103 protein-coding genes (1 of these 103 running past the window's edge) are annotated in these 110,389 nt (G+C 67.7%); 38 read left to right on the top strand and 65 right to left on the bottom strand.

Annotation, left to right across the window (positions count from 1 at the left end; genetic code table 11):
* Both flgK and flgL read left to right on the top strand, forming a co-directional pair.
* Positions 1 to 1,794, top strand: the 3' portion of a protein-coding gene (flgK, locus tag ACPTTF_RS16340; RefSeq protein ID WP_423371750.1) for a flagellar hook-associated protein FlgK. It extends 150 nt beyond the left edge of the window; 1,794 of the gene's 1,944 nt are visible here — the last part of the coding sequence; its start codon lies off the left edge, out of view; its stop codon occupies positions 1,792 to 1,794.
* Positions 1,795 to 1,811: 17 nt separating this feature from the next.
* Positions 1,812 to 3,047, top strand: coding sequence for a flagellar hook-associated protein FlgL (flgL, locus tag ACPTTF_RS16335; protein WP_423371749.1), 1,236 nt, complete (start codon positions 1,812 to 1,814; stop codon positions 3,045 to 3,047).
* A 117-nt stretch (positions 3,048 to 3,164) separates the two neighbouring features.
* On the opposite strand, the gene ACPTTF_RS16330 is transcribed toward flgL, so the two are convergent.
* Entirely contained in the window at positions 3,165 to 3,794 is a 630-nt protein-coding gene (locus ACPTTF_RS16330) for a hypothetical protein (RefSeq protein WP_423371748.1), read from the bottom strand.
* Positions 3,795 to 4,183: 389 nt separating this feature from the next.
* On the opposite strand from ACPTTF_RS16330, the gene ACPTTF_RS16325 reads away from it, so the two are divergent.
* The gene (locus ACPTTF_RS16325) at positions 4,184 to 5,491 is read left to right on the top strand and encodes a solute carrier family 23 protein (protein ID WP_423371747.1); all 1,308 of its coding nucleotides are present in this window, start codon (positions 4,184 to 4,186) and stop codon (positions 5,489 to 5,491) included.
* Between the two features lie 58 nt (positions 5,492 to 5,549).
* Here the strand turns inward: ACPTTF_RS16325 and ACPTTF_RS16320 are convergent, their stop codons facing one another.
* Positions 5,550 to 6,434: a transcriptional regulator GcvA gene (locus tag ACPTTF_RS16320; protein ID WP_423371746.1), complete on the bottom strand. Its 885-nt coding sequence runs from the start codon at positions 6,432 to 6,434 to the stop codon at positions 5,550 to 5,552.
* A gap of 96 nt (positions 6,435 to 6,530) precedes the next feature.
* Between ACPTTF_RS16320 and ACPTTF_RS16315 the strand changes: the two genes are divergently transcribed.
* The 6 genes from ACPTTF_RS16315 to gor all read left to right on the top strand — a co-directional run bounded on the left by ACPTTF_RS16315 (position 6,531) and on the right by gor (position 12,095).
* Positions 6,531 to 7,169 (top strand): chromate transporter, encoded by a 639-nt coding sequence (locus ACPTTF_RS16315; protein WP_423371745.1) that lies wholly within the window; start codon positions 6,531 to 6,533, stop codon positions 7,167 to 7,169.
* A complete protein-coding gene (locus tag ACPTTF_RS16310; protein ID WP_166962619.1) occupies positions 7,166 to 7,693 on the top strand; it encodes a chromate transporter in 528 nt (175 codons plus the stop codon). Before ACPTTF_RS16315 ends, ACPTTF_RS16310 begins: the two co-directional genes overlap by 4 nt.
* Before the next feature lie 57 nt (positions 7,694 to 7,750).
* Positions 7,751 to 8,452 (top strand): YoaK family protein, encoded by a 702-nt coding sequence (locus tag ACPTTF_RS16305; protein WP_423371744.1) that lies wholly within the window; start codon positions 7,751 to 7,753, stop codon positions 8,450 to 8,452.
* 316 nt (positions 8,453 to 8,768) lie between these two features.
* Positions 8,769 to 9,890 (top strand): porin, encoded by a 1,122-nt coding sequence (locus ACPTTF_RS16300; protein ID WP_166962623.1) that lies wholly within the window; start codon positions 8,769 to 8,771, stop codon positions 9,888 to 9,890.
* A 375-nt stretch (positions 9,891 to 10,265) separates the two neighbouring features.
* Complete coding sequence (locus tag ACPTTF_RS16295; protein ID WP_166962625.1) at positions 10,266 to 10,496, top strand: hypothetical protein; 231 nt, start codon at positions 10,266 to 10,268, stop codon at positions 10,494 to 10,496.
* A gap of 243 nt (positions 10,497 to 10,739) precedes the next feature.
* Positions 10,740 to 12,095, top strand: coding sequence for a glutathione-disulfide reductase (gene gor / locus ACPTTF_RS16290; protein WP_423371743.1), 1,356 nt, complete (start codon positions 10,740 to 10,742; stop codon positions 12,093 to 12,095).
* A 77-nt stretch (positions 12,096 to 12,172) separates the two neighbouring features.
* Here the strand turns inward: gor and ACPTTF_RS16285 are convergent, their stop codons facing one another.
* The 11 genes from ACPTTF_RS16285 to ACPTTF_RS16235 form a co-directional block, all read right to left on the bottom strand.
* Complete coding sequence (locus ACPTTF_RS16285; RefSeq protein ID WP_423371742.1) at positions 12,173 to 13,474, bottom strand: NAD(P)/FAD-dependent oxidoreductase; 1,302 nt, start codon at positions 13,472 to 13,474, stop codon at positions 12,173 to 12,175.
* 25 nt (positions 13,475 to 13,499) lie between these two features.
* A complete protein-coding gene (locus tag ACPTTF_RS16280) occupies positions 13,500 to 14,804 on the bottom strand; it encodes an NAD(P)/FAD-dependent oxidoreductase (RefSeq protein ID WP_423371741.1) in 1,305 nt (434 codons plus the stop codon).
* 112 nt (positions 14,805 to 14,916) lie between these two features.
* A complete protein-coding gene (locus ACPTTF_RS16275) occupies positions 14,917 to 16,491 on the bottom strand; it encodes a DUF3138 family protein (RefSeq protein WP_423371740.1) in 1,575 nt (524 codons plus the stop codon).
* 116 nt (positions 16,492 to 16,607) lie between these two features.
* On the bottom strand, positions 16,608 to 17,447 hold the full coding sequence (locus ACPTTF_RS16270; RefSeq protein ID WP_166955215.1) for an ABC transporter permease subunit: 840 nt from the start codon (positions 17,445 to 17,447) through the stop codon (positions 16,608 to 16,610).
* A complete protein-coding gene (locus tag ACPTTF_RS16265; protein WP_166955217.1) occupies positions 17,444 to 18,430 on the bottom strand; it encodes an ABC transporter permease subunit in 987 nt (328 codons plus the stop codon). The genes ACPTTF_RS16270 and ACPTTF_RS16265 overlap by 4 nt, the downstream gene beginning before the upstream one ends.
* A 10-nt stretch (positions 18,431 to 18,440) precedes the next feature.
* Positions 18,441 to 19,595: an ABC transporter ATP-binding protein gene (locus tag ACPTTF_RS16260; RefSeq protein WP_166962638.1), complete on the bottom strand. Its 1,155-nt coding sequence runs from the start codon at positions 19,593 to 19,595 to the stop codon at positions 18,441 to 18,443.
* Between the two features lie 188 nt (positions 19,596 to 19,783).
* Positions 19,784 to 20,899: a polyamine ABC transporter substrate-binding protein gene (locus ACPTTF_RS16255; protein ID WP_166962640.1), complete on the bottom strand. Its 1,116-nt coding sequence runs from the start codon at positions 20,897 to 20,899 to the stop codon at positions 19,784 to 19,786.
* Positions 20,900 to 20,960: 61 nt separating this feature from the next.
* Positions 20,961 to 22,403, bottom strand: coding sequence for an aspartate aminotransferase family protein (locus ACPTTF_RS16250; protein WP_423371739.1), 1,443 nt, complete (start codon positions 22,401 to 22,403; stop codon positions 20,961 to 20,963).
* A gap of 37 nt (positions 22,404 to 22,440) precedes the next feature.
* Positions 22,441 to 23,778, bottom strand: coding sequence for a glutamine synthetase family protein (locus tag ACPTTF_RS16245; protein ID WP_423371738.1), 1,338 nt, complete (start codon positions 23,776 to 23,778; stop codon positions 22,441 to 22,443).
* A 29-nt stretch (positions 23,779 to 23,807) separates the two neighbouring features.
* Positions 23,808 to 24,596 (bottom strand): gamma-glutamyl-gamma-aminobutyrate hydrolase family protein, encoded by a 789-nt coding sequence (locus tag ACPTTF_RS16240; protein WP_423371737.1) that lies wholly within the window; start codon positions 24,594 to 24,596, stop codon positions 23,808 to 23,810.
* A 283-nt stretch (positions 24,597 to 24,879) separates the two neighbouring features.
* Entirely contained in the window at positions 24,880 to 25,104 is a 225-nt protein-coding gene (locus tag ACPTTF_RS16235; RefSeq protein ID WP_072437498.1) for a hypothetical protein, read from the bottom strand.
* 413 nt (positions 25,105 to 25,517) lie between these two features.
* Here ACPTTF_RS16235 and ACPTTF_RS16230 point away from each other — a divergent pair, with 413 nt between their 5' ends.
* Positions 25,518 to 26,069, top strand: coding sequence for a cupin domain-containing protein (locus ACPTTF_RS16230; protein WP_166962648.1), 552 nt, complete (start codon positions 25,518 to 25,520; stop codon positions 26,067 to 26,069).
* 97 nt (positions 26,070 to 26,166) lie between these two features.
* A complete protein-coding gene (locus ACPTTF_RS16225) occupies positions 26,167 to 27,657 on the top strand; it encodes an aldehyde dehydrogenase (RefSeq protein WP_423371736.1) in 1,491 nt (496 codons plus the stop codon).
* 63 nt (positions 27,658 to 27,720) lie between these two features.
* Here ACPTTF_RS16225 and ACPTTF_RS16220 read toward each other — a convergent pair whose 3' ends face one another.
* Positions 27,721 to 27,921 (bottom strand): heavy-metal-associated domain-containing protein, encoded by a 201-nt coding sequence (locus ACPTTF_RS16220; protein ID WP_011353438.1) that lies wholly within the window; start codon positions 27,919 to 27,921, stop codon positions 27,721 to 27,723.
* Between the two features lie 362 nt (positions 27,922 to 28,283).
* On the opposite strand from ACPTTF_RS16220, the gene ACPTTF_RS16215 reads away from it, so the two are divergent.
* Positions 28,284 to 28,616 (top strand): cupredoxin domain-containing protein, encoded by a 333-nt coding sequence (locus tag ACPTTF_RS16215; RefSeq protein ID WP_059521142.1) that lies wholly within the window; start codon positions 28,284 to 28,286, stop codon positions 28,614 to 28,616.
* Positions 28,617 to 28,628: 12 nt separating this feature from the next.
* The gene (locus ACPTTF_RS16210; protein WP_166962652.1) at positions 28,629 to 29,465 is read left to right on the top strand and encodes an FTR1 family iron permease; all 837 of its coding nucleotides are present in this window, start codon (positions 28,629 to 28,631) and stop codon (positions 29,463 to 29,465) included.
* Between the two features lie 117 nt (positions 29,466 to 29,582).
* Here ACPTTF_RS16210 and ACPTTF_RS16205 read toward each other — a convergent pair whose 3' ends face one another.
* From ACPTTF_RS16205 to ACPTTF_RS16175, 7 genes are all read right to left on the bottom strand, one after another.
* Positions 29,583 to 29,801, bottom strand: coding sequence for a hypothetical protein (locus ACPTTF_RS16205; protein WP_034179233.1), 219 nt, complete (start codon positions 29,799 to 29,801; stop codon positions 29,583 to 29,585).
* Positions 29,801 to 30,253, bottom strand: a complete 453-nt coding sequence (locus tag ACPTTF_RS16200) for a hypothetical protein (protein WP_423371735.1) — start codon at positions 30,251 to 30,253, stop codon at positions 29,801 to 29,803. Before ACPTTF_RS16200 ends, ACPTTF_RS16205 begins: the two co-directional genes overlap by 1 nt.
* 59 nt (positions 30,254 to 30,312) lie before the next feature.
* The gene (gene glmS / locus ACPTTF_RS16195; RefSeq protein WP_423371734.1) at positions 30,313 to 32,130 is read right to left on the bottom strand and encodes a glutamine--fructose-6-phosphate transaminase (isomerizing); all 1,818 of its coding nucleotides are present in this window, start codon (positions 32,128 to 32,130) and stop codon (positions 30,313 to 30,315) included.
* Between the two features lie 54 nt (positions 32,131 to 32,184).
* Positions 32,185 to 33,546, bottom strand: coding sequence for a bifunctional UDP-N-acetylglucosamine diphosphorylase/glucosamine-1-phosphate N-acetyltransferase GlmU (gene glmU, locus ACPTTF_RS16190; RefSeq protein WP_423371733.1), 1,362 nt, complete (start codon positions 33,544 to 33,546; stop codon positions 32,185 to 32,187).
* A gap of 135 nt (positions 33,547 to 33,681) precedes the next feature.
* The gene (gene ttcA / locus ACPTTF_RS16185; RefSeq protein WP_166962662.1) at positions 33,682 to 34,677 is read right to left on the bottom strand and encodes a tRNA 2-thiocytidine(32) synthetase TtcA; all 996 of its coding nucleotides are present in this window, start codon (positions 34,675 to 34,677) and stop codon (positions 33,682 to 33,684) included.
* Entirely contained in the window at positions 34,674 to 35,078 is a 405-nt protein-coding gene (locus ACPTTF_RS16180) for a dihydroneopterin aldolase (protein ID WP_423371732.1), read from the bottom strand. Before ACPTTF_RS16180 ends, ttcA begins: the two co-directional genes overlap by 4 nt.
* A gap of 78 nt (positions 35,079 to 35,156) precedes the next feature.
* Positions 35,157 to 35,900, bottom strand: a complete 744-nt coding sequence (locus ACPTTF_RS16175) for an SDR family oxidoreductase (protein WP_423371731.1) — start codon at positions 35,898 to 35,900, stop codon at positions 35,157 to 35,159.
* 13 nt (positions 35,901 to 35,913) lie between these two features.
* On the opposite strand from ACPTTF_RS16175, the gene ACPTTF_RS16170 reads away from it, so the two are divergent.
* Together ACPTTF_RS16170 and ACPTTF_RS16165 are read left to right on the top strand one after the other, a co-directional pair.
* Positions 35,914 to 37,107 (top strand): class I SAM-dependent methyltransferase, encoded by a 1,194-nt coding sequence (locus ACPTTF_RS16170; RefSeq protein WP_423371730.1) that lies wholly within the window; start codon positions 35,914 to 35,916, stop codon positions 37,105 to 37,107.
* Positions 37,108 to 37,119: 12 nt separating this feature from the next.
* Complete coding sequence (locus tag ACPTTF_RS16165) at positions 37,120 to 37,314, top strand: DUF2905 domain-containing protein (protein WP_059667113.1); 195 nt, start codon at positions 37,120 to 37,122, stop codon at positions 37,312 to 37,314.
* A 24-nt stretch (positions 37,315 to 37,338) separates the two neighbouring features.
* Here ACPTTF_RS16165 and ACPTTF_RS16160 read toward each other — a convergent pair whose 3' ends face one another.
* From ACPTTF_RS16160 to ACPTTF_RS16135, 6 genes are all read right to left on the bottom strand, one after another.
* Complete coding sequence (locus tag ACPTTF_RS16160) at positions 37,339 to 37,560, bottom strand: hypothetical protein (RefSeq protein ID WP_011353424.1); 222 nt, start codon at positions 37,558 to 37,560, stop codon at positions 37,339 to 37,341.
* A gap of 100 nt (positions 37,561 to 37,660) precedes the next feature.
* Positions 37,661 to 38,569, bottom strand: coding sequence for a carbohydrate kinase family protein (locus ACPTTF_RS16155; RefSeq protein ID WP_423371729.1), 909 nt, complete (start codon positions 38,567 to 38,569; stop codon positions 37,661 to 37,663).
* The gene (locus ACPTTF_RS16150) at positions 38,566 to 39,846 is read right to left on the bottom strand and encodes an AGE family epimerase/isomerase (protein ID WP_166962672.1); all 1,281 of its coding nucleotides are present in this window, start codon (positions 39,844 to 39,846) and stop codon (positions 38,566 to 38,568) included. Before ACPTTF_RS16150 ends, ACPTTF_RS16155 begins: the two co-directional genes overlap by 4 nt.
* Positions 39,843 to 40,862, bottom strand: coding sequence for a LacI family DNA-binding transcriptional regulator (locus ACPTTF_RS16145; protein WP_423371728.1), 1,020 nt, complete (start codon positions 40,860 to 40,862; stop codon positions 39,843 to 39,845). The genes ACPTTF_RS16150 and ACPTTF_RS16145 overlap by 4 nt, the downstream gene beginning before the upstream one ends.
* A gap of 474 nt (positions 40,863 to 41,336) precedes the next feature.
* Positions 41,337 to 43,175 (bottom strand): EAL domain-containing protein, encoded by a 1,839-nt coding sequence (locus ACPTTF_RS16140; protein ID WP_166962676.1) that lies wholly within the window; start codon positions 43,173 to 43,175, stop codon positions 41,337 to 41,339.
* A gap of 439 nt (positions 43,176 to 43,614) precedes the next feature.
* On the bottom strand, positions 43,615 to 44,640 hold the full coding sequence (locus ACPTTF_RS16135; protein WP_166962678.1) for a bile acid:sodium symporter family protein: 1,026 nt from the start codon (positions 44,638 to 44,640) through the stop codon (positions 43,615 to 43,617).
* Between the two features lie 346 nt (positions 44,641 to 44,986).
* Between ACPTTF_RS16135 and ACPTTF_RS16130 the strand changes: the two genes are divergently transcribed.
* The 3 genes from ACPTTF_RS16130 to ACPTTF_RS16120 all read left to right on the top strand — a co-directional run bounded on the left by ACPTTF_RS16130 (position 44,987) and on the right by ACPTTF_RS16120 (position 48,034).
* Complete coding sequence (locus tag ACPTTF_RS16130; RefSeq protein WP_423371727.1) at positions 44,987 to 45,469, top strand: peptide-binding protein; 483 nt, start codon at positions 44,987 to 44,989, stop codon at positions 45,467 to 45,469.
* A gap of 345 nt (positions 45,470 to 45,814) precedes the next feature.
* Complete coding sequence (locus tag ACPTTF_RS16125) at positions 45,815 to 46,891, top strand: porin (RefSeq protein ID WP_129513130.1); 1,077 nt, start codon at positions 45,815 to 45,817, stop codon at positions 46,889 to 46,891.
* 180 nt (positions 46,892 to 47,071) lie between these two features.
* On the top strand, positions 47,072 to 48,034 hold the full coding sequence (locus ACPTTF_RS16120; RefSeq protein WP_423371726.1) for a LysR family transcriptional regulator: 963 nt from the start codon (positions 47,072 to 47,074) through the stop codon (positions 48,032 to 48,034).
* A gap of 122 nt (positions 48,035 to 48,156) precedes the next feature.
* Here ACPTTF_RS16120 and ACPTTF_RS16115 read toward each other — a convergent pair whose 3' ends face one another.
* Positions 48,157 to 49,116 carry an NAD(P)H-dependent flavin oxidoreductase gene (locus tag ACPTTF_RS16115; RefSeq protein ID WP_166962684.1) on the bottom strand — a complete coding sequence of 320 codons (960 nt, stop codon included), beginning with the start codon at positions 49,114 to 49,116 and terminating at the stop codon, positions 48,157 to 48,159.
* Positions 49,117 to 49,383: 267 nt separating this feature from the next.
* On the opposite strand from ACPTTF_RS16115, the gene ACPTTF_RS16110 reads away from it, so the two are divergent.
* On the top strand, positions 49,384 to 50,280 hold the full coding sequence (locus ACPTTF_RS16110) for an alpha/beta fold hydrolase (protein ID WP_166962686.1): 897 nt from the start codon (positions 49,384 to 49,386) through the stop codon (positions 50,278 to 50,280).
* 30 nt (positions 50,281 to 50,310) lie between these two features.
* Here the strand turns inward: ACPTTF_RS16110 and ACPTTF_RS16105 are convergent, their stop codons facing one another.
* The gene (locus ACPTTF_RS16105) at positions 50,311 to 50,802 is read right to left on the bottom strand and encodes an Lrp/AsnC family transcriptional regulator (RefSeq protein ID WP_166962688.1); all 492 of its coding nucleotides are present in this window, start codon (positions 50,800 to 50,802) and stop codon (positions 50,311 to 50,313) included.
* A 112-nt stretch (positions 50,803 to 50,914) separates the two neighbouring features.
* Between ACPTTF_RS16105 and ACPTTF_RS16100 the strand changes: the two genes are divergently transcribed.
* The gene (locus tag ACPTTF_RS16100) at positions 50,915 to 51,817 is read left to right on the top strand and encodes a DMT family transporter (RefSeq protein ID WP_423371725.1); all 903 of its coding nucleotides are present in this window, start codon (positions 50,915 to 50,917) and stop codon (positions 51,815 to 51,817) included.
* Between the two features lie 316 nt (positions 51,818 to 52,133).
* On the opposite strand, the gene ACPTTF_RS16095 is transcribed toward ACPTTF_RS16100, so the two are convergent.
* From ACPTTF_RS16095 to ACPTTF_RS16065, 7 genes are all read right to left on the bottom strand, one after another.
* Positions 52,134 to 52,619, bottom strand: a complete 486-nt coding sequence (locus tag ACPTTF_RS16095) for a hypothetical protein (RefSeq protein ID WP_423371724.1) — start codon at positions 52,617 to 52,619, stop codon at positions 52,134 to 52,136.
* The gene (locus tag ACPTTF_RS16090) at positions 52,616 to 53,371 is read right to left on the bottom strand and encodes a hypothetical protein (protein WP_423371723.1); all 756 of its coding nucleotides are present in this window, start codon (positions 53,369 to 53,371) and stop codon (positions 52,616 to 52,618) included. Before ACPTTF_RS16090 ends, ACPTTF_RS16095 begins: the two co-directional genes overlap by 4 nt.
* A 297-nt stretch (positions 53,372 to 53,668) precedes the next feature.
* The gene (locus ACPTTF_RS16085) at positions 53,669 to 53,875 is read right to left on the bottom strand and encodes a DUF1289 domain-containing protein (protein ID WP_166962691.1); all 207 of its coding nucleotides are present in this window, start codon (positions 53,873 to 53,875) and stop codon (positions 53,669 to 53,671) included.
* Positions 53,872 to 54,378, bottom strand: coding sequence for a YbaK/EbsC family protein (locus tag ACPTTF_RS16080; protein ID WP_423371898.1), 507 nt, complete (start codon positions 54,376 to 54,378; stop codon positions 53,872 to 53,874). Before ACPTTF_RS16080 ends, ACPTTF_RS16085 begins: the two co-directional genes overlap by 4 nt.
* 26 nt (positions 54,379 to 54,404) lie before the next feature.
* Positions 54,405 to 55,337, bottom strand: a complete 933-nt coding sequence (locus tag ACPTTF_RS16075; protein WP_166962693.1) for a hydroxymethylglutaryl-CoA lyase — start codon at positions 55,335 to 55,337, stop codon at positions 54,405 to 54,407.
* A gap of 32 nt (positions 55,338 to 55,369) precedes the next feature.
* Entirely contained in the window at positions 55,370 to 56,311 is a 942-nt protein-coding gene (locus ACPTTF_RS16070; RefSeq protein ID WP_166962695.1) for a 2-hydroxyacid dehydrogenase, read from the bottom strand.
* Between the two features lie 4 nt (positions 56,312 to 56,315).
* The gene (locus ACPTTF_RS16065; protein ID WP_423371722.1) at positions 56,316 to 56,489 is read right to left on the bottom strand and encodes a hypothetical protein; all 174 of its coding nucleotides are present in this window, start codon (positions 56,487 to 56,489) and stop codon (positions 56,316 to 56,318) included.
* 290 nt (positions 56,490 to 56,779) lie between these two features.
* Here ACPTTF_RS16065 and ACPTTF_RS16060 point away from each other — a divergent pair, with 290 nt between their 5' ends.
* A complete protein-coding gene (locus tag ACPTTF_RS16060) occupies positions 56,780 to 57,403 on the top strand; it encodes an RBBP9/YdeN family alpha/beta hydrolase (protein WP_423371721.1) in 624 nt (207 codons plus the stop codon).
* Positions 57,404 to 57,467: 64 nt separating this feature from the next.
* On the opposite strand, the gene ACPTTF_RS16055 is transcribed toward ACPTTF_RS16060, so the two are convergent.
* The 3 genes from ACPTTF_RS16055 to ACPTTF_RS16045 form a co-directional block, all read right to left on the bottom strand.
* Complete coding sequence (locus tag ACPTTF_RS16055; RefSeq protein ID WP_423371720.1) at positions 57,468 to 59,588, bottom strand: phosphocholine-specific phospholipase C; 2,121 nt, start codon at positions 59,586 to 59,588, stop codon at positions 57,468 to 57,470.
* Between the two features lie 45 nt (positions 59,589 to 59,633).
* A complete protein-coding gene (locus ACPTTF_RS16050) occupies positions 59,634 to 59,918 on the bottom strand; it encodes a hypothetical protein (RefSeq protein ID WP_423371719.1) in 285 nt (94 codons plus the stop codon).
* A gap of 267 nt (positions 59,919 to 60,185) precedes the next feature.
* Positions 60,186 to 61,106, bottom strand: coding sequence for a LysR substrate-binding domain-containing protein (locus tag ACPTTF_RS16045; protein WP_423371718.1), 921 nt, complete (start codon positions 61,104 to 61,106; stop codon positions 60,186 to 60,188).
* 112 nt (positions 61,107 to 61,218) lie between these two features.
* Here ACPTTF_RS16045 and ACPTTF_RS16040 point away from each other — a divergent pair, with 112 nt between their 5' ends.
* On the top strand, positions 61,219 to 61,857 hold the full coding sequence (locus ACPTTF_RS16040) for a glutathione S-transferase family protein (protein WP_423371717.1): 639 nt from the start codon (positions 61,219 to 61,221) through the stop codon (positions 61,855 to 61,857).
* 55 nt (positions 61,858 to 61,912) lie between these two features.
* Here ACPTTF_RS16040 and ACPTTF_RS16035 read toward each other — a convergent pair whose 3' ends face one another.
* On the bottom strand, positions 61,913 to 63,193 hold the full coding sequence (locus ACPTTF_RS16035) for an MFS transporter (protein ID WP_423371716.1): 1,281 nt from the start codon (positions 63,191 to 63,193) through the stop codon (positions 61,913 to 61,915).
* Positions 63,194 to 63,299: 106 nt separating this feature from the next.
* Here ACPTTF_RS16035 and ACPTTF_RS16030 point away from each other — a divergent pair, with 106 nt between their 5' ends.
* The 3 genes from ACPTTF_RS16030 (at position 63,300) to ACPTTF_RS16020 (ending at position 65,053) form a co-directional block, all read left to right on the top strand.
* A complete protein-coding gene (locus ACPTTF_RS16030; RefSeq protein ID WP_423371715.1) occupies positions 63,300 to 64,349 on the top strand; it encodes a LysR substrate-binding domain-containing protein in 1,050 nt (349 codons plus the stop codon).
* Between the two features lie 96 nt (positions 64,350 to 64,445).
* Positions 64,446 to 64,673 carry a type II toxin-antitoxin system Phd/YefM family antitoxin gene (locus ACPTTF_RS16025; protein WP_407062441.1) on the top strand — a complete coding sequence of 76 codons (228 nt, stop codon included), beginning with the start codon at positions 64,446 to 64,448 and terminating at the stop codon, positions 64,671 to 64,673.
* On the top strand, positions 64,673 to 65,053 hold the full coding sequence (locus ACPTTF_RS16020; RefSeq protein ID WP_423371714.1) for a type II toxin-antitoxin system VapC family toxin: 381 nt from the start codon (positions 64,673 to 64,675) through the stop codon (positions 65,051 to 65,053). Before ACPTTF_RS16025 ends, ACPTTF_RS16020 begins: the two co-directional genes overlap by 1 nt.
* A 21-nt stretch (positions 65,054 to 65,074) precedes the next feature.
* Here the strand turns inward: ACPTTF_RS16020 and dapA are convergent, their stop codons facing one another.
* On the bottom strand, positions 65,075 to 65,968 hold the full coding sequence (gene dapA / locus ACPTTF_RS16015; RefSeq protein WP_423371713.1) for a 4-hydroxy-tetrahydrodipicolinate synthase: 894 nt from the start codon (positions 65,966 to 65,968) through the stop codon (positions 65,075 to 65,077).
* A 451-nt stretch (positions 65,969 to 66,419) separates the two neighbouring features.
* Here dapA and ACPTTF_RS16010 point away from each other — a divergent pair, with 451 nt between their 5' ends.
* Complete coding sequence (locus tag ACPTTF_RS16010) at positions 66,420 to 67,439, top strand: sulfate ABC transporter substrate-binding protein (RefSeq protein WP_423371712.1); 1,020 nt, start codon at positions 66,420 to 66,422, stop codon at positions 67,437 to 67,439.
* Positions 67,440 to 67,619: 180 nt separating this feature from the next.
* Complete coding sequence (locus tag ACPTTF_RS16005) at positions 67,620 to 68,582, top strand: ion channel (protein WP_166962720.1); 963 nt, start codon at positions 67,620 to 67,622, stop codon at positions 68,580 to 68,582.
* Between the two features lie 43 nt (positions 68,583 to 68,625).
* Here ACPTTF_RS16005 and ACPTTF_RS16000 read toward each other — a convergent pair whose 3' ends face one another.
* On the bottom strand, positions 68,626 to 69,240 hold the full coding sequence (locus tag ACPTTF_RS16000; protein WP_166962722.1) for a glutathione S-transferase family protein: 615 nt from the start codon (positions 69,238 to 69,240) through the stop codon (positions 68,626 to 68,628).
* 198 nt (positions 69,241 to 69,438) lie between these two features.
* Positions 69,439 to 69,990, bottom strand: a complete 552-nt coding sequence (locus ACPTTF_RS15995; RefSeq protein WP_423371711.1) for a hypothetical protein — start codon at positions 69,988 to 69,990, stop codon at positions 69,439 to 69,441.
* A 57-nt stretch (positions 69,991 to 70,047) separates the two neighbouring features.
* Between ACPTTF_RS15995 and ACPTTF_RS15990 the strand changes: the two genes are divergently transcribed.
* The 3 genes from ACPTTF_RS15990 to ACPTTF_RS15980 all read left to right on the top strand — a co-directional run bounded on the left by ACPTTF_RS15990 (position 70,048) and on the right by ACPTTF_RS15980 (position 76,014).
* On the top strand, positions 70,048 to 70,605 hold the full coding sequence (locus ACPTTF_RS15990) for a sugar O-acetyltransferase (protein ID WP_423371710.1): 558 nt from the start codon (positions 70,048 to 70,050) through the stop codon (positions 70,603 to 70,605).
* A gap of 917 nt (positions 70,606 to 71,522) precedes the next feature.
* A complete protein-coding gene (locus ACPTTF_RS15985) occupies positions 71,523 to 71,747 on the top strand; it encodes a hypothetical protein (RefSeq protein ID WP_423371709.1) in 225 nt (74 codons plus the stop codon).
* A gap of 694 nt (positions 71,748 to 72,441) precedes the next feature.
* On the top strand, positions 72,442 to 76,014 hold the full coding sequence (locus tag ACPTTF_RS15980; RefSeq protein ID WP_423371708.1) for an indolepyruvate ferredoxin oxidoreductase family protein: 3,573 nt from the start codon (positions 72,442 to 72,444) through the stop codon (positions 76,012 to 76,014).
* Between the two features lie 89 nt (positions 76,015 to 76,103).
* On the opposite strand, the gene ACPTTF_RS15975 is transcribed toward ACPTTF_RS15980, so the two are convergent.
* Together ACPTTF_RS15975 and ACPTTF_RS15970 are read right to left on the bottom strand one after the other, a co-directional pair.
* Positions 76,104 to 77,513, bottom strand: coding sequence for a glycoside hydrolase family 1 protein (locus tag ACPTTF_RS15975; RefSeq protein ID WP_423371707.1), 1,410 nt, complete (start codon positions 77,511 to 77,513; stop codon positions 76,104 to 76,106).
* A gap of 430 nt (positions 77,514 to 77,943) precedes the next feature.
* Positions 77,944 to 79,611, bottom strand: coding sequence for a Na+/H+ antiporter (locus tag ACPTTF_RS15970; protein WP_423371706.1), 1,668 nt, complete (start codon positions 79,609 to 79,611; stop codon positions 77,944 to 77,946).
* A gap of 296 nt (positions 79,612 to 79,907) precedes the next feature.
* Here ACPTTF_RS15970 and ACPTTF_RS15965 point away from each other — a divergent pair, with 296 nt between their 5' ends.
* The 5 genes from ACPTTF_RS15965 (at position 79,908) to ACPTTF_RS15945 (ending at position 84,151) form a co-directional block, all read left to right on the top strand.
* Positions 79,908 to 81,194 carry a sensor domain-containing phosphodiesterase gene (locus ACPTTF_RS15965; RefSeq protein WP_166962734.1) on the top strand — a complete coding sequence of 429 codons (1,287 nt, stop codon included), beginning with the start codon at positions 79,908 to 79,910 and terminating at the stop codon, positions 81,192 to 81,194.
* A 203-nt stretch (positions 81,195 to 81,397) separates the two neighbouring features.
* Entirely contained in the window at positions 81,398 to 81,781 is a 384-nt protein-coding gene (locus ACPTTF_RS15960; RefSeq protein ID WP_423371705.1) for a hypothetical protein, read from the top strand.
* Complete coding sequence (locus ACPTTF_RS15955; RefSeq protein ID WP_423371704.1) at positions 81,778 to 82,182, top strand: hypothetical protein; 405 nt, start codon at positions 81,778 to 81,780, stop codon at positions 82,180 to 82,182. Before ACPTTF_RS15960 ends, ACPTTF_RS15955 begins: the two co-directional genes overlap by 4 nt.
* 82 nt (positions 82,183 to 82,264) lie before the next feature.
* Positions 82,265 to 82,990, top strand: coding sequence for a copper homeostasis protein CutC (locus ACPTTF_RS15950; protein WP_423371703.1), 726 nt, complete (start codon positions 82,265 to 82,267; stop codon positions 82,988 to 82,990).
* A gap of 72 nt (positions 82,991 to 83,062) precedes the next feature.
* A complete protein-coding gene (locus ACPTTF_RS15945; protein WP_423371702.1) occupies positions 83,063 to 84,151 on the top strand; it encodes a suppressor of fused domain protein in 1,089 nt (362 codons plus the stop codon).
* Positions 84,152 to 84,274: 123 nt separating this feature from the next.
* On the opposite strand, the gene ACPTTF_RS15940 is transcribed toward ACPTTF_RS15945, so the two are convergent.
* The 6 genes from ACPTTF_RS15940 to ACPTTF_RS15915 form a co-directional block, all read right to left on the bottom strand.
* On the bottom strand, positions 84,275 to 85,630 hold the full coding sequence (locus ACPTTF_RS15940; RefSeq protein ID WP_423371701.1) for a purine-cytosine permease family protein: 1,356 nt from the start codon (positions 85,628 to 85,630) through the stop codon (positions 84,275 to 84,277).
* Between the two features lie 220 nt (positions 85,631 to 85,850).
* Positions 85,851 to 86,846 (bottom strand): biotin-dependent carboxyltransferase family protein, encoded by a 996-nt coding sequence (locus ACPTTF_RS15935; RefSeq protein ID WP_423371700.1) that lies wholly within the window; start codon positions 86,844 to 86,846, stop codon positions 85,851 to 85,853.
* Positions 86,836 to 87,711 (bottom strand): 5-oxoprolinase subunit B family protein, encoded by an 876-nt coding sequence (locus ACPTTF_RS15930; RefSeq protein ID WP_423371699.1) that lies wholly within the window; start codon positions 87,709 to 87,711, stop codon positions 86,836 to 86,838. Before ACPTTF_RS15930 ends, ACPTTF_RS15935 begins: the two co-directional genes overlap by 11 nt.
* Complete coding sequence (locus tag ACPTTF_RS15925; RefSeq protein ID WP_423371698.1) at positions 87,708 to 89,165, bottom strand: acetyl-CoA carboxylase biotin carboxylase subunit; 1,458 nt, start codon at positions 89,163 to 89,165, stop codon at positions 87,708 to 87,710. Before ACPTTF_RS15925 ends, ACPTTF_RS15930 begins: the two co-directional genes overlap by 4 nt.
* 4 nt (positions 89,166 to 89,169) lie before the next feature.
* Positions 89,170 to 89,412, bottom strand: coding sequence for an acetyl-CoA carboxylase (locus ACPTTF_RS15920; protein WP_129513097.1), 243 nt, complete (start codon positions 89,410 to 89,412; stop codon positions 89,170 to 89,172).
* A 22-nt stretch (positions 89,413 to 89,434) separates the two neighbouring features.
* Complete coding sequence (locus ACPTTF_RS15915) at positions 89,435 to 90,217, bottom strand: 5-oxoprolinase subunit PxpA (RefSeq protein ID WP_166962754.1); 783 nt, start codon at positions 90,215 to 90,217, stop codon at positions 89,435 to 89,437.
* A gap of 258 nt (positions 90,218 to 90,475) precedes the next feature.
* Between ACPTTF_RS15915 and ACPTTF_RS15910 the strand changes: the two genes are divergently transcribed.
* On the top strand, positions 90,476 to 91,393 hold the full coding sequence (locus ACPTTF_RS15910) for a LysR family transcriptional regulator (protein WP_166962756.1): 918 nt from the start codon (positions 90,476 to 90,478) through the stop codon (positions 91,391 to 91,393).
* Positions 91,394 to 91,461: 68 nt separating this feature from the next.
* Here ACPTTF_RS15910 and bioB read toward each other — a convergent pair whose 3' ends face one another.
* The 9 genes from bioB to aceK form a co-directional block, all read right to left on the bottom strand.
* Positions 91,462 to 92,481, bottom strand: coding sequence for a biotin synthase BioB (gene bioB / locus ACPTTF_RS15905; protein ID WP_423371697.1), 1,020 nt, complete (start codon positions 92,479 to 92,481; stop codon positions 91,462 to 91,464).
* 55 nt (positions 92,482 to 92,536) lie between these two features.
* A complete protein-coding gene (bioD, locus tag ACPTTF_RS15900; protein WP_423371696.1) occupies positions 92,537 to 93,256 on the bottom strand; it encodes a dethiobiotin synthase in 720 nt (239 codons plus the stop codon).
* Entirely contained in the window at positions 93,253 to 94,479 is a 1,227-nt protein-coding gene (gene bioF / locus ACPTTF_RS15895) for an 8-amino-7-oxononanoate synthase (protein ID WP_423371695.1), read from the bottom strand. The genes bioD and bioF overlap by 4 nt, the downstream gene beginning before the upstream one ends.
* Positions 94,476 to 95,822 (bottom strand): adenosylmethionine--8-amino-7-oxononanoate transaminase, encoded by a 1,347-nt coding sequence (bioA, locus tag ACPTTF_RS15890; RefSeq protein ID WP_423371694.1) that lies wholly within the window; start codon positions 95,820 to 95,822, stop codon positions 94,476 to 94,478. The genes bioF and bioA overlap by 4 nt, the downstream gene beginning before the upstream one ends.
* Before the next feature lie 520 nt (positions 95,823 to 96,342).
* On the bottom strand, positions 96,343 to 97,617 hold the full coding sequence (locus ACPTTF_RS15885; RefSeq protein WP_423371693.1) for a dienelactone hydrolase family protein: 1,275 nt from the start codon (positions 97,615 to 97,617) through the stop codon (positions 96,343 to 96,345).
* A 106-nt stretch (positions 97,618 to 97,723) separates the two neighbouring features.
* On the bottom strand, positions 97,724 to 98,161 hold the full coding sequence (locus tag ACPTTF_RS15880; protein ID WP_423371692.1) for a YchJ family protein: 438 nt from the start codon (positions 98,159 to 98,161) through the stop codon (positions 97,724 to 97,726).
* 39 nt (positions 98,162 to 98,200) lie between these two features.
* Entirely contained in the window at positions 98,201 to 98,878 is a 678-nt protein-coding gene (locus ACPTTF_RS15875; protein WP_423371691.1) for an SDR family oxidoreductase, read from the bottom strand.
* 119 nt (positions 98,879 to 98,997) lie between these two features.
* Positions 98,998 to 99,765 carry a carbonate dehydratase gene (gene can / locus ACPTTF_RS15870; RefSeq protein WP_423371690.1) on the bottom strand — a complete coding sequence of 256 codons (768 nt, stop codon included), beginning with the start codon at positions 99,763 to 99,765 and terminating at the stop codon, positions 98,998 to 99,000.
* A 56-nt stretch (positions 99,766 to 99,821) separates the two neighbouring features.
* Complete coding sequence (gene aceK / locus ACPTTF_RS15865; RefSeq protein WP_423371689.1) at positions 99,822 to 101,639, bottom strand: bifunctional isocitrate dehydrogenase kinase/phosphatase; 1,818 nt, start codon at positions 101,637 to 101,639, stop codon at positions 99,822 to 99,824.
* Between the two features lie 304 nt (positions 101,640 to 101,943).
* Here aceK and ACPTTF_RS15860 point away from each other — a divergent pair, with 304 nt between their 5' ends.
* Positions 101,944 to 103,023, top strand: a complete 1,080-nt coding sequence (locus ACPTTF_RS15860; protein ID WP_423371688.1) for an MBL fold metallo-hydrolase — start codon at positions 101,944 to 101,946, stop codon at positions 103,021 to 103,023.
* 16 nt (positions 103,024 to 103,039) lie between these two features.
* Here the strand turns inward: ACPTTF_RS15860 and ACPTTF_RS15855 are convergent, their stop codons facing one another.
* Both ACPTTF_RS15855 and ACPTTF_RS15850 read right to left on the bottom strand, forming a co-directional pair.
* Complete coding sequence (locus ACPTTF_RS15855) at positions 103,040 to 104,686, bottom strand: ABC-F family ATP-binding cassette domain-containing protein (RefSeq protein WP_423371687.1); 1,647 nt, start codon at positions 104,684 to 104,686, stop codon at positions 103,040 to 103,042.
* A 299-nt stretch (positions 104,687 to 104,985) separates the two neighbouring features.
* Positions 104,986 to 106,374, bottom strand: coding sequence for a tetratricopeptide repeat protein (locus ACPTTF_RS15850; protein WP_423371686.1), 1,389 nt, complete (start codon positions 106,372 to 106,374; stop codon positions 104,986 to 104,988).
* A 305-nt stretch (positions 106,375 to 106,679) separates the two neighbouring features.
* Here ACPTTF_RS15850 and ACPTTF_RS15845 point away from each other — a divergent pair, with 305 nt between their 5' ends.
* The gene (locus tag ACPTTF_RS15845) at positions 106,680 to 106,949 is read left to right on the top strand and encodes a hypothetical protein (protein ID WP_423371685.1); all 270 of its coding nucleotides are present in this window, start codon (positions 106,680 to 106,682) and stop codon (positions 106,947 to 106,949) included.
* Between the two features lie 172 nt (positions 106,950 to 107,121).
* On the opposite strand, the gene ACPTTF_RS15840 is transcribed toward ACPTTF_RS15845, so the two are convergent.
* The 3 genes from ACPTTF_RS15840 to ACPTTF_RS15830 form a co-directional block, all read right to left on the bottom strand.
* Positions 107,122 to 107,334 carry a hypothetical protein gene (locus ACPTTF_RS15840; RefSeq protein ID WP_423391167.1) on the bottom strand — a complete coding sequence of 71 codons (213 nt, stop codon included), beginning with the start codon at positions 107,332 to 107,334 and terminating at the stop codon, positions 107,122 to 107,124.
* Positions 107,335 to 107,382: 48 nt separating this feature from the next.
* Complete coding sequence (locus ACPTTF_RS15835; RefSeq protein ID WP_423371683.1) at positions 107,383 to 108,978, bottom strand: ABC transporter substrate-binding protein; 1,596 nt, start codon at positions 108,976 to 108,978, stop codon at positions 107,383 to 107,385.
* A gap of 632 nt (positions 108,979 to 109,610) precedes the next feature.
* Positions 109,611 to 110,384, bottom strand: a complete 774-nt coding sequence (locus ACPTTF_RS15830; protein ID WP_423371682.1) for an SDR family oxidoreductase — start codon at positions 110,382 to 110,384, stop codon at positions 109,611 to 109,613.
* Positions 110,385 to 110,389 lie beyond the last annotated feature (5 nt).

Below are 110,389 nucleotides of genomic sequence, written 5' to 3'. Positions count from 1 at the left end.
AGCAGCGGCTACATGCCGCAGGGCGTGAACACCGTCACCGTGCAGCGGCAGTACAGCCAATACCTGAGCGATCAGTTGAACGGCGCGCAGACGCAGAGCGGCGCGCTGTCGACGTGGTATTCGCTCGTCACGCAGCTGAACAACTACGTCGGCAACCCGACGTCCGGCATCTCGTCCTCGATCACGAGCTACTTCACCGGGCTGCAGAACGTCGCGAACAGCGCATCCGACTCGTCGGTGCGGCAGACCGCGATGAGCAATGCGCAGACGCTCGCGAACCAGATCACCGCGGCCGGCCAGCAGTACGACGCGCTGCGCCAGAGCGTCAATACGCAGATCTCGAGCACCGTCACACAGATCAACGCGTACACCGCGCAGATCGCCCAGCTGAACCAGCAGATCGCGTCCGCGAGCAGCCAGGGCCAGCCGCCGAACCAGCTGATGGACCAGCGCGACCTCGCGGTGTCGAACCTGTCGAACCTCGCGGGCGTGCAGGTCGTGCGCAACAGCGACGGCTACAGCGTGTTTCTCGCGGGCGGCACGCCGCTGGTCGTCTCGAACACGAGCTACCAGCTCGCGGCCGTTACGTCGCCGTCCGATCCGAGCGAGCTGACCGTCGTGTCGCAGGGCATCGCCGGCGCGAACCCGCAGGGGCCGAACCAGGCCCTGTCCAGCACGTCGCTGTCGGGCGGCACGCTCGGCGGCCTGCTCGCGTTCCGCAGCCAGACGCTCGATCCGGCCGAAGCGCAGCTCGGCGCGATCGCGACCAGCTTCGCCGCGCAGGTCAACGCGCAGAACGCACTCGGCCTCGACCAGTCGGGCAACGTCGGCGGCAACCTGTTCACGACCGGCACGCCGGCCACGTACGCGAACCAGGGCAACACCGGCACCGCGACGCTGTCCGTGTCGTTCGCGAATTCGGCGCAGCCGACCACGAGCGATTACACGCTGTCGTACGACGGTACCAATTACACGCTGACCGATCGCGCGACCGGCACGGTGGTCGACCAGCAGAAGGGGCCGATGCCGGTTACGCTCGGCGGGGCGAGCGGCCTGAACTTTTCGATCGCATCCGGCAAGATGCAGCCCGGCGACCAGTTCACCGTGCTGCCGACGCGCGGCGCGCTTAACGGCTTCGGCCTCGCGACGTCGAACGGCTCGGCGATCGCGGCGGCGGCGCCGTTCGTGCCGTCAGCCACCACGACGAACACGGGTACCGGGACGATCGGCGGGCTGTCGGTCACCAGCGCGACGGCCGCGGCCAACCCGCACAACTACACGATCACGATGGGCGGCACGACTGCTAGCCCGACCTACACGGTCACCGACAACACGGCCGTACCGCCGACGACCACGGCCGCGCAGCCGTTCCAGTCCGGCTCGCCGATCACGCTGACGGCCGGTGTCACGGTCACGGTGTCGGGCACGCCCACGGCCGGCGACACGTTCAAGGTCGCACCGAACACGGGCGGCACGAACGACGGCAGCAACGCGCTCGCGCTGTCGAAGCTTGTCAACTCGAAGGCGTTCGGCAACGGCTCGACCACGCTGACGGGTGCGTACGCGAACTACGTGAACAGCATCGGCAACACGACGAGCCAGCTGAAGTCGTCGAGCGCCGCGCAGACTTCGCTGATCGGCCAGATCACCCAAGCGCAGCAGTCGGTGTCGGGCGTGAACCAGAACGAGGAAGCGGCCAACCTGATGCAGTACCAGCAGCTCTACCAGGCGAACGCGAAGGTGATTCAGACCGCGTCGACGCTGTTCCAGACCGTGCTCGGCCTGTTCAACTGATTTCGGGGATCAAAGCGATGCGGATTTCCACCACGCAGTTCTACCAGATGAACGTCGCGCAGATGAACGATCAGCAGGCGCAGCTCTCGCAGCTGTACCAGCAGATCTCGAGCGGCGTGAGCCTCTCGACGCCTGCCGACAACCCGCTCGGCGCCGCGCAGGCGGTGCAGCTGTCGATGACGTCGGCGACGCTGTCGCAGTATTCGTCGAACCAGAACACCGCGCTGTCGTCGCTGCAGGCGGAAGACCAGACGCTCTACAGCGTCAACAACCTGCTGAACAGCATTCATACGGTCGTGATCCAGGCCGGCGACGGCTCGCTGTCCGACAGCGATCGCTCGGCACTGTCGACGCAGCTGCAGGGCTATCGCAACCAGTTGCTGACGCTCGCAAACTCGACGGACGGCTCGGGCAACTACCTGTTCGCGGGCTTCCAGTCGACCACCGCGCCGTTCGCGAATGCGCCGGGCGGCGGCGTGACGTACAGCGGCGACGGCGGTTCGCGCCAGGTGCAGATCGCCGACTCGACCACGGTCGCACAGGGCGACACGGGCGCGAGCGTGTTCCAGTCGGTGCCGATGCTCGGCAGCCAGCCGGTGCCGGTCGCCGGTGCCGGCAACACGGGGACGGGCACGATCGGCGCGGTGTCGATCACCAGCCCGTCGGCCGCGACCAATACGCACCAGTTCACGATCGCGTTCGGCGGCACGGCCGCCGCGCCGACCTATACGGTCACCGACAACACCGTCGCGCCGCCGACCACGACTGCCGCGCAGCCGTATTCGGCCGGCGCCGCGATCACGCTCGGCAACGGCCTGTCGGTGCCCGTGTCGGGTAGCCCGGCCCCCGGCGACACGTTCACGGTCACGCCGGCGCCGAAGGCCGGCACCGACGTGTTCGCGGCGCTCGACTCGATGATCGCCGCGCTGAAGGTGCCGGTCAGCAGCAACACCGCTGCCGCGGCCGCGCTCCAGAACGCGATGACCACCGGCACGACGAAGCTGAACAACATGATGACGAACGTCCTCACCGTGCAGGCGTCGGTCGGCGGCCGCGTGCAGCAAGTGAAGGCGATGCAGACGGTGAACCAGACCAACACGCTGCAGGTCACCAGCAACCTGGCCGACCTGACGAGCACCAACATGGTGTCGACGATCAGCCAGTTCCTGCAGATGCAGAACGCGCTGACGGGCTCGCAGAAGGCTTACGCGCAGCTGCAGAACCTGTCGCTGTTCCAGTACATCAATCCCTGATGTATGACGCGCCGGCTGCGATGTGAGCGCACGCTTGCGTTGCGGCCGGTAGTGGGTCCCAACGGACCGGAACCGGGGCGAGGCGCCGACTTCGGTTTGTCACGAATGGGCGCTTGCTCAGTCATCCGGGATATTTCCCGGTGCACACAGTTTCATCGACTTCATCGGCACCGCGCCTCGAATATTCTCTTCGGGAATGAGGGAAAACGCCGGCCAGTCTGCTTCATTGACATAGACCTCCCCGGTCTTGCACCGCATGTGCGCCTGGCGTGGCTGCGTATCGCACCACGCGCCGTCTATGGCACATCGCTGCCAGCGCGGAATCGTGCCTGATACCGCGACGGAACCGCGCGATGCCTTGCTGTACGTCGGTACCTCGCGCGTCACGATGGCCATGTACATGAAATCGAAATCCGTCTGGACGGGCCGGGCCGCTTCGGCTTCCCGGTAGTGTCGGTGAAGTTCTGCGACGTAGCAGCAGCCTGCTGCGAGCAGTACGGCGGCGGACAGGCACAGGGCCGTCAGCGAGAATCGCTTGACGGTGACGTGCGCGCGTCGCGTGGCAAGGTGACCAACCAGAACAAAACCGAGCAGGCAGGTGCCGACCGTCGAGATGAATATGCCGGCGGACCGGTTCTCGCAGTCGTAACCACACATCGGGGCAAAGGCGAGCATCAGCCCGGCTGCGGCGTATCCGGATGCGATGCCGGTAAAGGCAAATGCGAGAAGGGAGACTGCGCGATTCATTTGATTTCCCGGAAGGGCGTTTTCGTCGATTGTCCGAGGTCGGAGAATCCGAACGCGTAGTCGCAAGCGAACGAATTGAATCCGGCCATGCGGCTGAAGGCAGCAATTGCGTTGAGCGGCCCGCTGATGGTCAGACTGGCGCCATTTCATCAATCGATGTGCCCGCGACGTGCATTGTCGGCGGATTTACCGTCGCGCCTCCAGTGCCGTGAGACGGAGACGATACCCGTCCGCCCCTATTTTTCGGTCGATGCAATACGCAGCGTCCCGTCGGCCCGTCCGGGCTTGCCGCGCTTGCCAGCCCCATTTCCGCTCCGTAAACTCGCGCCAGATTCCAGACCGGCGCATCCTCCGCAGCCGGCGACCGAACGACAGGAGCCCTTTTCCCCATGTCCGATTCCTACTTCCCGCGCTGGCGGGTGCAATCGACCGGCGCGGCATCGCGCGTGGTCGGCCCCGACGAGCGCCTCGCGTGGCCGCAGATGGTCGCGATGGGCGTGCAGCACGTCGTCGCGATGTTCGGCTCGACCGTGCTCGCGCCGCTGCTGATGGGCTTCGACCCGAACCTGTGCATCTTCATGTCCGGCATCGGCACGCTGCTGTTCTTCGTGCTGGTCGGCGGCCGCGTGCCGAGCTACCTCGGCTCGAGCTTCGCGTTCATCGGCCTCGTGATCGCGGTGACCGGCTACGGCGGCAGCGGCCCGAACCCGAACATCCCGGTCGCGCTCGGCGGGATCATCGCGTGTGGTGTGGTGTACGTCGCGATCGGCGCGCTGGTGCAGGTGATCGGCACGAACTGGATCGAGACGCTGATGCCGCCGGTCGTGACCGGCGCGGTGGTCGCGGTGATCGGGCTGAACCTCGCGCCGATCGCGGTCAAGGGCGTGTCCGCGTCGACCTTCGAATCGGTGATGGCGCTCGTCACGGTGCTGTGCGTCGGCGGCGTCGCGGTGTTCTCGCGCGGCATGGTGCAGCGCCTGCTGATCCTCGTCGGGCTGGTGATCGCCTACGCGATCTATGCGGTCGCGACCAACGGGATGGGGCTCGGCAAGCCGATCGATTTCTCCATCGTCGGGCAGGCGGCCTGGTTCGGGGTGCCGAGCTTCCGCGCGCCGGTGTTCGATCCGCACGCGATGCTGATGCTGGCGCCGATCGCGGTGATCCTGGTCGCCGAGAACCTCGGCCACATCAAGGCCGTCAGCGCGATGACGGGCGCGAACCTCGATCGCTACGTGGGCCGCGCGTTCATCGGCGACGGGCTCGCGACGATCGTGTCGGGCAGCGTCGGCGGCACGGGCGTGACGACCTACGCGGAGAACATCGGCGTGATGGCCGTCACGCGGATCTACTCGACGCTCGTGTTCGCGGTCGCCGCGCTGATCGCGATCGTGCTCGGCTTCTCGCCGAAGTTCGGCGCGGTGATCCAGACGATCCCGGGCCCCGTGCTCGGCGGCGTGTCGATCGTCGTGTTCGGGCTGATCGCGGTGACGGGCGCGCGGATCTGGGTCGTCAACAAGGTCGACTTCTCCGACAACCGCAACCTGATCGTCGCGGCCGTCACCCTCGTGCTCGGCGCCGGCGACTTCTCGCTGAAGATCGGCGGCTTCGGGCTCGGCGGGATCGGCACCGCGACCTTCGGCGCGATCATCCTGTACGCGATCCTGCGCAAGGAAAAGGAACCGGGCCCGGTGGTCTGAACCGCCGGCGGGCGGTGTCCTGCCGCCCGCGTCATCTTCCGCGTCGAACGTCGATGCGCTACGCGCCGACGTTCGACTGCGTCTGCAGCCACGCGCAGAACTGCGCGACGAGCGGATCGTCGGCCGGCGCGCGCGGCGCGATCCACCAGTAGCTGCGGGTCGCGATGCGCGGCCCCTCCAGCGGCATCACCAGCCGGCCGCTCGCGAGCTCGTCGTCGATCAGCGGCAACGGGCCGAGCGCAACGCCGAGCCCGTCGACGGCCGCCTGCAGCGCCAGGTAGAAGTGGTCGAACGACTGCCGCTTGCGCCCCTTCATCGTCACGCCGGCCGCCGCGAACCAGTCGCGCCAGCCTTCCGGCCGGGTATCCGAATGCAGCAGCACGTGGCGCGCGAGATCGTCCGCGCGCGCGATCGGCGCGCGTTTGAGCAGCGCGGGGCTGCAGACCGGAATCACGCTTTCGTCGAGGAAGTGGCCGCTCGTGCAGTTCGGCCAGTGGCCGGGGCCGCGGCGGATCGCGACGTCGAAGCCGTTCAGCGTGTCGAGCGGCGCATTCGACGTCGACAGCTTCAGCTCGACGTTCGGCACGTCGCGCTGGAACCGCGACAGGCGCGGCAGCAGCCATTTCATCGCGAAGGTCGGCAGCGCGTTGATGCGCAGCACGCGCGCCGCGCCGGTGTTGCGCAGCTGTTCGGTCGCGTGCGCGATGCTGTCGAATGCCGCGCGTACGGTGTCCAGGTAGCGGCGGCCTTCGTCGGTGAGCTTCACGCGCTTGCCGTAGCGGTGGAACACCGGCTTGCCGAGCCATGCCTCGAACCCGGCGATCTGCCGGCTGATGGCACCGTGAGTCACATGCAGCTCGTCGCCGGCGGCGCTGAAGCTTTCATGTCGTGCCGCGGCTTCAAAGGCCCGAAGCGCGGAAAAGGGCGGGAGATCGCGTGCCATGCTTGTGATTCTAGATCACAAGGGCGCGCCGATAAAATCGTTTTGCCACGATCCGGAACGGCGGTAACCTCGGTTCACCGTTTAGTGAGGAGCACCATGCAATCCGCTTTTCCACCCGCCGCCCCGCCGCCTGCCGCGGCGCCCCGCAGCGTCGGCCTCGCCGAGCTGTTCACCGGTTTCCTGTCGCTTGGCCTGATGTCGTTCGGCGGCGCGCTGCCGTTCGCGCGGCGCACCATCGTCGACGAGCGCAAGTGGCTCTCCGCCGACGAATTCACCGATCTGCTCGGGCTGTGCCAGTTCCTGCCGGGCGGCAACGTGATCAACCTGTCGGTGGCCGTCGGCATGCGCTTTCGCGGCGTGGCCGGCGCGTTCGCCGGCATCCTCGGGCTGATCGCGGGCCCGACGCTCGTCGTCGTCGCGCTCGGCGTGCTGTACGCGAAGACGCAGAACGATCCGCACGTGCAGCACCTGTTCTCGGGGCTCGCGGCCGCGGCCGCCGGGCTGCTCGTCGCGATGGCCGTCAAGGTCGCGAAGCCGCTGCGGCACGCACCTGCGGCGGCCGGCATCGCGGTGCTCGCGTTCGTCGCGATCGCGGTGCTGCGCATCCCGCTCTTGACCACGATGCTCGTGCTGACGCCCGTCAGCATCTGGCTCGCGTCGCGCCGCCGCGACGCAGGCACGCCGCAGCCGGTGCCGGCCGCGGCGCGCGACCCGCAGCAAGGAGGGCGGCCATGAGCGACACGCTGATCGCCATCGCGACGATCTTCAGTCAGCTGTCGCTGCTCGCGTTCGGCGGCGGCAACACGATCCTGCCGGAGATGCAGCGGCAGGTCGTCGATGTCCATCACTGGATGAGCGCGCACGAGTTCACCGCGCTGTTCGCGCTGGCCCAGGCGGCGCCCGGGCCGAACATGATGATCGTGTCGCTGGTGGGCTGGCACGTGGCCGGCTGGAGCGGGTTGCTGGTCGCGTCGCTCGCGAAGTTCGGGCCGTCGTCGCTCGTCACCGTGCTCGCGCTGCATGCGTGGGAGCGCTTTCGCGATCGGCCGTGGCGCCGCTACGTGCAGCAGGGGATGATGCCCGTCACCGCCGGGCTCGTCGCGGCGAGCGCGGTGCTGATCTCCGAGGCGTCGAACCGCACGGCGATCCAGTGGGGCATCACGGCCGCGTGCGCGGTGCTCGCGTGGCGCACGCGCATCCATCCGCTGTGGCTGCTCGCGGGCGGCGCGCTGATCGGGCTCACGGGCATCGGGCAGTGACCGGCTCAAACTGGCTGCCCGTGCGCCATACTGGCGCGAATCTACACGGGAGGCTCGATGGATCTCGACGGCGCCAGCCGCAATCTCACTGTCGCCGCGTTGCTGACGCTGTCCGGCGGCTACCTCGACGCGTACACGTATGTGGGCCACGGCCACGTGTTCGCGAACACGATGACCGGCAACGTCGCGCTGCTCGGCATCAACGTGTCGGCCGGCGAATGGGCGGCCGCGCTGCACCACGTGCCGCCGCTCGGCGGTTTCGTGGTGGCGGTGTTCGTCGCGCACCTGCTCGGCCTCGCCGCGCAGCGCGGCTGGATGCGGCATACCGCATTCGCGAGCCTGCTCGTCGAGATCGCCTTTCTCGGCGTCGCCGCGAGCGGCCTCGTCGGCGCGTCGAGCGCATGGCTGATTCCGGGCATTTCGTTCGTCGCGACGCTGCAGACGCTGTCGTTCACCCATCTCGAGGAACTGTCGTACACGTCGGTGATGACGACCGGCAACCTGCGCCGCGCCGCGCAGAAGCTGTTCGTCGGGCTGATCCCGCGCTACGACGCGGGTGCGCTGCACGACTCGGCGCTGCTCGCGACGATCAGCTTCTGTTTCCTGGCCGGCGCGGTGGCCGGCGGCCTCGTCACGCGGCTCGTGCCGGCGCTCGCGCTGTGGGGCGCCGTGCTGCTGCTCGCCGGTGCGTTCGCGGAGATCCTCCGGCGTGCGTGGCGGCGGCGCGCGACGCACGGCGAGCCGACGGCGGAGGCGTGACGGGGCATCCCGCCGGCGACCCCGGCCGCCTGCCGGTTCCTCTGCGCCCGCAGGGTGATGCTTACAGATCCGACATTCCGTAAGCCGCGTAGCCGGAGGATGCCGTGCGGCATCCGATGCCCGCCGGGCGCGCCTCGCACGCGCAGCGTTGTGCGCGGGCGACAGTTCCGCCGTTACCGCGCATTTCAATTTCTTTCAACGATTGCACTCGTCATATGATTCAGCCCACATCGCGCGCGCCATGAACGTGAGCGATCGCCACCCGGCTGCGCACGCGGCCGGCCATGAATGGAGACACCTACAAAAAGGAAAGCTCATGAAGCAGACCACCCGACTCGCAGCCATCGCAGGGGGCGCCGCGCTCGCATTTGCCAGCCAGTACGCGGCCGCACAAAGCTCGGTCACGCTCTGGGGCGTCGCCGACGCCAGCATCCGTTACCTGACCAACGCCAACGCCAAGAACGACGGCCTGCTGTCGATGACCAACGGCGCGATCACGAACAGCCGTTTCGGCATTTACGGCACGGAAGACCTCGGCGGCGGCCTGAAGGCCGTGTTCAACCTCGAAAGCGGCGTGAACCTGCAGAACGGCGCATTCGCCGACAGCGGCCGCCTGTTCAACCGCGCAGCGTACGTCGGCCTGCAGAGCCCGTACGGCACGGTGACCCTCGGCCGCCAGAAGACGCCGCTGTTCGACCTGCTGTCGGATACCTACGATCCGCTGACGGTCGGCAACTACCTTGAAAACGCGTGGCTGCCGGTCGCACTCGGCGGCGGCCTGTATGCGGACAACCAGATCAAGTACACGGGCAAGTTCGAAGGCCTGACCGCGAAGGCGATGTACTCGACCGGTACCAACTACGAATCGACCGGCACCGGCGGCTTCTCAGGCCAGATCCCGGGCTCGCTCGGCAAGGGCAATGCGTGGGGCGTGTCGCTGTCGTACGTGATGGGTCCGCTCAGCATCGCGGCCGGCGCGCAGCAGAACAGCGACAACTCGGCGCGCAAGCAGACGATCTACCACGCGAACGTCGTGTACGCGTTCAGCAAGGCGAAGATCTACGCGGGCTACCTGCGCTCGAAGGACGACACCGGCTTCGTCGACAGCCTGCTCGCGCAGAAGACGATTCCGGTCGCGAAGGGCACCGGCCGGATCGACGACGGTCCGTTCGCGGGCGTGAGCTGGCAAGTCAGCGCGCCGCTGACGCTGACGGGCGCGTTCTACTACGACCACATGCGCAATGCGATGACCGAGAACGGCACGCTCGCGAGCGGCAACCGCTACGCGGTCGTCGGCATCGCCGAGTACGCGCTCAGCAAGCGCACGGAAGTCTACGGCACCGTCGACTTCAACAAGACGACCGGCGCGGCGAACGTCGAGCTGCCGGGTCGCAACAACCAGACCGGCATCGCGATCGGCCTGCGCAATATCTTCTGACGAACGTCGGAACACATGTGCCGGCAGTCGTCCGGCATGCATCGAAGGGGCGCCGCGAGGTGCCTCTTTTTTTTCGTCACGCGACCTTCATACGCGCGCACGACTATTCGGCGAATGCTCCATCAGGAGACCCCCGCGCCGTAAGGGATCCGTCGGCAATCCAGAACATACTTTTACAGTACGCGCGAAGGCTTTCCGCTACGCTGCGTGCATCGCCCGCTGCGTGCCGTCAGGCCCGCGCGTGCGTCGTTCCGGTGGCGCTCGGCGAGCGCGGCCGGCCAGGTGCGTAACTTGTGTATCCGGTGATGACAATCGCGGTCTGCCGGTTTTTTTCGTGGGACGATGCGCTCACGATTTTCTTGAAAGGGGATGACGATGGGTATCCTGGACACCGTGGGTGAAATCGCTGGCGCAGTCGCAGCCGTTGAAGGCGCGGAAAAGCTGGATCCGGATGCGGGCCTGCTGACCAAGGCGGCGGCTGCCGTCGCCGGCTTCAAGGGCGCCGAGGCAGTCGAAGGTCTGCTCGAGAAGAAAAAGGAAGAGCAGCCCGAGCAGCAGGCGGACGACACGCAGGCGACGGACGGCAGCGACACGTCGCAGGCCTGAGCATGGCGGCTGGTCCGGCCGCGGGCGCGCCCTTCGCGCGCCGGGCGGACCGGTGCCGCGCAGCCGGCAGGTCGGGCATGCGGTCGATCGGTGACGCATGACACACCCGGCAGCTGGTTTGACCGGCGAGAGGCCACGTCTCTCGCCGTTTTTTATTGGGCGCGCGCCCGGCCGCGCCGTGCCCCGCACGAATCCCCGAATCTTGCTATCGTGCCTCCATCCGAACTGCGATGAGGCAATGCGATGGATTTCGACTACGACCTGTTCGTCATCGGCGCCGGCTCCGGCGGCGTGAGGCTCGCGCGGATGTCCGCGTCATACGGCGCACGCGTCGGCATAGCGGAAGAAGAGCAGATCGGCGGCACCTGCGTGCTGCGCGGCTGCATCCCGAAGAAACTGCTCGTCTACGCATCGCACTACCCGCACGAAGTCGAGGACGCGAGGGGCTTCGGCTGGACCTTCGGCGCCGGCACGCTCGACTGGCCCGCGCTGATCGCCGCGAAGGATCGCGAGATCAACCGGCTCAGCGACATCTACATCAACCTGCTGCGGCAATCGGGCGTCGAGATGCACGCGGGCCGCGCGACGCTCGTCGATGCGCACACCGTCGCAATCGGCGAACGCAGCATCCGCGCGCGGCATATCGCGATCGCGACCGGCTCGCGCCCGTCGTCGCCGGCGCGGCCCGGCATCGAGCACACGATCACGTCGCGCGAGGCGCTGTCGCTCGCGACGTGCCCCAAGCGCATCGCGGTGGTCGGCGGCGGCTATATCGCGGTCGAGTTCGCGGGCATCTTCAACGGCTTCGGCAGCCACGTCGACCTGTTCTATCGCGGCGAGAAGATCCTGCGCGGCTTCGACGACGACGTGCGCCAGTTCCTGACCGACGAAATGACGAAGCAGGGCGTCGCGATCCACGCGCGTGCGGTGGTCGAGTCGATCGAACGCGCGGACGACGGCACGCTGAGCGTGCGCGTCGGCGATGCGCGGCACGGGCCGTACGACCAGGTGCTCTATGCGACCGGCCGCGTGCCGAACGTCGACGGGCTCGGACTCGAACAGGCGGGCGTGATGCTCGACGCGCGTGGCGCAATTGCGGTCGACGCGTATTCGGCGACATCGGTGCCGTCGATCCACGCGATCGGCGACGTCACGTCGCGGCCGCAGCTCACGCCGGTGGCGACGCGCGACGGCGGGCTGCTCGCACGCACGCTGTTCGGCGGGTCGCGGGTCGCGGCCGATCATGCCTACGTGCCGTCGGCCGTGTTCAGCCAGCCCGAGGTCGCGACGGTCGGCCTGACCGAAGCCGACGCGCGTCACGCGCATGGCGAGGTCGACATCTACCGTACGTCGTTCAAGGCGCTGCGCCATACGTTGTCGGGTCGCGACGAGCGCACGCTGATGAAGCTCGTCGTCGCGCGCGACAGCCAGCGCGTGGTCGGCGCGCACATGGTCGGCCGCGATGCGGGCGAGATCATCCAGGGGATTGCAATCGCGATTCGCGCGGGCGCGACGAAGGCGCAGTTCGACGACACGATCGGTATTCATCCGACCGCCGCCGAGGAATTCGTGACGATGCGGCAGAAGGTGGCCGACTAGCGGTGACGCACCGCACGGGCCGCTGAAGGTACGGCCGCGCTTCGACGCGGCCGTTTTTCATGGGTGCGCCGCGCCGCTCAATGCACGCCAAACGCATCCAGCATCCGATACCAGCTCATCGCGAGCACCAGTGCCGGCGTACGCAGCGCCTCGCCGCCCGGGAAGTCGCGATGCCGGATCTTGTCGAACAGGTCGAAGCGGCTCGCCTGTCCGTTGATCGCTTCGGCGATCAGCTTGCCCGCAAGCGCGGTCGTGTTCACGCCGTGCCCCGAAAACCCCTGCGCGAAGTACATCGTCGGCGCGATCCGGCCGAAGTGCGGCGCGCGGTTCATCGTGATGTCGACGAAGCCGCCCCATGCATAGTCGACCTTCACGTCCGCCAGTTGCGGGAACGTCTTCAGCATGTCCGCGCGCATCGCCGCGGCGAGGTCGCGCGGCTCCCGCGTCGAATAGCTGACCTTGCCGCCCCACACGAGCCGGGTGTCGGGCGCCGGCCGGAAATAGTCGAGCACGAAGCGGCTGTCGCAGATCGCCGCGCGTGCGGGCATCAGCGCGGCGGCGCGCGCTTCACCGAGCGGCTCGGTCGCGATCACGTAGGTGCCGACCGGCATGATCTTCTTCGACAGCGCGGGCGCGAGCGTGCCGACATAGGTGTTGCACGCGAGCACGACGAAGCGCGCGCGCACGTTGCCGCCGCTCGTCTCGACGACATGGCCGCCCGCGACGTCGCGCACGCGCGTCACGCAGCTGTCCTCGTGGATGCGTACGCCCGCATCGGTCGCCGCACGCGCGAGGCCGAGCGTGTAGTTGAGCGGATGGAGGTGGCCGCTGTCCGGGTCGTACAGGCCGCCGCAATAGCGCTCGGACTGCACGTAGTCGCCGAGTTCCTCGGCTTCGACGAAATGAAAGCGGTCGTAGCCGAAGCGTTTCGCGGCTCCGTCGCGCCAGCGCTTCAGCGAATCGGCGTCGCGCTCGGTGTTCGCGGCGGTCAGGTAGCCGGGCACCAGCGCGCAGTCGATGTCGTGCTGCGCGATGCGCGACTTCACGAGCGACAGCGTTTCGAGCCCCATGTCCCAGATGCGCTTCACGTCGCCTTCCGGCATGAACTGCCCGAACGTGTCGATGTCGCACGCAAAGCCGCCGATCAGCTGGCCGCCGTTGCGGCCGCTTGCCGCCCATCCGACCCGCGACGCTTCGAGCACGGTCACCGAATGGCCGCGCTCGGCGAGGTTGAGCGCGGCGGACAGGCCCGTGAGGCCCGCGCCGATCACGCACACGTCGGCATCGATCGTGCCGGCGAGCGGCGCGTGGCGGGTCGTATCGTTGGCGGTCGCCGCGTAGTAGGACGCGACGTGCGGCTGGTTGGCGAATGTCTGCATGGTCAGGAGAACGGAGAAAGTAGGCTCAGAACAGCTCGCGTACGCGGTGGTACAGCATCCCGAGTTCGAGCGCGGGCTGCCGCCAGGCGTCGCCGCCGGGGAAGCGCCGGTGGCGCATGCTTGCGAACAGGTCGAACGCATGCGTGTCGCCCGCGATCGCGCCGGCGACCGCGCGTCCGGCGATGCCGGTGAGCGCGACGCCGTGCCCGCTGAAGCCCTGGACGTAGAAGAAGTTCGGATCGAGCGCGCCGAAATCCGGCGCGCGGTTGCGCGTGACGTCGACGAAGCCGCCCCATGCGTGGTCGACGCGCACGTCGCCGAGCTGCGGGAACACGCCGACCATGCGCCGCCGGATCGTTTCGGCGAGCGTGGCGGGCGACGCGCCGGCCGAATTCGCGCGGCCGCCGAACAGCATCCGGTGGTCGGCGGACAGCCGGAAATAGTCGAGGAAGAAGTTGTTGTCGCACACGGCTTCGCGCTGTGCGATCAGCGCGTCGGCGCGTGCCTGGCCGAGCGGCTCGGTCGCGATGATGTACGACGCGATCGGCGCGATGCGGGCAGCCGTCGCGGCCGGCAGCACGCCACCGGGGCCCGCGTTGCAGCACGATACGACGAAGCGGCAGCGCACGTCGCCCGATGGCGTGCGCACGACGGGCCGCGCGCCGCGCACGATGTCGAGCGCGGGCGTGTGCGCGTACAGCGCGACGCCTTCGCGGCGCGCGGCCTCGGCGAGGCCGAGGCAGTACTTGAGCGGATGCAGGTGACCGGACAGCGGATCGTGCACGCCGGCCAGGTAACGCGTCGATGCGATGCGTGCGTGGATCGCGCCGGTGTCGAGCCAGGCGAGCGATGGATGGCCCCAGCGTGACGTCGCGGCGTCCATCCACGCGCGCAGGTCGTCAATGCGGCGCGGCTTCGTCGCGACCGTCAGGTAGCCGCGCGTGAAGTCGCAGTCGATCCCGTAACGCGTGATCCGCTCGGCGATCAGCGCGACGCCGTCGAGCGACAGCGACCACGCGGCGCGTGCACCGTCGGCGCCGAGCTGCCGCTCGATCTCCTCGTCCTTCGCGAAGCCGGTGATCGCCTGGCCGCCGTTGCGGCCCGACGCGCCCCAGCCGGGCCGGTGCGCATCGATCACGGCGACCGACAACCCGCGCGCGCGGCAGTCGAGCGCCGTCGACAGGCCCGCGAAGCCGGCGCCGATCACGCACACGTCCACATCGATCGTGTCGTCGAGCACGGGATCGTCCACGGCGGGGCGCACGGCCGTCGCCTCGTAGTACGAGTCGCGCGCGAGCGCATCGGCGCGGCGGGTGAAAGACTGCGTCATCAGACCGACTCCCTCGTTGCGGCTGGAACACGATGCGCGCTGCATCGCGTTCCAGCCGGTAAAAACGGCGCGGGACGCCGTGCGCGCGGCACGGCGCCCCGCGTGTGCTGCATCAGAACGAATAGATGAACTGCGTCGCGAGCAGGTCGTTGGACTTGCTGTACGAACCGTCGTTGCGCAGGAACACCTTGTTGTTCGCCCAGTCGTGCCGGTATTCGACCTTCACGGTGATCTGCTGGGTCGGATAGAACAGCAGGTCGAGCGCAACGTCCTGACGGATCGCGCCCTTGCACTCGAAGCCGAGGCCACCGCCGGCCTTCGACGTCGCGAGGCAATCCGAATCGACGCCGAAGCCGTTGTTCGGATCCATCCCGTTGCCGTTCAGCGAGATGCCGCCGCCGCCGCCGCCGTTCTTGCTGTTCACGAGTGCATCGTAGCGCAGCGTGACGCCCATGCGGCCGACCACCGGCGCGTTGAACTTGCGGTGCGCGAGCAGCGACAGGCCGTACCACTGCGCGAGTCCGCCGTTGTACGCCGCATGCTGCTGCTGGCCGTAGTCGAGTTCGGCGTTGTACTGGATGTCGGCGAGCGTGTAGGTCGCGTCGGCTTCCGCGAAGAAGAACGTGCCGTATCCGCTCGGCGATGCGCCGCCGGGGCCGTAGTGGACGACGCCGTTGCTGTCGATCGCGCTCGACAGCGTCTGGCGGCCGATGTTGAACGAACCGCCGAGGTCGAGCGCGCTCGACCACGTGTAGTCCGCACGGGCGGTGAAGGTCGGCACCTTGTTGCTGGTCGTGATCGGGTCGCCGAGCGCATTGGTGCCGGTCTGCGTGACCGAGCCGTACGTGCGGTACTGCTCGTTGCCGACGAAGAACTTCCACGCCCAGTTGCCCTTCGTGTAGTTCGCACCGGCACCGATGTAGCTGCCCGGATCGGAGAAGTCGTACAGCAGGTTGTGCGTGAGCGTGAGCATCTGGTTCGACTGCTGCACCTCGTAGCCGCCGAAGCTCGGGATCAGGCCGGCCACGAGCGTCGTCTCGGCCGTGATCGGCACGTTGACGACCGCCGTGTTCAGGATGTTGTTGCCGATGTTGCCGCGCGAGTTCTGCAGCAGCGTGATGCCGTTCCCGCGGTTCGGCATCAGCGTGATTTCCGCCGACGGCGCCATCGGGCCGACGCCGAACGTCTTCTTGATGTCGAGGTAGAGATCGCCGAACGTGCTGTTGAAGTAGTTGTACGCGCTCTCGTGGTTCGCGAACAGGAACGACGACGTGCCGGCCGCGCGGTTGTAGATGTAGGTCGGGTCGATGTAACCCGTCACCGACAGGCCGGCGAGCGGGCCCGTGTTGGCCGCGTCCGTCAGCGAGTCGACCTTCAGCTGCTGGTTCGCGATCTGCTGCTTCATTTCGCCGACTTCGTCGTTGGTCAGCGTCGCCTGCGCCTTGCCGTAATCCGGCGAGCTCGGGTCGACGGCCACCGCGACCGGCGCTGCTCCGGCCTTCGTGCCGGCCGTCGCTACCGTGGCGCCGCCCGGCTTCGCCGAGAGCTGCGCCTGCATCGCCTTCATCTGTTTCTGCAGCGCCGCGACCTGCGCCTGCAGCGCCTTGATCTCGGCGGATGTCGAGTCGGCCAGCGCGATGCCCGGCAACGCGCCGGCCACCAGCAGGCAGATCAGTTTCTTCTTCATTGCGGATTCTCCTTGTCGTGCGCCTGTCGATACGGAATCGAATCGCGCGCCCCCCCTGGGGCAGCGCGCCTTGCTTGTCTGCAGTGCTTGTTATCGATGAAACGGAAAGGGAAGGGTCACGCCACCGCGAACGCCGCCTTCATGTCGGCCACGCGGCGCCGCTCACGCGCGATCATCATCCGGTTCACGACGATCACGCCGATCGTCACGGCCGTGATGAACAGCGTCGCCAGCGCGTTCATCTCCGGGTTCAGCCCCAGCCGCACGCGCGAGAACACCACCAGCGGCAGCGTCGTCGACCCCGGCCCCGACAGGAACGCCGACAGCACCAGGTCGTCGATCGACAGCGTGAACGACAGCAGCCACCCCGACAGCAGCGCCTGCGAGATCAGCGGCAGCGTCACCACGAAGAACACCTTCAGCGGCGTCGCGCCCAGATCCAGCGCCGCTTCCTCCAGCGACTTGTTCATCTCCTTCACGCGCGACTGCACGATGATCGCCACGTACGACACGCACAGCATCACGTGGCCGATCCAGATCGTCAGCATCCCGCGGCCCTTCGGCCAGCCGAACATCTGCTCCAGCGCAACGAACAGCAGCAAGAGCGAGATACCCTGGATCACTTCCGGAATCACCAGCGGCGCGTTGATCATCCCCGTGTACAGCGTGAAGCCCTTGAAGCGGCCGAAGCGCGCGAGCACGAAGCCCGCCCACGTGCCGATCACGACCGAAGCGGTCGCCGTCAGCAGGCCGATCTTCAGCGACAGCCACGCGGCGGTCAGCAGCTCGTCGTCGTCCAGCAGCGCGCTGTACCATTTCAGCGAGAAGCCCGACCACACCGTCACCAGCTTCGACTCGTTGAACGAGTACACGATCAGGCTGATGATCGGGATGTACAGGAACAGGAAGCCGAAGGCGAGAACGCCCGTCGACAGCGGTTTGCTCGGCTTGATCATTTCGCGTCCTCCAGTTCCTTGACCTGGTAGTACTGGAACAGCGCCATCGGCACCAGCAGCAGCATCACCATCGCGACCGTCACCGCGGACGCCATCGGCCAGTCCATGTTGTTGAAGAATTCATCCCACATCACGCGGCCGATCATCAGCGTGTCGGCACCGCCCAGCAGTTCCGGAATCACGTACTCGCCCACCGCCGGGATGAACACCAGCAGGCTGCCGGCGATGATCCCGTTCTTCGACAACGGCAGCGTGATGCGCGTGAACGCGACCCACGGCTTCGCGCCGAGGTCATACGCGGCTTCGAGCAGCGTGAGGTCCATCTTCACGAGGTGCGCGTACAGCGGCATCACCATGAACGGCAGGTACGAATAGACCATCCCGATGTAGACGCCCGCGTCGCTGTGATAGAGGCGCAGCGGCGTGTGGATGATGCCGAGCGCGATCAGCGTGTGGTTCAACAGGCCGTCATCCTTCAGGATGCCGATCCATGCGTATACGCGGATCAGGAACGACGTCCAGAACGGCAGCATCACGGCCATCATCAGCACGTTGCGGCGGTTCGGCTCCGAGCGTGCGATGTAGTACGCCATCGGGTAACCGATCAGCAGGCACAGCACCGTCGACACGGCGGCCATCTTCAGCGAGCTGAGGTAGGTCGCGATGTACAGGTCGTCCTGCAGCAGGAACGCGTAGTGCGACAGCTGCAGTGCGAAGTGCACGACGCCGTCCTTGAACTCGACGAGCGACGTGTACGGCGGGATGCCCATCACCTGGTCGGCGAAGCTGATCTTCAGCACCAGCACGAACGGCAGCGCGAAGAACACGGCAAGCCACACGAACGGCACGCCGATCGCGACGCTGCGGCCCGACGGCAGGAAGCGCGACAGCGCGGCGAAGCGGCTCGGGCGGGCGCGGCCGGCGCCGGCGCTCGCGGCGCCGGACGACACCGGCGCGGACGGAGTGGAAGCAGAGGTTCTCATCGTGGCGTCCTCATTGCGTCAGCACGACGCCGCTCGCCGGCGACCACGACACGAACACGTCGTCGTTCCACGCCGGAGCCGTATCGCTCATCAGGTGCGAGCTCGACAGGTTCGACACGACCGTCTTGCCGCTCGGCAAGCGCACGTGGTACAGCGAGTAGCTACCCATGTACGCGATGTCGGTCACGACGCCGCGCGCCCAGTTGTGCTTCGAGCCCGGCTTCTCGCGCGACACGTGGATGCGTTCCGGACGCACCGAGATGCCGACAGGCATCCCGAGCGGGCCCGTGATGCCGTGGCTCACGTACATGCGCGCTTCGAGGTCGTCGCTCTCGACGAAGATGTGATCGGGTTCGTCCTCGACCACACGGCCTTCGAACAGGTTGGTCGAGCCGATGAATTCGGCCGAGAAGCGGCTGTTCGGGAATTCGTAGACTTCCCCCGGCGCGCCGATCTGCACGATCTTGCCTTCGCTCATCACCGCGAGGCGACTGGCCATCGTCATCGCCTCTTCCTGATCGTGCGTGACCATCACGCAGGTCACGTCGACCTTCTCGATGATGTTCACGAGTTCGAGCTGGGTTTTCTGGCGGATCTTCTTGTCGAGCGCGGACATCGGCTCGTCGAGCAGCAGGAGCTTCGGGCGCTTGACCAGCGAACGCGCCAGCGCGACGCGCTGCTGCTGGCCGCCTGAAAGTTGATGCGGCTTGCGCTGCGCGTACTTGCTCATCTGCACGAGCGCGAGCGCGTCGGCCACGCGTTCCTTGATCTCGTTCTTGGGCGTGCCTTCCTGCTTCAGGCCGAATGCGACGTTCGATTCGACCGTCATGTGCGGGAACAGCGCGTACGACTGGAACATCATGTTCACCGGGCGGCGGTACGGCGGCAGCGACGCGAGGTCCTCGCCGTCGACGAAGATCTTGCCGGAGGTCGCCGTCTCGAGCCCGGCGAGCATGCGCAGCAGCGTGGACTTGCCGCAGCCCGAGCTGCCGAGCAGCGCGAACAGCTCGTTCTTCGCGATCGTCAGGTTCACGTTGTCGACGGCCGTGCTGTCGCCGAATTTCTTCACGACGTTTTCGATGCGCACGAAGGCGTCGTTTTGCGTACGGGCCGCGGTGGCCGGTTGGGTCTGTCGTGCAGCAGCGGAAGAGGGTATCGATTGCATGGGATTCACCATTCGTTCTTCACGGATTGCAGGCGTGAGCGCTCCCGCGCGAGGCGCGCAATGCGACTCACGGACAACGGCTCGGGCCGGATGGAACAGTGCGCGCGGCGCGCGCGGGCGGACGGAGGTCCGCGGATCTCAGGCGGGCAGGCGTGAAGCGATACCTGCGCCGCCGGAATGCTTGGCGATCAGTGGCCGGTCTTCAGTTGGGCCCACAGGCGGTTCTGGAGGCGCAGGATGTCGGCCGGCATCGGCTTCATCAGCACCATCTTCTTCAGCACGTCTTCGGGCGGGTAGACGGTCGGATCCTGCGCGACGCCCGGCGTGACGAACTGGTGCGCGGCCTTGTTCGCGGTCGGGTAGAACACCGTGTTGGTGATCGCCGCGTTGACCTTCGGATCGGATACGTAGTTGATCCACTTCAGTGCGGCCTCGGGGTGCGGCGCATCCTTCGGGATCACCATCACGTCGAACCACAGCAGGCCGCCTTCCTTCGGGTTCGAGAACTTGATGTCGTACGAACGCTTCGCTTCGGCCGAGCGGCGATGCGCGATGCCGACGTCGCCCGACCAGCCGAGCGCGACGCACACGTCGTTGTTCGCGAGGTCGTTGATGTAGCCGGACGAGTTGAACTGGGTGATGTACGGGCGGACTTTCTTCAGGACTTCGAAGGCAGCCTGGTAGTCGCCGGGGTTCTTGCTGTTCGGATCCTTGCCCATGTACTGCAGCGTCGCGGCGAACACGTCGACGGCCTGGTCGAGGAACGACACGCCGCAGCCCTTCAGCTTTTCCATGTTGGCCGGGTCGAACACCAGCGCCCAGCTGTCGACCGGCGCCTTGTCGCCGAGTGCCTTCTTCACCGCCTGCGCGTTGTAGCCGATGCCGTCCGTACCGTAGGCCCAGGGCACGCCGTACTGGTTGCCCGGATCGGCATCCGAGATCATCTTCATCAGCAGCGGGTCGAGGTTCGCAAGGTTCGGCAGCTTCGACTTGTCGAGCTTCTGGTACACGCCGGCCTGGATCTGCTTGGCCATGTAGTTCGACGTCGGCACGACGATGTCGTAGCCCGAACTGCCGGCAAGCAGCTTCGCCTGAAGCGTGTCGTCACTGTCGTAGTTGTCGTACTTGACGTGGATACCCGTCTGCTTCTGGAAGTTCGGGATCGTGTCCGGTGCGATGTAGTCGGACCAGTTGTAGACGTTCAGGTCCTCGGCATGCGCCGACGGACTGGCGACTGACGTGAACGCTGCCGCGGCGGCAAGGGCGGCAACAGAACAGGCTTGGCGAAGAAAGCAGGCACGCATGGTGGAATTCCCCTGGTTATGGCAGCGTGCGGCGCCCGCCGCACGCCTGTAGGCAAAGCCGTTACGAAATACCCAGTTGCTGGGCGGTTGCATCGACGGCCTTCTTTGCCTTCGACACGAGTTCATCGATTTCCTGGCGTGTGATCACGAGCGGCGGCGACAGCAGCATCCGGTCGCCGGTCGCACGCATGATCAGGTTGCCGTTGAAGCAGAAGTCGCGGCAGATCGTGCCGACGTCGCCGCCGTTCGCGAAGCGGCGGCGATCGGCCGGCGATTCGGCGAGCTGCAGGCTCGCGACGAGGCCGTGGCCATGCACCTCGCCGACGATGGGGTGACGCGTGAAGGTCTCGCGCATCAGCGCCTGGAAGTACGGGCCCGTGTCGTTCTTCACGCGTTCGACGATCCCTTCGTCGCGCAGCAGCTTCAGGTTCGCGACCGCGACGGCCGCGGCCACCGGGTGCCCCGAATACGTGAGGCCGTGGTTGAATTCGCCGTTGTCGATGATCGGCCGCGCCACGCGTTCGTGAATGCCGACCGCACCCATCGGCACGTAGCCCGACGTGAGGCCCTTCGCCATCGTGATCAGGTCCGGCTCGAAGCCGAAGTGCTGGTGTGCGAACCATTCGCCGGTGCGCCCGAAGCCGCCGATCACTTCGTCGGCGACGAGCAGGATGTCGTACTTGCGGCAGATCCGCTGGATTTCCGGCCAGTACGTCGACGGCGGGAAGATCACGCCGCCCGCGCCCTGGAACGGCTCGCCGATGAATGCCGCGACGTTCTCCGCGCCGAGTTCGAGGATCTTCGCTTCGAGTTGCTGCGCGCGGGCAAGGCCGAACGCCTCGGGCGTTTCGCCGGCCGCCGCTTCGCCGAAGAAATACGGCTGGTCGATGTGCACGATGTTCTCGACCTTTGACGGCATCTGCTCGTGCATGTAGCCCATCCCGCCGAGCGTGCCGCCGGCGATCGTCGAGCCGTGGTAGCCGTTCTTGCGCGAGATCACGAACTTCTTCTGCGGCTGGCCCTGCACGCGCCAGTACTGGTGCACGAGGCGCAGTACGGTGTCGTTGCCTTCCGAGCCGCTGTTGCAATAGAAGAAGTGGTTGAAGCCGGCCGGCGTCACTTCCGCGAGCATCGCGGAGAGTTCGATCACCGGCGGGTGCGTGGTCTTGAAGAACGTGTTGTAGAACGGCAGTTCCTGCAGCTGGCGATACGCGGCGTCGGCGAGTTCCTTGCGGCTGTAGCCGACGTTCACGCACCAGAGGCCGGCCATCCCGTCGATGACCTTGTTGCCGTCCGAGTCCCACAGGTAGACGCCGTCGGCCTTCACGATCACGCGGCTGCCCGCACGGTTCAGCGCGCCCATGTCCGAGAACGGGTGGATGTGGTGCGCGGCGTCGAGCGCGCGGTATTCGGCGGTCGTGCGCGCCTGCGTCGCGCGTGGTGCGGCGGCCGTGGCGCTCGGCGCGGCCGGCTGGATCCAGGCAGATTCGTTGCGATAAGTCATGTTTCCTCCGTGTTTCCGTATTCGGTCGTGTGCACGCTCAGACGTGCAGCAGCAGATGGCGGCGTTCCCACGAGCTGATCACGCGGAAGAACGCTTCGTATTCGGTTTCCTTCAGCGCGAAATACGCCTTCAGGAACTTGTGGCCGAGGATCTCGCCGAGCGGCTCGCACGCGGCCATCAGCGTCAGCCCTTCCTCGAGGTTGCGCGGCAGCTGGTACGGCAGGTCGTAGCCGTCGCTGACGAGCGGCTCGGTCGGCTCCAGGCGCTGCGTCATGCCGAGGTAGCCGGCCGCAAGCGTCGCGGCGAGCGCGAGGTACGGGTTGCAGTCGACGCCCGGGATACGGTTCTCGATGCGGCGTGCCGACGGGCCCGAGTGCGGGATGCGGAACCCGACCGTGCGGTTGTCGTAGCCCCACTGCACGTTGATCGGCGCGGCCATGAAGCGCGACAGCCGGCGATACGAGTTGATGTACGGCGCGAAGATCGGCATCAGCGCCGGCGTGTACTTCTGCAGCCCGGCGAGGTAGTTGTAGAACATCGACGTCGCGCCGCCGGTTTCCTGCGATGTGAACAGGTTCTGGCTCGTCTCCTCGTCGACGATGCTCTGGTGCACGTGCATCGCCGAACCCGGTTCGTCTTCCATCGGCTTGGCCATGAACGTCGCGTACATGTTGTGACGCAGCGCGGCCTCGCGCACCGTGCGCTTGAACAGGAACACCTGGTCGGCCAGCGACAGCGCGTCGCCGTGCATGAAGTTGATCTCCATCTGCGCGGCGCCGACTTCGTGGATCAGCGTGTCGATGTCGAGGTTCTGCGCTTCGCAGTACTCGTAGATGTCCTCGAACAGCGGATCGAACTCGTTGACGGCCTCGATCGAATACGACTGGCGGCCCGTTTCGGGGCGGCCCGTACGGCCGACCGGCGGACGCAGCGGCAGGTCCGGGTCCTTGTTCATGTCGACGAGGTAGAACTCGAGCTCCGGCGCGACGACGGGCTTCCAGCCCTTCGCCTTGTACAGGTCGAGCACGCGGCGCAGCACGTAGCGCGGCGAGATCTCGACCGGCGAGCCGTCGAAGTGCACGCAGTCGTGGATTACCTGCGCGGTCGGGTCGATGGCCCACGGGATCAGGCGGATCGTCGATTCGTCGGGCACGCACACCATGTCGGGGTCGGTCACGCCGGTAAGCGAGCCGTCTTCCGGATATTCGCCGGTGACGGTCTGCACCATCACGGCTTGCGGCAGCCGCATCGATTCGCCGGAGGTGAACTTGTTGCGCGGCGTGATCTTGCCGCGCGCGATGCCGGCCATGTCGGGAATGATCGCCTCGACTTCGGTGATCCGGTGTTGCTTCAGAAAACTTTCGATGTCTTGCATGTCTGTTCTCGTTGGTTGGGTCGGCGCGCTCAGGCGAGCGCGGCGGCGGCCGTGGCGTGCGTGCGGGCGTCGCGACGGGCGCGGCAGGCGTCGCCGAAGGCGCGGAAGATCGCGCTCGACAGCGGGTCCTGCGCATGCCGCCATTCCGGATGCCATTGCACGGCGAGGGCGAAAGCCGGTGCATCGACGACGCTCACGGCTTCGATCAGGCCGTCCGGCGCGACGGCCTCGACGGCGAGGCCGGAGCCGAGCTGCGCGATGCCCTGCTTGTGCAGCGAGTTCACGTGCACTTCGTCGCGGCCGCCGGCGAGCGCGTGCAGCTTGCCGCCGGGCGTCAGGCGCACGACGTGCGCGGGGCCGTATTGCGTGTCCATCGGCGCGTTGTCGTCCTCGCGGTGATCGGCGAAGCCCGGCACTTCATGCACGCGCTGGTGCAGCGTGCCGCCGCAGACGACGTTCAGCTCCTGGAAGCCGCGGCAGACGGCGAGCACGGGCACACCCGCGGCGATTGCCGCGCGCAGCAGCGGCAGCGTGGTCGCGTCGCGGGCCGGGTCGTGTTTCGTGCCGGGCGCGCTCGGTTCGCCGCCGTACAGGTGCGGCTCGACGTTCGAGTAGCTGCCGGTAAACAGCAGGCCGTCGACCGTGTCGAGGATGTCGTCGGTCGACTGGCGCTCGCCGAGCGCGGGCAGCACCATCGCGAACGCTTGCGCGCCGTCGACGATCGCGGCGACGTATTTGTCGCCGACCGTATGCGACGCGTGTGCGCCGATTTGCGTGTGGTCGGCGGTGATGCCGACGAGGGGTTTCCTTCTTTCCATGACGTCAATCAGTTATCCGGAAGGTTGTTGCGTACGTCTTGCCGGATGTGGCGAAACGCCGGCGTGCAACAACCCCGCAGCCTTGCGTGGGACGCAGGGCCGCTGGTGAATGGGCGCAACGGGATGGCGTGGCGATCCGCGCTGCGCGCGACGATCAGGCCGTCGTTCGTTTCATTGCGATACGCGACGCCGCAACGAATGCGCGAACGCGTTCCGTCACCGCACGGACGATGCGGTTGGCGAATCAGCGGATGAAACGAACGACGTAAAGAAAGGAGAGGCGCTACGGCAGCAGCGACGCCACTTCGTCGGTATCGACGGCGACGAATGCGCGTGCGGATACGGCGTTGTGACGCCGAACGGAACGACGGGACAGGATGGTGTAGATCGACAGATGCTGCAGGCGAGGACTATGCCAGCCGCAACTGCCATCGGAAGGGGACGCCGCGCTGCGCGAACTTCGCGCCACGCTTCGATCCCACCTCACCAGAGGGCCACGGACTCTCACGATTACACTCGACTGGGTTGTTGAAAGTATTGAACACCTGACCGTTTCGACGCGCTGGGCGTTTAAAATAATCAAGGCGCCGGTTACGCGTCATTTACATTGATGGGCATCAATTTTTGCGTTGCAATAACGTTTTTTGATGTCGATGAAAGCTTGATGACGCTAACCTGAGAGCCAGCATATACGAGCCAAAAACGGCGTCAAATGTTTTTTAACGGTGTTGCATCAGGGCTTTCCCGAGCAGTGCGAACAAAAGATTCGCAAACGGAATAATCGACAAGGTGTTCATTATTTCGAACGCCTTTCAGGGTTTTCCCCGCTGATGTACGGCATAAAGTGATTAGAATATTCAACGGCTGTCCACCGCGTCGTTTCACTTTGTCACCGCACCTATCGTGTCCGAAACCGAATCGATGTCCACCGAAGTCGCCGAGCGCCTGCGTTTCGTGCGCAACAAGCATGGCCTGTCGCAGCGCGAACTCGCGAAGCGGGCCGGCGTGACCAACGGCACGATCTCGCTGATCGAACAGGGCCGAGTGAGCCCGTCGGTCGGCTCGCTGAAGAAGCTGCTCGAATGCATCCCGATGAGCCTTGCGGAGTTCTTCACGTTCGAGCTCGCCGAATCGCGTTCGGTCGTGTCGCGTCGCGACGAGATGCCGAACCTCGGCAACGATACGCTCGCGTTTCACCTGGTCGGCGCGAGCATGAAGGACCGCAACATGTGCATCCTGCGCGAGATCTACCAGCCGCAGGCCGACACAGGCCCCGAGATGCTCGTGCACGCAGGGCACGAAGGCGGTGTCGTCGTGTCGGGCAAGCTCGAGCTGACCGTCGACGGCGCGACGTGGCTGCTCGACCCCGGAGACGGCTACTACTTCGAAAGCCGTTTGCCGCACCGTTTTCGCAATCCCAGCGCGGACCTGATCTGTGAGGTCGTCTCGGCCAATTCGCCGGCGACCTTCTGACCTTCCGGTCGCGCATCACCGCATTCGCTGCCGGCCGGCTGCGCGTCACGCGCAGCGGCGTGCCGCATCGCGAATGCCAAAAAACTGAGGCATCCTGATGAACAAGTTGACTTTGGCTGACTGGCAGGACAAGGCGGCGTCGCTCGAGATCGAAGGGCGCGCATTCATCGACGGCGCGTCGCGCGACGCGCATGGCGGCAAGACATTCGACTGCGTGAGCCCGATCGACGGCCGCGTGCTCGCGAAGGTCGCCGATTGCGGCGAAGCCGACGTGAACGCGGCCGTTGCCGCGGCGCGTCGCGCGTTCGACGCGGACGTGTGGGCCGGGCTGAACCCGCGTGTGCGCAAGGCCGTGCTGCTGCGCTGGGCCGCGCTGATGCGCGAGCATCTCGACGAGCTGTCGCTGCTCGAAACGCTCGACGCCGGCAAGCCGATCGGCGACACGACGACGGTCGACGTGCCGGGCGCCGCCTATTGTGTCGAATGGTTTGCGGAAGCGATCGACAAGGTGGGCGGCGAAGTCGCGCCGGCCGATCATCATCTCGTCGGTCTCGTCACGCGCGAGCCGGTCGGCGTGGTGGCCGCCGTCGTGCCGTGGAATTTCCCGATCCTGATGGCCGCGTGGAAATTCGGCCCCGCGCTCGCCGCCGGCAACAGCGTCGTGCTGAAGCCGTCGGAGAAATCGCCGCTGACCGCGATCCGGGTCGCGCAGCTCGCGTACGAGGCCGGCATGCCGGCGGGCGTGTTCAACGTCGTGCCGGGGGCGGGCGAGCCCGGCAAGCTGCTGGCGCTGCATCGCGACGTCGACTGCATTGCATTCACGGGCTCGACGGCAGTCGGCAAGCTGATCATGCAGTACGCCGCGCAGTCGAACCTGAAGCGCGCGTGGCTCGAACTCGGCGGCAAGTCGCCGAACATCGTGCTGCCCGATTGTCCCGATCTCGACCGCGCGGCGCAGGCGGCCGCCGGCGCGATCTTCTACAACATGGGCGAGATGTGCACGGCGGGTTCGAGGCTGCTCGTGCATCGCGACATCAAGGATGTGTTCATCGAGAAGCTCGTCGCGGCCGCGCGTGCGTACGTGCCCGGCAATCCGCTCGATCCGTCGGTGTCGATGGGCGCGATCGTCGACGGCATCCAGCTCGAGCGTGTGCTCGGCTATATCGAGGCCGGGCGCAGCGAAGGCAGGCTCGTCACCGGCGGTGCGCGCGTGAAGGAGGAGACGGGCGGCTTCTACGTGGAGCCGACGGTGTTCGAGGTGAAACCGGATGCGAAGATCGCGCGCGAGGAGATCTTCGGGCCCGTGCTGTCGGTGATCGTGTTCGACGACGTCGACGAGGCCGTGCGGATCGCGAACGACACCGAATACGGGCTGGCCGCGGCCGTGTGGACGTCGAACCTGACGACCGCGCACGACGTGTCGCGTCGGCTGCGCGCGGGCACCGTCTGGGTGAACTGCTACGACGAGGGCGGCGACATGAACTTCCCGTTCGGCGGCTACAAGCAGTCGGGCAACGGCCGCGACAAGTCGCTGCACGCGCTCGAGAAGTACACCGAGCTGAAGTCGACGCTGATCCGGCTGCGCTGACGGGAAATCGGGCGCGGGCACGGCGCCGTATGGCGGTGTGCCCGCGCCCGTGGCGTGCGGGCGTTATGCGGCACGCAGTGCGGGGTGGAAGCCGGCGGCTTCGATGATCGACTGCACGCGCTCGGCGCCTTGCGCCGATTCGACCTTGACGATCTTCGCCGCGACGTCGATGTCGAGCTTCGCAGCGGGATCGGCAGCCGTCACCGCACGCGTGATTGCATTGGCACAGCCGCCGCAGGTCATGTCCTGGACTTCGAATTCCATCGTGTTCTCCTGAGTTGACGATTGACAAGCATCGACAGCATGAAGCTTGCCACCGTGGGAAGGTCAAGCGTACGCGTGTCGCCGAAAATCAGTGTCGCGGCCTCGGTGTGACGACAGTAGTGCGGCGACAGTATGTCGTAAAGGTGAGTCTGATGAATGGCGAGCGGGCCTGCGCCGTCATTCCGAACTTGTCCGGATTGACGGCGAAGCGTTCCAGGCAAAGTCAGGCGGATGCCTTGCCGGGCAACGCGCGAAGGTGATCCATGAAGCACGATCACCATGCTGCTAGTAAGGGTACGCGAGATGAAAATGCGAATCGATCTTAGTATCGGCTCCCTTCGATATTTCAATTCGTTACCCCCATGAACCGTTTTGCTTTCGGCTTTGCGCTGGCGCTGCTGGGCGCATCGGCAACGTCCGCATTCGCGGCCGACGATGTCGTCAACCTGACCCTGAAGGATCACAAGTTTTCGCCGGACGGCGTGACGATCCCGGCCGGCAAGAAGGTGAAGTTCGTCGTGAAGAACCTCGACGCGACGCCCGCCGAATTCGAGAGCGACGACTTCAAGGCGGAGAAGGTCGTGCCCGCGGGCAAGTCGGTGGAGATCCTGGTCGGGCCGCTGAAGGCCGGCACGTACGAATTCCACGACGAGTATCACGAAGCGCAGTCGAAGACGCACCTGAGCGTCAAGTAAGCCCATATCGCCATGTTGTCTACTGCCCTGATCGTTTTTCGTGAAGTGCTCGAGGCCGCGCTGGTGGTCTCGATCGTGATGGCCGCCACGAAGGGCGTGCCGCGGCGCGGCTGGTGGGTCGGCGGCGGGCTGGTTGGCGGCGTGATCGGCGCCGGCCTGATCGCGGCGTTCGCCGACGTGATTTCGCAATGGGCGTCCGGCATGGGGCAGGAGGTCTTCAACGCGGGCGTGATGTTCGTCGCGACGCTGATGCTCGCGTGGCACAGCATCTGGATGAGCCGGCACGGCCGCGAGATGGCGCTGCAGATGACCGAGGTCGGGCGTGCCGTCGCGGCCGGCAGCAAGCCGCTGACGGGGCTGGCGATCGTGGTCGGCGTCGCGGTGCTGCGCGAAGGCTCCGAAGCCGTGCTGTTCCTGTACGGCATCGCCGCGGGCGATCCGGGGCAGACGCCGCAGATGATCGCCGGCGGGCTGCTCGGCGTGCTCGGCGGTGCAGGGCTTGGCTACGGGATGTATGCGGGCCTGCTGCAGATTCCGCTGAAGCGTTTGTTCTCCGTCACCAACTGGCTGATCGTGCTGCTCGCGGCGGGCATGGCGAGCCAATGCGTCGGCTTCCTGCTCGCGGCGGGCCTCGTGCCGTCGTGGGGCGATGCAGTCTGGGATACGTCGTGGCTGCTCAAGGAGTCGAGCATCGTCGGCAAGGCGCTGCATACGCTGATCGGCTATACCGCGCGCCCGGCGGGCATCCAGATCGTCGCGTACCTCGCGACGCTGGCCGCGATTGTCGGGCTGGCACGGTTCGTCGGCCGGCCGCAGGCGGCGGTGCGGCCGCCACGGCCTGCGGCCTGAGTGGTCCGGTTCGAACAGAAAAGGGGCGTCCATGACGCCCCTTTTTTCATGTGCGGTTCGCGGCCGGCCTGTGCGCGGCGTCGACGATAGTGCGCAGGCTGCGCACGCCGAGCCCGCTCAGCGGTGGCTGTCGATCCATGCGCGGGCCCATTCGAGGCCCGCTTCGCGCGCGTCGTCCTCGGTGTCGAACACGCCGAGCACGCCGGATGCCTCGACGAGCTTGTTGTTCTGCGTGATCGTGCCGCTCGCCGCGAAACGTTCGGGCTGCAGGATCTCGTCCTGCTGCAGGATCGCGTGGCCCCAGATCTGGTAGCCAAGGTAGGTTTGCGCTTCCATTATCGAGTCACCTCCGCGGAGCGGTTGTGCGTGCCGACCTGCAGCACGTTGCCATCCGGCGTGTATTGCCGGGGGATGTCGGAGAACTTGAGCGTGTGCGTCGCGTCGGGGTCGGCAGGCTGCATCACCGTGAGGCGGCCCGGCGCGGGCTGTGCGACGGGGCGCGGTGCGGCGGGCGCCACGGCCGTGGCCGCGGGACGATGCGAACCGGCTTTCACGGCTTGCGCGACGCGGCGCTTGTGCGGCTTCACGGCGGCTTTCGGCGTTGCGCTCGCATGCTTCTCCGCGCTCTTGCCGGCGTGCACGTCGGCGCCCGCATGCGCGGCCGGCGTACGTGCTGCCGGCTGCCGCGCCTCGGGCGGATTCCAGACTTCGACGTAGTGCTCGGCGGCCCAGCCGGTCGACGCGAACGTCAGCGCCAGCAAACCGCATCCAAACAGTCTTACTACCATTGTGTCTCCGTCTGTCTGGCCGGCGCGCACGTTGTGGGCGCGCCGACCGGCTTCCCGCCTTACTCCACCGTCACCGATTTCGCGAGGTTCCGCGGCTTGTCGACGTCGGTGCCGCGAGCGCACGCGGTGTGATACGCGAGCAGCTGCAGCGGCACGACGTGCAGGATCGGCGACAGTTGCCCGTAGTGCTCCGGCATCCGGATCACGTGCAGGCCGTCGTCATTGACGATCTGCGTGTCGGCATCGGCGAACACGTACAGCTCGCCGCCGCGCGCGCGCACTTCCTGCATGTTCGACTTCAGCTTCTCGAGCAGCGTGTCGTTCGGCGCGACCGTGACGACCGGCATCGCTTCCGTGACGAGCGCGAGCGGCCCGTGCTTCAGTTCGCCGGCCGGATAGGCCTCGGCGTGGATGTACGAGATTTCCTTCAGCTTCAGCGCGCCTTCCAGCGCGATCGGGTAGTGCAGCCCGCGGCCGAGGAACAGCGCGTTTTCCTTGCGCGCGAATTCCTCCGACCACGCGATGATCTGCGGCTCCAGCGCGAGCACGCTGTTCAGTGCGGCCGGCAGGTGGCGCAACTGCTTCAGGAATTCCGCTTCCTGCGCGGCATCGACGTGCCCGCGCAGCTTGCCGAGCGTCGCGGCCAGCACGAACAGCGCGACGAGCTGGGTCGTGAACGCCTTCGTCGACGCAACGCCGATCTCGGTGCCCGCGTGCGTCAGGAACTGCATTTCGGTGAGGCGCACCATCGCGCTCGTCGCGACGTTGCAGACCGCGAGCGTGTGCGTGTGACCGAGCGACTGCGCGTGCTTGAGTGCCGCGAGCGTATCGGCCGTTTCGCCAGACTGCGAGATCACCAGCACGAGCTGGCGCGGGTTCGGCACCGATTCGCGGTAGCGGTATTCGCTCGCGATCTCGACCTGGGTCGGGATCTTCGCGATCGATTCGAGCCAGTACTTCGCGGTGAGGCCCGAGTAGTAGCTCGTGCCGCATGCGAGGATCAGCAGGCTGTCGATCTCCGCGAACGCGGCGGGTGCGGCGTCGCCGAACAGCGTCGCGTCGAACGCGTCCGTTTGCGGCACCGTGTCGCTGATCGCGCGCGGCTGCTCGAAGATTTCCTTCTGCATGAAGTGGCGATACGGCCCGAGTTCGACCGCGCCGCCGTATGCGCTGACCACGCGGATCTCGCGCTGCGCGGTGGCGCCGTGGCGATCGACGATCTTCACGCCGTCGAGCGACAGCTCGCACACGTCGCCTTCTTCGAGGAACGTGAAGTGGTCGGTGCTGCCCGCGAGCGCGAGCGCGTCGGACGCGAGGAAGTTCTCGCCGTCGCCGTGGCCGACCACGAGCGGCGAACCCTGGCGCGCGCCGACGACGGTGTGCGGCTGGTCCTTGTGGATCACGGCGATTGCATACGCGCCATGCAGCTGGCCCACCGCTTCGCGCACCGCGTCGAACAGGTTGCCGCGATACAGGCTGTGCACGAGGTGGGCAATCACCTCGGTGTCGGTCTGCGACACGAATTCGTAGCCCTTCGCGCGCAGCGCTTCGCGCAGCGTCTCGAAGTTCTCGATGATGCCGTTGTGGACGAGCGCGAGCGCGTCCGACGAGAAGATCGGGTGCGCGTTGTGCGTGACCGGCGCGCCGTGCGTGGCCCAGCGCGTATGCGCGACGCCCGTCGTGCCTTCGAGGTGCGATTCGCGCACCTGCGTGTCGAGATCGGCGACGCGTGCGACGCTGCGCGCGCGCTTCGGTGCGCCCGGCTCGAGCACGGCGACGCCGCACGAGTCGTAGCCACGGTATTCGAGGCGCCGCAAACCTTCGATCAGCACCGGAACGATATTACGTTGCGCAACTGCGCCGACAATGCCACACATGAGTGATCAATCCTGTAAGTCGATGCGGGCGCCGCCCGGGCGCTCGCAAAAGGTTCAGCTCTTCTTCTTGACCGGGCGGACGTAGCCGCTCTTCGCGGTCTGGGTCTTCTCGTTCAGCGCGAGCAGGCCGTCGGCCACGTCCTTCCAGATCGTCGTGCCGGCGGCGATCGTCACGCCGCGGCCGACGCGCACGGGCGCGACGAGCTGCGTGTCGGAGCCGACGAACACGTCGTCCTCGATCACGGTGCGGAACTTGTTCGCGCCGTCGTAGTTGCAGGTGATCGTGCCCGCGCCGATGTTCACGCGCGCGCCGATGTCGGCGTCGCCGATGTACGTGAGGTGGTTCGCCTTCGAGCCGCGGCCGATCACCGCATTCTTCACCTCGACGAAGTTGCCGACGTGGGCTTCGTCCGCGAGCTGCGCGCCGGGGCGCAGCCGCGCGTACGGGCCGATCACGGTGTTGGCGCCGAGCTCGGCGCCGTCGATGTGCGAGAACGCGTCGATGCGCGTGCCCGCGCCGACCGACGCGTTGCGGATCACGCAGTTCGCGCCGATCGTCACGTTGTCGGCGAGCGTCACGTTGCCTTCGAACACGCAGTTCACGTCGATCGACACGTCGCGGCCGCAGCGCAGCGTGCCGCGCACGTCGAGGCGCGCCGGATCGGCGAGCGTGACGCCGTCGACGAGCAGCGCGTCGGCGATATTGCGCTGGTGGATGCGTTCGAGCTCGGCGAGCTGCGCCTTGCTGTTCACGCCGAGCGTTTCCCATTCTTCGTCGGGCTGCGCGGTGACGACCTCGAAACCGGCCTCGATCGCGAGTTCGACGACGTCGGTCAGGTAGTACTCGCCCTGCGCGTTCTCGTTCTTCAGCGCGCCGAGCCACATCGACAGCTGGGCCGTGGGCGTGACGATGATGCCCGTGTTGATCTCGGCGATCTTCAGCTGTTCCGGCGATGCATCCTTCTGCTCGACGATGCGCGTGACGAAGCCGGACACGTCGCGCACGATGCGGCCATAGCCGGTCGGATCGTCGAGCGTGACGGTCAGAATCCCGTAGCGGCCTTCGCGTGCGGCGTCGACGAGGCGCTGCAGCGTCGACGTGCGCGTGAGCGGCACGTCGCCGTACAGCACGAGCGTCGGTTGCGCGGGATCGAGGAGCGGCAGCGCCTGGCGGACCGCGTGGCCGGTGCCGAGCTGCTCGGCCTGCACCGCGAACTGGACGTCGGGCGCGGCGACGGCGGCCTGGACCTGCTCGGCGCCGTGACCGACGACGACGACCAGCCGGGACGGCTGCAGCGTGCGCGCGGTGTCGATGACGTGGGAGAGGAGCGGCCTGCCGGCCAGGGGGTGAAGCACTTTCGGCAGCGCGGAACGCATGCGCTTGCCGGTGCCTGCCGCCAAAATCACGATATTCATGGCGCCAGCTTGTCAGAGGAGTTCGAAGCCGTCCATTTTAGCATGCGGCCCCCGCCGTTCCGGGGCTGTCGCGGCGGGGCGACAGCCCCGGAAAAGGGCCGCGCGGCCCCGTTCCGACGGGTGTTCGGACCCCGCTTACAGGTCGTCGAACTGGACGATCGAGATCGGTTTGGCGGCGCCCGGCGCGGCCGTGTCGTCGCCCGACGCGCACGGTTCCTCGTCGAACGCGATGTCGCCTTGCGGATCGGCAACGCCAGTCGCGCGCAGCGACTGGAACGGGTACAGCGTGGTGTCCATCAGGTGCGACGGCACGACCTTCGCGAGCGCGTTGAACATGTTCTCGACGCGGCCCGGGAAGCGCTTGTCCCATTCGCGGATCAGCGCCTTCATTTCCGCGCGCTTCAGGTTCGGCTGGCTGCCGCACAGGTTGCACGGGATGATCGGGAATTCGCGCAGTTCCGCGTATTTCTCGAGATCGGTTTCCTTCACGTACGCGAGCGGGCGGATCACGATGTTCTTGCCGTCGTCCGACTGCAGCTTCGGCGGCATCCCCTTCAGCTTGCCGCCGTAGAACATGTTGAGCAGCAGGGTCTGCACGATGTCGTCGCGGTGGTGGCCGAGTGCGATCTTGGTCGCGCCGAGCTCGCCGGCCACGCGGTACAGGATCCCGCGGCGCAGCCGCGAGCACAGCGAGCAGGTCGTCTTGCCTTCGGGCACGAGCCGCTTGACGATGCTGTAGGTGTCCTGGTTCTCGATGTGGAACGGCACGCCGACCTGCTTCAGGTATTCGGGCAGCACGTGCTCGGGGAAGCCCGGCTGCTTCTGGTCGAGGTTCACCGCGACGATGTCGAAGTCGATCGGCGCGCGCTCGCGCAGGCGCAGCAGCACGTCGAGCATCGCGTAGCTGTCCTTGCCGCCCGACAGGCACACCATCACCTTGTCGCCTTGCTCGATCATGTTGTAGTCGCCGATGGCCTGGCCGACCTGGCGCACGATCCGCTTGAACAGCTTGTTGTTCTCGTACGCTTCCTTCTGTTCACGGCGCGTCAGCACCTGGCGGCCCGCCGGGGCGTCGGTTGCGTCGAGGGTGGCGGCATCGGCCGCCGTGTCATTCATGTGGGGGGCGTTCATGCGCGCTCCTCGTCCTTGATGCGAAAGACTTCGACGCCGACGGCGTCGCAGTCCGGATAAGCGTCCGGTTTCTCGGTACAGACGCGTACCGCGCGCACGGCAGCGTGCGCCAGCAGGTGCGTGGCGATCGCGTCGCACAGCGTTTCCTGCAGGTGGATGTGGCCGCGCGCCACGCATTGCGCGACGCTCTGCTTCATCAGGTCGTAGTCGACGACTTCATGCAGCCGGTCGTCGACGGGGGTGGACAGCGCGAGCGGCACGAACAGGTCGACGTTGATGACGACGCGCTGCTCGCCGCGCTTCTCGTGTTCGAAGGCACCGATGTTGATGTGCACTTCGTAGTCGCGCAGGTAGAGCCTGCGGCAGTCCGCGAGGCGGGGGTGCAGGAGAGCGGAAAACATGGTCGTCCCAGTCAAATTGGCGTGCGCACACGCAAAGCGGCGCGGGCGGCGGCAGTCAGGCCGCGCGATCCGCGCAGTTCATTCATTCGGGCCGGCGGCGGGCGGCACGAGGTGCTCGCCGCCGTCGACGGTCAGCGTCGCACCCGTGACGCCGGGCGCGCTCGCGAGATAGCAGGCCGCCGCCGCGATGTCGTCCGCGTGCGGCGCGTGGCCGCGCACCAGCGCCGCGACCCGCACCTTCGGCGCGAGCGCGAGCGCCAGCGCCGCCGTCGCGCGGTTCAGCGCGGCCTGCATCAGCGCGTGCGACAACTGCGCCGGCGCAGGGCGAAACAGCGCCTGGTCCAGCACGTGGATCGCGCATGCGCGCAGCGCCTCATGCTCGCGCGCGGCGTCGGGCGTCGCGTCGGCGAGCGCACGGGCCAGCGCGAGCGGCGCCGTCACGTTGCGCGCGAGTGCGCCGGCGAGCGACGCGCCGTCCACCGAGTGCGCGTCGTCGGCGCCCGCGCTGGCGCTCACGAACACCGCGCACGCAGGCCGGCCGAGCGCCGCGCCGCATGCGGCGACGAGCGCGGCGGCGTCGGCTTCCAGGGCCAGATCGGCGTCGAGCACGACCGCGCGGCGGCCGAGCGCCGCGACTTCGGCGACGAGCGCGTCGGCGGCCGCGCGCGGCGTACCGGGGCTGCGCTGCAGCGCGACGTCCCAGCCGCGCCGTGCGAATCCCGTCGCGAGCGCACGACCGATCGACGCGGCGTCGGCCGCGCTGCCCAGGGCACCGGTGACGAGCGCCACGCGCTGGGTCGACGTATCGGCTGAAACGGTCATTTACAATGCCGGGATGAACCCGAAAGCTCACGAACCCGCTAGTTTACCTGCTCCCGGCCCTGACGCGCTCGCGCAGTCCGAAACCCTTGCCGCACAACTGCGCGACGAGATCGCGGCGGCCGGTGGCTGGCTGCCGTTCGACCGCTTCATGGAGCGCGCGCTGTATGCGCCCGGCCTCGGCTATTACAGCGGCGGCGCGCGCAAGTTCGGGCGCCGCGCCGACGACGGCAGCGACTTCGTCACCGCGCCCGAGCTGTCGCCGCTGTTCGCGCAGACGCTCGCGCAACCGGTCGCGGACGCGCTCGCGGCGAGCGATACGCGCCGCGTGATGGAATTCGGCGCCGGCACGGGCAAGCTCGCGGCCGGGCTGCTCGCCGCGCTCGACGCGCAGGGCGTCGAACTCGACGAATACCTGATCGTCGACCTGTCCGGCGAACTGCGCGGACGGCAGCGCGACACGATCGAGGCCGCCGCGCCGGCGCTGGCCACGAAGGTGCGCTGGCTCGACGCGCTGCCCGAACGGTTCGACGGCGTCGTGGTCGGCAACGAAGTGCTCGACGCGATGCCGGTGCGGCTGTTCGCGAAGGCGGGCGGCGTGTGGCACGAGCGCGGCGTCGCGCTCGACGCGCGGCAGGCGTTCGTGTTCGACGACCGCCCCACCGACGCAGCCGGCCTGCCGCCGGTGCTCGCGGGTCTTGACGATGCGCACGACGGCTACGTGACCGAGACGCACGAGGCCGCGCTGGCGTTCACGCGCACCGTCTGCACGATGCTCGGGCGCGGCGCGGTGCTGCTGGTCGACTACGGCTTTCCCGCTCACGAGTACTACCACCCGCAGCGCGACAGCGGCACGCTGATGTGCCACTACCGGCACCATGCGCACGACGATCCGTTCCTGTACCCGGGGCTGCAGGACATCACCGCGCACGTCGAATTCACCGGCATCTACGACGCGGCTGTCGCGACCGGCGCCGACCTGCTCGGCTACACGTCGCAGGCGCGCTTCCTGCTGAACGCGGGCATCACCGACGCGCTGGCCGCGATCGATCCGTCGGACATCCGTGAATTCCTGCCGGCCGCGAACGCGGTGCAGAAGCTGATCTCCGAGGCCGAGATGGGCGAGCTGTTCAAGGTGATCGCGTTCTCGCGCGGCATCGACGGCACGCTCGACGCGTTCGCGCGCGGCGACCGCTCGCACGCACTCTGACGGGAGCCCGGCATGCTGCGCTGGCTGTTGACGACGTTCGTCGCGGTGATGATCCTGACGCGCTGCTGGCCGTGGCTCGGCAAGCTCGGCATCGGGCGGATGCCGGGCGACGTCACGCTGACGCTCGGCGGGCGGCGCTACCCGTTCCCGTTCATGTCGACGCTGGTGCTGACGATGCTGCTATCGATGGTGGCGCGGCTGCTGTGAGCCGCGCCTGAAGAGCGGTACGCGTTACAGCTCGATCTCGCCGAGAATCCGGTGCGCGAGCGCTTTCGCCTCGTCGAACGCTTCTTCCTCGCTGGGGCTCGTCGAGTGGACGTCGTAACGCGTGTTCTCGGTGTCGTCCCCGTCGTCGCGCGCGAGGATCACGTAACCCTGGAACTGCCCGTTGCCCGCATGCTGGGTATGCGCCTTGGCCGTGTAGATGCCTTTCGTGAACGTGTTCGTGTCCATCGTGCTCTCCCGCAAAAGGACACTTCATCGTAGCACTGCGGCGCAGCATGTACAGCGTCGCTTATCGGTGACCGAACAGCGTCCGGTCACCGTCTTTCCCTCAGCGTTCGATCAGCGCGACGACCTCGTCGAGCGTCGGCGCGTGCGCGCCCGTATGCCGGCACGCCGCGGCGCCGGCCGCCAGCGCGAACACGAGATGCTCGCGCCACGTGCGCTGCGGCGCGGCCATCAGGCTGAACAGCATGCCGCCGATCGATGCATCGCCCGCGCCGACGGTGTCGGCCACCTCGACGCGCGGCGGGCTGGCCTCGTGCACGTCGCCGTCCGCGTAGAGCGTCGCGGCCTGCGCGCCGCGCGTGACGAGCACGGCCGCGCGCGGGTTCAGCGCACGCACCGCCGCGATCGCGTCGGGGCCGTCGCCGCCGAACAGGTGCCGCAGGTCTTCGTCGGACACCTTGATCAGGTCGGCGAGCGTCGCCATTTTCTCCAGTGTCGGCCGGTACGCGGCCGTCATCAGGTTCCGCACGTTCGGATCGAAGCTGATCTTCACGCCGCGCGCGTGCAGGTCGGCCGCGAGCGCGGCCAGCGTGCCCGCGAGCGGTTCGCGCACGAGGCTGATGCAGCCGAAATGCGCCCATTTCACGTGGTCGGTCCAGCCGGCCGGCAGCCGCGCGGGATCGAACGCGAGATCGGCGCTCGCTTCGCCGATGAAGAAGTACGCGGGCGGGCGCGTCTCGTGGACGATCGCGAGCAGCGGCGGCCGTGCGACGCGCTGCAGGAAGCGCAGGTCGAGCCCGGCCGCTTCGCTCGTGCGCCACAGGTCGTCGGAGAAGCAGTCTTCGCCGATCGAACCCGCGAGCGCGCTCGGCACGCCGAGCCGCGCGACTGCGCGCGCGACGTTCCAGCCGGCGCCGCCCGGCACCGAGGTCCATTGCGCATCGCCCGCGCGCACCATGTCGGTCAGGATGTCGCCCGCCGACACGAAAGCCGGAAACGTGCCGCCGCTCATTGCGTTGCCTCGCTGCGCTGCGCGCGCGCGAGGGTCGCGAGCACGTCGTAGCACGCGCCCATCGTGTGATAGTCGGTCTTGCCGGCCGGGCTCTTCTCGTCGCTGTACTTGCGGTTGTCGCAGGTGAGGATGCGGTACCACGCGCCGTAGCGGTGATCGACGAAGTGCGCCCAGCTGTAGCGCCAGATCTCGTCGTACCAGTCCCAGAAGCGCTCGCTGCCGGTGCGCGCGCCGAGCATTGCGGCCGCCGCGAAGGTTTCAGCCTGCACCCAGAAGTACTTGTTGTGGTCGCAGATCGTGAAGTCGGGGCCGAAGCCGTAGTACAGGCCGCCGTGATCGGCATCCCACGCGTGCGTGAGCGCCGCGTCGAACAGCTCGGCCGCGCGCGGCACGAGCCAGTCGAGCGGGCGGTGCCGCTCGAGGATCAGCAGCAGCTTCGCCCATTCGGTCTGGTGCCCGGGCTGGAAGCCCCACGGACGGAAGATGTTCGAGCTGTCTTCCTTGTTGTAGTCCCAGTCGATCGACCAGTCCGCATGGTAGTGCTCCCACACGAGCCCGCCCGACAGCGCGGCCTGGCGCTGCGTGATGTGGGACGCGAGCTTTTCCGCGCGATCGAGGTACGTGAGGTGGCCGGTCGCCTCGTAGGCCGCGAGCAGCGCCTCCGTCATGTGCATGTTCGCGTTCTGGCCGCGGTACGACGACACGATCCAGTTCGGCGTCGCGTCGTCCGCATAGAGGCCCGCGGCTGCATCCCAGAAGCGGTGCTCGGCCAGCTCGTAGGTCGCCGCGATCAGCGGACGCGCCTCGTCGATGCCGGCCATCGTCGCGTGCGAGGCCGCGAGCAGCACGAACGCGAGCCCGTAGCAGTGGCGTGTGCCGTCGAGGGTCTCGCGCTTCGCGCCGTCGCGCCAGTCGAGTTCCCAGTCGTAGCCCTGCAGCTCGTCGTCCCAGTGCGCATCGCGCAGGAAGCGCAGCCCGTGGCGCGCGTATTCCAGGTGGCGCGGATCGCCGAAATGCCGGTACGCCATCGCGTAGTTGAAGACGAACCGGCAGCTGCTGACGAGGTGGCGCGACGTGCGGTTGTAGATGCTGCCGTCGTCGCGGAAGTAGTGGTAGAAGCCGCCCGTCGGATCGAACGCGTTGGTTGCGTAGAAGCGCAGCGTGTCCTCGATGTGCGACAGCAGGAACGACGGATCGCGGAAGCTCGCGACGAACGGCGCGGCTTGCGTGTGGGCGGCCGGTGCGGCCGTGCAGGGTTGGACCGGGGGCATGTTCATGATTCGGTAGCCGTTGCGATATCGAGTGCCGGGGAGCCGGCGGGCTGGCTGCTGGCCCGCACGATCAGCTCGACGGGCAGGGAGATCTCGGTGCGCTCGGGTGAGTCGGCGAGCAGCAGCTCGACGCCGCGGCGGCCGAGCGCCTCCTTGTCGACCGCGAGCGTCGTGAGCGGCGGGCTCGCGTGCGCGGCGGCCGGGATGTTGTCGAAGCCGACGATCGCGATGTCGTCCGGAATGCGCAGCCCGCGCGCGGTGCACACGCGCTGCGCGGCGAGCGCGGCCGCGTCGTTGTATGCGAAGACGGCTTCCGGGCGCGGGCCCGGCGCGTCGAGCAACTGCTCCATCGCACGCGCGGCGCCCGTGTCGGGATCGAGCCCCGCGTCGATCGTCACTTCATAGGCGGGATCGAACAGTCGCCCGGCCTCGAAGAACGCGCGCCGGTAGCCGATCGCGCGCTGCGCGATGCTGTAGTGCGCGGGCGAGCCGCCGATGAACGCGATCCGCGAGCGGCCGGTGGCGAGCAGGTGGCGCATCGCGAGCGCCGCGCCCGTCGCGTTGTCGATGTTCACCGAGCGCAGGCCGGGCGCCCACAGGTCGATCAGCACGAGCGGCCGGCCGGTCGCGGCGAGCGCCTCGATCGTCTCCGGCTCGATGAAGCCGGCCACCGCGATCGCGTCGGGCGCGTGCGGGCGCATCTGGCGCAGCACGTCATCGTTCGGCCCGACCGTGAGCAGCGTCGGCACGATGCCGCGCTCGCGGCATGCGTCCTCGACGCCGTGAAGCACGTGCGAGAAGAACGGGCTGGCCGGAAAGCGGTTGTGTTGGCGGTGCAGCAGGAAGGTGAGCCGGCGGATGCGCGGCCGCAACTGCGCTGGATCGTAGCCGAGCCGCTGCGCGATCTCGACGATGCGCGCACGCGTTGCTTCGGACAGGCCCGGCTGGTTTTTCAGCGCGCGGGAGACGGTGCCGATCGAGACCTCTGCCGCCCGCGCCACATCGCGAATGGTGGTTCCCATCGTTCGGGGTCCGGTTTGTTTAGGGTGAAAGCGATTGTATAGTAAAACATATCGCGGAATTCGGGCCGGATAGCCGGGGAATACCCGCGAATAACGGGTTTTTAAGCGCTAATCTGCGAAAACGCCGTTACTAAAAATACTAAACAAAACGCGAAAAAGGCAAGGTGGGCGTGCGGGTGTCCGGCGAGCGGGGCGCGGCGGCCAGCGGGCCGGTTTCAGGCCAGCGCGCACGCGTGCCTGGCGGCCTGCTCAGGTCGGCGGGAACGCGGTGCGCAACGAAGGGCCGGGCCGCGTGACGGGGCGGGGCGGACGAACTGGCGAACTGGCGAACGGACGAACGGACGAACGGACGAACGGACGAACGGACGAACCGGCGAACCGGCGAACCGGCGAACCGGCGAACCGGCGAACCGGCGCCACCGCCGTATCGGGCGCCGCCGTGCCCGCGAACGATGGACGCCGGCCGCCCACCGTTCAACGGATGGCCGCGGCCGGCGGTTCGCTGCGATGGCGCAGCGCGGCGCGGCCCGCATCGAGATCGACGACCGCGAGCCCGTCCGGCTGCTGTTTAGCGCGCCGCTTTGCGAGCGCGGCGACCGATGCGATCTCGTCGCTGCCGTAGCGCTTCGCGCCGTGCGCGCCGGCCGGCACGCCGACCGCGCCGATCGCCATCGTCACGAAGCCGAAGAACGCCGGGTTGCCGTGGCGGTCCTCGCCGTGCAGCCCGCCCGCCTGCCGGTCGGCCTGCGTGTAGAAGAGCTGCGCGCCGTCGTTGAAGTGTGCGATCGCGTCGGCGGCGCGTTCGCGCCAGTCGTCGCGCTGGAACAGCACGAGGAAATCGTCGCCGCCGACGTGCCCGAGAAAGTCGCGCTGCGGATCGCACACGCCGGCCAGCACCGTCGCGGCGAACTTCAGCACCTCGTCGCCTTGCCAGTAGCCGTACTGGTCGTTGAACGGCTTGAACTGGTTCAGGTCGACGTAGCACGCATGAAAGCCGGCGTCGCGCTGGAGCAGGCGGTCGATGTGCGCGCTGATCGGGATGTTGCCGGGCAGGAACGTCAGCGGATTCGCATAGCGCGCGGCCTCGATGCGCATCTCGGTCACCGCACGCACGAGGCTCTCGCCGGTGCCGAGCCCGATGTAGCGGCCGTGTTCGGTGATTACGAAGCCGTCCGCGAGATAGCGCTGGTCGTGGCTCGCGAGCAGCATCGCGAGCTGCTCGAACGTCGTCGCGTTGTCGATCATCAGCGGGGCGTCGTTCGCGAACTGCAGGCACGGCTTCTTTCCGAACACCTCGCGGTGGTACGGCAGCGCGAAGCGGTCGATGAAGCCGCGGCGATTCACGAGCGCGACGGGCCGCCCGCGTTCGACGAGGGCGACCGCGTGCAGGTCGGGCATCCGGTTGAACAGGTCGAGCACGTCGTTGCTGGTCGCGTCGCGCGGCAGCGCCGGCGCCGGAACCAGCATCTTCCCGGCGATCGTGCCGGCCGGGCGCACCGAACGCGTCGCGCCGGGAAACACCGCGATGTGCGGCGCGCGGATCGCGTCGCGCGCGGCCGGCGCGACGACCCGCGACGGCTGCGCGTTCGGCCGGCCGAGCAGGAAGCCCTGCACGCAGCAGATACCCATGTCGCGCACGACGATCAGGTCGCATTCGTTCTCGATGCCTTCCGCGATCAGTTGCGCGCCGCTCGCCTGCGCGAAGTGCTGCATCGCCCTCACGGCCTCGAACTTCAGCGGGTCGCGCGCGATGTCGTGGATGAAGAAGCGATCGATCTTCACGACGTCCGGATGCAGGCGCAGCCACAGGTTCATGCTCGCGTTCGCGGTGCCGTAGTCGTCGAGCGCGAACTGGATGCCGGCGTCGCGCAGCGATGCGACCGCCGGTCCGATATGGGCGACGTCCGTCGTCGCGTTCTGCTCGGTCAGCTCGATCACGATGCGCTCGGCGTCGATCCGCGCGCGGCCGAGCAGCAGGCGGGCGCGCTCGCGTTCGCGCGCGAGCTGCAGGATCGTGCCCGCGCTGAAATTGAGGAACAGCTTGCCGTCGCAGCCGAGCGCCGCGAACGCGTCGAGGCAGGTGAGTGCGGCGGCCTGTTCGAGCGCGATGGTCTCGCCTTCGCGCGCGGCCTGCGCGAACAGCGCGGCGGGCGGCTCGAGGTCGGTGCCGCGCGGGCCGCGTATCAGGCCCTCGTAGCCGACGACCGTCCCCGACCCGAGATCGACGATCGGCTGGAAGACGGCGGCGAGCGCGCGATCCGCGATCAGGCGCGTGGTGCTGGCGGCAGCGGAGTCGGAGTGGGGCGCGGGCATGGGCGAGGGCAGCCGAATCGACAGGACGCCCGACTTAACGGCACCGCCCGCGGAGAATTGAATGAAGATTTCGTGACGCGATGGGCATTGCTGGTGCATCGCGCCCGCGGGCGCGTTGGTGCGCAGTTGGGAGGGCGGTGGTGCGGCGGCGCACTACGAAGCGCTCGCTGCTTAGCCCTAATCGGTGTCCAAGCTTACTTGACCACTTCAAAGCGGGAAGCGGGAAGCGGGAAGCGGGAAGCGGGAAGCGGGAAGCGGGAAGCGGGAAGCGGGAAGCGGAAAGCGGAAAGCGGAAAGCGGAAAGCGGAAAGCGGAAAGCCGAAAGCCGAAACGCCGAAACGCCGAAACGCCGAAACGCCGAAACGCCGAAACGCCGAAACGCCGAAACGCCGAAACGCCGGGACGGCACCACCCAATGGCCGTCCCGCCGCCCCGATCGTCAGCGTTTCCCGGCGCTCAGCGCGCCGGGCGCCGCGTCGCCCTCGTCGTGCTCGCCGCTCATGTCGCGCGCCCCCCAGCGCTGCGCGAGCGCCGCGCACGCCATCAGCTGGATCTGGTGGAACAGCATCAGCGGCAGCACGATCGCACCGACCGCGTTCGCCGAGAAGATCACCTTCGCCATCGGCACGCCGGCCGCGAGGCTCTTCTTCGATCCGCAGAAGATGATCGTGATCTGGTCGGCGCGGTTGAAGCCGAGCCGCTTGCTGACGAACGCGGTCAGCAACAGCGCGATCGCGAGCAGCACGAGGTTGACGACGAGCAGGCCGCCGAGCGCGCGCGGCGGGATCTGGTGCCACAGGCCTTCGTTGACGGCCTCGCTGAATGCGACGTAGACGACGAGCAGGATCGAGCCCTGGTCGACGAAGCGCAGCACGCCGCGGTTGCGGTCGATCCAGCCGCCGATCACGGGCCGCAGCAACTGGCCGGCGATGAACGGCACAAGCAGCTGCATCACGATGCTGCCGACGGTGCTCCACGGCGACGCGGCGGCGGCCGACTGCGACGTGATCATCAGCCCGACGAGCGCAGGCGTGACGAAGATCCCGAGCAGGCTCGACGCGGATGCCGCGCACACGGCGGCCGGCACGTTGCCTTTCGCGATCGACGTGAACGCGATCGACGACTGGACCGTCGACGGCAGCGTGCACAGGAACAGCACGCCCGCATACAGCGTCGGCGTGACGAGCGGCTGCAGCACGGGTTTCAGCGCGAGGCCGAGCAGCGGGAACAGCGCGAACGTGCTGAGCAGCACGACCGCGTGCAGCCGCCAGTGGGTCGCGCCCGCGACGACGGCTTCGCGCGACAGCTTCGCGCCGTGCAGGAAGAACAGCAGGCCGACGGCGATGTTGGTCGCCCAGTTGAACGCGTGGGCGGCCGGGCCGCGGCAGGGCAGGAGGCTCGCGAGCACGACGGTGCCGACGAGCGCGAGCGTGAAGTTGTCGGGAAGAAAACGGGGACGGGCCATCGGGAACTCGATTCGGAAACGACTCAGGCGCGCGTCGCGCGCGCGGATGGCGCCATTGTCCCGGTTGGTGATTCACTACACAAATTCATTGTGTGAATCGATTGATGAATCAATCTCATGCGGCGGCGCTCACGGTACCGGCCCGGCCATGCGTAAAACGGCAGAAGAATGTTCTGTCCCGGTCGCATGCTGAAGTGAAAAAACCTAGCAGTAACATGGTGTTACACCGATGCCGGCGACATAACACTTTTTGGCTCGACACGCTTTCGGACCGCCCATAAATTACTGCTGAAAGCCTTGGGTCGGCCGAAAGGAACCGGCGGCGGGCATGGACAGGCACTGAACGATGACGGAACGGGTGAAACGGAAGATCGGACGATGGGTGGCAGGCGTGCTCGGCGCGCTGCTGATGCCGCTCGCGCTCGCGCAGCCGCCCCACGGAGGTCATGCGTTCGGCGGCCACGGCTTCGGTGGCGGCGACATGCGCGCGTACGGTCAGCCGGCTGGCGGTGTACCTGTCTGGCGCCGCGTTGCGCCCCCCGCCGGTGCACGCGCCGGCGGCGTGAGCGGCTACGGCTCCCGCTGGGGGCTGCGGCCGACGCCGTCGTACGGCCACTACGCCGCGCAGAACCCGTATCGGCCGATCAGCGCCGACGTGCGCCAGGTGCCGCGCCCGCCGGGCGGCGGCAACGTGCCGCTGCGCGCCGGTTCGATCCGCGCCGACGTCGCGCGCTACAACGAGGAGCGCGGTGGCCGTCCGATGCCGCCGCCCCGTTCGCAGGAAGAGCCTGCGCATTCGCCGTTTTTCTCCCCGTTCTACCGAAACTGAGCGCCCGCGCGCTCGTCCCCCCGCCGGCTGATGCGAATTCGCCACAGTCGCGCACAGATTTCCGCTGATTTTCCCGCCGCATTGCGCTATCTTTCGCGCCCGGTTCGCGTGTGCCACGCCGCCGCCCGGCCGTGCGACCGCGTTCACGCCGGGCCGCCGGCGGGTACCCGGCCATGTATCAATTCCGCGAAGTTAATGCCGCCGCTATACCAGCAATAAGTGTGCGCAATTTTGACCGGACGAATGATCCGTAAAGATGGCTGCGCCCCATACGACGCAAGCACTCGGCTCCAAAAAACAACGCTCGCGCCACTTATCGACAATTCGACAAAATCTGGAGATCCAATGAAAGCATTCGCTCGCCGTGCGTCGCGCACGTCCGTCAAGCTGATCGCCGCGGCTGCCTGCGTGGCGGCTACCGCTCCCGTCCATGCACAGTCGAGCGTGTCGCTCTACGGTCAGGTCGACGAATGGGTCGGCGCAACCAAGTTCCCGGGCGGCGACCGCGCGTGGAACGTGAGCGGCGGCGGGATGTCGACGTCGTACTGGGGCCTGCACGGCACCGAGGATCTGGGCAACGGCTACAAGGCGATCTTCACGCTGGAAAGCTTCTTCCGTGCGCAGAACGGCCAGTTCGGCCGCTTCCAGGGCGACACGTTCTTCGCACGCAACGCGTACGTCGGCATCGATTCGCCGTACGGCACGGTGACGGCCGGCCGCCTGACGACGCACCTGTTCCTGTCGACGATCCTGTTCAACCCGTTCTACGATTCGTACACCTTCTCGCCGATGGTGTACCACGTGTTCCTCGGCCTCGGCACGTTCCCGACCTACCCGAGCGACCAGGGTGCCGTCGGCGATTCGGGCTGGAACAACGCGCTGTCGTACACGTCGCCTTCGTTCGGTGGCCTGAATTTCGGCGCGATGTACGCGCTCGGCAACCAGGCCGGCGACAACCGTTCGAAGAAGTGGAGCGCGCAGTTCAACTATGCGAACGGCCCGTTCGCGGCGACCGCCACGTACCAGTACGTGAACTTCAACAACGGCCCGCAGGACCTGAGCGCGCTGGTGGCCGGCATGAAGAGCCAGGGCATCGCGCTCGTCGGCGCGACCTACGACCTGAAGCTCGTGAAGCTGTTCGGCCAGTACATGTATACGAAGAATGACCAGGTCGCGGGCAGCTGGCACGTGAACACCGCGCAAGGCGGCGTGTCGGTGCCGCTCGGCGTGGGCAGCGCGATGGCGTCGTACGCGTACTCGCGCGACGCGGGCGGCCTCGACCAGACGCGCCAGACCTGGGCCGTCGGCTACGACTACCCGCTGTCCAAGCGCACGGACGTCTACGCGGCGTACATGAACGATCACATCAGCGGCCTGTCGAGCGGCAACACGTTCGGCGCCGGTATCCGCGCGAAGTTCTGACGCGCACGCGCGGCCGGCTCGCCGGTCGCACGCGAAAAACGCGTCCCGACTGCATGTTTTCCCGCCAGAACGGCGCCGCCACCCGCGGCGCCGTTTTGCCTTTCTTGACCTTTCTGTTTCCTCGCCTTTGTTACCCTATCTCGTAATTGGACCATTCCCCCGTCATTACGAGCTAGTTCGATGGATACCCTCGTCAGCATGAATGTGTTTCGCTACGTCGTCGAAGTGGGCAGCTTCGTCGGCGCGGCCGAGCGCATGCAGATGTCGGCTGCGATGGCGAGCAAGCACGTGATGCATCTCGAGCAGCAGCTCGGCGCACGGCTGCTGCATCGCACGACACGACGCGTCGCGCCTACCGAGGCCGGACGCGAATATTACGAGCGCCTCGTGCAGGCGCTGTCTGAACTCGACGAAGCCGGGCAGGCCGTCGGCGCCGCGAGCGTGGTGCCGCAAGGCAGGCTGCGCGTCACGTCGCTGTCCGCGTTCGGGCTGCGGCACGTGATGCAGGCCGTCACCGATTATGCGGGCCGGTTCCCGGACGTGACCGTCGACATGACGCTGTCCGATCGCGTGGTCGACCTGATCGAGGAAGGCTACGACGTCGCGGTGCGCGCGGCGCCGAACGGATTGAAATCGTCGTCGCTGGTCGCGCGGCAGATCGCGACCGCGCACATCCTGCTGGTCGCGTCGCCCGAGTATCTCGAGAAGCACGGCACGCCACAGACGATCGCCGATCTCGCACACCACAACTACCTGCGGCGCGACTCGAATTCGACGATGCTCGACTCGCTGGTGATCGACGCGGCCGCCGCGTCGCGCGTGAGCCTCAACGGCAACCTGATCGTGAATCACCTCGAAGGGCTGCGTGCGGCCGTGCTCGCGGGCGCGGGCATCGCGCTGCTCGGCACCGAGGTGGTCGGCGACGACATCGAGTCCGGCCGGCTCGTGCCGGTGCTGCTCGATGCGGTGCCGCCGCACGAGGCGCCGATCTATGCGGTCTACGCGAGCCGTCGCCACGTGTCCGCGAAGGTGCGTTCGTTCGTCGACTTCCTGGCGGCGCGTTTCGAAGGGCAGTCGCTGTGCCCGTCGATCGAATCGCACCTGCGTGTGCTGCCGATTACGCGGATGAAGCGCGCGGTGTGAACCGTGCATCCCGCCGCGGCGGGGCGATGAAAAAACAAAAAGCGCGAACCGCTGCGGCTCGCGCTTTTTGTTTTGTCCGACGGTATGCGCACCGGTGGCGGCCGTGATGGCCGCCGCATCCGTCAGCGCGGGATGCCGAGCCGCGCCTTCGCGTCGTCGTACTCGCGCTTCAGGCGCTCGACGAGCGCGCCCACGCTCGGCAGGTCGTCCATCAGGCCGACGCCCTGGCCGGCACCCCAGATGTCCTTCCACGCCTTCGTCTTGTCGCCGCCGAAATTCATCTTGGTCTTGTCCGATTCCGGCAGCGCGTCCGGATCGAGGCCGGCCTTCTCGATGCTCTCGCGGATGTAGTTGCCGTGCACGCCCGTGAAGAGGTTCGTGTAGACGATGTCGGACGATTTCGCGTTCACGATCGCGTGCTTGTAGTCGTCGATCGCGTGCGCTTCCTGCGTCGCGATGAAGCGCGTGCCCATGTAGGCGAAGTCGGCGCCCATCGCCTGCGCGGCGAGGATCGAGCCGCCGTTCGCGATCGCGCCGGACAGCACGATCGGGCCGTCGAAGATCTTGCGGACTTCACCGACGAGCGCGAACGGCGACGTGGTGCCCGCGTGGCCGCCCGCGCCGGCCGCGACGAGGATCAGCCCGTCGACACCGGCTTCGAGCGCCTTCTGCGCGTGACGCAGGTTGATCACGTCGTGCAGCACGATGCCGCCGTAGCTGTGCACCGCGTCGACGATCTCGCGCGCCGGTGCGCGCAGGCTTGTGATGAAGATCGGCACCTTGTGCTCGACGCAGACGCGCACGTCGTGCTCGAGCCGTGCGTTCGACTGGTGGACGATCTGGTTGACCGCGATCGGGCCGATCACCGCGTCGGGGTGTTTCGCCTTGTGGTCGGCGAGCTCGGACTGGATCTGCGTGAGCCACTCGTCGAGCAGTTCGGCCGGCCGGGCGTTGAGCGCGGGGAACGAACCGACGATGCCCGCCTTGCATTGCGCGAGCACGAGTTCGGGGTAGCTGACGATGAACATCGGCGACGCGATGACGGGCAGCGTCAGGTTCTGCAGGACGGTGGGCAATGCCATGTGATGTCTCCAGTCTCCAGGGGGCGGCCGCACGGTCGCGCCGCCGCCATGCTTTGCGGTCGAACGGCAATTCGAGTGTAGCTGCGAAACGAGGTCGTCCTTATTAATACGAACGATCGTGCGATTCTACGCGAGCTTAACAAATCGCGCGGTGTGGCGGCAATCGAGTGAGTGTTCTCTTTCTACGGATTCTGGTGTTTACCGCGCTGTGAAGACGCGCCGGCGCTCCTAAAATAGTCGCCATAACAAACCAACGAGAAACAAACCATGTCGTTTGAGGCGTTTGCACCGTTTCGCGTGACGGTGCAGGACACCGACATCTTCGGTGTCAAAGGAGGCGCGGGTCCGCCGCTCCTGTTGCTGCACGGACATCCGCAAACCCACATGATCTGGCATCGCGTTGCCGCGACGCTCGCGGATCATTTCACGGTGATCGCCACCGACCTGCGCGGTTACGGCGCGTCGGGCAAGCCGCCGAGCGATGCGCAGCACGCGCCGTATTCGAAACGTGCGATGGCGGCCGACCAGGTCGCGGTGATGCGGCATTTCGGTTTCGAGCATTTCCATGTGTGCGCGCACGACCGCGGCGCGCGGGTCGCGCACCGGCTCGCGCTCGATCACGCGGACGCCGTCGAGCGGATGATGCTGCTCGACATCGCGCCGACGCTTGCGATGTACGAGAAAACCGATCGCGCGTTCGCGACCGCGTATTTCCACTGGTTCTTCCTGATCCAGCCGGAGCCGCTGCCCGAGATGCTGGTCGGCGCGCATACCGATGCGTACATCGAGCGCGTGATGGGCAACCGGTCCGCCGGGCTCGCGCCGTTCGCGCCCGAGGCGCTCGCCGCGTACCGGGCGGCGCTCGCGCAGCCTGGCGCCGTGCATGCGATGTGCGAGGACTACCGCGCGTCCGCGACGATCGATCTCGAGCACGACCGTGCGGATCTCGAGCGCGGCAACAAGGTCGCGTGCCCGCTGCGCGTGCTGTGGGGCGAGAACGGGATCGTCGGCCGCTGCTTCGATCCGCTCGACGAATGGCGTCGCGTCGCGCGCGACGTCAGCGGCCGCGCACTCGAATGCGGGCATTACATTCCGGAAGAGGCGCCGGTCGCGCTGATCGACGAACTGCTCGCGTTCTTCGAGGCGCGCGACGCGGCCGCCTGACGGCACGCAGGCGGGCGCGTGCCGGCTTGCTCAGCGGTGCGCGCCGTCGTCCTCGACGAGCGGCGGCAGCCGGCGCGGCACCGGCGTCGATTTCACGATCGCGGTGCTCGTCTCCGCGCGCTCCGTCACCTTCGACAGGATGTCGTCGAGGTGCTCGATCGTGCGCAGGTAGAGCCGGCAGATGAAACAGTCCTCGCCGGTCACCTTGTCGCACTCCACGAATTCGGGAATCCGCCGCAGCAACTCTTCGACGAGATGCAACTGGCCGGGCAGCGGCTTCACGCGAACGATCGCCTGCAGCGTGTAGCCCAGCGCGCGCGGGTCGAGCTCGACGGTGAACGCGGCGATCACGCCTTGCGCCTCGAGCCGCCGCACGCGATCGGCGGTCGCGGGTGCCGACAGCCCGATCTGCCGTGCGAGTTCGCTGGTTGCGATGCGCGCGTCGTCGGCCAGCGCCGCGAGGATCGCGCGATCGGTCGCGTCGAGCGACGTGACGGCAGGCGGGGAAAGGCGTTTCGGCATGATCGCTTTGCTTTCGAAGGTGAATCGTTTGTTTCACTTCAGTTTAGCCATGGCTGCCGCGAAAGCAAGTTTCTAGAATCGAAGTCATCCACTCTTCCGAACGGAGTTCACGATGGCTTCGAATGAAATGCGCCGCGGCGCCGCCGAGATGGTCGTCGCGATGATGATGTCCGGCACGATCGGCTGGCTCGTGATGTCGTCGCAGCAGCCGCTGACGAACGTCGTGTTCTTCCGCTGCCTGTTCGGCGCCGCGACGCTCGCGATCGTCTGCGCGGCGTTCGGCTTCCTGCGCCGCGCGCTGTTCTCGCCGAGGATGCTCGCGCTTGCAGCGCTCGGCAGCGTCGCGATCGTCGCGAACTGGCTGCTGCTGTTCGCCGCCTATTCGCGTGCATCGATCTCGATGGCGACCGCCGTCTACAACACGCAGCCGTTCATGCTCGTCGCACTCGGCGCCATCGTGTTCCGCGAGCGGATTACCGCGTCGACGGTTGCGTGGCTCGCGCTCGCCTTCGTCGGACTCGTCGCGGTGGTGCGCGTCGAGCCGGCCGTGCTCGCGGTGCCGGGAGAGTATCTGGAAGGTGTCGCGCTGTCGCTCGGTGCGGCGTTCCTGTATGCGATCTCGTCGATCGTCACGAAGCACCTGAAGGGCACACCGCCGCATCTGCTCGCGCTGCTGCAGGCCGGCCTCGGCGTCCTGCTGCTCGCGCCGTTCGCGCACTTCGGCACGTTGCCGGCGACCGCCGCGCAATGGTTCGACCTCGTCGTGCTCGGCGTCGTGAATACGGGCCTGATGTACGTGCTGCTGTACGGCGCGATCCAGAAGCTGCCGACCGCGATGACGGGGGCGCTGTCGTTCGTCTATCCGGTCGTCGCGATCGTCGTCGACCACGTTGCGTTCGGGCAGACGCTCGCGTGGACGCAGGTGTTCGGCGCGCTGCTGATCCTGCTCGCGGCGGCCGGCGTGAATCTTGGCTGGCGCATCGTGCCCGCGCGTCGCGCGGCAGTCGGCAGCTGAAACGGTCGTGCGATTCGGCGCCGCTGCGGGCATCGTAGCGGCGCGCCGAATGCGAATTTCAGGAGCGAGTATCGCGGGCGGATGGCGCGTGCATGGCGAGCGAAAGCGGTGCACGCGCACGCGTGAAAGACGCTGTAAGAAGTTGTAGGGAAACACCCGATGCGAGCGGTGCGCGTCGCTCGTATGATGCGGGCTGTGACGTTGATCACGTTCACAGGATTCCGATCTCATGCCGTTCGCCTGTCAGGTTGAACGGCTTTTTTTTATGCGCGACCGTCGCAACGGCGTTGAACGTCCCGTTCGATACCGGTTTGTTCTATGCGAGAGAGTCGTGATCGATCCGACCACCCTCGATCACGAAGTGCGGGCCGTCGACGCCCGGTGCAAAGAGCCGCCAGTCTTCTTCGTGGGCCATGCCCGTCGGCGTGATGACAAGGCTCAGCCCGGCGGACAACGTGATCCGGGCTTGCCCCGATTCGCCGCCAAGTGCACGTTGAACGGTCATTGGGCCATGCCCGATCAATAACGCTTCAAGACGCTCCACCGTTCGGCGCGCTTTGTCGTCGGATACGGAAAGATCGTCCTGAGTTGCGACGATGTCGTTTTCTCGCTGGAATTGCCAATCGCATTGAATGTGCAGCGCCCATGCGCCTACCCACTTCACCGTACCTTTTCGCGTGGTGGTTTGGCGCATCGGGCCGAACTGTATCGTCAGCAAGTCGGCTGCACGGTTGATGCCGCCGATGTCGAGACCTTCGAGAACGGCGAGGTGCCGGGTAATCTGTTCGTGAATGCTGGTCATGAGCTGCCCCCAAACATGTCTCGTGCACGCTCGAGAATTTCATGATATCCGAGCCCTTCTCCACTTATCTCTTCGTGAAGCAAACGTGCCTGACGCTTATTCAGATCCAATATTTTGACAACGGTTTTGAATTGCTTGTTTTGTGCTTGATTGTTGCCGGGCAGGCCGTCGCTGCCCGCGAGTTGAAGGGCATCATTGGCGATCGGAGCGTCGGATCGATACTCAAACGGCGGCGTGCTACCGAGTGCGCTTGCAATGGTGCCGTCTGGCAGCCTGTCTCCCGGGTTCGCTCGCCATATTGCAATTCCATCGTCGGCGGGAAGTCTGAGTCGCGTTCGGCCGGGCATGCCAAAACTGGCTGCCATACGGGCCGGGCGCTTGAATAACTGAGATGGCGTAAACGTGATCGAGTACGGCCGCGGCTCGTCATTCGTGCGCCTTGGCGTTCCGGATGAGCGCACCTGCTCGACGACCGCGATGACATCGCCGTTGCTGACAGCGCGCTGTAGCGCCTGCGACAGTCGCTGCGGATCGGTACGGTCGACATAATGGTCGACGCGGCAATTCTGAAGAAACCTGCGAAGCCCCTCCAATTGCGTGGTATCACGCGCCAAATGTCCCGCGCTGATCAACTGGACGCGTTCCTTCCCCGCCTTTTCACCCGGTGAGCCGGTAGGGAAGCGCGAACGATATTCGCTGCGGCTGTAGAGCAAGCAGTGTTGGCCAACTCCCACTGAAAGTTCAAAGGACACGGACCCTCTCTTCGAAGAGGGTTCAAGCAACATGTGACGCTCGTTGTCCGCCCTCGTCGCAACTTACTGAGAGGGGGCATCGTAAAGCCACCGCCGCGTCACCGGCATTCTCGGTGTCGAGCGTGGCGGCCGGGATTCGTTGTCGGGCTCACGGAACACGGGCGCAGCGTGGCTGCACACGATCTTGCCGGTTCAATACGGGGCGGGGACAAGGTTAGCGAGTGTCATGGCTGCCATGTTGTGTGACAGCGGCAAGGACGGTTCCGACCTTGGCGAGACACGTGTGCCCGGCGATCTTTATGCACCGCTCCTCGCAATCAGCCGCCGCCGCGCATCGAGCCGCGCGAGCAACGCGCGCCTCGCGTCGTCATCCGACGTACGCCACCCCTTGATCTCGTCGCGCGTGCGCAGGCAACCCGCGCACCAGTCGGTGCGCGGATCGATCCGGCATACGTCGGTGCACGGCGAGGCCACCGTGCCGATCGGCACCACGACGTCGCTCATGCGGGTTCCCGCAACGCGACGTCCGCGACCGGCGCGCCCGTCAGCGACACGAGTTCGTTCGGCGACAGGTTGAACACCGCATGCGGATGGCCGGCGGCTGCCCACAGGCTGTCGAGTTCGAGGAGATCGGCGTCGATCAGCGTGACGGGGTCGACGAGATGGCCGATCGGGCAGACGCCGCCGATCGCATAGCCGGTGTTGTCGCGCACGAACTTCGCGTCCGCGCGGCCGACCGCGCCGACCTGCGCGGCGACCTTCTTCTCGTCGACGCGATTGACGCCGCTCGCGACCACGAGCACGGGCGCGCCGTCCGACTGCCGGCGAAACAGGATCGACTTCGCGATCTGCGCAACCGAGCAGCCGAGCCCGGCCGCGGCCTCGGCCGACGTCTTGCCGGTTTCGGCGAGCATCACGATGTCTTTCGCATGGCCGCGCTCGCGCAGCAGCAGCGCGACGCGTCGCGCGGAATCGGGAAGTGAATCGAATGCAGCAGGTGTCGTCATGTTGAAGAATCCATCGAATACCGGGGTCATGCGCAGTTCGCAGCGTCGGCCGCGCTCTGCGCCTTGGCGAGCAGTGCGCGACCGGCGCGCGACACGTTCGCGCGGCCGATCGCGTTCGAGATGAAGTCGCCGGCGGCGACCACCTGCGCGAGGTCGACGCCGGTGTCGATGCCGAGGCCCTGCATCAGGTACAGCACGTCCTCGGTCGCGACGTTGCCGGTCGCGCCTTTTGCGTACGGGCAGCCGCCGAGGCCCGCGACCGACGCGTGGAAGATCTCGATCCCTTCGAACAGCGCCGCGTAGATGTTCGCGAGTGCCTGGCCGTAGGTGTCGTGGAAGTGGCCCGACAGGCGTTCGCGCGGGAACACGCGCGTGACGGCCGAGAGCACTTCGCGCGTGCGCTTCGGCGTGCCGACGCCGATCGTGTCGGCGATGTCGATCTCGTCGCAGCCGAGCGCCGCGAAGCGCTCGACGACGTCGACGACCGAGGCGACCGGCACTTCGCCCTGGTACGGGCAGCCGAGCGTGCACGACACGCTGCCGCGCAGCCGCAGGCCCGCATCCTTCGCCGCCTTCGCGACGGGCTCGAAGCGCGCGATGCTCTCGGCGATGCTGCAGTTGATGTTCCGCTGCGAGAACGCCTCGCTTGCCGCGCCGAAGATCACGACTTCGTCGGCGCGCGCGGCGAGCGCATTTTCGAAGCCCTTCAGGTTCGGCGTGAGCACCGAGTACACGGTGCCCGCGCGGCGTTCGATGCCGGCCATGACTTCGGCGCCGTCGGCCATCTGCGGCACCCATTTCGGCGACACGAACGACGCGGCTTCGATGTTGCGGAAGCCGGCCTGCGACAGCCGGTCGACGAGCGCGATCTTCACGTCGGTCGGCACGAAGGTCTTCTCGTTCTGCAGCCCGTCGCGCGGGCCGACTTCGACGATCTTGACGGCGGTGGGGAACGTCATGGTTGTCTCCTGGTTTTCATGTAAGGCTGAATTCAATAGCCGCGCGCGTAGTCGACGATGCCGCCGACGCGCTCGCCACGCTCGAACGCGCGGATCTTGCCGGCGATCTGCTCGACGGCCTCCGCGCGCAGCGTTTCGGCCGAGCTGTGCGGCGTGATCGTGATGCGCGGCGCGCGCCAGAACGGGTGATCCTCGGGCAGCGGCTCCTGGTGGAACACGTCGAGCGTCGCGGCGGCGACGCGGCCGCTCGCGAGCGCGTCGAGCAGGTCGGCTTCGACGAGATGCGCACCGCGCGCGACGTTGACCACGTATGCGCCCGGCGCGAGCCGCGCGAAGGCACGCGACGACAGGACGCCGTCGGTGTCGGGCGTGCTCGGCAGCAGGTTGACGAGTACCTTCGCGCCGTCGATGCATGCGTCGAACGCACCGTCGCCGGCGAAGGTTTCGACGCCGTCGAGCTGCTTCGCGCTGCGGCTGTAGCCGCGCACCGGAAACCCGAGGGCGGCGAGCGCGCACGCAACCTGTGCGCCGAGCACGCCGAGGCCGAGCACGGCGACGGTGAAGCTTGCGCGGGCATGCGGTTCGAGCGGGCGCCAGCGGCGCTCGCGCTGCTGGAGTTCGTATTCGTCGAAGCGGCGCAGGTAGCGCAGCACCGCGTGCGTCACGTATTCGACCATCTGCTGCGCCATGCCAGAATCCTCGAGCCGCACGAGCGGCACGTGCGGCGGCAGCGTGCCCGGATGCGCGCGGTCGAGCGCAAGCAGCGCATCGACGCCCGCGCCGAGATTGAAGATTGCGCGCAGCCCGTCGCGCGGGGCGAAGAACTCGCGCGGCGCGCGCCAGACGAGCGCGTAGTCGGCGGCAGCCGTATCGCCCGGCTGCCACGCGCGCAGGTGGGCTTCCGGCAGCGCGTGCGCGATCTCGTCGCGCCACGCGGCGGCTTCCTGGTGCGGGGAATAGAACAGGATCTTCATGCCGTCACTTCGCGAACGATTGGCCGATATTCGTGTGGACGCAATCGCAATCGGCCCGGTGAACCGCATTGCGGCCCGTGCCGCGGCCGGGCAAGCCGGCGTGAACCACGCCGGCGCGGCGCGTCACGGGAAAAGCGGGATCGAACGGGCGCAGCGCGCCGGCGGGCGTAGCGGACATCGGGCATCTCCTGACCACAGCGCCCGGCGCGTCGGCGCCCGGCCCTGTTTCGCGTGAAGCTGACGGGAAGCCCACATTCTACGGTTTCGCGGCGCATCGCGCGCCGGTGCTCGGGGCGGGCGACCGGTGTGGGTGACCGCCCCGGGGCGCCGTTCGGCGGATGGCCGCCCCGCGGACGGCCGCCCCCCCGGAGGGCCGGCCCCCGCAAAAGCAAAGCACAAAATATTGGTTCGGCCGCCGGGGACGCCGCGCCACAATCGAAGCCCGTCTTCAAGCAAGCGAGGGCAATCATGCGCGCATGCAGCAAATCGGCGTGGCCGCCGCGGCTCGTCACCGTTCCGGGCCTGCACGGCAGCGAAGGCGCTCACTGGCAGACCTGGCTCGAACGGCAGTTCCCGCGCTCGCTGCGCGTCGAGCAGGACGACTGGGACGCGCCCGATCTCGCGCGCTGGGCGCAATCGGTGCGCGCCTTGCTCGACCGCGAACGCGGCCCGTTCGTGCTGGCCGCGCACAGCTTCGGCTGCCTCGCGACCGCGCATGCGCTCGCGCAGTGGCCGCAGGTGGGCGACGTCGCGGGCGTGCTGCTCGTCGCGCCCGCCAGTCCGAAGAAATTCACGTTTGCCGGGCCGTTCGACGCGCGCCGGCTCGCCGTGCCGTCGATCGTGATCGGCAGCGAGACCGATCCGTGGATGCCGCTTGCCGATGCGCGCACGCTCGCGCAGCACCTGGGCAGCGCGTTCGTGAACCTCGGCGACGCCGGGCACATCAACACCGCGGCCGGCTTCGGGCCGTGGCCGCGTGCGAAGTACTTCGTCGACACGCTCGTCCACTGCGCGGCACCGCTGCGCTTTCGCGACGCGGACGACGCCTTCGAAGCCGCGCTCGTCGACCGCGCGCTCGCGTACGCGGTCTGACTCTGACGGACCGGGCGGGTGACGCGCGGCACGGCGGGTGCCGTGCCACGCCGCGCCGTTGCGCTTACGCCGCGGCGACGGGCCGCACCGCGGCCGGATCCGAATAGCTCGGCCGGCCGTTCTCGACGTGGCCCGCGAAACGGCGCGAGAAGGTGCCGGCCGCGCCGTCGCTCACCGTCACGTCATACCATTGGTGGCTTGCCGCGAGTGCCCATTGCTCGACGCGCTCGTCACCCCCATGCAGCGTCACTTGCCGCGACGGCGCGCCGTACGCGTTGTCGGTCAGCGTCAGCGTGACGTGAGCCCCACCAGGGTTGCGCAGGTTCAGGTACAGGTTCCCGTTCGAGACGTCGTAGCCGGCCTTTACTTCCGGCTGCGCAGGGTTGCGGTGCTGCACGGCCGGGGCCGACACATTGCCCGAGAACACGCGCACGAAGCCGTTCGGCCCGTACACCGAGAACGTGTACGCGCCGTTCGTCGCCGTCAGGTCGAAGTCCGCATGCAGCACGCGGCGTGCGCCGACCGTGTAGCGCCACGGGCCGTCGGTGCGGTTCGTCGCATACACATGGAAGTGCGCGCCCTGGTTGCCGCGGTTCGCGAATTCGATGCGCAGCTTCGTCCCGCCGTAGATGCTCGCATTCACATGCAGCTCGTACGGCAGCGCACGTGCCGGCCGCACGCCGGGCTCCTGCGGGTCGACCGGCGACGGCGTCGCGGGCACGGTCGGCGCGGGCTGCGACGTGCACTGCTGGTCGGCGATCGAACGGTACTGGCTCGTGTCGGGCAGCGGCGGGAACGACGCGTCGGACGAGCGGAAGTCGAATGCCGTGGTGAGGTCGCCGCACACCGTGCGGCGCCATGGCGTGATGTTGGGTTCGTCGATGCCGAAACGTTCGCCGATGAAGCGGATCACCGACGTGTGGTCGAACACCTGCGAGCACACGAAGCCGCCCTTCGTCCACGGCGACACGACCGTCATCGGCACGCGCGGCCCGAGGCCGTACGGCAGGCCGTCGGCCGTATAGCTGCCGCCACGGCCGGGGTTCACGACCGTATGCAGCTCGCCGTCGGTCGTCACGGTCGACGCGCCTTGCGCGGCCGACGTCGGCGGCTGCGGCGGCACGATGTGGTCGAAGAAGCCGTCGTTCTCGTCGTACATGATGAACAGCACGGTCTTGCGCCATACGTCCGGGTTCGACGTGAGCGCGTCGAGGATCTGCGACGTGTAGTTCGCGCCGTACGCGGGCGTGTATTTCGGATGCTCGGAGAACGCGGCGGGCGGGCACAGCCACGACACCTGCGGCAGCCGGTCGTTGATCACGTCGTTCTTCAGGTCGTCGAGCGTGCGCACCGTCTGCGCGCGCTGGTACAGCGACGAGCCGGGCTTCGCGTTGATGAAGTTCGCGAAGTTCTGCAGCACGTTCGTGCCGTAGTTGCCGTTGTACGGATCGTTGCCCGTCGTGCCCTGCTGGTAGATCTGCCACGATATGCCGCGTGCTTCGAGGCGCTCGGGAAAGGTCGTCCATGACAGCAGCTGGTACGCGGGCGGCCCGTCGCCGTCGACGTAGTCGCTGTTGTCGAGCAGCGGGCCGCCGAACTTGCCGGTCGGGTCGACGGTGCCCGTCATCAGGTACGAGCGGTTCGGGTGCGTCGGCCCCGGCAGCGAGCAGAAATAGTTGTCGCACACGGTGAACGCATCGGCGAGCGCGTAGTGGAACGGGATGTCCTCACGCACGTGATAGCCCATCGTCATGTCGGTCTTGTTCGCGGGCCACTGGTCATAGCGGCCGCCGTCGATCGCCGCGTGCGTCTTGTACCACGAGTGGTCGAGGTCGCCGACGCACTGCGCGCTGGTCGTCAGCGTGTTCAGCCGGAACGGCAGCACGGGCTTGGTCGGGTCGGCCTTCGACGGCTGGTACCACACCGGCTTGCCGTTCGGCAGCGGGATCGGGAAGCGGTCGTTGTAGCCGCGCACGCCGCGCAGGTGTCCGAAGTAATGATCGAAGGAGCGGTTTTCCTGCATGAACACGACGATGTGCTCGACATCGCGGATCGTGCCGGTGCCGCGCGCGGCGGGAATCGCGAGCGCGCGGCGGATCGATTCGGGGAATGCGTTGAGCGCGACGGCGGCGCCCGCGGATTGTGCGACGGTATGCAGGAAACGGCGGCGGCTCGATGACGTCATGTTATTTCACCTCGGTTCTGCGGTCGGGGGACGAAAGCGGCGGGATCAGCCTGGCGACGACGCGGCGGCGCTCGACGCGGTCGCATTTGCCGTGGGCTTCGCGTCGTCGTCATCATCGGGCGGGTAGTGCACGACGGGCGGTGCGAGCGGCGCAGCATCGGACGCGGCGGCGTTTGCGGTTGCGTCGTTGTTGAATGCGCTGGCGGAGCTGGCCGATGCGCCGGCCTGCTGCGACGCGTCGGCCGTGGGTGCGTCGTGCGGCGCGTCGTCGCTGCAGGCGGCGACGAAAGCAGCGGCACAAAGAACGACGACGACGGCAACGCGATGCATGACTTCTCTCCTGGCAGGCTGATCGGGAAACGTTTTCGAGTATGCCGATGCGATGCGACGTTTCGGTGAATCGTTTGCGACCGGCGCGTGATCGCAGAATGCTTTCGATATCCTGACCATTCACTTGCACAACGTGGCGGGCGTGCAATATTTCCCGGCGGACGATGCGAGTCGGGCACTTTTACCCGGGCACGCGATGCGATGCATGAGCGCGTCCACGGCAGCCTGACCGTTCATTGATGGACGCGTGCCGCCGATCGCGTTGCGTCAGCGTCGCGGTGTGCGTCGCCGCACCTCGCTGCGCAACCAGTCGAGCCAGGTGCGGATCGCCGTTTCATGCGGATGGCCGGGGCGCCACACGACGTAGTGCGCATACACGTCGGTCACGCGCACCGTCGATACGCGCACGAGGGTGCCGTCGGCGAGTTCGGGTTCGATCAGCGAGCGGCGCGCGAGTGCGACGCCGCGTCCTTTCAGCGTCGCGTCGATCAGCGCGTTCGCATCGGTAAAACGTGGCGCGCGCGCGGATTCGGTAAGGTCGAGCCGGGCGGCCTGGAGCCACGGTTCCCAGGGCTGCGCGGGATGGCGCAGCAGCGTCGCGCGCACGAGATCGGCCGGCGCGCGCGGCGCGATGCCGTCGCGATTGCGGTACGCGGGGCTCGCGACCGGAAAGATCGTCTCGTTCATCAGCTTCTCGGCGACGACGCCCGGCCACGTGCCGGGCCCGTAGCGCAGCGCGACGTCGATGCGGTCGCGCTTGCGCAGCGGTGCGAGCGCCACGTCCGGGTGCAGCGCGATCGCGATGTGCGGATGCGCGGCGGAGAAGCGCGGCAGGCGCGGCGCGAGCCAGCGCTCGGCGACGCTCGGCAGCACGCTGACGTTCAGCGTGACGTCGCAGGTGCGCGGCCGGCTGCGTACCGTGAGGGCCGGCTCGAACGCGCGCTCGAGCACGCTGAGGCCCTGGCGCACCTGCAGCGCGAGCGCGTGCGCGGCGTGCGTCGGCGTCGCGCCGTTGCGTTCGCGCGTGAAGAGCGGGTAGCCGAGCTGCGCCTCGAGCGCGCGGATGTGCTGGCTGACCGCGCCTTGCGTGAGCGCGAGCTCATCGGCCGCGCGCGTGAAGCTCTGCAGCCGCACGGCGGTCTCGAACGCGCGCAGCGTCTGCAGCGGAGGAAGGTGGATGCGTCGCATGCGGGTATTAGTAACACTAATGTCCGAGCACGACAATTCATCGTTTGCGGCGGGCATGCACGCGTTCCTACACTCGGTTCCGTCTTCCACTGCCCCGTCGGGCCACACCACCATGAACGCATATCGTCTTTATCTTTCGCCGGGCGCCTGCTCGCTCGCCGCTCACATCGCGCTGGAGGAAACCGGCGCGCCGTTCGACGTCGAGATCGTCTCGGTGCAGAAGCAGCAGAACCTCGACGCGCGCTATCTCGCGATCAACGCGAAGGCGCGCGTGCCCGTGCTCGCGATTCCGGGCGAGCCGCGCGTGCTGACCGAAACGCCGGCGATCCTCACGTATCTCGCGCGCCGTTATCCCGATGCGCAATTGTTGCCGCTCGGCGACCCGCTGCGCGAGGCGCGGTGCCACGAATGGCTCGCCTGGCTGGTCGGCTGGGTGCATGGCGTCGGTTACGGCGCGCTGTGGCGGCCGGGCCGCTTCATCGGCGATCCGGCGCTGCACGGCGCGGTCAGCACGCACGGGCGCGGCACGATCGAAGCTGCGAACGAGACGATCGAAGCCGCGCTCGCCGACGGTCGGACGTGGGCCGAGCCGGGCGCGCATTCGATCGTCGATCCGTTCCTGTTCGTGCTGTATCGCTGGGGTGTCGCGATCGGATTCGACATGACGCAGTACCCCGCGTGGACGGCCCATGCGCAGCGCGAGGCCGAACGGCCGGCCACGCGACGCGCGCTGGCGCGCGAGGCGGGCTGACGCAGGCGTGGGCGTTCGTGGTGCAGGCCACGCGCCCGAGTGCAATGCGCTCGCGTCAGCGCGTGGCGAACAGCGGATAGGTCGCGCCGGCGACCAGCGCGGCCGCGAGCCAGACCACGCTCCACGAACTGACGGCGAGCAGCGGCGGAATCGCGAGCGGCGTCGCGAACAGCCCGAGGTAGACGACCGTGTTCGCCATCCCGAGCGCGGTGCCCGCGTGGTTCGCACCCGCGAGCGTCGCGAGCTCCGTGTACGCGACGCCATGCCACGCCGATACGCAGACGCCTGCGAACACCAGAATCGCGACGATCGCGGCGAGCGGCACGTGCGGGCTGCCGGCCGTCGCGGCTGCGAGCAGCGTGAACGAGCCGGCCGCGACGAGCACCGAGCCGCGCAGGTACGCGCGCCGGTTGCCGTGCCGGTCGGTATGGCGGCCGCTCCAGACGCGCATCACCATCGCGCCGAGCTGCAGCACGACCATCGCCGAGCTGATGCCGGCGAGGCCGAGCCGGCCGAAGTCGTGCAGGAACACCGTCGCGAACGTGAGCACCGCGAACTGCGGCGCGCACAGCAGGCCGATGCCGAGCACGATGCGCCACACGCGGGCGCTCGCGAGCGGACCGTGCGCGAGCCGTGCGGGTTGCACGGGTTGCGGACGTGCGGCTGGTCGATGCGCGACGCCGGGTGTGGCGGCCGGTTCGGCGGGCGGTTCGTGCAGCCAGCGCCAGGTCAGCACGGCCGACCCGGCGCACAGCAGCATCAGCGTACCGAATACCGCGGCGAACCCCAGATGCGACGCGAGCGACGGCAGGAGCGCCGCGCCGATGCCGCCGCCGAGCGGCACGGCCGTCTGGCGGATGCTCATCGCGAGCCCGCGTTCGCGCTCGCCGAACCAGCGCATCACCGCGCGCCCGCTCGACCCGTTCACGCTGCCGCCGAGCAGGCCGACGCAGCACATCGCCGCGACGACGCGCGCAAGCGGCGGCACCGCGTGCGCGCTCGGGACGAGCGTGCACACCATCAGCGCGAGCATGGCGGCCGTCGCGACGAGCCCGGTCAGCAGTACGCGGCGATCGCCGAAACGGTCGGCGGCGATTCCCCACGGCAGCTCGGACAGCGCGACGCCGAAGCCGAGCGCGCCGAGCACGAGGCCGAGCGCGCCGTTGTCGAGGTGGTAGGCCGTGCGCATCCACACGGCGGTGGTCGGAATGCCTGCCGCCGCGGCCGAAAAGCTCATGTTCGCGGCCACGCCGGCGGCCAGCACGCGCCAGCGATGGGCCGGGCCGCGTGCGTCGCGGGCGGGCGAGGAGGGAGTGGCGATGCAGGTGGTATCCATGGCGGCAGGCCCGGTTGGAAATTGACATCGACAGTCTGGCCGCCTACATTCATCCTGAAAATCGGAAAGTTTTTGATTAATCGTTCGATAAAACGGGATGGTTGATATGTCCGGACACGACATTCCGCGCGACGGTGGCGCTGCGCTCGCGCTGGCCGATGCCGCGCTGGCCCGGCCCAACTTCGACGTGGCGGCGCTGCGCAGCCTCGTCGCGGGCGTGGATCTCGGCAGTTTTGCGAAGGCGGCCGACCGCGTCGCGCGCTCGTCGTCGGCGGTGAGCGCGCAGATCCGCAAGCTCGAGGAGCAGGCAGGCACGCCGTTGTTCGTGAAGGCCGGACGCGGGCTCGCGCTGACCGATGCCGGCGACGCGATGCTGCGTTATGCGCGGCGGATGATCGAGCTGAACGACGAGGCCGCCGCGGCCGTGCGCGGCGTGAATCTCGACGGCTGGGTGCGCGTCGGGTTGCAGGAGGATTTCGGCGAGGCGATCCTGCCTGACGTGCTCGGGCGGTTCGCGCGTGCGCATCCGAAGGTGAGGATCGAGGCGCGTGTGGCGCGCAATGCCGACCTGCTCGACCGGCTCGACGCGAACCAGCTCGATCTCGCGCTCGTGTGGGGCGATCCGGCGTCGGCGGCGCTCGTGTCGCGGGCCGGGATCGACAGCGAGGTGATCGCGCAGGTGCCGATGCAGTGGGTCGGGGCGGCGGGGGCGGGCGGGTTCGGCATGCCGGGTGGGGCCGACGAGGGTGCGGAAGGCGGGGCGGATGCCGCGCACGCCGTAGCGGGCGGCCGTGCCGCGGGCGAGGCGCTGCCGCTCGTCGTGTTCGACCGGCCGTGCCGCTTCTTCGGCGCCGCGACCGATGCGCTCGATCGCGCGGGCGTGCCGTGGCGCATCGCGTTCACGACGCCGAGTCTCGCCGGGTTATGGGCGGCGGCGGCGGCCGGCCTCGGGCTGACGGTGCGTTCGCACTACGGGCTGCCCGCGTCGGTGCGCGTGCTCGATGCGGCGTCGTGCGGATTGCCGGCGCTGCCGAGCCTGCCGCTGATCCTGCTGCGGCGCACGTCGTCGGCAACCCCGACGGTCGATCGGCTCGCGCGGATCGTGACGCAGGCGGTAAGGGATGCGACGGAGGGGGCGGTGGCGTTGGCGGCGTGATGCCGAGCGACGTACGTGAGTCTGGCTGGACGTTCGGCCTATTGGAGCAATGGGGCGAATGTCGTGAGAATGGTGGGTCACTCAATGGAGCCCATCATGCAAGTTGCCACTGTCCCCGAAGCCACGATCGATCTCCAACGGCTGCTCGATGCCGCGATCGCAGGCGAACGCGTTGTGATCATGCAGGACGGCAAGCAGTCGGTCCGGCTTGTGCCGCTCAGGCCGATTCACCCATTCGGTGCCCTCGAGGGGCAGATGTGGATTGCGGATGACTTCGATGCGCCGCTTTCCGTCGAAGAACTGGCCGCATTCATGGGGAAGTAATGCGGCTGCTGTTCGATACGCACATCTTTCTCTGGGCAGTGGCGAACGATCCGAAGCTGAGCGCTCGCGCGCGCAGCCTGATTACCGCTGCAGATGAAGTGTTCGTCAGCAGCGCGAGCATTTGGGAAGTGGCGATCAAGGCCGGGAAGGGAAAGCTGGATGTCGATGTGGATCGTCTGGTCGACAAGATCAACACGAGCGAGTACCGCGAACTGCCGGTTCGCGTCGCGCACAGCGCTGCCGTGCGCCATCTGCCCCACTATCATCTCGATCCGTTCGACCGGCTGCTCGTCGCGCAGGTGTGGTGTGAACCGCTGCTGCTTGTCACCGCGGACGGCCATCTTTCGCAGTATGGCGCGTCCCGGATTCTGACGGTCTGAAACAGTTTTCGGCTCGAAATCCTACGCCGCTGCGGCAGCTTGCGTCGACGCTTCGAGCGCCGCACAGATCGTTGCCAGTCGCTCCCTCAACCCGTCACTCGCGGGCACGAACGGCAGCCGCAACCCGTCCTCGCACCACCCTTGCGCGGCCAGCACGGCCTTCACGGGTGCCGGGTTCGGCTCCGCGAACAGCGCCGCGACGAGCGGCTGCAGCGCGACCGACAGGCGCCGCGCATCGGCGAGCCGGCCGTCGCGCAGCAGCGCATGGATGCGCACATGCCATTCGGGCAGCACGTGCGCGCTGCTCGCGATCGCGCCGTGCGCACCGGCGCACATCGCCGCGAAGTTCTGGTTGTCGTCGCCGGACAGGATCGCGAGCGGCGTGTCGTGCACGAGCCGGCTCATCCGGTCGAGCGTACCGCCGCATTCCTTGATGCCCGCGACGCGCGGGTCGCGCGCAAGCGCCTGCAGCGTGTCCAGTTCGACGTTCACGCCGGTGCGGTACGGGATGTTGTAGACGAGCACCGGCAGGTCGGCCGCGTCGACGATCGCCTCGACGTGGCGGCGGATACCGTCCTGCGTCGGCCGCACGTAGACGGGCGGCGTGACGAGCAGCCCGTCCGGCCGTAGTGCCGCGAGTTCGCGTGCACGAGCGGCCGCGAAATGCGTCGCGCTCGCGGTCAGCCCGACAATGATCGGCCGTCCGGGCGCCGCGTCGCGCAGCGTCGCGAACACGGCGTCCTGTTCGCGCGCGTCGAGCAGCACGCCTTCACCGGTCGTCGCGCCCGCGACGAACCCCGCGATGCCCGCGCCCGCATAGTGGCGCGCGAGTCGCGCGAGCGCGGCATGGTCGACTTCGCCGTGGTGGAACGGCGTGATGATCGGCAGCCAGATACCTTCGAAACGTGTGTTCATGCAAAGCCTCATGGTGGAAACGGAGTGGGAAGGAACCGTTCCGCCGGCGGAGGGCCGGAGCGAGGCATGCGTGCAAGGAGAATGAAACGACCTGCGGGCATCCCGTCCGGCATTCGCCTGACGGGACGCGACGTCCCCGTCAGTCGAGGAGTCGTTTTTTCAGTTTCAGCCCGGCCGCGCGCGTACCTGCCGCGATGGCGCCGAGGATCGGAAGCGAGCGCTGGGTAGCGGACATGGATGAACCGTAAGTGGGCTGAGCGGCGATCTTAACACCGGATTCGATGCGCGCGCGAGCGTCCACCGCCGTTTAGCAGGATTCGAGATTTGCTTTCCACGACTGATTGGAAAGCGCGCCGCGCCCGGCCGCTAGAATGCCCGCTTACGTTTCGATGACAGCGCGTACGCGTGCCGTCACGCACATTCACCACCACTGGAAACGGGGCATATCACGATGGCAAGCATGAAGGGGATCGGCCGCTGGCTGCATACGGGCGCGGCGGCGGCGCTGGTCGTGGCGGCGACGGCGGCGCACGCGGATACGTCGATCCTGAACGTGTCGTACGACGTGACGCGCGAGCTTTACAAGGACATCAACACGGGCTTTGCCGCCGCCTACAAGCAGAAGACCGGCGAGACGGTCGCGATCAAGCAGTCGCACGGCGCGTCGAGCGCGCAGGCGCTGTCGGTGCTGCAGGGGCTGCAGGCCGACGTCGTGACGATGAACCAGCCGAACGACATCGACCTGCTCGCCGAGCGCGGTCAGTTGCTGCCGAAGGACTGGCGCGCACGCTTCCCGGACAACAGCTCGCCGTATTCGACCACGATGGTGTTCCTGGTGCGCAAGGGCAACCCGAAGGCGATCAAGGACTGGAGCGATCTGGCGAAGCCGGGCGTCCAGGTGATCATCGCGAACCCGAAGACGTCGGGCAACGGCCGCTACGCGTATCTCGCCGCGTGGGGCTTCCAGAAACAGAAGGGCGCGACCGACCAGCAGGCGATCGACTTCGAGAAGGCGATCTTCCGCAACGTGCCGGTGCTCGACTCGGGCGGCCGCGGTGCGACGACCACGTTCACGCAGCGCGGCATCGGCGACGTGCTGGTCACGTTCGAGAACGAAGTCGCGCTGATGGACACCGGTGCATCGGGCGCGCAGTTCGACGCCGTGTATCCGTCGGCGAGCATTCTGGCGGAGCCGCCTGTCGCCGTCGTCGACAAGGTCGTCGACAAGAAGGGCACGCGCAAGGTCGCGCAGGCGTATCTCGACTACCTGTACACGCCGGAAGCGCAGGAGATCATCGCGCAGCACCATCTGCGCCCGCGCGACGCGAATGTGCTGAAGAAGCATGCCGCCGAGTTCAAGGCGCTGAAGACCTTCAGCGTCGAGCAGGTTTTCGGCAGCTGGGCGAACGCGCAGAAGACGCATTTCGCGGACGGCGGCACGTTCGACCAGGTGATCGTCGACCGGAAGTGAGCGCCGCACACATCGCGCGCTTGTCCGCACGCTGACGACGCAGCCGGCCGCTTCCGCGGCCGGCTTTTTTTTGTGCCGCGCGGCCGGCGGCGCGGCGGAGGTCCATTCCGAACCGGCCCGCATTCCCGGCCGCTGCCGCGCGTGCTACGCTCGTCGCCTCCCTGCTTCCGGCGCCGCGCGATGAATGTCGATTCGTCCTCCCCAGCCTCCCGCGGCCGTGGCCGCAAGATCTGGTCGGGCACGCGCCCGGTCATTGCGTACGGGATGCCGCCGCTCGGCTGGCGCGACCTCTATCACCGCGCGCTGACGGTGAGCTGGCCCGTATTCTTCCTGTCGCTCGCCGTGCTGTTCCTGCTGCTCAACGGCGGCTTTGCAACGCTCTACCTGCTCGGCCGCGAGCCGATCGCGAACCAGTCGCCGGCCGGATTCGGCGGCGCGTTCTTCTTCAGCGTCGAGACGCTCGCGACCGTCGGCTATGGCGACATGCATCCGCAGACCCTCTATGCGCACCTGGTCGCGACGTTCGAGATCTTCATCGGGATGTCGGGCATTGCGCTGGCCACGGGGCTCGTGTTCGCGCGGTTTTCGCGGCCGCAGGCGAAGATCCTGTTCGCGCGCAACGCGATCGTCCGGCCGCTGAACGGCAGGATGACGCTGATGGTGCGGGCCGCGAACGCGCGCCAGAACGTGATTGCCGAGGCGCAGGCGAAACTGCGGCTGATGCGTATCGAAGGCACGCACGAGGGCTACACGCTGCGCAAGATTCACGACCTGCCGCTCGTGCGCAGCGAGCATCCGATTTTCCTGCTCGGCTGGAACCTGATGCACGTGATCGACGAATCGAGCGCGCTGTTCGGCGAGACGCCCGAATCGCTCGCGGCGCGCGACGCGTCGTTGCTGATCACGATCGAAGGCTCGGACGAGACGACCGCGCAGGTGATGCAGGCGCGTCACACGTGGGTGCACGGCGAGATCCGCTGGCGTCACCGCTATGTCGACCTGATGCACGACGAAGACGGCATCACGCACATCGACTACACGCATTTTCATGAAGTCGTGCCGATCGACGTCGACACCGACGAGCGCGGCTCGCCGGGCGTGGTGGTCGAAGCGGGCGCCGCGGCGTCGGGCCCCGCCGCGTAGGTGCGCTCGCGGGCGGCTGGCGCCGCCGCCCACGCGCTACAAGTCACGCATGCAGCAGGCGCGCTGCTTCGCGCTGTTCGATCGCGACCGCGCGGCGGAAGGCGTCACGGTCCTCCGCACGCGCGACATAGTCGCCGAGCACGCCTTCGTGCGGCAGCAGATGCGCGTCGAATGCGATCTTCAGCGTGCTGGCGAGCAGCAGGTCGGCCGCGGTGAAGCGGTCGCCGACGAGCCACGGGCTATGGGCAAGCGCCTGGGCGAGTGCGCGCTGCACGCGTGTGATGTTGCCCCAGCCGAACGCGACGGGATTGCCCGACGCGCCGGTGAATTTCTCGGCCATCGCCGGTTCGAGGCAGGTCGGTGTGAAGAACATCCATTGGAGAAAGCGGCCGCGCAGCGGATCGTCGGGTGCGATGCCGAGCCCGGCACCCGGACAGCGGTCGGCAAGATAGAGCAGGACGGCGCCCGATTCGGCGAACGGCACGCTGCCGTCGTCGAGCGCGGGCAGCTTGGCCATCGGGTTGACCTGCACGAACGCGTCGCTGCCTTGCTCGTGCGAGCGCAGGTCGATCGGCACGAGTTCGTACACCACGCCGAGTTCCTCGAGCATCCACAACGCCCGGAATGCCCGGGTCTTCGGCCAGTAGTAGAGCTTCATCGTGCCTCCGCGTTTGGGTGCAGCTGTCGGTCCGGTGGATGCTCAAGCGTATCCGAGCGCCGGAGGTTCGGACAGGGGCGCCCGGCGAGGGGTGTCCATCTGCGGGTGACGGCCGGATGCGTTGTGTGTCGGGCGGAAAACCGGGCAACGCCTGATCTCATAAGGGAGTTGGTGAGTAACTAGTAATGCTAAAACTAGTTATATATAAGGCGAAAAATCCCGGAATTGGCCGGCGTCACTTGCACGGCATTGCCGCTCCCGCAGCGCCCGCAACACCGGCAGCGCTCGCGGCACCGTCAGCACCGACAGCACCGACAGCACCGACAGCACCGACAGCACCGACAGCACCGACAGCACCGACAGCACCGACAGCACCGACAGCACCGACAGCACCGACAGCACCGACAGCACCGACAGCACCGACAGCACCGACAGCACCGACAGCACCGACAGCACCGACAGCACCGAAAGCACCGAAAGCACCGAAAGCACCGAAAGCACCGAAAGCACCGAAAGCACCGAAAGCACCGAAAGCACCGAAAGCACCGAAAGCACCGAAAGCACCGAAAGCACCGAAAGCACCGTCAGCACCGAAAGGACCGTCAGCACCGTCAGCACCGTCAGCACCGAAAGGACCGTCAGCACCGAAAGCACCGAAAGCACCGAAAGCACCGAAAGCACCGAAAGCACCGAAAGCACCGAAAGCACCCGCAGCGCTTGCAGCGTCCGCGCACAAGCCAACACTGGCATCCGGCCGCGCTCACCGACGCAACGCGAAACACGGAAATCATGGGAGACAACTCGCGCATGGCAAACGACGACCGCACCACGATCATTCCGAGAAGAACGCCGGAATCGGCGGCGATGGTGGCCGAGGTCAAGCGGGCGATGGCGATCGCCGCGCGGATCAACCGCCTGACATTCGACGATGCCGCTGAAGTCCGCGCATTGTTCGGCGAACTGATCGGCACGCCGGTGGACGACGGCTTCGTGCTGATCCCGCCGTTCCATGCGACGGGCGGCACCGGCATGAAGCTCGGGCGCAACGTGTTCGTCAACCAGAACTGCACGTTCTACGATCTCGGCGGGCTCGAGATCGGCGACGACGTGATGATCGGGCCGAACGTCAGCCTCATCACGTCGGGCCACCCCGTCGAACCTTCGCGGCGGCGCGACTTCGTCATTGCGCAGCCGATCGTGATCGGACGGAACGTATGGATCGGCGCCGGCGCGACGATCATCGGCGGTGTGACGGTGGGCGAGAACTCGGTGGTTGCGGCCGGCGCGGTCGTCACGCGGGATGTCGCGCCGAATGTGCTGGTCGGCGGTAATCCGGCCGCTGTCCTCCGGTCGATTGCCGAATGACGCTGCGAGCGGGCGCGCGCCTGTTCGAAGCAGTCTGGCCGGCCGGATGTGGATAACCCGCCCGCGAGGCGACTCGAAACGCTGTGCATTTGAATGGTGAGGGTGCGGCCGAGGCCGTCCGGGCGGGGCTTTCCGGTGACTGTTCGATAGCTGCCGGCGGGTGCGCGAGCCGCGCCTGCCGATGTTCAGGCGAAGGTCGCGCGGTGCGATCGGATGTGGATATCCCCACGCCGAAACGACTCGGCGCCCTGTGCATTTCACAGGTGAGGGTCACCGGATGATGCGAAGTGGATGAAGCGGGTTGTGGACAACTCACCCACGAAACGACGCGAAATGCTGTGGAATTCAACGGTGAGGGTCGGCGCCCGATCCCGTGGCGCGCCTTTTCCGGCGCGGTTTCCTGACTTTTGCCGAGGTTCAGCGCGCCGCGCATTCTAGCCGAACGCGCGCGTGCGTGGCCGAACCGCGCATGCGCCCCGACGTGGATATCCCGGCATCGGCTGCCACCCGAAGGGCCGTGCATTCTAACGGCGAGCGCGGTGGAGTGGTCTGCAATGCGCGGATTTTGCCGCGCATCGCCGCGTTCGCGAGCGACTCGACGTGCCCGGCGATGCAAAGGTGCGCATCAACACACGACAGAGGGCAGCGCACCAGAATGTGATCATCCGGCCGCCCAAGCCCAAGCCGGCACCCAAGCCGGCACCCAAGCCGAAACCCAAGCCGAAACCCAAGCCGACACCCAAGCCGACACCCAAGCCGACGTCGACGCCGCATGAAGCGTCTTGCACGTCCGGTTCGCACGCGAGCATGAGAGCATGAGAGCGAGGGCAGCACGTGCTCCCGTGTGGATATCCGGCTGCCGAAACGACTCGCGGCACTGTGCATTTCGACGGTGAGTGTCAGCGTCCGATCGGCCGATGAGCCGCTTCCGGCATGGATTGCCGGCCGGTGGCGCGTTGCCGGACGCGCATCCTCGATTGCGCGGCGGATGCGCGGCCCATGTGGATATCCTGCGTCCCGGATCACTCGAAGCGCTGTGGTTTTCAACGGTGAGGGTGCCCGCGCGGCAGGACGGCAACCCCGGATCGCGCGTGGATAACCGCCATTGCAGCAACTCGAAGCCCGGTGAATTTCAACGGTGAGCGTGAGCCCGCGATTGTGCAGCATGCGGGCTCCGGCGTGGCTATCCGGGCGAGATACAGGCCGACAAACCCACTCGCGATCCTGTGTATTCGAACGGTGAGGGTGAACGGCGGATCGACGCAATGTGTCGGTTCCGGTGTGGATATCCATCGCCGAAACCCACTCGCCGTGCTGTGAATTTCAACGGTGAGCGCCGGCACTCGAGCGTGCCTCATGGCGATAACGGTGTGGATATCCCGGCCCCCACGCCACTCCAAACGCTGTGCAATCGAACGGTGAGCGAGCCCGACCGGGGGAGCGGCATTGTGGACATCCCGCGCGGCCGACCAATCGCAACGCTGTGCATTTCAAGGGTGAGGGTGACCGCCTCCAGCCGCCGAAACCCTTGTCGCACGGGGCGCGAGCTTCAGTTGCCGCATTCCCGGGCCGTCGCCGGGCAATCGCGCGCTTTCCCGGCAGGCGGCCCGCCTGCCCCGACACGCCGCCCATCCCGCCCGATTGCCGTGCGCGAAAACTCACTCAAATTCCGGCAAAAAGCTGCGCAGTTTTTCTCGCCGCGGGCCCGGCCGAGCAAGATGAGAAAAAACATTCTCGGCTGCGCGCGAAAAAATAGAGCCATTCGCTGCCGGCCCCCACGCGTCGTCCGACGCCCCGCCACGCAGCCCAGAACAGCACAATCCGGAGACATCCCCCATGACCGCCCGCTTGCCCGTCGACGGCCCGCCCGTCCTGTCCGACTACCGCCTGACCGACAACCTGACCGCGACGCGCGGCCGGATCTTCCTCACCGGCACGCAGGCGCTGGTGCGCCTGCTGCTGATGCAGCGCACGGTCGACGCCGAACAGGGGCTCAACACGGCCGGCTTCGTCAGCGGCTATCGCGGTTCGCCGCTCGGCATGGTCGACCAGCAGCTGTGGAAGGCGAAGAAACTGCTCGACGCCGGCGGCGTGCGCTTCCTGCCCGCGATCAACGAGGAACTCGGCGGCACGGCCGTGCTCGGCACGCAGCGCGTCGAGGCCGATCCCGAGCGCACGGTCGAGGGCGTGTATGCGATGTGGTACGGCAAGGGCCCGGGCGTCGACCGCGCGGGCGATGCGCTGAAGCACGGCAACGCGTACGGTTCGTCGCCGCATGGCGGCGTGCTGGTGGTGGCGGGCGACGACCACGGCTGCGTGTCGTCGTCGATGCCGCACCAGAGCGACTTCGCGATGATCGCGTGGCACATGCCGGTCGTGAACCCGGCGAACATCGCCGACATGCTCGAATTCGGCCTGTACGGCTGGGCGCTGTCGCGCTACTCGGGCGCGTGGGTCGGTTTCAAGGCGATCTCCGAAACGGTCGAGTCGGGCTCGACCGTCGACCTCGACGCGTTGCAGACGCAGTGGCCGGCGCCTGAAGGTTTCACGCCGCCGGCAGGCGGCCTGCACAACCGCTGGCCGGACCTGCCGAGCCTCACGATCGAAGCGCGCCTCGCCGCAAAGCTCGACGCGGTGCGCCATTTCGCGCGCACCCACAGCATCGACAAGTGGATCGCGCCGAGCGCGCAGGCGAACGTCGGCATCGTGACCTGCGGCAAGGCGCATCTCGACCTGATGGAGGCACTGCGCCGCCTCGACCTGACGGTGGCCGACCTCGACGCGGCGGGCGTGCGGATCTACAAGGTCGGCCTGTCGTATCCGCTCGAGATGACGCGCATCGAAACCTTCGTCGACGGGCTCGCCGAAGTGCTCGTGATCGAGGAGAAGGGCCCGGTCATCGAGCAGCAGATCAAGGACTACCTGTACAACCGCACGGAAGGTGCGCGCCCGCGTGTGCTCGGCAAGCACGACGCCGCCGGCGCCTGCCTGCTGTCCGAGCTCGGTGAACTGCGCCCGTCGCGCATCCTGCCCGTGTTCGCCGACTGGCTCGCGCGCCACAAGCCGGCGCTCGATCGCCGCGAACGCGTCGTCGATCTCGTCGCGCCGCAGATCCTGTCGAACGAGGCGGACGCCGTGAAGCGCACGCCGTACTTCTGCTCGGGCTGCCCGCACAACACGTCGACGAAGGTGCCGGAAGGCTCGATCGCGCAGGCCGGCATCGGCTGCCACTTCATGGCGTCGTGGATGGAGCGCGACACGACAGGGCTGATCCAGATGGGTGGCGAGGGTGTCGACTGGGCCGCGCACGCGATGTTCACCAACACGAAGCACGTGTTCCAGAACCTCGGCGACGGCACCTACTTCCACTCGGGCATCCTCGCGATCCGCCAGGCGGTCGCCGCGAAAGCGAACATCACGTACAAGATCCTCTACAACGACGCGGTCGCGATGACGGGCGGCCAGCCGGTCGACGGCAGCATCTCGGTGCCGCAGATCGCGCGGCAGGTCGAGGCGGAAGGCGTGTCGCGCTTCGTCGTCGTGTCCGACGAACCGGAGAAGTACGACGGCCATCACGGGCAGTTCCCGACGGGCACGACGTTCCATCACCGCAGCGAACTCGACACGGTGCAGCGCGAACTGCGCGAGACGCCGGGCGTCACCGTGCTGATCTACGACCAGACCTGCGCGGCCGAGAAGCGCCGCCGCCGCAAGAAAGGCGAATTCCCCGACCCGGACAAGCGGCTGTTCATCAACGACGCGGTGTGCGAAGGCTGCGGCGACTGCGGCGTGCAGTCGAACTGCCTGTCGGTCGAGCCGCTCGAGACGCCGCTTGGCCGCAAGCGCCGCATCGACCAGTCGTCGTGCAACAAGGACTATTCGTGCGTGAACGGCTTCTGCCCGAGCTTCGTGACGGTCGAAGGCGCGGCGCTGAAGAAGGCCGCCGGTGCCGCGTTCGACGAAGCCGCGCTCGCCGCGCGCGTCGATGCGCTGCCGGTGCCGGCGACGCATCTCGACGCGGCACCGTTCGACATGCTCGTGACGGGTGTCGGCGGCACGGGCGTCGTGACGGTCGGCGCACTGATCAGCATGGCCGCGCACCTCGAAGGCAAGAGCGCATCGGTGCTCGACTTCATGGGCTTCGCGCAGAAGGGTGGCTCGGTGCTGTCGTTCGTGCGGATCGCATCGAGCGACAGGTGGCTCAACCAGGTGCGCATCGACACGCAGCAGGCCGACGTGCTGCTCGCGTGCGACATGGTCGTCGGCGCGAGCGCCGAGGCGCTGCAGACGGTGCGCCACGAGCGTTCGCGGATCGTCGTCAACACGCACCGGATCCCGAATGCATCCTTCGTGCAGAACCCCGACGCGAACCTGCATGCGGACGCGCTGCTCGAGAAGATGCACCACGCGGCCGGCGACGGCTACCTGTCGAGCTGCGACGCGCAGGCGCTCGCCGCGAAGTTTCTCGGCGACTCGATCGGCGCGAACATCCTGATGCTCGGCTATGCATGGCAGCTCGGCCTCGTGCCGGTGTCGCTCGCCGCGATGATGCGCGCGATCGAGCTGAACAACGTCGCGGTGCCGATGAACAAGCTCGCGTTCTCGATCGGCCGGATGGCGGCGGGCGACGCGGCGGGCCTCGATGCGTTGTGGAACGCGCGTCACACGGTGGCCGCGCATGCCGCGCCGGAGACGCTCGCCGAGCTGATCGCCGATCGTGAAGCGCGTCTCGACACGTACGGCGGCGCTCGTTATGTCGAGCGCTACCGTGCGCTCGTGAGCGCGGCGCGCGCGAAGGGCGACGACGCACTGACGCGCGCGGTCGCGACGACGTTCTACCGGCTGCTCGCGGTGAAGGACGAATACGAGGTCGCGCGGCTGTACACGGACGACGCCTTCCGCACGGCGCTCGAAGCGCAGTTCGAAGGCGTGCCGGGGCAGACCTATCGCGTGAAGTTCAACCTGGCGCCGCCAACGGTCGCGAAGGCCGGCAGTGACGGCAGCACGCCGAAGAAGCGTGTGTTTGGCCAGTGGATGTGGCCGGTGTTCGGCGTGCTGGCGCGCGTGCGCAGCCTGCGCGGCACGTGGCTCGATCCGTTCGGCCGCACCGTCGAGCGCAGGATGGAGCGCGCGCTCGCCGACGACTACGAGACGACGCTCGCGCGAGCGTTCGCCGTGACGACGGCCGGCAATGCGGCGCAAGTCACGCAGCTGGCCGACCTGCATGCCCGCGTGCGCGGCTTCGGTCACGTGAAGGTGCGCAACCTCGCCGGCGTGAAGCGCGCGGAGCGCGAGCTCGCGCTGCAACTCGGTATCGATGCGGCAACGAGCGCGGCCGTGCAGCACGCGCTCGACGAGATGAAGGGTGCGGGCATGCTGAAGGGGATTCCGGTCGTCGTCGCGAAGTAACGCGAGGCGCGGCGGCGCGTGCCGGCACGCCGCGCGAAGCACTTCCCGCGGCCCCGGCCGGCCTCCGCGCGCTGCCCGCCGGGTTCGCGTTACGCGACCGAATTGCCGGCGATGCAGCGCGAGTAGTACGCGAGGCTGCGCTTCGGTACGCGTTGCTGGGTGTTCGGATCGACGTGAATCAGGCCGAATTTCTTCGCGAACCCGCTGCCCCATTCCCAACTGTCCAGGCCGGCCCAATAAAACACCCCGCCAAGCCGCACACCTTGCCGGTACGCGTCGTGAGCCGACTTCAGGTAGTGGGCGAGATAGTCGATTCGCGGTCCGTCGTCGACCACGCCGCCGGCCGGTGCCGGCTCCTTGATCGCGAAGCCCGTCTCGGTGACGATGATCCGCGGAGCGCCATAGTCGTTGTGCACGCGCAGCAGCATTTCCGACATCCCGTACGGCTCGACCGGATATCCGGCGGTCTGGATTTCGTCGGCCGGGCTGTCGGCGATGGCGAAGCCGGAGCCTGCGGCCGCTTTCACGTAGAAGCAGTTGTAGTACTGCACGCCGAGGAAATCCGGCTTTGCGGCGATCGTTGCCAGGTCGCCGGGCTGGACGAGCGGCGCCAGTGCCGGCTGCAACGCGGCCGGATAACCCTTGCCGTAGAGTGGGTCGAGAAACGCGCGATGCCAGAGCGCGTCGAATTGCGCGGCGGCCGCCACGTCCGCGGCGGCGTTCGTCGCCGCGTGCACCGGGCGTCCGCTGATGGTCGTGCCGACCCGGGCCGCTCCCTGCACGTTCGCCCGGACCGCGTCGAACATCAAGCCTTGTGCGAGGTTCTGGTGATGGATGGCGGCGAACATCGCGCCGTTCGATTGCACGCCGGGCGGCATTGCGCCGAAGCCATAGCCGGCGAGCGCCACACCGTTGGGTTCGTTGAGCATCATCCAGTGCTTGACCCGATCGCCGAGGCGACGCGCGACGACCTGCGCGTAATCGGCCAGCCGGTACGCGATGTCGCGATTGCGGAAGTCGCCGGCCCAGACCGGGATGTCCCAGTGGAACAGCGTCAGGTACGGTACGAGCCGGTTCTCGAGCATCGTGTCGACCATCCGGTCGTACATCGACAGCCCCGCTTCGCTGACCGCGCCGGCGCGGTCCGGTTGCACGCGTGGCCACGCGACCGAGAAGCGGAACGCCTGGATGCCGGCTTGCCCGAGCAGCGCCAGGTCGCCTGGGTAGCGCGTGTCGAATTCGATGCAGCGCGCGTTCGTGGAGCCGTCGGCGATCTTGCCGGGTTGGTCGGCGAACCGATCCCAGTTGCTCGGTCCGCGGCCGTCCCGGCTTTCGATTTGCGGCGCGGCGGTGGCGACACCCCACACGAAATCATCGGCGAAGCGTGCGGAGGAGTCGATGGAATCGCCGCCGCAGGCGGACAGCATCCCGCTGCCGAGCACGGCGGTGCCTTGCGTCAGAAATCGTCTGCGACCTTGAAGCGATACGGGTTCGATCATGTGTTCACCGGTTCTCGGGGCGATGGGTTTCTGATGAAACGACGCATTCCTTTGGAACGCGACGTGTCCGGGTGGTTTGGAGTGCGATGTAAATAGTCGATGGCCGGCAAGCTGTGTCGCGAGCGAATCACCGATGTCGGTCGTGACCCCGCCGACGTTGGCTTCAGGGAATCCGCGTCGCGGCGGCGTGCGGGAAAAGAGGGATGGTAGTTGCGCTTTGTTTAAGTTTCTTTAAAACAACTTACAAAGCCGAGGATTTGCTTACTGGTGCCGCCGGCGATGTCGGCCGCAGGAAAGGGTGTGGCGCACCCCATTGGAAACCGGCAAGAGGCATTCGCCGGTCGAACAAAAAAAGCCGGGTTCCGCGCAATGCGGAACCCGGCTTTCGAGGGAGCGTCGAACGCGCGGTTTGGCCGCGCCGCCCGCTCCGTCAGAGAATGCCTTTCTTGCGCGTCGACAGCGCGGTCTCCGACAGGTCGATCTCGCGAAGCAGCTTCGTCAGCGTCTCGTCGGAAATCTTGCTGTCGCTGCGCAGCCGGTACAGCGCGGAGCGTTCCGCGCGCACGGCCGCGATTCGCATCTGCAGTTCCATCGTTTCGGCCTGCTTCGCTTCGGCGCGCGGCGCGGGGCCGTCCTCGGCGAGCGTCGCGAGGCGGCGGCGGTACTGGTCCATCACGCGAGCGGAGATATCCGCGCAGCGCGCGGCACCCGATTCGTCGAGATCGGCCGAGATCGCGTCGTGCGACGAGTCGATCGCGCGGATCGCGGCCTGCGCGGCGGCCGCGCGCGCGGCGCGCTCCTCGTCGCCGAGCGGGCTGCGCGACGAACGCACGCCACGCAGCAGCAGCGGCAGGCCGATCACCGCGACGACGAGCGAGCCGAGGATCACGGCCGACGCGACGAAGATCGCCGTGTCGCGGCCCGGCAGCGGCACGCCGTCGGACAGCGCGACCGGAATCGACAATACGCCGGCAAGCGTGACCGCGCCGCGCACGCCACCGACCGTCATCACCGCGATCGTGCGGATGCCGGCCATCGTGCCGGCGAGGCCCTGGCGCGCGGCGCGGCGGCTCGCGATCCAGCGCAGCAGCCAGACCCACAGGAAGCGGATCGCGTACAGCGCGAGCATCATCGCGCAGACGTTGAAGATCATTCTGCCGACGAGCGCGTCGCTCGTGTGGTGCGCGTCGACGAGCGTGCGACCGATGATGTGCGGCAGCTGCAGCCCGAGCATGATGAACACCATGCCGTTGAACACGAACTCGATCATCGCCCACGTGCTTTCGGCGCGTACGCGCGATGCAACGGTGCTTTTACGCGAGAAGCTCGTGTAATTCATCATCATCCCGGCCGACACGGCCGCCAGCACGCCCGACAGGTCGAGGTGCTCGGCGAACAGGTAGGCCGCGAACGGCACGAGCAGCGTCATCACGATGCCGGGGGCCGGATCGCCTTCCTGCTCGGCGTTCAGGAAGCGCGTCGACAGCGCGCTGAACACCCACGACACGATCGCGCCCGTGGCGAGCCCGCCGGCCGCGACGATCACGAACGTGACCGACGCGTCGCGCAGCGAGAACATGCCCGTCAGCGCGGCCGCGATCGCGAATTTCAGCGCGACGAGGCCCGACGCGTCGTTCATCAGCGCCTCGCCCTCGAGGATGTGCATCAGCTGCGGCGGGATCCGGCCCTTTCCTGCGATGCCCGACAACGCGACCGCGTCGGTGGGCGACAGCACGGCCGCGAGCGCGAACGCGATCGGCAGCGGCAACTCGGGTATCAGCCAGTGCGCGAAGTAGCCCACTGCGAGTACCGTCATGAATACGAGCCCGAATGCGAGCATCAGGATCGCGCGGCGCTGCAGGTACAGCTCGCGCTTCGGAATCCGCCAGCCGTCCGCGAACAGCAGCGGCGGAATGAACAGCAGCATGAAGATTTCGGGATCGAACGTGACGTGCAGGTTCAGCTTCGGCCACGCGAGCATCGCGCCGAAGGCGATCTGCATCAGCGGCAACGGCAGTTGGAACGGCAGGATGCGCGTGACGGCGCCGGACAGCGCGACGGTCAGCAGCAGGATCAGGACGGTGAAGACGATTTCCATCGATACGGCGAATACGGGGAATGAAACGATCGTACGGAGTGTAGCGTGACAGCGTGACGGGTGCGTTCGAGCGGCCGGTGCGTGCGCACGAAAATGGTGCGTCGTGCGTGTGCCACGATGGTGCGGCTGCCTGGTGCGCCCGCGCGGCGCTTGGGTTGTGCGCGCCTTGCACGGAGCTTGCTTGATGCTGGTCAGCCGTCCGGCTTCGACCGGGCAACCGAGGGTCCAACCATGACATTGCACGCGCCGTTCGCTTCGCCGGGCGCCGCGTTCGAAGGCATTAGCAGGAGGAAGGCATGACGATCGTGCAACAGGAGCGTCCGGCCGCCGCGTCGCCGTACCGGTTCGAGCGGGAGGTGAGTTCCGGCCTCGAACGTCTGGCGACGCAGCACCGCGACCTGACGCTCACGACCGTGTTCCAGCCGATTTTCAGCCTGTCGCACCAGCGTGCGGTGGGCTACGAGGCGCTGTTGCGTGCGCACGATGCGCTCGACCGCGCCGTGTCGCCGCTCGACGTGTTCGGCGAAGCCGCGCGCCAGGGCGAACTGCTGCAGCTCGACCGGCTCGCGCAGGCGCTGCATCTCGAGAACTTCGCGCTGCTCGGCGCCGAGCGCGAGTGGCTGTTCCTCAACGTGCATCCGGGCGTGCTCACCGACCCGTTCCAGGCGGCGGCGCTGCTCGCGAACCTGAAGCGGCTCGGCATGCCGCCGCGCCGCATCGTGCTCGAAGTGCTCGAACAGCGCGCGGAGGACGTCGAGCGGCTTGCCGAGGCCGTGCGCGAATTCCGCACGCACGGCTTCCTGATCGCGCTCGACGATTTCGGCGCGGGCCACTCGAATCTCGAGCGGATCTGGCAACTGAACCCGGACATCGTGAAGCTCGACCGGATCATGCTGTCGCACGCGGCACACCGGACAGGGCTCACCGCGATCCTGCACGGGCTCGTGACGCTGCTGCACGAGGCCGGCAAGCTGGTGCTCGTCGAGGGCATCGAGACCGAGCACGAGGCGCAGATCGCGCTGTCGTGCGAGGCCGATTTCGTGCAGGGCTACTACTTCGGGCGCCCGGCGCCGGGGCTGCCCGACAGTGCGGCCGCGACGGGCTGCATCGGCGAGCTGACCGAGCGTTTTCGCCAGCAGACCGAAGCGCGCGAGCGGCGCGATGCGCAGCGCCTCGCGCCGTACCTGCGCGCGTTCGAGCGCGCGGCCGAGCGTCTCGCGGCCGGCGAGCCGCTCGACGAGGTGTGCTGGAACTTCCTCGCGCTCGACGCGGCCGCGCGCTGCTTCCTGCTCGACGCGCACGGCCGCCAGTCGGGCCGCAACGTCGTGCTGCGCGCTGACCGCGCGCTCGCCGAGGCGCGCTTTTCGCCGCTGGCGGACGCGCAGGGCGCGAACTGGCTGCGCCGGCCGTATTTCCGCTCGGCGATCGCCGAGCCGGGGCGCGTGCAAGTCACCCGGCCATACCTGTCGATCAACGAGGCGCAGCCGTGCGTGACGCTGTCGGTGGCCGTGCGCGTCGGCGATGCGCAGCGCGTGCTGTGCGGCGACATCGACTGGGGCGACGACGAAGCGGACGCCGGCTAGCGCCCTCGCGCACCGCAGGCGGCGAGCAGGGCGATCGAAGCGGGCTGGCCAGTACCGCGCGCACCGCGGGCGGCGGGTGGGCAGGCGGGCCGGCCGTTGCGTTCGCCGCACGCTTCCCCGACAATGGCGCGACCGCGGCCATCGTGACCGCGGGCGCGCCGTCCCGGGGGCCAACCATGGCGGCGAATAAAAAGGAAAACACAATGAAAAGACCGATTTCGCTGACCATTCTCGCGTGGATCATCATCGTGACCAACGCGATCACGGGCATCTACACGCCATTCACGATCGGCATGCCGACCACCCAGGCGCTGCTGTCGCACTACCTGCTGCCCGTCTGGGCGACGCTCGGCATCAGCGTGATCATCGAAGTCGTGAACGTCGTGATCGGCATCGCGATCCTCAAGGGCCGCGAATGGTCGCGCAAGACCTACATCGCGACGTCCGTGTTCAGCTTCGCGTTCTCGTTCATCAACATGCCGGCGTCGATGTTCGCGGTGCTGATTCCCGGCTTCCTGCTGTTCGCACTGTTCGTCTACCTGCTGTTCCGGCGCCCCGCGACCGCGTATTTCCAGGCGAACGCATGAGCTTCGTGCGCAACGCGCTCGCGATCGTGCTGTTCACGATCGCGGGCATGTGCGTGATCACCGCGCAGATGATGGCGTTCATGAAGCTCGGCCATACGGGGGCGATGCTCGTGTTCGTCGCGGTGTTGTTCGTGTTGTCGGCCGTGTTCCTGTCCGTCGGTGCGTTCGCCGGCGCGTTCCGGCCACGCGCGCGCGGCGCAGGCATCGCGCTGCTCATCGCGACCGCGACCACCGCGTTCGGGATGATCGGCTGGGTGACGTTCCTGCTCGCGCCGGGGTTCGTCGACGTGATGCAGCAGCAGGGCGTGGACATGAACGCGCGGATGTTCCGGTTCGCGCCCGGCGCCGTGGTGACCGGCCTGTCCGCGCTCATCGGCATCTGGCTCGCGCGACGCGGCTGACGGCGCGGCGCCCGGCACGCTGGCGTCCGTCACGCGGCTCGGCTAGGATGCGCGAATTGTCCTGACGATTCGCGGGCCGCCCATGAACCGAAACGCCGCTTCTTCCGTCCTCCTCGAAGTGATTGCCACGACCGTCGGCGATGCGAAGGCCGCCGCCCGCGCGGGCGCCGACCGCCTCGAGCTCGTGACCGCGATTACCGAAGGCGGGCTGACGCCGAGCGTCGGCCTGATCGAAGCCGTCGTGGCCGCCGTGCCGATTCCCGTCAACGTGATCGTGCGGCCGCACAGCCGGTCGTTCGTCTATGACGCCGACGACCTGCGCGTAATCGAACGCGACGTGCGCGCGGCTGTCGCGGCCGGTGCGAACGGCGTCGTGTTCGGCGCGCTCGACGCGCACGGCGACGTCGATCTCGGCGCACTGGCCCGCATCGCGGCCGCCGCCGACGGCCGTTCGCTCACGTTCCACCGCGCGTTCGACGTCGCGCGCGATCTCAACGCCGCGTTCGACGCGCTGCTGCGCGTGCCGGCCGTCACGTCCGTGCTGACGTCGGGCGGCCATCCGTCGGTGCTCGACGCGGTCGCGACGATCACACGGCTCGCGCGGCAGGCGGCCGGCTCGACCTGCACGGTGCTGGCCGGATCGGGGCTCACGATCGACGCGGTCGGCGATTTCGTCCGCGCGACCGGCGTACGCGCGGTGCATTTCGGCTCGGGCGTGCGGCCGCGCGGCGAGGTGCTGGCACCCGTCGACGAAGCGCGCGTCGAGCGCGTGCGCGCGGCGCTCGACGGCGCGGCGGCGCACGTGTGACGCGCCCGGCGGCGGCCGCTGCCGCACGCGCCGGCACCACGCAACAGCACATGAATCGCGAGAGAGGGCCACATGACCGACGCAACACACGACGAGCAGGGCGGCGCGGACGATGACGCCGCGCCCGGCTGGGACGCGATCGACGGCGCGCTCGCCCGCCTCTATCCGGGCCAGGAGCCGAAGCACTACGGCACGCTGATCAAGTGGCGGCTCGGCGGTCCCGATCCGCTCGACGGGCTCAGCGTGTGGAAGCGCGCGGAGCCCGTCCCGCACTGGCATTTCGTCACGTACGGGTTGAGCGAGCTGTATGCGAAGGAGTCCGACGATCCGGCCGTCAGCGGCTTCGGGTTCGAGCTGACGATGCGCGTCGCGAGCGCGGCTGGCGACGAAGAGCCGCCGCGCTGGGTGTTCAGCTTCCTGCAGAATCTCGCGCGCTACGTGTTCCAGAGCGGCAACGCGTTCGACGACGGTCACTGGATGACGGCCAACGGCCCGATCGCGCTCGATTCCGGCACGCAGCTCTGCTCGATGGGTTTCGCATTCGATCCGGAGCTGCCGGCGATCGATACGCCGCATGGCCGCCTCGCGTTCCTGCAGATCGTCGGGCTGACGCTCGACGAGGAGCGCGCCGCGAAGCGCTGGCGCACGCGCGCGCTGCTCGACACGCTGGCGCCGCACATGCCGCTCTGGGTGACCGATCTCGACCGCGCGTCGCTGCTCGAGCGCGCGGACGTGCGCGAGCAGGTCGACGCCGGCACGCAGCGCGATGGCTCGTCGAGCGGCTACCTGTTCACCGACGTGCTCGGATGGGAAACGCGCAAGCGGCTGCTGCGTGCGTCCGTGATCGACATCACCGTCGGCGCGCGGCAGGTCGATGAACTCGTCACGCTGCTGCCGCTGCGGTTGCCGTTCGACCGGCCGTTCCGGCTGGTGGGCCACGACGGCGCGGTACGGTTCGTGCACGGCGACGCGAACGGCGTGACCGACGAGGACGGCACGCTGACGCTGCGGCTCACCGACGCGACGGTGCAGGCGCTGGCGCGCACGCTGCAGCCGCGCGCCGGCGAGTATGCGGTCGACGGGCTCGACGGCGTGCGCTGGCGGGTCGAGAAGACGGTGATCCGTGACGCGCAGGGCAACCCGGTGCAGACGATCGGCTAAGCTGCTGCCGTGCCGTGCCGTGCCGTGCCGTGCCGTGCCGTGCCGTGCCGTGCCGTGCCGTGCCGTGCCGTGCCGTGCCGTGCCGTGCCGTGCCGCTGCCGCGCCGCCACGGGCGCGGCAGCGTCACGTATTCCGCACGAACCAGGTCCGCTTCGCGGTGCCGAGCAGCGCGCGATAGACGACCCACGACACGACGAAGGTCGCCGGCGCCGACAGCGATGCGGCGAACCCGGTCGCCTGGTTCAGTGCGAGCCCCGCGAACGCGCCCGCGAACCACGCGGTCAGCCCGCCCGGGTTGAACACCGGCACATGCGCGTCGCGGCATTCGACATCGTCGCCGACGAGCTGCCCGTAGCGCGCCGACAGGATGTGCGCGAGCGCGACACCGACCCACGCGACGACGAAGATGCCCTGGTACGCGAGCGCCTGCAGGATCCGCGAGAAGATGTCGGCCATCATCAGCGCATAGACGACCGCGCCGACCACGAGCGCCCACACGAACTTCGGCGCGCGCAGCCCGGCGACCTTCTGGAAGAACGCCTGCATGTTGACGGTCGCGAGGTAGTAGTTCGCGGTGTTGATGCGCGACTGCGTGACCCACACGAACAGCAGCCCCCACACGCCCATCAGCTTCAGCAGCGCGAGCACGACCGACACTTCCGACAGCGTGCCGAGCTCGGGAATCGTGCTGACGAGATAGATGCCGGCCGCGCCGTTGACGAGGAACGTGACGAGATAGAACGGCATCCCGAAGTTGAAGCGGCCGTGATAGCGGGCGTCCTCCTTGCGGCCGAAGCGCGCGTAGTCGAACGTGAACATCATCAGCACCCATACGCCCATGTAGTAGACGAAGCATTGCCACCAGCCGCCGGCCGGGGCGCCGCCCGCGGGCCCGAAATCGAGCCATGCGGCGTGATAGCCGTACTCGGCCGTCGCGAGCCCGACCGCCGCGAGCAGCCCGAGCAGGTAGAACGGCAGCAGCACGCCGTTGAACTTGTCGAGCCAGTGCTGCACGCTGCCGAACACGAGCGGCACGCTGTAGCAGACGACGATCAGCGCGGCCCACTTGTAGTCGAGCGCCGGAAACTGGTGATGCGCGGCGACCGCGATCACCGAGCCCTCGAACACCGCGTAGTAGATCGCCGTCGCGAAGAAGATCAGCGTCGCGAGTGCGGCCCCCGCGCTGCCGAACAGCACGCGCGAGAACAGCGCGACCGACAGGCCGGTGCGGATCGCATAGCGGCTGATGATCGAATTGACGGCGCCGTACGACACGACCGACAGCGCCATGCCGATCAGCGCGTTGCGTGCGCCGTAGGTGAGCGCGAGCGTCGCGCCGACGACGATGTAGAACACCGCGCTGCATACTGCCCACCACGCCATCGTCAGCGAAAAGGGCGGCATGCGCGCGTGATCGGGAATGGCGAGCGTCGACAGGTCGAGATCCTCGTCGGTGCGGGCCTGAGCCAGGTTGGCCATGAGCGTGCTCCTCGATGAGCAAAACAGCGAACGACGTCTGGGCCGCGGTACTAACGGTCCGCAGGGTTGCCCCGACGTCGGGCGGGCAACCGGTCCGGCAGAAACGGCGCGCAAGCGTCCCCGCCGCGCCGCGCGCGGCCGCACGGTCGGGAAACGAAAGCGAAGGATGAAAGGTGAGGGCGGCGAACGGCGCCCGGCACGGTGGCCGGGCGTCCGGCGCTCAGTCCTGCAGCACGGCGCGCAGCAGCGCGAGGCGCCGCTGGTACTCGCGGCGCGCCGCGAGCGCATCGGCCATCGTCACGCGCACGAAGCGCGCGCGATGGTTCGGCTGCATCTGGCCGATCAGGTCCATGTCGGCGCTGATGACGGTGCCGATCGTCGCGTAGCCGCCGCCCGACACCGCGTCGCGATGCAGGATGATCGGCTCGAGCCCGGCCGGCACCTGGATCGAGCCGATCGGATAGCACGCGTCGACGATGTTCGACGGATCGGCGCCCGCGCCGAACGGCTGCTCACGTGGCCGGAACTGCAGCGCCCGGCCGTTCTTGTAGCGGTAGCCGATGCGATCGGCTTCGGGCGCGACCGTCCATTCGTCGTCGAAGAACGTGTGCGCCGATGCGTCGGTGAGCCGGTAGTGGTACAGGCCCGTCAGCACGCGTAGTTCGACCTGGCTGTCGAGCGGCCGGACGACCGCCGCCGGCAGCTCGCGCCCTTCCCGATGCGTGCCGCGCGCGGCGCCGATCGGCAGCCGGTCGCCCTTCTGCAGGCGCCGGCCCGCGTGGCCGCCGATCGCGCCGAGCGCGTAGGTCGAGCGGCTGCCGAGCACGACCGGCACGTCGATGCCGCCCGCGACGGCCACGTAGGCCCGCGCACCGCCCTTCACGTAGTTGAACGACAGCACGCTGCCCGCACGGATGCGCAGTGCGATGTTGCAGCACTGCCCGATGCCGTCGATCTTCGGCGTCATCTCGGCGCCCGTGACGGCGACGAGCGCGTCCGCATGGAACAGCAGCTCCGGGCCGAGCAGCGTGCATTCGAGCACGGCCGCCTGTTCGGGATTGCCGACCAGCAGGTTTGCCGCGCGCGACGCGTACTGGTCGAGCGAGCCCGACGGCGGGATGCCGACGTGGTAGTAGCCTTGCCGGCCCGTATCCTGGACCGACGTCGCGAGGCCGGGCTTGATGACCTCGATCAGGTTGTGCGCGTCAGCTGGCATGCAGCACCTCGACGAGAGAACGGTTGACCGCATCGGGATCGCGCAGGAACGCGTCGAGCGAGAATTTCACGGGGCGCACGCGCAGCGAGAACGTGCCCGCTTCGACGGCCGTCACCGCGGCGTCATACGCGTCGCGATCGATCGGCTGGAACTTCACGATGTCGCCGGGCCGGAAGAACACCATGAAATCGCGCAGGTAGTCGAGCCGCTGCGCGGGATCGAAGATCGGCGCCGGCGTCACGCCGAACATCTGGTAGCCGCCCGCGCCGCGTACCGAATAGATGCAGCCGAAGCAGCCGCCGTGGCCGACCGTCAGCTTCGGCGTGTCGGTGCGCGGCCGCAGGTATTTCGGCACTTCGAGCTGGCGTTCGCGCTCGACCATCTGGTACATGAACGGCAGGCCCGCGACGAAGCCGACCATCGACACGAACCACGGCGAACCCGAGTGCGCGGCGATGAAATCGTCGATGTCGCGCTTGCCGTTGATCCGCGCCGCATATTCGAGATCGGTCGACGACGGGTCCTGGTGACGCTCGCGAAACCGCATCAAGGTTTCGTGCGTCCACGGGTCGTTGTAGAGCACCGGCACCTCGACGATGCGCGTGTCGAGTTCGAGCGGTGCGTCGCCGACCTCGGCCTCGATCGTCTTCAGCAGCGCGACGAGCGCGTCGGGCTCGATCACGTCCGGGTCGTAGCGCACCTGGTAGGACGCATTCGCCGGGCAGATCTCGGTGATGCCCGGCACCGCGCGCCGCTGCAGCTCGCGCGTGATCGCCGTGCCCTTGAAGAAGGCGTCGAGCGACATCGCCTCGCTGATCTCGACGAACACGAACTCGTCGCCGCCGAACGTATAACGGGTCGTCACAGGGCCTCCCCGACGCGCGCGGCGTCCGCGGTTTCGGGCTGCCGGGCGGCGGCCGTCGCGGCCTCGCGCCATTGCGGCATCCATGCTTCGAGAAAATTCGTGTGATAGCGGCCCGCGCGCACGTCGTCGTCCGCGAGCAGCGCGGCGTGCAGCGGCGCGGTGGTCTTCAGGCCGCCAACGTGCAGTTCGCCGAGCGCGCGAGACAGGCGCCGCAGCGCGGCCGCGCGGCTCTCGTCGTGCACGATCAGCTTCGCGAGCAGCGAATCGTAGAACGGCGGCACGACGTAACCCGGATAGAGCAGCGAATCGACGCGCACACCGGGGCCGGTCGGCCACACCAGTTCGTCGATCCGGCCGGGATTCGGACGAAAATCCTGCAGCGGATCTTCCGCGTTGATCCGGCATTCGAGCGCCGCGCCGCGCATCGCGATGTCCGGCTGCGCGAACCGCAGCGGCTCGCCGTCGGCGATGCGCAGCGTCTCGCGCACGAGGTCGATGCCGGTGATCGCCTCGGTCACCGGATGCTCGACCTGGATGCGCGTGTTCATCTCGATGAAGTAGAACTCGCCGCGCGCGTCGTCGAACAGGTATTCGAGCGTGCCGGCACTGCGATAGCCGACTTCGCGCGCGAGGCGCGTGGCCGACGTGCACAGCGCGTCGCGCTGCGCCGGCGTGAGCGACGGTGACGGCGCTTCCTCGAGGATCTTCTGCCGGCGTCGCTGCAGCGAGCATTCGCGCTCGAACAGATGGACGACGTCGCGGCCGTCGCCGAGCACCTGCACCTCGATGTGCCGGGCGCGCGCGATGAAGCGTTCGAGATAGACGCCGCCGTCGCCGAATGCGGCCTGCGCCTCGCGCTGCGCGAGCGGCAGCTCGGCGTCGAGCTGAGCGGCGTCGTGCGCGACGCGGATGCCGCGCCCGCCGCCGCCCGCGGCCGCCTTGATCATGATTGGGTAGCCGATGCGCGCGGCGACTGCACGGGCCTCGTCGAGCGACTGCACGACGCCGTCGCTGCCGGGCACCGTCGGCACGTTCGCGCGCCGCGCGGTGTCACGGGCGCGCGCCTTGTCGCCCATCGTCGCGATCACCTGCGAGTCCGGCCCGACGAAGATCAGCCCGGCCGCCTCGACCTGCGCGGCGAACGCGGCATTCTCGGACAGGAAGCCGTAGCCGGGATGGATCGCGTCCGCGCCGCATTGCCGCGCGGCGTCGAGGATCGCGGCGGGATTCAGATAGCTTTTCGCTGCATGCGACGAGCCGATGTGGATCGCCTCGTCGGCCATGCGCGCGGCGAGGCTGTCGCGGTCGGCGTCGCTGACCACGGCGACCGCGCGCATGCCGAGTTCGCGCGCCGCGCGGATCACGCGCACCGCGATCTCGCCACGATTCGCGACCAGCACGGTCTTGATCCGCGACGGGCGATAGAACGTGTCGGGGGAGGTTGCCGGCTTCATCGCGTCACCCCTCGATCCGCATCAGTACCTGGCCCGCGTCGACCGGTTCGCCGTCCTCGACGAGCAGCTCGACGACGCGGCCGGCCGCGTCGGCTTCGATCTCGGTGAACTGCTTCATCACTTCGACGAGGCCGACCACGGCGCCCGCGGCAACCGTCGCATCGACCGCGACGTAGTAGGCCGCATCGGGCGACGGGCGCCGGTAGAACGTGCCCGGCAACGGGCTGACGATATCGTGCAATGCCATCTGGCGTCTCCTTGAATCGGGTTCAGTGATGGGCGGCGAGCGGTCGCGGCCCGGCGGTCCGGATGCCTTCGCGAATCAGCGCGTGGCGCGTCGCGCGGACGAGGTCGAGCGCGCCCGGCGTGTCGCTGTGGATGCAGACCGAATCGAAATCGATGTCGATATCGTCGCCGTCGATCGTGCGCACCTTGCCGTCGATGCACGCGCGCAGCACCTTGTCGGCGATCTGCTGCGGGTCGAGGCGGCCGACGCGGCGCGTGAACACGATCGAGCCGCTGCGGTCGTAGTCGCGGTCGGCGTAGAACTCGCGGATCACCGGCTGTTCGTACTCCATTGCCACGCGATAGGTGACCGACGCCTCCATGCAGTACAGCCACAGGCCGGGGTCGACGCGCTGCAGCGTCTCGATCAGCAGCCGCGAGAACGCTTCGTTGGCTGCCGCATGCATGTAGAGCGCGCCGTGCGGCTTGACGTGCTGCAGGCTCACGCCGTTCAGGCGCGCGAACTCGCGCAGCGCGCCGAGCTGGTACAGGATGTCGTGGACGAGCGCCTGCGGCGTTTCGGTGATCGTGCGGCGGCCGAAGCCGACCAGATCGCGAAAGCCCGGATGCGCGCCGATCCCGACGCCGGCGTCGCGCGCGAGCTGCACCGTGCGCGCCATGATGTTCGGATCGCCGGCATGAAAACCGGTGGCGATGTTCGCCGAGCTGATGAGCGGCATGATCTGCTCGTCGACGCCGTCGCCGATCGTCCACGGGCCGAAGCCCTCTCCCATGTCGGAGTTCAGGTCGACGCTGTGCTTCCTCATACGGTGTACTCCTCCAGGTTCTCCGGTTCGCGTGCGTCGTGGCGCATGCCGAAACCGTGTTGAACGCAGGTTAGCCGCGTGGGTTGCGTCAAAAAAGTTCTATTTTTATATGCAGGCGTATCGATTTTTTCGATATCCCGGAGAGCGACCGCCAAGGGCCGCCGGAGCAGCGGTGGCAGGGTTTTCACGCAGCCCGGTTGATGGGCGCCGCATGGTTGATATGATGTTTATCGCATGCCCATCAGTTTTCCCTCGACCATGGCCCTGACCCTCAGACAGCTCAAGTACTTCGTCGCGACCGCCGAGCTCGGCCAGATCTCGCAGGCCGCGATTCAGCTCACGATTTCGCAGTCGGCCGTGACGAGCGCGATCAAGGAGCTGGAGGACAGCCTCGGCACGCAGCTCTTTCTGCGCACGCCGTCGGGTGTGACGCTCACCGACACGGGGCGGCGCTTCCTGAATCACGCGTACACGATCCTGTCGTCGGTCGACGAGGCGATGCGGATCCCGAACCTCGAAAGCACGCTGACCGGCACGCTCGCGATCGCCGCGAGCTACACGGTCCTCGGCTATTTCCTGCCGCATCACGTGCTGCGGTTGAATACGCTCTATCCGCGCCTGACGATCCACCTGCATGAACTGAACCGCGAGTCGATCGAGGAAGGGCTGATCGCGGGCCGCTACGACATGGCCGTGCTGCTCACGTCGAACGTGTCGAATCCCGAGCTCGTGCTGGAGCCGGTGATCCATTCGGTGCGCCGGCTGTGGGTCGGCGCGCATCATCCGCTGCTCAGGCGCGAGAGCGTCACGTTCGCGGAGGTCGCACACGAGCCGTTCGTGATGCTGACGGTCGACGAGGCCGGGCAGACGGCGCTGCGCTACTGGAACGAGACGCCGTACCGGCCGAACGTGATCCTGCGCACGTCGTCGGTCGAGGCCGTGCGCAGCATGGTCGCGAACGGCAGCGGCGTCGCGATCCTGTCCGACATGGTGTATCGCCCGTGGTCGCTCGAAGGGCGGCGTATCGAGACGATCGTGCTGCGCGACCCGGTGCCGCCGATGAGCGTCGGCCTCGCGTGGCGCAAGAACATCGAGCTGAGCCCCGCGATGCACGCGGTGCGCGACTACTTCCGGCACACGTTCATGGAGCCGCGCGCGCTGGGCGGCATGGTCTGAGTGGCGCGCGCGGACGAAAAAAAGCCGGGGCATGCCCCGGCTTTTTCGTTGGCAGGCGGTGCTGCCGCTTACGCGTTCGCCGACATCGCGTCCGCGTCGCTCGAGCGGATACCGAGGCGCTCGAACAGCGCACGATCCTTCTGCGATTGCGGGTTGCTCGTCGTCAGCAGCTGGTCGCCGTAGAACATCGAGTTCGCGCCGGCGAGGAAGCACATTGCCTGCAGGCCGTCGTCGAGCTGCTCGCGGCCGGCCGACAGGCGTACGACGGCCTTCGGCATCGTGATCCGCGCAACCGCGATCGTGCGCACGAATTCGAACGGGTCGAGCGGCGCGGTGCCTTCGAGCGGCGTGCCTTCGATCGCGACGAGGTTGTTGATCGGCACCGAATCCGGATACGGGTTCAGGTTCGCGAGCTGCGAGATCAGGCCCGCGCGTTCGCGGCGCGATTCGCCCATCCCGATGATGCCGCCGCAGCACACGTTGATACCGGCGTCGCGCACGCGGTCGAGCGTGTCGAGGCGGTCCTGGTAGGTGCGCGTCGAGATCACCTGGCCGTAGAACTCCGGCGACGTGTCGAGGTTGTGGTTGTAGTAGTCGAGGCCCGCATTCGCGAGTTCCTGCGCCTGCTCGTCTTCCAGCATGCCGAGCGTCATGCAGGTCTCGAGGCCGAGTTCCTTCACGCCGCGCACCATCTCGGTCAGCGCCGGCATGTGGCGCTCCTTCGGGTTGCGCCACGCGGCGCCCATGCAGAAGCGGCTCGCGCCGTTCTCCTTCGCCGTGCGCGCGGCATCGAGCACCGCGTCGACGTCCATCAGCTTCTCGGCCTTCAGGCCCGTGTCGTGGTGCGACGACTGCGAGCAGTAGCCGCAATCTTCCTCGCAGCCGCCCGTCTTGATCGACAGCAGCGTCGACAGCTGCACAGCGTTCGCGTCGAAGTGCTCGCGGTGGACCTGCTGCGCGCGGAAGATCAGGTCGTTGAACGGCAGCTCGAACAGCGCGACGACGTCGGCGACGCGCCAGCGTTGCGAGGCCGGAGCGGCCACGGGAATCGCGTCGGGTTGCACGGTGGCGGTCTGGGCTTGGGTCATATCGTTTTCCTGTCCTGGTCGGGGATGAGGGATCGGGGGAGCTGTTTCGGTTGGGTCAATGCTGCGCGGCGCGCAGCGTATCGACGAGCGCGGCTATGTCGAGCATCGCCGCGGCAGATTCGGGGGCGGCCGGGCTCATGTGCGGAATGCGGCCGAGCAGCGGCGCGCCGTGCTCGCGAGCGAGCCAGTCGCGCATCGTCGCGATGTTCTCGTCGGGGAACGACATGGCCGGATCGACGTGGTTCGCGACCCAGCCCGCGAGCGTGAGGCCGCGTTGGCGAATCGCGTCGGCGCTCAGCAGCGCATGGTTGATGCAGCCGAGCCGCACGCCGACCACGAGCACGACCGGCACGCCGAGTGCGACCGCGAGATCGGCCAGGTCCTGCGTGTCGTTCATCGGTACGCGAAAACCGCCGGCGCCTTCGACGACGACGATATCCGCGCGCGTCAGCGCTTCGCGATGACACGCGACGATCGTGTCGATATCGAGCGTCACGCCCTCCCGCGCGGCGACGATATGCGGCGCGGCCGGTGCCTTCAGCAGGAACGGCGTGCGCAGCTCCGGCGGCAGCACGACGTTCGCGGCCGCGTCGAGCTGGTCGGCGTCCTCGTTGCGCCACACGCCGTCGCGTTCATACGCGCCGGCCGCGACGGGCTTGAGCGCGGCTGCACGCAGGCCGTGCCGCGCGAAGCCGTGCAGCATCGCGGCCGACACGAAGGTCTTGCCGATTTCGGTGTCGGTGCCCGTGACGAAAAGCGAGAGCGGGGCGGTCATGCTGCGGCCTCCCGCGGGGCCGCGTCAACGGAGGCTGCAGCCCCCTCGCTGGCTTCGATCAGCGCGGCTTCGAGCCGCGCGAGATCGTCGAACGAATGCGCGGCCGACAGCGACACGCGTAGCCGCGACGTGCCGACGGGCACCGTCGGCGGCCGGATCGCGGGCACCCACAGGCCGTGCGCGTCGAGCGCGCGCATTGCCGTGAGCGTCGCGTCGTTGCTGCCGATCACGAGCGGCTGCACGGCCGTGTGCGAATCGACCGGCTGCCAGCGCGTGTTGCGCAGCAGCGCGCGCGTGCGTTCGATCAGCGCGGCGAGATGCGCGCGCCGCGCATCGCCTTCGTCGCCCGCGATCACCTTCAGGCTCGCGGATACCGCGTGCGCGACGGCCGGCGGCGCGGCCGTCGTGAAGATGTAGCTGCGCGCGCGCTGGATCATCCATTCGATCACGGTCTCGTGCGCGATCACGAACGCGCCCGCGACGCCGGCGGCCTTGCCGAGCGTGCCGACGTACACGAGATGCGGCGAACGCAGCGCGGCGGCCGCGAGTGCGCCACGGCCCTGCGGGCCGAGCACGCCGAAGCCGTGCGCATCGTCGACGACGAGCCACGCGCCATGGCGCTCGGCCAGCGCGACGAGTTCGGCGAGCGGTGCTACGTCGCCATCCATGCTGAACACGGTGTCGCTGACGATCAGCTTCGTTTCTGCATCCGATGCTTCGAGCAACGCGGCGAGTGCGGCCGTGTCCGCGTGCGGATAGACCTGTACGTTCGCACGCGACAGCCGCATGCCGTCGATCAGCGACGCATGGTTCAGCGCGTCGGAAAAGATCGTCGCGCCCTTGGCGGTGAGCGCCGTCATCGCGGCGAGGTTCGCCATGTAGCCGGTGCTGAAGTACAGCGCGCGCGGCGCGTCGGAGAAGCCGCCCGCGAAGCCCGCGAGTTCGTCCTCGAGTGTCGCGTGCGCACGCGAATGGCCGCCAAGCAGGTGCGAGCCGCCGCTGCCGGAGCCGTAGCGCTGCGCGCCTTCGGCGAACGCGGCGACGAGCGCCGGATGCGCGGCGAGGCCGAGATAGTCGTTGCTCGCGAAGCCGACGATCTCGCGGCCGTCGACGGTCATGCGCGCATCGCACGCGGTGTCGGCGGTGCGGCGCACGCGGCGCAGCCCTTGAGCGTCGAGATCGGCGAGGCCGCGTTGCAGCCCGTCGAGCAGAGGGTTCGTCATCGTGTGATCTCCGCGAGTGTCACATCGAGCGTGTCGCGCGTGCGTTGCGCGAGCCACGCGATGTCGTCGTCGGTCATCACGTACGGCGGCATCAGGTACACGGTCGTGCCGATCGGGCGCAGCAGCAGCTCGCGTTCCAGCGCGCGTTCGAAGAAGCGTCGCGAGAAGCCGCGCGCCGCGTCGCCGTCGAGCGCGACGTCGAATGCGAACAGCGTGCCGCGCTCGCGCAGGTGGCGTACCTGCGGGTGCGCGTCGAGCGGCGCAAGCGCGGCACGTAGCGTGGCTGACTTGCGGGTGTTGGCCGCAAGCACGTCGTCGCGCGCGAAGAGGTCGAGCGTCGCGACCGCCGCGCGGCACGCGAGCGGGTTGCCCGTGTACGAATGCGAGTGCAGGAAGCCGCGCGTCATGTCGTCGTCGTAGAACGCGGTGAACACGTCGTCGCGGGTGAGCACGAGCGACAGCGGCAGGTAGCCGCCGCTGATGCCTTTCGACAGGCACAGGAAATCGGGCCAGACGCCGGCCTGCTCGCACGCGAAGAAGGTGCCGGTGCGGCCGCAGCCGACCGCGATCTCGTCGGCGATCAGGTGCACGCCGAATTCGTCGCACAGCGCGCGCAGCCCGCGCACGTAGGACGGATCGTGCATCGCCATGCCGGCCGCGCACTGCACGAGCGGCTCGACGATCAGCGCGGCGATCCGGTCGCCGCGTTCGACGAACAGGCGCCGCACGTCGGCAAGGGCGCGGCCCGCGACGTCGGCGGCCGTTTCGCCCGGCTGCGCGCCGCGCGCGTCGGGTGACGCGACGACGTGTGCATGGCGGATCAGCGGGTCGTATGCGTCCTTGAACAGCGCGACGTCGGTTACGCCGAGCGCGCCGATCGTCTCGCCGTGATAGCTGTTCGCTACGCAGACGAATTCCTGCTTGTTCGGGCGGCCGCGGTTGCGCCACGCGTGGAAACTCATCTTCAGTGCGATCTCGACGGCCGACGCGCCGTCCGACGCGAAGAACGCGTGGCCGAGCGTGCGCGCGGTGAGCACGTGCAGTCGCTCCGCGAGCTCGATTGCCGGCTCGTGCGTGCAGCCGGCGAGCATCGCGTGCTCGAGCGTGTCGAGCTGGTCCTTCAGCGCCGCGTTGATGTCCGGGTTCGCATGGCCGAACAGGTTGACCCACCAAGAGCTGATCGCGTCGAAGTAGCGGCGGCCGTCACGGTCGTACAGCCACACGCCCGCGCCACGCGCGACGGGGATGAGCGGCAGGCGCTCGTGATGCTTCATCTGGGTGCAGGGATGCCAGACCGCGCGCAGGCTGCGCGCGACCCAGTCGTCGGTGGCTGGCGTACTCAAGGCGGCTCCGGGGGATAAAACGGCCGCGCGGCATCGACGGGATGCCGCGCGGCGGGACACGAAACGCGCTGAGATTAGCGTGTTCCGCGACCCGTTGCACTACCGGTTACAAACGCCGCAAAGCCTTGCCGGACGGGAGTTCGACGCAGATCGGGGCGGCTCGGGACGGTACGGTTCAGAAGTCCGGAAATGACCGCAGATGACGACGTTCGAGTGAGACCCCCCAACCGAAAAAAATCGTGGGTCGGGCGGTGCGACTGCGCAAAAAATATCGGGGAGCGAAGGGAAAAAGGACGGCGCGGGACGATGTGGCCCCCGTGCGATCGGAACGCGTGACCACGAGCAGGCGGCGAAGGGAATCTGGATGGAGCGCGGCGAGCCGGCGCGTTCACACCGGCATGCGTCGCGTGCCACGTGGGCGACAGCCGCCGCGAACGCCGCACGCCGCACGCAGCGCGTTCGCGACGGGATGGGAAAAAGGGGAGGAAAAACGAAAAACGGCGGCGAAGGCCGCCGCTCGTCAGCGCGAAGCCAGGGCAGGCGTACCGGTGTCGCGTGCGTTGCTGTCGTCGTTGTCGGCCGTCTGCGTGTTCGTGTTCCACACGACCCGGTCGTTGACCGCATACAGCCGGCACGCGCCCGCGCCTTGCTTCGCGCAGTTGTCGAGCGCGAGCGCCATCGGGTCGTCGCCGCCTTCGGCCCACGACCACGCGCCTTCCGACGACACCGCGAACGCGCGGCTCGGATGCTGGTTCAGGAAGCGGCGATAGCCTTCACGGCCGGCTTCGTCGACATACGGCACCGCGCTGACCGCGTCGATCGACGCATAGCCGGTCGCCTTCGGCTCGTGCGGGTTCGCGACGGCGTAGCGCACCGAGGTCGGCAGGTTCAACTGCGCGAGAAACGCGTTGACGGCCGGCCACCACACGGGCACGCCATCGCGGTCGACGATCAGCCGGTGCGCGTCGTCCTTGTAGCGGCCGAAATCGATGAACTGGGCCTGCGTGCCGTGCGAGACGTACGCGTCGTGCATCTGCGCGACGAGCCCGGGCGTCCACACCGAATCGTTGTCGCCGTACAGCCACAGCGACCGCACGGCCGTGTGCGCGCCGTACTGGTCGAACGCGTCGACGAGGTTCTTCTGCCAGCCGTCGCAGAGGTCCTGGCGCAGCCCGCCGGAGAAGTTGATGATGCCGCGCACGCCCGGTGCGGCTTCGGTGCCGTACGCGACCGATACGAGGCCGCCGTGCGACGTGCCGGCGACGACGATGCGCGACGCATCGACATACGGCTGGCGCGACATGTAGCGCACCGTCGCGTCGACGTCGGCCGCCTGCGCGAGGCCGTTCTTGCCGACGTTGCAGCCTTCCTGCTGGTACGTGCCGTCCGAGCCCGCGAAGCCCTGGCGGTTCGGCGCGATCACCGCATAGCCGCGGCGCACGAATTCGCGCGCGAACGCGAGCGGCCGGCTGCGCGGCTGCAGATGGAGATCGCCGGTGTTCTTGCCGTGGTTGAAGACGACGAGCGGGAACGGGCCGGGGCCGTTCGGCTTGAAGAGCGTCGCCTCGAGCGTGACGGAGCCCGATGCGTCGGCGGGAATGCGGAGGATCTGTTCGTTGAGGTCGGCGGCGACCTGCGGCAGGTTCGAATCGCCGTAGTCGAAGCGTTCGGCGTGGGCGAGCGACCCGCTGACGCCGGCACCCGTCCCCGAATTTGCGTTCGGCAGCGTACCGGCCTGAGCGGCCGACAGCGCGCATGCCGCCATCCATCCCACCAATACCTTGCTGAACGCCATTCGTAAGCCCTGCCATGCAACATGACCAATTCGAGGTCATCGTAGCCCGACAAATTCGGGTTGTGCAATGCGGGAATTACCCGGCGTCTGACACAGCAACTATTTGTCAACGTTCACTTACTTCGCCGTCGACGTAGCGCCAGAATCCGTGCTCGTCGCGCTCGAAACGGCTCGTCTCGTGGAGCCGGTAAGCGCGTCCGCCAACCTTGTAGCGGGCCACGAATTCGACCTCCGCGTGCCGTTCGTCGAGCGGCGCATGGCGCTTGACCGCGAGGCCGAGCCAGCGCGGCGCGTCGGGCGCTTCGGGGTCGGTGTCGAGATCGGGCGGGCAGGTGCGCGCGGCCCACGTCGCGCGCAGGTAGTCGGTCGCGCCGAGCACGTACGCGCTGTACCGCGAGCGCATCAACTCGAGTGCGCTCGGCGCGGCTTCGCCGCCGTCGATGAAGCGGCCGCAGCAGGCCGCGTAGCGGGGCGCCGGCGCTTTGCCGGCGGGTGCGGGGGACGCGCCGCCGCACGGGCACGCGTCAGGTCGGTTCAAAATCATGCGAAACGGGAATTAACGACGATCGGTTGTCGGTTCGGCTCACCAGCTCAGCTCGATGCCGTCGTACTGGAAGAAACGGCCGTTTGCCTGCGACACGTCCGAGCCGGATTCGGCGATCACGCGGCGCATGCCGGTCACGCTGGTTTCCGGATCGATCGCGGCCTGCGCGCCGCCCATGTCGGTGCGCACCCAGCCGGGATGGAGCGAGATGCACGCGGCGTGGCGCGTCTGCAGCGACGCGATGCGCAGCGCGTCGTTCAGCGCGGCCTTGCTCGCGCGGTACAGCCAGCCGGTCGTGCCGGTCGCCTCGGCGATGCTGCCCATCCGGCTCGACACGACGGCCAGCACGCCGCGCGCGTCCTCGACGAGCGGCAGCAGGATCGGCAGCAACTGCATCGGCCCGCGCACGTTCGTATGCATCACCGCGTCGAAATCCTCGGCGGTGATCGTCTCGACACCTTCGGTGCGCGGCCCGTACACGCCGGACACCAGCACGGCTGCGTCGAGCCGCTCGCCGTCGAGCTTCCAGCCGAGCGCCGCGATCTGCTCGGGCTGCGCGATGTCGAGCGCATGCGCGGTCGCGCCGAGCGCGCGCAGCGCGTCGAGCGATGCTTCGTCGCGCGCGGTCGCGATGACGTTCCAGCCGTCGCGCCGGTATTGCCGGACGAATTCGCGGCCGAGGCCGCGCGATGCGCCGACGATCAATACGGTTTTCATGTGCGCCGCTCCTTTGCGTTGCGCCGCCGTTGTGGCGGCGTCAGATCAACCCGATGCCGATGCCGATGCCGATTGCAGTTGCACCGCCGCCGTTGTCGCGGTGGCGGCGCGATGACGCGTTACTGCGCGTCGTCGCACGGCTTCAGCGTGGCGGCGACCGCCTGCGCGACGCCTTCGAGCCGCGCGGCGTCTGCCGCGATCATGTCGTTGTCGGGGGCATGCTGGCCGCGCGCGGTGAGCGCGGCCACGCAGCGCTTGTAGGTTTCGTCGAGCGTTTCGAAGTTCGACACGGCCATCCCGAGGTTGCGCATCCGGCCGTCGTGCACGCCGTACACGAGCCCGTGCACGGTGAGCGACTGGCCGCGTGCCCACGCATCGTTGACGATCGTCGTGCGACACACGTTGACGACCTGCTCGATCGAATTCAGTTCGATCAGGCGGCGATAGCGCGCTTCGCCCACCGGCCATTCGTCGAGCAGCGCCGCGTGGCGCTCGCGCACGTCCTGCACGTGATGCAGCCAGTTGTCCGCGAGGCCGACACGCCGGTTGTGCAGCGCCGCATTCACGCCCGAGCAGCCGTAGTGGCCGACGACCATGATGTGCTTCACGCGCAGGATGTCGACCGCGAACTGGATCACCGACAGGCAGTTCAGGTCGCTGTGCACGACGACGTTCGCGATGTTGCGGTGGACGAACACTTCGCCCGGCGGCAGGCCGATGATCTGGTTCGCGGGCACGCGCGAATCCGAGCAACCGATCCACAGGTATTCGGGCGCCTGCTGGTCGGCCAGGCGCGTGAAGAACTCGGGATCGTCTTCGAGCTTGCGTTTGACCCACGCGTCGTTGTTGTCGAACAGATGTGAAAGCGGGTTGTCTTGGGTGTTCATCGGTGTGGATTCCGTGTGCGGAAATCAGGTCGATATCGGATTCGGTGTATCCGGCGTCAGGCGGCGCGCTGCGCGTCGCCTTCGCCGTCGTTCTGGTCCGCCGCGCCGAAGCGCGCGGGGTAACGCACGCTGAAGCGCAGCGCTGCGTCGTAGGGATAAAAATCGGGCAATTCGCCCTGCAGCAGCTTGTCCTTGCTCGCCTGCCACAGCGCGGGATCGAAAAAGTCCGCGTGATGCTTCATGAAGACGTCGCGCACGCGCGGGTCGCCGAGCAGGAACGGCCCGTAGGTCTCCGGAAAGATGTCGTGCGGGCCGACGGTATACCACGGTTCGCCGGACAGCTCGTCTTCCTCGTTGCGCGGTGGCGGCACGCGGCGCACGTTGCAGTCGGTCAGGTACTCGATCTCGTCGTAGTCGTAGAACACGACGCGGCCGTGGCGCGTGACGCCGAAGTTCTTGTACAGCATGTCGCCGGGGAAGATGTTCGCCTTCATCAGCTCCTTCACCGCGTTGCCGTACTCCTTCACGCCGTGCTCGATGTCGGAATCGGTGCCGTTCTGCAGGTACAGGTTGAGCGGCGTCATCCGGCGCTCGATGTACAGGTGCTCGATCACGAGATTGCCGTCCTCGTATTCGAGCAGCGACGGCACTTCCTTCTCCAGCTCGCGCACGAGCGCGTGGTCGAGCCGCGCGATCGGCAGCGCGACGCTCGAATACTCGAGCGTATCGGCCATCCGCCCGAGGCGGTCGTGGCGCTTCACGAGCTGGTACTTCTCCATGATCTGCGCGCGCGTCGTTTCCTTCGGCGGCGGGAAGTGATCCTTGATGATCTTGAACACGTACGGGAACGACGGCAGCGTGAACACGAGCATCACGAGGCCCTTGATCCCGGGCGCGATGATGAAGCGGTCGCTCGAATGCGACAGATGGTGCAGCAGGTCGCGATAGAACAGGTTCTTGCCCTGCTTCTGCAGGCCGACCGACGTGTAGATCTCCGCCTTCGGCTTGCCCGGCATGATCGTGCACAGGAAGTCGACGTACGCGGACGGCACGCCCATGTCGACGAGGAAATACGAATGCGAGAAGCCGAAGATGATCATCAGCTGGTCGCGGCGCAGCAGCACGGTGTCGAGCGAGAGCACGCCCGGCCGCACATGGCGGATCGGCACCGCGAACGGCAGCACGCGTTCGGCATTGATGATGCGGCCGACGATGTACGCGCTCTTGTTGCGGAAGAACAGCGACGACAGCACGTGGATCTGGAAATTCGGCGCTTCGTCGAAGTGGCCGAATTCGTCGTGGATCGCCTGCATCACGCATGCGATGTCGCGCGGGAGATCGTCGAACACCGGCTCGAGCTGGAAGTTCGTGACGATGCGCTCGAGCGTGGCCGCGAGCCCGTCGGTGCCCGGATAGTACGCGCGGTAGGTCGGCTTCGCGGCCGGCTCGTCGTTCTCCAGATACTCGGTCGAGATCGCCGGGCGCACGAAGATGAAATCGTTGCTGAAGTACGAGCGGTGCAGGATCTTGCAGCACACCGAATTGAAGAAGGTCTCCGCGCACTCGGGCTGGCGGTGCGACGTGAGCAGGCCGATGTAGTGCAGCTTGATCTGCTGCCACACTTCGTCGTCGATGTTTTCCGCGTCGTATTCGTCTTCCAGCACCTCGACGCATTCCTTCACGCGATCGTCGTACGACGTGATCCGCTCGCGCGCGAGCCGCTGCAGCCCATGCCAGTCGCCGTGCTCATACAGCGTCTTCGCTTCGACGGCTGCCTCGCGGAAGATCCGGTAGTGGCGGTCGAAGTTCTCGAGCATCGTCTGCGCGACGTCGAAACCGATCTGCGAAGACAGCAGTTTGGGGAAGTGATTCATCGCGTGCAGGCTCGTTCGGGAGGGGCTGTAAGCACTCGCCATTTTAGCGCCCAAGCGGGCGGTTCAAGGACTTTGCGGCGATGCGCGGCCAGCCGGCAGGAGGCGGGTTATGCGCCGTTGGATGCCGTTCGGTGCATCTTCGCGTAAAGATACGGGTACGGAACCGATTCTGACACGAACTTTTTTTGACGGGTCGGCCGCCGCCGGGCACGCGTTGGGCGCGACGGCGATAGAATCGACGCAACGCCCGCCACGGCCCGCCGCCGGCGCGCATTGGCACAGATAACGACGAGACACCCCACCGATGAACGCACTGGAACACCAACTCGACTACCCCTTCGCCGACACGCTGCCCGCCGCGGGCGATACGTTCGAGGTCGCGCCCGGCGTGCGCTGGCTGCGCATGCCGCTGCCGTTCTCGCTCGATCACATCAACCTCTGGCTGCTGCGCGACGAGATCGACGGGCAGGCCGGCTGGACGATCGTCGATTGCGGGATCGCGTCGGATGCGATCCGCACGCACTGGGAGCAGATCTTCGATACGCATCTCGACGGCCTGCCCGTGCTGCGGGTGCTCGTCACGCACTGCCACCCCGATCACTTCGGCCTCGCGAACTGGCTGTGCGAAGGCGGCGACAAGGGCCGCTGGAACGTGCGGCTGTGGATGACGCTCGGCGAGTACATGTTCGGCTGCCTGATGGCGGCCGGCAACGGCTCGAACGCGGGCGGCGCGGCGGCAGCCGATCATTTCGCGCGCCACGGGCTGACCGATCCGGCTGCGCTCGACAAGCTGCGCAACCGCCGCAACTACTACTCGGATCTCGTGCCGGCCGTGCCGCCGCGCTACCGGCGCCTGCGTGAAGGCGATGCGGTGACGATCGGCGCGCGCACGTGGCGCGTCGTGACCGGCTTCGGCCATTCGCCTGAACATTGCGCGCTCCACAGCGAAGCGGACGGCGTGCTGATCTCCGGCGACATGGTGCTGCCGCGCATCTCGACGAACGTGTCCGTGTTCGACCTCGAGCCGGAAGCGAACCCGCTTGCGCTGTACCTGCAGTCGCTCGGCCGTTACGAGACGATGGCGCCCGATACGCTGGTGCTGCCGTCGCACGGCAAGCCGTTCCGCGGCGTGCGCACGCGCATCGCGCAACTGCGCGAACACCACGACGCGCGCCTGGCCGAAGTGCGCGTCGAGTGCGCGGAAAAGCCGATGAGCGCGGCCGACATCGTGCCGATCATGTTCCGCCGCCGCGAGCTCGACATCCACCAGATGACGTTCGCGCTCGGCGAGGCGCTCGCGCACCTGAACCTGCTGTGGCTCGCGGGCGAGCTCGTGCGCGAGCAGGGCGACGACGGCGTGCTGCGGTTCCGCACCGCCGGCTGACACCGCTTCGTTCTCCTCACGCGACGGGGTCGTAGCGCCACCCGTCGCGATGCCATTGCATCGTGTGCGTCGGGTCGAGCGCCGCGAGAAACGCGGTGTCGTGCGACGCGACCACGATCGCACCAGGGAAGCCGGCCAGTGCGGCCTCGATCGCACGCACCGATTCGAGATCGAGGTGGTTGGTCGGCTCGTCGAGCAGCAGCAGTTGCGCGGGCGTGCCGCGCCACAACGCGCAGGCGAGCGCGGCCTTCAGCCGTTCGCCGCCGCTCAACTGCCGTGCAGGCTGCGTCGCGCGCGCCGCGTCGAGCTGCAGCAGTGCGAGCCGGCTGCGCAGGTCGCCTTCGGCGAGCGGTGTATCGAGCAGCCCCAGTTGCTCGACGATCGAGCGCTCCGGATCGAGCAGCGCAAGCCGCTGGTCGAGATACGCGGCGCTTACGTGCGTCGTGCAGGTGCCCGAGCGCGGCGCGAGCTCGCCCGCGAGTAACCGCAGCAGCGTCGATTTCCCGCAACCGTTGGGGCCCGTCAGCGCGATGCGCACGGGGCCGCTCGCCGACCACGTGATCGCATCGGCTGCGCCGGCGACGCACCACGGCAGTTGCGCGCGTTCGAGCGTGAACAACTGGCGGCGTGCGCTGACCTCGGTGCCCGGCAGCGACACCAGCACGGGCGCATCGGTTTCGACGCGCGCGGCCGCCTGCTGCACGCGTTCGTCGAGCGTCGCCTTGAAGTCGCTCTGGTGGCGCCGGACCTGCCCCATGATGTTGCGCGCCGCGCCCTTGCGGCTTTGTTTCGCCCCCGACGACAGGTTGGCCGTCTTCGCGTCGCGCAGCGACGCAGCCGCATGGCGCTGGATCGTGTCGTGTTCCTGTTCGAGCCTGCGCCTCGCGCGTCCGCGTTCCGCGCGCGCGTTGTCGAGCGCCGCTTGCGCGGCATCCTGATCCGCGTCGCGCTGCGCGCGGTAGAGCGCGTAGTTGCCACCGTACGAGCGCACGCCTTGTGGCGTCAGCTCGACGATGCGTTGCACGCCGGCGAGCAGCGCACGATCGTGGCTCACGATGACGACACCGCCGCGCCAGCCGTCGAGCGCCGCGCGCAGCCATGCGCGGCCCGGCGCATCGAGATGGTTGGTCGGTTCGTCGAGCACCAGCAGGCCGGCACCGGACAGCAACGCGCCGATCAGCGCGACGCGCGCGAGCTGGCCGCCGCTCAGTGCGTGCGCGGGCGTGTCGGGCCGCACGTCGTGCAGGCCGGCTGCGTCGAGCGTCGTGCGCAGCCGTTCCGCGAGATCCCAGCGATCGCCGATCAGGTCGAAGTCGTGCGGTTCCGCGCGGCCTTCCCCGAGACGCGCGAGCGCGCCGAGCGGCGCATCGAGCGCGGCGACCTGCGAGACGGTTCGCGGGTTTGCCGCCGCGTTGTCGTCGTCATGCTGCTGCGCGACGTAGACGACGGGCGTGTGCTGCTCGATCGTCCCCGCGCTCGGCGCACAGCGGCCAGCGATCAGTTGCGCGAGCTGGCTCTTGCCGATGCCGTTGCGGCCGACGATGCCGGTCGGCGTGCGGTCGATGGAGAGGTCGAGCGAATCGAACAGCGTGAAGCCGTCGTCGAAGCGGAAGGAAACGTGATGGAGCGCGACGAGCGCGCCGGTGGGCGTGGCTGCAGCCATAAGCACCTCCAAAAATGCGTGAAGACCTTCGCGCGCGGCGTGCGTGGCACGGCGGCGAAAACATTTCGGGAAGGCTTAGTTGTTCACTTTGGCTGGCGTCCGGTATGAGCAATGAGCGCGCAGTGTAGCAAGCGCGGCGAGCGGGCCGCAAGCGGCGGCCCGACGCACCGTCGCTCGCGCGCCACGCGCGAGGGTCGCACGACTGCACGGTGACGTGCCATGAAGTACTGCGGTAGGGATGGGCTCGTGCGATGACCGCTCACGCTCGTGCGCGTGATGGTGGCCCGGGTCGGGCGGCGTCAGCGTGCGACGCGAGGCGCTCCCGTGGCCCGCCGCGCGAGCAGCGCATGGAACGCCTGCCGGATGCGCTCGACGGCGGCCGTCTTGTACGGGAAGCATTCGTTGTTGCCGTGTACCAGCATGCTTGCATTGACCTCGAACACGACGACCGCGCCGTCACGGTCGAGCCCGCAGTCGATGCCGAAGTAATCCAGCCCGATCGCGTCGCGGATCGCCTGCAAGCCGTTGCGTTGCGCGGCGCCGAACACTTGCCACGGATCGTCGAGGAACGCGCGCTCCTCGTCCTGCATCCACGCGTGGCGCGCCATGTCGGTCGTCGCGTGATGGACCTTCCACTGGCTGTCGATCGCGAGGTGATACGGCAGGATCTCGCCGTCGACATAGACGAAACGGTACTTGCGGAAATGGCCGTCCGCGGACCGGTAGTCGACGTACGGCGTCAGATAGAAATGTTCCGTATCGAACCGGTCGACGAACGACAGCAGTTGCGCCCCGTGTTCCATCCGTTCGAAATCGTCACCTCCGTGCGTGCCGGCCGGTCTCGCAAGCAGCGGAAACGGCAGCAGCGACGGCGACGTGCCAGCCAGCATTGCGCGCAGGCCTGCTTTCCGGTGAAGCGACGTCTGCGGCACGCGGCAGCCCGGCATTTGCGCCAGTTGCCGCGCCACCGCATCGCGGCTCGTCTGTGCGATCACGGCCGGCGTATTCACGACGGGGCGGCCGACACCCGTGACGAGCGCCTGCGCCGGCGCGAGCAGTGCGTGCCCGCGATCGACGTCGGACACCAGGTTGACGACCACGTCCGCATGGAGGCGCAGCCGGTCGATGTCATACGCCATGTCGGGCAACAGCGTGATGATGTTGCTTTCGAAGCGCGCCCGTTCGATCAGGAATTCGAACGGTGTATTGCCGGCACCGGGCGCGAACACGAACAGCGCGCGGAAGTCCGCCGGCGCGACGGTGGCCCGGATCGTGACCAACGGTTTCAGTTTCAATGCGCGGCGGAAGCTCGCGTCGGCTTCGCGAGCGAGCCCCAGCGCCTGCTCGAGATTCGCGACGGTATGCGCGATCGCGGGGTCGTCGGGAGCGTGTTCGAGCGCGCGCCGGAAATGCGCGAGCCCGCGTTGGTGGCGGCCCGCGCAGGTCTCGGCGAGACCGAGCTGGCGACTGACGGCGACGTGGTCGCCGGGGCGTTCCAGCAGCGGCGTCAGCCAGCCGATGGCTTCGTCGAAGCGGTCCTGCCGGATCAGCACCTGCGCGAGTCCGAAGCGTGCGTCCCAGGAGTCGGGCTCGAGCGCGAGCGCGTTGCGGTAGTGACGATTGGCCAGGTCGAGGTGGCCCGCCTGTCGGCAAGAGGAGGCAAGTGAAAGCGCGTGATCGACGGACATGGCGGCGGCGCGCCGCACGCGGCCGGATGACGCGACGCTTGCGGTGCTGTTGGACGAGCGCCCGAACGATAACAGCGCGCCGATCCGTTCCGATCCTCCCCTCAATCCGGAAATTTACCGGCGATTACGACGTGCCATCAACGTAATGCGTCGTAACGCGACACGGCCTGATGGCGTCGTTTCCGCCTCTAATCGACCGATTGAACGAGGTGGACGTGCGGCACGCTGTGGCGACGCTGGCACGCAACGCAACGCAACGCAACGCATCGCAGCTGGCGTCCGTTCATTCAACCCGAAGGAAAGCCATGTCCATTTCCAGCATCTCGACCGGCGCCGTCACGTCCACGGCCATTCAGGGCAACACCGCCCAGCGTACCGGCAACAGCACGCCTACGTCGTCCACGGAGAGGACGAAGCACGTGCACGGCCATCACCATGCGGCCGGGAGTGCGTCGTCGAACTCGACCGACGGCACGACGTCGTCGACTGGGAGCACGGCCGCCTCGAACGGCACGCCGTCGACGTATTCGCTCGCCGGCGCTGCGCTCGGTGGCTTGATCGACACCTCCGCATAACGCGATTCCTGCGCCGCGGCGAGCCTTGCGCCGTGCCGAGGCCGTGCGGCGTGCAGAGTGCGGCGTGCAGAGTGCGGCGTGCGGCGTGCAGCGTGCAGCGTGCAGAGTGCGGAGTGCGCGGCGCGCAAGAAGATCGACATCGGTGGCGTGATGCGCGTTCGCGGCGTACGCGTTACCGCACGGTGACCGTCACGAAGTCGATGGCCGACGTCACCGCGTTGCAGCCGGACAGCGGCGACAGGTCGCGGTCCGGATTGTCGTAGCCGCCGGCCCGGCCCATGGACGGCATGTCGTGCCGGCCGTGCTTCGCCTGCCAGGTCGACTCGCCCGGTGCGATCACCTTGGTCTCGGCCTTTTGGACGAAGATAAAAAAGGCCCGGCGCATGAAGCGCCGGGCCCGATTGCCGCATGAAGCGATAACGATCGCGCCGGCTTACTGCACGGCAACCGTCGTGAAGTTCTGCCGTCCGAACGGGCTCACGTGATAGCCGCTCACGCTCGTGCGCGTGAGCGCGGCCGCGGTCGGGTAGCCGAGCGGAATCCACAGCGCCTGGTCGTGGATGATCTTCTGCGCGGCTTCGTACAGCTTCGCGCGCTTGGCCTGGTCGGCGGTCGACTTGCCGTCGGCGATCAGCTTGTCGAGCTGCGCGTCGCAGAAGCGCGCGAAGTTGATGCCCGATTTCACCGCGTTGCAGCTGAACAGCGGCGACAGGTAGTTGTCCGGATCGCCGTTGTCGCCGGCCCAGCCCATGAACAGCATGTCATGCTGGCCGAGCTTCGCCTGCTTGATCAGCTCGCCCCATTCGATCACCTTGACCTCGGCCTTCACGCCGATCTTCGCGAGGTCGGCCTGCAGCAGTTCTGCGCCGACCTTCGGATTCGGGTTCAGCACGCTGCCGGTCGGGCGCGTCCAGATCGTCGTCGAGAAGCCGTTCGGGAAGCCGGCCTGCGCGAGCAGCTGCTTCGCCTTCGCGGGATCGTACGCATACGGCGCGACGTCCTTCGCGTAGCTCCACGTGTTCGGCGGATACGGGTTGTTCGCGGCCGTCGCGGTGTTGTCGAACACGACTTTCAGGTAGGTCGCGCGGTCGAACGCGAGGTTCAGCGCCTCGCGCACCTTGTCGTTGTCGAGCGGCTTCTTCTGCGTGTTCAGCGCGACGAACGCGGTCATGAACGCGGGCGTCTGCACGACCTTCAGCGCGCTGTCGCCCTTTGCGGCGAGCACGTCCTGCGGCTTCGGCGACAGCGCGATCTGGCATTCGCCGGCCTTCACTTTCTGCAGGCGCACGGACGCGTCGGGCGTGATCGCATAGATCAGCCGGTCGACCTTCGGCTTCGTGCCCCAGTACGTCGGGTTCACGTCGTAGCGGATCAGCGCGTCCTTCGTATAGCTCTTCAGCACGAACGGGCCGGTGCCGACCGGCTTCGCGTTCAGGTCGGCCTGCTTGCCGGCCTTTAGCAACTGGTCCGCGTATTCGGCCGAGTAGATCGACGCGAAGCCCATCGTCAGGATCGACACGAACGTCGCGTTCGGCTCGTTCAGCACGAACTTCACGGTGTTGTCGTCGACCTTCGTGACCGACTTCACGAGCTTCACGAGGCCCATCGACTGCGCGTGCGGGAAGCCGCTCGCGCCGGCCACCTTGTGCCACGGGTTCGAGTCGTCGAGCATCCGCGAGAACGTGAACACGACGTCGTCCGCATTCAGCGTGTGGCCCGGCTTGAAATAGTCGGTGGTCTGGAACGCGACGTTCGGGCGCAGGTGGAACGTGTACGTGAGGCCGTCGGCGCTTGCGTCCCATTTGTCGGCAAGCGCGGGCACGACCTTCTTCGCGGCTTCGTCGTACGACACGAGCGTGTTGAAGATCACGTCGGCCGATGCGTTGGTCGTGACGAGCGAGTTGTACTGCACGACGTCGAAACCGTCCGGGCTCGATTCCGTGCAGACGGTGAGCGGCTTGGCGGTGGCGAGGCCGGGGACGGCGAGGGCGGCGGCGAGCGCGGCCGCGGCGAACAGCTTGACCTGCATAGGATCTCCCACGTGGCTTGTGTTTTTTGCTGGGTGACGGGATGCGGGCGCGGCCCGGAAGCGGACAGGGCCGGCGCGGCTGGCGAATAGCATACCGTCAAAGCGCGCGACGCGTGAAAAAAGGCGCCTGAACGCGGCGAATTGACCGAAAAACGGCTGCGTTCGCGACGGAACGGGTGTTGGGGCGGCGAGCGAGGCGATGGAGGCGGAGGGTGGAGGCGCGCTGGCGCCGGGGACGCAGGGCAGTGGCGCGGAGGGGACGGCGCGGCAGCAGTGCGGGCGTGCCGCGAATCGACGCGTCGAAGCCGCCAGGTGGTGATGTGGTGATGTGGTGATGTGGTGATGTGGTGATGCTGAGAGTCTGAGAGTCTGAGAGTCTGAGAGTCTGAGAGTCTGAGAGTCTGAGAGTCTGAGAGTCTGAGAGTCTGAGAGTCTGAGAGGCGGAGAGGCGGAGAGGCGGAGAGGCGGAGAGGCGGAGAGGCGGAGAGGCGGAGAGGCGGAGAGGCGGAGAAGCGGAGAAGCGGAGAAGCGGAGAAGCGGAGAAGCGGAGAAGCGGAGAAGCGGAGAAGCGGAGAAGCGGAGAAGCGGAGAGGCAGCCCGCGATGCTTCGCGCGGGCTGCCTCGTCGGCCGATCAGTGCGCGCCGGCCTTCGGCTTGCGCGGTGCCTTCTCGAACAGGCGGTCGTAGAGCCAGCGCGGCAGCACGTGCAGCACCTTCGCGACGACGCCCATCTGCCACGGAATCACGCGGAACGCGTGCTGCCGTGCGATCGCCTGGGCCGCACGCGCCGCGAAGCGGTCGGCGTCCATCAGGAACGGCATCCGGTACGGGTTGTGCGCGGTCATCGGCGTGCGGATGTAGCCGGGCGCGATCGTCACGACGCCGACACCGGCCGGCCGCAGCTCGACCCGCAGCGATTCGAGATACTTGATCGCGGCCGATTTCGACGCGCTGTACGCGCCTGAGCCGGGCAGGCCGCGCACGCCGGCGACGCTCGCGACACCGACCAGCGTGCCGTGGCGCGTGGCCGTCATCGGGCCGACGAACGGCTCGAACGTCGCGACCATCCCGTAGTAGTTGATGTCCATCACGTCGCGGAACGTCGCAAGATCGCCCTGGCCCGTGACGGCGCCCTGGCTGATGCCTGCGTTCGCGATCACGACGTCGGGGCAGCCGTGCGTCGCGATGAACGATGCGGCGGCCGTCGCGAGCGCTTCGGCATCGCGCACGTCGGCGGAGTAGACGGAGATGGACAGCTTCGGGAAGCGTCGCGCGAACGCATCGAGGGCATCGGTGCGTCGCGCGACGAGTGCGAGCGTGGCGCCCTGGCGGGCGTATTCCTCGGCCATCGCGAGGCCGAGGCCGCTCGATGCGCCGGTGATGAAGACCTTCAGCGGAGTAGTCATGCCGG

Source organism: Burkholderia crassaminum (assembly GCF_964265005.1).
Taxonomy (GTDB): Bacteria; Pseudomonadota; Gammaproteobacteria; order Burkholderiales; family Burkholderiaceae; genus Burkholderia.
This window is presented reverse-complemented; position numbering and strand designations above follow the sequence as displayed.

What these genes read in the sequence shown, in the direction of transcription:
- flgL (WP_423371749.1), top strand. Translation starts at nt 1,812, where the DNA reads ATGCGGATTTCCACCACGCAGTTCTACCAGATGAACGTCGCGCAGATG.
- ACPTTF_RS16330 (WP_423371748.1), bottom strand. Translation starts at nt 3,794, where the DNA reads ATGAATCGCGCAGTCTCCCTTCTCGCATTTGCCTTTACCGGCATCGCA.
- ACPTTF_RS16325 (WP_423371747.1), top strand. Translation starts at nt 4,184, where the DNA reads ATGTCCGATTCCTACTTCCCGCGCTGGCGGGTGCAATCGACCGGCGCG.
- ACPTTF_RS16320 (WP_423371746.1), bottom strand. Translation starts at nt 6,434, where the DNA reads ATGGCACGCGATCTCCCGCCCTTTTCCGCGCTTCGGGCCTTTGAAGCC.
- ACPTTF_RS16315 (WP_423371745.1), top strand. Translation starts at nt 6,531, where the DNA reads ATGCAATCCGCTTTTCCACCCGCCGCCCCGCCGCCTGCCGCGGCGCCC.
- ACPTTF_RS16310 (WP_166962619.1), top strand. Translation starts at nt 7,166, where the DNA reads ATGAGCGACACGCTGATCGCCATCGCGACGATCTTCAGTCAGCTGTCG.
- ACPTTF_RS16305 (WP_423371744.1), top strand. Translation starts at nt 7,751, where the DNA reads ATGGATCTCGACGGCGCCAGCCGCAATCTCACTGTCGCCGCGTTGCTG.
- ACPTTF_RS16300 (WP_166962623.1), top strand. Translation starts at nt 8,769, where the DNA reads ATGAAGCAGACCACCCGACTCGCAGCCATCGCAGGGGGCGCCGCGCTC.
- ACPTTF_RS16295 (WP_166962625.1), top strand. Translation starts at nt 10,266, where the DNA reads ATGGGTATCCTGGACACCGTGGGTGAAATCGCTGGCGCAGTCGCAGCC.
- gor (WP_423371743.1), top strand. Translation starts at nt 10,740, where the DNA reads ATGGATTTCGACTACGACCTGTTCGTCATCGGCGCCGGCTCCGGCGGC.
- ACPTTF_RS16285 (WP_423371742.1), bottom strand. Translation starts at nt 13,474, where the DNA reads ATGCAGACATTCGCCAACCAGCCGCACGTCGCGTCCTACTACGCGGCG.
- ACPTTF_RS16280 (WP_423371741.1), bottom strand. Translation starts at nt 14,804, where the DNA reads ATGACGCAGTCTTTCACCCGCCGCGCCGATGCGCTCGCGCGCGACTCG.
- ACPTTF_RS16275 (WP_423371740.1), bottom strand. Translation starts at nt 16,491, where the DNA reads ATGAAGAAGAAACTGATCTGCCTGCTGGTGGCCGGCGCGTTGCCGGGC.
- ACPTTF_RS16270 (WP_166955215.1), bottom strand. Translation starts at nt 17,447, where the DNA reads ATGATCAAGCCGAGCAAACCGCTGTCGACGGGCGTTCTCGCCTTCGGC.
- ACPTTF_RS16265 (WP_166955217.1), bottom strand. Translation starts at nt 18,430, where the DNA reads ATGAGAACCTCTGCTTCCACTCCGTCCGCGCCGGTGTCGTCCGGCGCC.
- ACPTTF_RS16260 (WP_166962638.1), bottom strand. Translation starts at nt 19,595, where the DNA reads ATGCAATCGATACCCTCTTCCGCTGCTGCACGACAGACCCAACCGGCC.
- ACPTTF_RS16255 (WP_166962640.1), bottom strand. Translation starts at nt 20,899, where the DNA reads ATGCGTGCCTGCTTTCTTCGCCAAGCCTGTTCTGTTGCCGCCCTTGCC.
- ACPTTF_RS16250 (WP_423371739.1), bottom strand. Translation starts at nt 22,403, where the DNA reads ATGACTTATCGCAACGAATCTGCCTGGATCCAGCCGGCCGCGCCGAGC.
- ACPTTF_RS16245 (WP_423371738.1), bottom strand. Translation starts at nt 23,778, where the DNA reads ATGCAAGACATCGAAAGTTTTCTGAAGCAACACCGGATCACCGAAGTC.
- ACPTTF_RS16240 (WP_423371737.1), bottom strand. Translation starts at nt 24,596, where the DNA reads ATGGAAAGAAGGAAACCCCTCGTCGGCATCACCGCCGACCACACGCAA.
- ACPTTF_RS16230 (WP_166962648.1), top strand. Translation starts at nt 25,518, where the DNA reads ATGTCCACCGAAGTCGCCGAGCGCCTGCGTTTCGTGCGCAACAAGCAT.
- ACPTTF_RS16225 (WP_423371736.1), top strand. Translation starts at nt 26,167, where the DNA reads ATGAACAAGTTGACTTTGGCTGACTGGCAGGACAAGGCGGCGTCGCTC.
- ACPTTF_RS16220 (WP_011353438.1), bottom strand. Translation starts at nt 27,921, where the DNA reads ATGGAATTCGAAGTCCAGGACATGACCTGCGGCGGCTGTGCCAATGCA.
- ACPTTF_RS16215 (WP_059521142.1), top strand. Translation starts at nt 28,284, where the DNA reads ATGAACCGTTTTGCTTTCGGCTTTGCGCTGGCGCTGCTGGGCGCATCG.
- ACPTTF_RS16210 (WP_166962652.1), top strand. Translation starts at nt 28,629, where the DNA reads ATGTTGTCTACTGCCCTGATCGTTTTTCGTGAAGTGCTCGAGGCCGCG.
- ACPTTF_RS16205 (WP_034179233.1), bottom strand. Translation starts at nt 29,801, where the DNA reads ATGGAAGCGCAAACCTACCTTGGCTACCAGATCTGGGGCCACGCGATC.
- ACPTTF_RS16200 (WP_423371735.1), bottom strand. Translation starts at nt 30,253, where the DNA reads ATGGTAGTAAGACTGTTTGGATGCGGTTTGCTGGCGCTGACGTTCGCG.
- glmS (WP_423371734.1), bottom strand. Translation starts at nt 32,130, where the DNA reads ATGTGTGGCATTGTCGGCGCAGTTGCGCAACGTAATATCGTTCCGGTG.
- glmU (WP_423371733.1), bottom strand. Translation starts at nt 33,546, where the DNA reads ATGAATATCGTGATTTTGGCGGCAGGCACCGGCAAGCGCATGCGTTCC.
- ttcA (WP_166962662.1), bottom strand. Translation starts at nt 34,677, where the DNA reads ATGAACGCCCCCCACATGAATGACACGGCGGCCGATGCCGCCACCCTC.
- ACPTTF_RS16180 (WP_423371732.1), bottom strand. Translation starts at nt 35,078, where the DNA reads ATGTTTTCCGCTCTCCTGCACCCCCGCCTCGCGGACTGCCGCAGGCTC.
- ACPTTF_RS16175 (WP_423371731.1), bottom strand. Translation starts at nt 35,900, where the DNA reads ATGACCGTTTCAGCCGATACGTCGACCCAGCGCGTGGCGCTCGTCACC.
- ACPTTF_RS16170 (WP_423371730.1), top strand. Translation starts at nt 35,914, where the DNA reads ATGAACCCGAAAGCTCACGAACCCGCTAGTTTACCTGCTCCCGGCCCT.
- ACPTTF_RS16165 (WP_059667113.1), top strand. Translation starts at nt 37,120, where the DNA reads ATGCTGCGCTGGCTGTTGACGACGTTCGTCGCGGTGATGATCCTGACG.
- ACPTTF_RS16160 (WP_011353424.1), bottom strand. Translation starts at nt 37,560, where the DNA reads ATGGACACGAACACGTTCACGAAAGGCATCTACACGGCCAAGGCGCAT.
- ACPTTF_RS16155 (WP_423371729.1), bottom strand. Translation starts at nt 38,569, where the DNA reads ATGAGCGGCGGCACGTTTCCGGCTTTCGTGTCGGCGGGCGACATCCTG.
- ACPTTF_RS16150 (WP_166962672.1), bottom strand. Translation starts at nt 39,846, where the DNA reads ATGAACATGCCCCCGGTCCAACCCTGCACGGCCGCACCGGCCGCCCAC.
- ACPTTF_RS16145 (WP_423371728.1), bottom strand. Translation starts at nt 40,862, where the DNA reads ATGGGAACCACCATTCGCGATGTGGCGCGGGCGGCAGAGGTCTCGATC.
- ACPTTF_RS16140 (WP_166962676.1), bottom strand. Translation starts at nt 43,175, where the DNA reads ATGCCCGCGCCCCACTCCGACTCCGCTGCCGCCAGCACCACGCGCCTG.
- ACPTTF_RS16135 (WP_166962678.1), bottom strand. Translation starts at nt 44,640, where the DNA reads ATGGCCCGTCCCCGTTTTCTTCCCGACAACTTCACGCTCGCGCTCGTC.
- ACPTTF_RS16130 (WP_423371727.1), top strand. Translation starts at nt 44,987, where the DNA reads ATGACGGAACGGGTGAAACGGAAGATCGGACGATGGGTGGCAGGCGTG.
- ACPTTF_RS16125 (WP_129513130.1), top strand. Translation starts at nt 45,815, where the DNA reads ATGAAAGCATTCGCTCGCCGTGCGTCGCGCACGTCCGTCAAGCTGATC.
- ACPTTF_RS16120 (WP_423371726.1), top strand. Translation starts at nt 47,072, where the DNA reads ATGGATACCCTCGTCAGCATGAATGTGTTTCGCTACGTCGTCGAAGTG.
- ACPTTF_RS16115 (WP_166962684.1), bottom strand. Translation starts at nt 49,116, where the DNA reads ATGGCATTGCCCACCGTCCTGCAGAACCTGACGCTGCCCGTCATCGCG.
- ACPTTF_RS16110 (WP_166962686.1), top strand. Translation starts at nt 49,384, where the DNA reads ATGTCGTTTGAGGCGTTTGCACCGTTTCGCGTGACGGTGCAGGACACC.
- ACPTTF_RS16105 (WP_166962688.1), bottom strand. Translation starts at nt 50,802, where the DNA reads ATGCCGAAACGCCTTTCCCCGCCTGCCGTCACGTCGCTCGACGCGACC.
- ACPTTF_RS16100 (WP_423371725.1), top strand. Translation starts at nt 50,915, where the DNA reads ATGGCTTCGAATGAAATGCGCCGCGGCGCCGCCGAGATGGTCGTCGCG.
- ACPTTF_RS16095 (WP_423371724.1), bottom strand. Translation starts at nt 52,619, where the DNA reads ATGACCAGCATTCACGAACAGATTACCCGGCACCTCGCCGTTCTCGAA.
- ACPTTF_RS16085 (WP_166962691.1), bottom strand. Translation starts at nt 53,875, where the DNA reads ATGAGCGACGTCGTGGTGCCGATCGGCACGGTGGCCTCGCCGTGCACC.
- ACPTTF_RS16080 (WP_423371898.1), bottom strand. Translation starts at nt 54,378, where the DNA reads ATGACGACACCTGCTGCATTCGATTCACTTCCCGATTCCGCGCGACGC.
- ACPTTF_RS16075 (WP_166962693.1), bottom strand. Translation starts at nt 55,337, where the DNA reads ATGACGTTCCCCACCGCCGTCAAGATCGTCGAAGTCGGCCCGCGCGAC.
- ACPTTF_RS16070 (WP_166962695.1), bottom strand. Translation starts at nt 56,311, where the DNA reads ATGAAGATCCTGTTCTATTCCCCGCACCAGGAAGCCGCCGCGTGGCGC.
- ACPTTF_RS16065 (WP_423371722.1), bottom strand. Translation starts at nt 56,489, where the DNA reads ATGTCCGCTACGCCCGCCGGCGCGCTGCGCCCGTTCGATCCCGCTTTT.
- ACPTTF_RS16060 (WP_423371721.1), top strand. Translation starts at nt 56,780, where the DNA reads ATGCGCGCATGCAGCAAATCGGCGTGGCCGCCGCGGCTCGTCACCGTT.
- ACPTTF_RS16055 (WP_423371720.1), bottom strand. Translation starts at nt 59,588, where the DNA reads ATGACGTCATCGAGCCGCCGCCGTTTCCTGCATACCGTCGCACAATCC.
- ACPTTF_RS16050 (WP_423371719.1), bottom strand. Translation starts at nt 59,918, where the DNA reads ATGCATCGCGTTGCCGTCGTCGTCGTTCTTTGTGCCGCTGCTTTCGTC.
- ACPTTF_RS16045 (WP_423371718.1), bottom strand. Translation starts at nt 61,106, where the DNA reads ATGCGACGCATCCACCTTCCTCCGCTGCAGACGCTGCGCGCGTTCGAG.
- ACPTTF_RS16040 (WP_423371717.1), top strand. Translation starts at nt 61,219, where the DNA reads ATGAACGCATATCGTCTTTATCTTTCGCCGGGCGCCTGCTCGCTCGCC.
- ACPTTF_RS16035 (WP_423371716.1), bottom strand. Translation starts at nt 63,193, where the DNA reads ATGGATACCACCTGCATCGCCACTCCCTCCTCGCCCGCCCGCGACGCA.
- ACPTTF_RS16030 (WP_423371715.1), top strand. Translation starts at nt 63,300, where the DNA reads ATGTCCGGACACGACATTCCGCGCGACGGTGGCGCTGCGCTCGCGCTG.
- ACPTTF_RS16025 (WP_407062441.1), top strand. Translation starts at nt 64,446, where the DNA reads ATGCAAGTTGCCACTGTCCCCGAAGCCACGATCGATCTCCAACGGCTG.
- ACPTTF_RS16020 (WP_423371714.1), top strand. Translation starts at nt 64,673, where the DNA reads ATGCGGCTGCTGTTCGATACGCACATCTTTCTCTGGGCAGTGGCGAAC.
- dapA (WP_423371713.1), bottom strand. Translation starts at nt 65,968, where the DNA reads ATGAACACACGTTTCGAAGGTATCTGGCTGCCGATCATCACGCCGTTC.
- ACPTTF_RS16010 (WP_423371712.1), top strand. Translation starts at nt 66,420, where the DNA reads ATGGCAAGCATGAAGGGGATCGGCCGCTGGCTGCATACGGGCGCGGCG.
- ACPTTF_RS16005 (WP_166962720.1), top strand. Translation starts at nt 67,620, where the DNA reads ATGAATGTCGATTCGTCCTCCCCAGCCTCCCGCGGCCGTGGCCGCAAG.
- ACPTTF_RS16000 (WP_166962722.1), bottom strand. Translation starts at nt 69,240, where the DNA reads ATGAAGCTCTACTACTGGCCGAAGACCCGGGCATTCCGGGCGTTGTGG.
- ACPTTF_RS15995 (WP_423371711.1), bottom strand. Translation starts at nt 69,990, where the DNA reads ATGCCAGTGTTGGCTTGTGCGCGGACGCTGCAAGCGCTGCGGGTGCTT.
- ACPTTF_RS15990 (WP_423371710.1), top strand. Translation starts at nt 70,048, where the DNA reads ATGGCAAACGACGACCGCACCACGATCATTCCGAGAAGAACGCCGGAA.
- ACPTTF_RS15985 (WP_423371709.1), top strand. Translation starts at nt 71,523, where the DNA reads ATGAGCCGCTTCCGGCATGGATTGCCGGCCGGTGGCGCGTTGCCGGAC.
- ACPTTF_RS15980 (WP_423371708.1), top strand. Translation starts at nt 72,442, where the DNA reads ATGACCGCCCGCTTGCCCGTCGACGGCCCGCCCGTCCTGTCCGACTAC.
- ACPTTF_RS15975 (WP_423371707.1), bottom strand. Translation starts at nt 77,513, where the DNA reads ATGATCGAACCCGTATCGCTTCAAGGTCGCAGACGATTTCTGACGCAA.
- ACPTTF_RS15970 (WP_423371706.1), bottom strand. Translation starts at nt 79,611, where the DNA reads ATGGAAATCGTCTTCACCGTCCTGATCCTGCTGCTGACCGTCGCGCTG.
- ACPTTF_RS15965 (WP_166962734.1), top strand. Translation starts at nt 79,908, where the DNA reads ATGACGATCGTGCAACAGGAGCGTCCGGCCGCCGCGTCGCCGTACCGG.
- ACPTTF_RS15960 (WP_423371705.1), top strand. Translation starts at nt 81,398, where the DNA reads ATGAAAAGACCGATTTCGCTGACCATTCTCGCGTGGATCATCATCGTG.
- ACPTTF_RS15955 (WP_423371704.1), top strand. Translation starts at nt 81,778, where the DNA reads ATGAGCTTCGTGCGCAACGCGCTCGCGATCGTGCTGTTCACGATCGCG.
- ACPTTF_RS15950 (WP_423371703.1), top strand. Translation starts at nt 82,265, where the DNA reads ATGAACCGAAACGCCGCTTCTTCCGTCCTCCTCGAAGTGATTGCCACG.
- ACPTTF_RS15945 (WP_423371702.1), top strand. Translation starts at nt 83,063, where the DNA reads ATGACCGACGCAACACACGACGAGCAGGGCGGCGCGGACGATGACGCC.
- ACPTTF_RS15940 (WP_423371701.1), bottom strand. Translation starts at nt 85,630, where the DNA reads ATGGCCAACCTGGCTCAGGCCCGCACCGACGAGGATCTCGACCTGTCG.
- ACPTTF_RS15935 (WP_423371700.1), bottom strand. Translation starts at nt 86,846, where the DNA reads ATGCCAGCTGACGCGCACAACCTGATCGAGGTCATCAAGCCCGGCCTC.
- ACPTTF_RS15925 (WP_423371698.1), bottom strand. Translation starts at nt 89,165, where the DNA reads ATGAAGCCGGCAACCTCCCCCGACACGTTCTATCGCCCGTCGCGGATC.
- ACPTTF_RS15920 (WP_129513097.1), bottom strand. Translation starts at nt 89,412, where the DNA reads ATGGCATTGCACGATATCGTCAGCCCGTTGCCGGGCACGTTCTACCGG.
- ACPTTF_RS15915 (WP_166962754.1), bottom strand. Translation starts at nt 90,217, where the DNA reads ATGAGGAAGCACAGCGTCGACCTGAACTCCGACATGGGAGAGGGCTTC.
- ACPTTF_RS15910 (WP_166962756.1), top strand. Translation starts at nt 90,476, where the DNA reads ATGGCCCTGACCCTCAGACAGCTCAAGTACTTCGTCGCGACCGCCGAG.
- bioB (WP_423371697.1), bottom strand. Translation starts at nt 92,481, where the DNA reads ATGACCCAAGCCCAGACCGCCACCGTGCAACCCGACGCGATTCCCGTG.
- bioD (WP_423371696.1), bottom strand. Translation starts at nt 93,256, where the DNA reads ATGACCGCCCCGCTCTCGCTTTTCGTCACGGGCACCGACACCGAAATC.
- bioF (WP_423371695.1), bottom strand. Translation starts at nt 94,479, where the DNA reads ATGACGAACCCTCTGCTCGACGGGCTGCAACGCGGCCTCGCCGATCTC.
- ACPTTF_RS15885 (WP_423371693.1), bottom strand. Translation starts at nt 97,617, where the DNA reads ATGGCGTTCAGCAAGGTATTGGTGGGATGGATGGCGGCATGCGCGCTG.
- ACPTTF_RS15880 (WP_423371692.1), bottom strand. Translation starts at nt 98,161, where the DNA reads ATGATTTTGAACCGACCTGACGCGTGCCCGTGCGGCGGCGCGTCCCCC.
- ACPTTF_RS15875 (WP_423371691.1), bottom strand. Translation starts at nt 98,878, where the DNA reads ATGAAAACCGTATTGATCGTCGGCGCATCGCGCGGCCTCGGCCGCGAA.
- can (WP_423371690.1), bottom strand. Translation starts at nt 99,765, where the DNA reads ATGAACACCCAAGACAACCCGCTTTCACATCTGTTCGACAACAACGAC.
- aceK (WP_423371689.1), bottom strand. Translation starts at nt 101,639, where the DNA reads ATGAATCACTTCCCCAAACTGCTGTCTTCGCAGATCGGTTTCGACGTC.
- ACPTTF_RS15860 (WP_423371688.1), top strand. Translation starts at nt 101,944, where the DNA reads ATGAACGCACTGGAACACCAACTCGACTACCCCTTCGCCGACACGCTG.
- ACPTTF_RS15855 (WP_423371687.1), bottom strand. Translation starts at nt 104,686, where the DNA reads ATGGCTGCAGCCACGCCCACCGGCGCGCTCGTCGCGCTCCATCACGTT.
- ACPTTF_RS15850 (WP_423371686.1), bottom strand. Translation starts at nt 106,374, where the DNA reads ATGTCCGTCGATCACGCGCTTTCACTTGCCTCCTCTTGCCGACAGGCG.
- ACPTTF_RS15845 (WP_423371685.1), top strand. Translation starts at nt 106,680, where the DNA reads ATGTCCATTTCCAGCATCTCGACCGGCGCCGTCACGTCCACGGCCATT.
- ACPTTF_RS15840 (WP_423391167.1), bottom strand. Translation starts at nt 107,334, where the DNA reads ATGCGCCGGGCCTTTTTTATCTTCGTCCAAAAGGCCGAGACCAAGGTG.
- ACPTTF_RS15835 (WP_423371683.1), bottom strand. Translation starts at nt 108,978, where the DNA reads ATGCAGGTCAAGCTGTTCGCCGCGGCCGCGCTCGCCGCCGCCCTCGCC.
- ACPTTF_RS15830 (WP_423371682.1), bottom strand. Translation starts at nt 110,384, where the DNA reads ATGACTACTCCGCTGAAGGTCTTCATCACCGGCGCATCGAGCGGCCTC.